This window comes from Burkholderia sp. AU33803 (assembly GCF_002223095.1).
Lineage (GTDB): Bacteria > Pseudomonadota > Gammaproteobacteria > Burkholderiales > Burkholderiaceae > Burkholderia.
The window spans coordinates 563,072-678,023 of record NZ_NKFJ01000005.1 but is presented as its reverse complement, the minus strand read 5'-3'; the positions used below and the strand labels follow the sequence as shown (position 1 = coordinate 678,023).

At 65.2% G+C, this 114,952-nt stretch carries 102 protein-coding genes, 1 tRNA gene and 2 pseudogenes (2 of these 105 cut by a window edge); 58 read left to right on the top strand and 47 right to left on the bottom strand.

Going from position 1 to position 114,952, the window contains the following annotated elements:
- From hisC to CFB41_RS14905, 8 genes are all read right to left on the bottom strand, one after another.
- Window positions 1-1,003 carry the 5' portion of a histidinol-phosphate transaminase gene (hisC, locus tag CFB41_RS14940; RefSeq protein WP_089456957.1) on the bottom strand. The gene continues 65 nt to the left of window position 1, outside the view, so 1,003 of the gene's 1,068 nt are visible here — the first part of the coding sequence; the start codon lies at window positions 1,001-1,003; its stop codon lies off the left edge, out of view.
- A gap of 115 nt (window positions 1,004-1,118) precedes the next feature.
- Window positions 1,119-1,718, bottom strand: a complete 600-nt coding sequence (gene pth, locus CFB41_RS14935) for an aminoacyl-tRNA hydrolase (RefSeq protein ID WP_006477776.1) — start codon at window positions 1,716-1,718, stop codon at window positions 1,119-1,121.
- A 121-nt stretch (window positions 1,719-1,839) separates the two neighbouring features.
- Complete coding sequence (locus CFB41_RS14930) at window positions 1,840-2,445, bottom strand: 50S ribosomal protein L25/general stress protein Ctc (RefSeq protein ID WP_089441047.1); 606 nt, start codon at window positions 2,443-2,445, stop codon at window positions 1,840-1,842.
- 161 nt (window positions 2,446-2,606) lie between these two features.
- Window positions 2,607-3,563, bottom strand: coding sequence for a ribose-phosphate pyrophosphokinase (locus CFB41_RS14925; RefSeq protein ID WP_089441046.1), 957 nt, complete (start codon window positions 3,561-3,563; stop codon window positions 2,607-2,609).
- A 45-nt stretch (window positions 3,564-3,608) separates the two neighbouring features.
- A tRNA-Gln gene (locus tag CFB41_RS14920) sits at window positions 3,609-3,685 on the bottom strand.
- A 55-nt stretch (window positions 3,686-3,740) separates the two neighbouring features.
- On the bottom strand, window positions 3,741-4,622 hold the full coding sequence (gene ispE / locus CFB41_RS14915) for a 4-(cytidine 5'-diphospho)-2-C-methyl-D-erythritol kinase (protein WP_089426357.1): 882 nt from the start codon (window positions 4,620-4,622) through the stop codon (window positions 3,741-3,743).
- A gap of 25 nt (window positions 4,623-4,647) precedes the next feature.
- Window positions 4,648-5,268: a lipoprotein insertase outer membrane protein LolB gene (gene lolB / locus CFB41_RS14910; protein ID WP_089456956.1), complete on the bottom strand. Its 621-nt coding sequence runs from the start codon at window positions 5,266-5,268 to the stop codon at window positions 4,648-4,650.
- The gene (locus CFB41_RS14905; protein ID WP_089456955.1) at window positions 5,268-7,091 is read right to left on the bottom strand and encodes a tetratricopeptide repeat protein; all 1,824 of its coding nucleotides are present in this window, start codon (window positions 7,089-7,091) and stop codon (window positions 5,268-5,270) included. Before CFB41_RS14905 ends, lolB begins: the two co-directional genes overlap by 1 nt.
- A gap of 86 nt (window positions 7,092-7,177) precedes the next feature.
- Here CFB41_RS14905 and mutM point away from each other — a divergent pair, with 86 nt between their 5' ends.
- Both mutM and mutY read left to right on the top strand, forming a co-directional pair.
- Window positions 7,178-8,005, top strand: coding sequence for a bifunctional DNA-formamidopyrimidine glycosylase/DNA-(apurinic or apyrimidinic site) lyase (mutM, locus tag CFB41_RS14900; protein ID WP_089456954.1), 828 nt, complete (start codon window positions 7,178-7,180; stop codon window positions 8,003-8,005).
- Between the two features lie 24 nt (window positions 8,006-8,029).
- Window positions 8,030-9,136 carry an A/G-specific adenine glycosylase gene (mutY, locus tag CFB41_RS14895; RefSeq protein WP_089456953.1) on the top strand — a complete coding sequence of 369 codons (1,107 nt, stop codon included), beginning with the start codon at window positions 8,030-8,032 and terminating at the stop codon, window positions 9,134-9,136.
- Between the two features lie 215 nt (window positions 9,137-9,351).
- Here the strand turns inward: mutY and CFB41_RS14890 are convergent, their stop codons facing one another.
- From CFB41_RS14890 to kdsD, 11 genes are all read right to left on the bottom strand, one after another.
- Window positions 9,352-9,987: an LON peptidase substrate-binding domain-containing protein gene (locus CFB41_RS14890; RefSeq protein WP_089441042.1), complete on the bottom strand. Its 636-nt coding sequence runs from the start codon at window positions 9,985-9,987 to the stop codon at window positions 9,352-9,354.
- Between the two features lie 27 nt (window positions 9,988-10,014).
- On the bottom strand, window positions 10,015-10,923 hold the full coding sequence (gene rapZ, locus CFB41_RS14885) for an RNase adapter RapZ (protein ID WP_089441041.1): 909 nt from the start codon (window positions 10,921-10,923) through the stop codon (window positions 10,015-10,017).
- A gap of 74 nt (window positions 10,924-10,997) precedes the next feature.
- Complete coding sequence (gene hprK, locus CFB41_RS14880) at window positions 10,998-11,966, bottom strand: HPr(Ser) kinase/phosphatase (RefSeq protein ID WP_011353227.1); 969 nt, start codon at window positions 11,964-11,966, stop codon at window positions 10,998-11,000.
- 129 nt (window positions 11,967-12,095) lie between these two features.
- Window positions 12,096-12,635, bottom strand: coding sequence for a PTS sugar transporter subunit IIA (locus tag CFB41_RS14875; protein ID WP_011353226.1), 540 nt, complete (start codon window positions 12,633-12,635; stop codon window positions 12,096-12,098).
- Between the two features lie 168 nt (window positions 12,636-12,803).
- A complete protein-coding gene (gene hpf, locus CFB41_RS14870) occupies window positions 12,804-13,163 on the bottom strand; it encodes a ribosome hibernation-promoting factor, HPF/YfiA family (protein WP_006477786.1) in 360 nt (119 codons plus the stop codon).
- 159 nt (window positions 13,164-13,322) lie between these two features.
- Window positions 13,323-14,828, bottom strand: a complete 1,506-nt coding sequence (locus tag CFB41_RS14865) for an RNA polymerase factor sigma-54 (protein WP_089441040.1) — start codon at window positions 14,826-14,828, stop codon at window positions 13,323-13,325.
- Between the two features lie 159 nt (window positions 14,829-14,987).
- Window positions 14,988-15,764: an LPS export ABC transporter ATP-binding protein gene (gene lptB / locus CFB41_RS14860; protein ID WP_011353224.1), complete on the bottom strand. Its 777-nt coding sequence runs from the start codon at window positions 15,762-15,764 to the stop codon at window positions 14,988-14,990.
- Entirely contained in the window at window positions 15,761-16,426 is a 666-nt protein-coding gene (gene lptA / locus CFB41_RS14855; RefSeq protein ID WP_089426349.1) for a lipopolysaccharide transport periplasmic protein LptA, read from the bottom strand. The genes lptB and lptA overlap by 4 nt, the downstream gene beginning before the upstream one ends.
- A 20-nt stretch (window positions 16,427-16,446) precedes the next feature.
- Complete coding sequence (gene lptC, locus CFB41_RS14850; RefSeq protein ID WP_089441038.1) at window positions 16,447-17,061, bottom strand: LPS export ABC transporter periplasmic protein LptC; 615 nt, start codon at window positions 17,059-17,061, stop codon at window positions 16,447-16,449.
- A gap of 3 nt (window positions 17,062-17,064) precedes the next feature.
- Window positions 17,065-17,601, bottom strand: a complete 537-nt coding sequence (locus tag CFB41_RS14845; protein WP_089456952.1) for an HAD family hydrolase — start codon at window positions 17,599-17,601, stop codon at window positions 17,065-17,067.
- Window positions 17,601-18,584, bottom strand: a complete 984-nt coding sequence (gene kdsD / locus CFB41_RS14840; protein WP_039345999.1) for an arabinose 5-phosphate isomerase KdsD — start codon at window positions 18,582-18,584, stop codon at window positions 17,601-17,603. Before kdsD ends, CFB41_RS14845 begins: the two co-directional genes overlap by 1 nt.
- Before the next feature lie 125 nt (window positions 18,585-18,709).
- Here kdsD and CFB41_RS14835 point away from each other — a divergent pair, with 125 nt between their 5' ends.
- From CFB41_RS14835 to purU, 5 genes are all read left to right on the top strand, one after another.
- Window positions 18,710-20,716, top strand: coding sequence for a monovalent cation:proton antiporter family protein (locus CFB41_RS14835; RefSeq protein ID WP_089456951.1), 2,007 nt, complete (start codon window positions 18,710-18,712; stop codon window positions 20,714-20,716).
- An 82-nt stretch (window positions 20,717-20,798) separates the two neighbouring features.
- Entirely contained in the window at window positions 20,799-21,365 is a 567-nt protein-coding gene (locus CFB41_RS14830) for an adenine phosphoribosyltransferase (protein WP_011353218.1), read from the top strand.
- Between the two features lie 43 nt (window positions 21,366-21,408).
- Window positions 21,409-22,023 (top strand): LysE family translocator, encoded by a 615-nt coding sequence (locus CFB41_RS14825; RefSeq protein WP_059233178.1) that lies wholly within the window; start codon window positions 21,409-21,411, stop codon window positions 22,021-22,023.
- Window positions 22,024-22,029: 6 nt separating this feature from the next.
- Entirely contained in the window at window positions 22,030-22,896 is an 867-nt protein-coding gene (locus tag CFB41_RS14820) for an NUDIX hydrolase family protein (protein ID WP_089456950.1), read from the top strand.
- Window positions 22,897-22,969: 73 nt separating this feature from the next.
- Window positions 22,970-23,854 carry a formyltetrahydrofolate deformylase gene (gene purU, locus CFB41_RS14815; RefSeq protein ID WP_089456949.1) on the top strand — a complete coding sequence of 295 codons (885 nt, stop codon included), beginning with the start codon at window positions 22,970-22,972 and terminating at the stop codon, window positions 23,852-23,854.
- A gap of 110 nt (window positions 23,855-23,964) precedes the next feature.
- Here purU and CFB41_RS14810 read toward each other — a convergent pair whose 3' ends face one another.
- The gene (locus CFB41_RS14810) at window positions 23,965-25,050 is read right to left on the bottom strand and encodes an AI-2E family transporter (protein WP_174973068.1); all 1,086 of its coding nucleotides are present in this window, start codon (window positions 25,048-25,050) and stop codon (window positions 23,965-23,967) included.
- Between the two features lie 250 nt (window positions 25,051-25,300).
- Complete coding sequence (uvrA, locus tag CFB41_RS14805) at window positions 25,301-28,186, bottom strand: excinuclease ABC subunit UvrA (RefSeq protein ID WP_089456948.1); 2,886 nt, start codon at window positions 28,184-28,186, stop codon at window positions 25,301-25,303.
- Window positions 28,187-28,460: 274 nt separating this feature from the next.
- Here uvrA and CFB41_RS14795 point away from each other — a divergent pair, with 274 nt between their 5' ends.
- From CFB41_RS14795 to CFB41_RS14775, 6 genes are all read left to right on the top strand, one after another.
- The gene (locus CFB41_RS14795; protein ID WP_089426342.1) at window positions 28,461-29,648 is read left to right on the top strand and encodes an MFS transporter; all 1,188 of its coding nucleotides are present in this window, start codon (window positions 28,461-28,463) and stop codon (window positions 29,646-29,648) included.
- A 102-nt stretch (window positions 29,649-29,750) separates the two neighbouring features.
- Window positions 29,751-30,308, top strand: coding sequence for a single-stranded DNA-binding protein (locus CFB41_RS14790; RefSeq protein WP_059233184.1), 558 nt, complete (start codon window positions 29,751-29,753; stop codon window positions 30,306-30,308).
- A 162-nt stretch (window positions 30,309-30,470) separates the two neighbouring features.
- Window positions 30,471-31,436 carry a site-specific integrase gene (locus tag CFB41_RS37460; protein WP_179250047.1) on the top strand — a complete coding sequence of 322 codons (966 nt, stop codon included), beginning with the start codon at window positions 30,471-30,473 and terminating at the stop codon, window positions 31,434-31,436.
- Window positions 31,437-32,402: 966 nt separating this feature from the next.
- Entirely contained in the window at window positions 32,403-38,390 is a 5,988-nt protein-coding gene (gene tssI / locus CFB41_RS38615) for a type VI secretion system tip protein TssI/VgrG (protein ID WP_089456947.1), read from the top strand.
- On the top strand, window positions 38,387-38,788 hold the full coding sequence (locus CFB41_RS14780; RefSeq protein WP_059831114.1) for a hypothetical protein: 402 nt from the start codon (window positions 38,387-38,389) through the stop codon (window positions 38,786-38,788). Before tssI ends, CFB41_RS14780 begins: the two co-directional genes overlap by 4 nt.
- Before the next feature lie 22 nt (window positions 38,789-38,810).
- Window positions 38,811-39,077 carry a PAAR domain-containing protein gene (locus CFB41_RS14775; RefSeq protein WP_089456946.1) on the top strand — a complete coding sequence of 89 codons (267 nt, stop codon included), beginning with the start codon at window positions 38,811-38,813 and terminating at the stop codon, window positions 39,075-39,077.
- 769 nt (window positions 39,078-39,846) lie between these two features.
- Here the strand turns inward: CFB41_RS14775 and CFB41_RS37455 are convergent.
- Both CFB41_RS37455 and CFB41_RS14770 read right to left on the bottom strand, forming a co-directional pair.
- Entirely contained in the window at window positions 39,847-40,173 is a 327-nt protein-coding gene (locus CFB41_RS37455; RefSeq protein WP_144029933.1) for a hypothetical protein, read from the bottom strand.
- A 240-nt stretch (window positions 40,174-40,413) separates the two neighbouring features.
- Window positions 40,414-41,808 carry an amino acid permease gene (locus CFB41_RS14770; RefSeq protein WP_089456945.1) on the bottom strand — a complete coding sequence of 465 codons (1,395 nt, stop codon included), beginning with the start codon at window positions 41,806-41,808 and terminating at the stop codon, window positions 40,414-40,416.
- A 383-nt stretch (window positions 41,809-42,191) separates the two neighbouring features.
- Here CFB41_RS14770 and CFB41_RS38125 point away from each other — a divergent pair, with 383 nt between their 5' ends.
- The 3 genes from CFB41_RS38125 to CFB41_RS14760 all read left to right on the top strand — a co-directional run bounded on the left by CFB41_RS38125 (window position 42,192) and on the right by CFB41_RS14760 (window position 44,279).
- Window positions 42,192-42,341, top strand: coding sequence for a hypothetical protein (locus tag CFB41_RS38125; protein WP_179250023.1), 150 nt, complete (start codon window positions 42,192-42,194; stop codon window positions 42,339-42,341).
- A gap of 472 nt (window positions 42,342-42,813) precedes the next feature.
- Window positions 42,814-43,962, top strand: a complete 1,149-nt coding sequence (locus CFB41_RS14765) for a branched-chain amino acid ABC transporter substrate-binding protein (protein ID WP_089456944.1) — start codon at window positions 42,814-42,816, stop codon at window positions 43,960-43,962.
- Window positions 43,963-44,096: 134 nt separating this feature from the next.
- The gene (locus tag CFB41_RS14760; protein WP_105771023.1) at window positions 44,097-44,279 is read left to right on the top strand and encodes a hypothetical protein; all 183 of its coding nucleotides are present in this window, start codon (window positions 44,097-44,099) and stop codon (window positions 44,277-44,279) included.
- A gap of 175 nt (window positions 44,280-44,454) precedes the next feature.
- Here the strand turns inward: CFB41_RS14760 and CFB41_RS14755 are convergent, their stop codons facing one another.
- The 3 genes from CFB41_RS14755 to CFB41_RS14745 all read right to left on the bottom strand — a co-directional run bounded on the left by CFB41_RS14755 (window position 44,455) and on the right by CFB41_RS14745 (window position 47,180).
- Window positions 44,455-45,342: a VOC family protein gene (locus CFB41_RS14755; protein ID WP_089456942.1), complete on the bottom strand. Its 888-nt coding sequence runs from the start codon at window positions 45,340-45,342 to the stop codon at window positions 44,455-44,457.
- A gap of 12 nt (window positions 45,343-45,354) precedes the next feature.
- Window positions 45,355-46,134 (bottom strand): serine O-acetyltransferase EpsC, encoded by a 780-nt coding sequence (gene epsC, locus CFB41_RS14750; protein WP_218828685.1) that lies wholly within the window; start codon window positions 46,132-46,134, stop codon window positions 45,355-45,357.
- Window positions 46,135-46,268: 134 nt separating this feature from the next.
- Window positions 46,269-47,180 carry a LysR family transcriptional regulator gene (locus CFB41_RS14745; RefSeq protein ID WP_089456941.1) on the bottom strand — a complete coding sequence of 304 codons (912 nt, stop codon included), beginning with the start codon at window positions 47,178-47,180 and terminating at the stop codon, window positions 46,269-46,271.
- Between the two features lie 148 nt (window positions 47,181-47,328).
- Here CFB41_RS14745 and CFB41_RS14740 point away from each other — a divergent pair, with 148 nt between their 5' ends.
- The 7 genes and pseudogenes from CFB41_RS14740 to CFB41_RS38945 all read left to right on the top strand — a co-directional run.
- Window positions 47,329-48,198 (top strand): NAD(P)-dependent oxidoreductase, encoded by an 870-nt coding sequence (locus tag CFB41_RS14740; RefSeq protein WP_089456940.1) that lies wholly within the window; start codon window positions 47,329-47,331, stop codon window positions 48,196-48,198.
- 20 nt (window positions 48,199-48,218) lie between these two features.
- Window positions 48,219-49,730 carry an aldehyde dehydrogenase family protein gene (locus CFB41_RS14735; RefSeq protein WP_089456939.1) on the top strand — a complete coding sequence of 504 codons (1,512 nt, stop codon included), beginning with the start codon at window positions 48,219-48,221 and terminating at the stop codon, window positions 49,728-49,730.
- Window positions 49,731-49,783: 53 nt separating this feature from the next.
- A complete protein-coding gene (locus CFB41_RS14730) occupies window positions 49,784-51,127 on the top strand; it encodes a DUF3100 domain-containing protein (RefSeq protein WP_089456938.1) in 1,344 nt (447 codons plus the stop codon).
- A gap of 75 nt (window positions 51,128-51,202) precedes the next feature.
- Window positions 51,203-52,576, top strand: a complete 1,374-nt coding sequence (locus tag CFB41_RS14725) for an L-serine ammonia-lyase (RefSeq protein ID WP_089456937.1) — start codon at window positions 51,203-51,205, stop codon at window positions 52,574-52,576.
- A gap of 90 nt (window positions 52,577-52,666) precedes the next feature.
- Window positions 52,667-53,860 carry a M20 aminoacylase family protein gene (locus tag CFB41_RS14720; protein WP_089456936.1) on the top strand — a complete coding sequence of 398 codons (1,194 nt, stop codon included), beginning with the start codon at window positions 52,667-52,669 and terminating at the stop codon, window positions 53,858-53,860.
- Between the two features lie 23 nt (window positions 53,861-53,883).
- Window positions 53,884-55,086 carry an MFS transporter gene (locus CFB41_RS14715; RefSeq protein ID WP_089456935.1) on the top strand — a complete coding sequence of 401 codons (1,203 nt, stop codon included), beginning with the start codon at window positions 53,884-53,886 and terminating at the stop codon, window positions 55,084-55,086.
- A gap of 127 nt (window positions 55,087-55,213) precedes the next feature.
- Window positions 55,214-55,369: pseudogene (locus CFB41_RS38945) on the top strand (D-amino acid dehydrogenase); the annotation flags it as partial.
- Window positions 55,370-55,526: 157 nt separating this feature from the next.
- Here the strand turns inward: CFB41_RS38945 and CFB41_RS14710 are convergent.
- Window positions 55,527-59,096 carry an AAA domain-containing protein gene (locus CFB41_RS14710; protein ID WP_089456934.1) on the bottom strand — a complete coding sequence of 1,190 codons (3,570 nt, stop codon included), beginning with the start codon at window positions 59,094-59,096 and terminating at the stop codon, window positions 55,527-55,529.
- A 226-nt stretch (window positions 59,097-59,322) separates the two neighbouring features.
- A complete protein-coding gene (locus CFB41_RS14705) occupies window positions 59,323-59,763 on the bottom strand; it encodes an HNH endonuclease (protein ID WP_089457207.1) in 441 nt (146 codons plus the stop codon).
- On the opposite strand from CFB41_RS14705, the gene mug reads away from it, so the two are divergent.
- The 7 genes from mug (at window position 59,738) to CFB41_RS14670 (ending at window position 65,598) form a co-directional block, all read left to right on the top strand.
- Window positions 59,738-60,286, top strand: a complete 549-nt coding sequence (gene mug, locus CFB41_RS14700) for a G/U mismatch-specific DNA glycosylase (protein WP_089456933.1) — start codon at window positions 59,738-59,740, stop codon at window positions 60,284-60,286. The two genes, CFB41_RS14705 and mug, sit on opposite strands and share 26 nt — an antisense overlap.
- Window positions 60,273-60,896, top strand: a complete 624-nt coding sequence (locus CFB41_RS14695; RefSeq protein WP_089456932.1) for a DNA-3-methyladenine glycosylase — start codon at window positions 60,273-60,275, stop codon at window positions 60,894-60,896. The genes mug and CFB41_RS14695 overlap by 14 nt, the downstream gene beginning before the upstream one ends.
- A gap of 102 nt (window positions 60,897-60,998) precedes the next feature.
- Entirely contained in the window at window positions 60,999-61,763 is a 765-nt protein-coding gene (locus tag CFB41_RS14690) for a ParA family protein (protein ID WP_089456931.1), read from the top strand.
- 500 nt (window positions 61,764-62,263) lie between these two features.
- Entirely contained in the window at window positions 62,264-62,848 is a 585-nt protein-coding gene (gene phaP / locus CFB41_RS14685) for a TIGR01841 family phasin (protein WP_089456930.1), read from the top strand.
- 292 nt (window positions 62,849-63,140) lie between these two features.
- Window positions 63,141-64,322, top strand: coding sequence for an acetyl-CoA C-acetyltransferase (locus CFB41_RS14680; protein WP_089457206.1), 1,182 nt, complete (start codon window positions 63,141-63,143; stop codon window positions 64,320-64,322).
- 217 nt (window positions 64,323-64,539) lie between these two features.
- Entirely contained in the window at window positions 64,540-65,283 is a 744-nt protein-coding gene (gene phbB, locus CFB41_RS14675; protein ID WP_089456929.1) for an acetoacetyl-CoA reductase, read from the top strand.
- Between the two features lie 108 nt (window positions 65,284-65,391).
- Window positions 65,392-65,598: a hypothetical protein gene (locus CFB41_RS14670; RefSeq protein WP_089441025.1), complete on the top strand. Its 207-nt coding sequence runs from the start codon at window positions 65,392-65,394 to the stop codon at window positions 65,596-65,598.
- A gap of 87 nt (window positions 65,599-65,685) precedes the next feature.
- Here the strand turns inward: CFB41_RS14670 and CFB41_RS14665 are convergent, their stop codons facing one another.
- The 10 genes from CFB41_RS14665 to CFB41_RS14620 all read right to left on the bottom strand — a co-directional run bounded on the left by CFB41_RS14665 (window position 65,686) and on the right by CFB41_RS14620 (window position 76,089).
- Complete coding sequence (locus tag CFB41_RS14665; RefSeq protein ID WP_089456928.1) at window positions 65,686-66,033, bottom strand: hypothetical protein; 348 nt, start codon at window positions 66,031-66,033, stop codon at window positions 65,686-65,688.
- A complete protein-coding gene (locus tag CFB41_RS14660; RefSeq protein WP_089456927.1) occupies window positions 66,017-66,526 on the bottom strand; it encodes a hotdog family protein in 510 nt (169 codons plus the stop codon). The genes CFB41_RS14665 and CFB41_RS14660 overlap by 17 nt, the downstream gene beginning before the upstream one ends.
- Entirely contained in the window at window positions 66,526-67,341 is an 816-nt protein-coding gene (locus CFB41_RS14655; RefSeq protein ID WP_089456926.1) for a beta-ketoacyl synthase chain length factor, read from the bottom strand. The genes CFB41_RS14660 and CFB41_RS14655 overlap by 1 nt, the downstream gene beginning before the upstream one ends.
- An 8-nt stretch (window positions 67,342-67,349) precedes the next feature.
- The gene (locus tag CFB41_RS14650; RefSeq protein ID WP_089456925.1) at window positions 67,350-68,561 is read right to left on the bottom strand and encodes a beta-ketoacyl-[acyl-carrier-protein] synthase family protein; all 1,212 of its coding nucleotides are present in this window, start codon (window positions 68,559-68,561) and stop codon (window positions 67,350-67,352) included.
- 63 nt (window positions 68,562-68,624) lie between these two features.
- A complete protein-coding gene (locus tag CFB41_RS14645; protein WP_089456924.1) occupies window positions 68,625-69,518 on the bottom strand; it encodes a polysaccharide deacetylase family protein in 894 nt (297 codons plus the stop codon).
- On the bottom strand, window positions 69,515-71,992 hold the full coding sequence (locus CFB41_RS14640) for an MMPL family transporter (RefSeq protein ID WP_089456923.1): 2,478 nt from the start codon (window positions 71,990-71,992) through the stop codon (window positions 69,515-69,517). The genes CFB41_RS14645 and CFB41_RS14640 overlap by 4 nt, the downstream gene beginning before the upstream one ends.
- Window positions 71,992-72,648, bottom strand: a complete 657-nt coding sequence (locus tag CFB41_RS14635; protein WP_089456922.1) for an outer membrane lipoprotein carrier protein LolA — start codon at window positions 72,646-72,648, stop codon at window positions 71,992-71,994. The genes CFB41_RS14640 and CFB41_RS14635 overlap by 1 nt, the downstream gene beginning before the upstream one ends.
- A complete protein-coding gene (locus CFB41_RS14630) occupies window positions 72,645-73,640 on the bottom strand; it encodes an acyl-CoA synthetase (RefSeq protein ID WP_089456921.1) in 996 nt (331 codons plus the stop codon). Before CFB41_RS14630 ends, CFB41_RS14635 begins: the two co-directional genes overlap by 4 nt.
- Complete coding sequence (locus CFB41_RS14625) at window positions 73,637-75,385, bottom strand: acyl-CoA synthetase family protein (protein WP_089456920.1); 1,749 nt, start codon at window positions 75,383-75,385, stop codon at window positions 73,637-73,639. Before CFB41_RS14625 ends, CFB41_RS14630 begins: the two co-directional genes overlap by 4 nt.
- Before the next feature lie 50 nt (window positions 75,386-75,435).
- Window positions 75,436-76,089, bottom strand: a complete 654-nt coding sequence (locus CFB41_RS14620) for a hypothetical protein (RefSeq protein ID WP_089441327.1) — start codon at window positions 76,087-76,089, stop codon at window positions 75,436-75,438.
- A gap of 572 nt (window positions 76,090-76,661) precedes the next feature.
- On the opposite strand from CFB41_RS14620, the gene CFB41_RS14615 reads away from it, so the two are divergent.
- The 5 genes from CFB41_RS14615 to CFB41_RS14595 all read left to right on the top strand — a co-directional run bounded on the left by CFB41_RS14615 (window position 76,662) and on the right by CFB41_RS14595 (window position 81,010).
- On the top strand, window positions 76,662-76,922 hold the full coding sequence (locus CFB41_RS14615; protein ID WP_069249366.1) for a phosphopantetheine-binding protein: 261 nt from the start codon (window positions 76,662-76,664) through the stop codon (window positions 76,920-76,922).
- 119 nt (window positions 76,923-77,041) lie between these two features.
- Window positions 77,042-77,758: a 3-oxoacyl-ACP reductase FabG gene (gene fabG, locus CFB41_RS14610; protein WP_089457205.1), complete on the top strand. Its 717-nt coding sequence runs from the start codon at window positions 77,042-77,044 to the stop codon at window positions 77,756-77,758.
- A gap of 87 nt (window positions 77,759-77,845) precedes the next feature.
- Window positions 77,846-79,144: an endoribonuclease L-PSP gene (locus CFB41_RS14605; protein WP_089456919.1), complete on the top strand. Its 1,299-nt coding sequence runs from the start codon at window positions 77,846-77,848 to the stop codon at window positions 79,142-79,144.
- A gap of 125 nt (window positions 79,145-79,269) precedes the next feature.
- Complete coding sequence (locus tag CFB41_RS14600; protein WP_089456918.1) at window positions 79,270-80,052, top strand: glycosyltransferase family 2 protein; 783 nt, start codon at window positions 79,270-79,272, stop codon at window positions 80,050-80,052.
- 196 nt (window positions 80,053-80,248) lie between these two features.
- Window positions 80,249-81,010 (top strand): M48 family metallopeptidase, encoded by a 762-nt coding sequence (locus CFB41_RS14595; protein ID WP_089456917.1) that lies wholly within the window; start codon window positions 80,249-80,251, stop codon window positions 81,008-81,010.
- Between the two features lie 100 nt (window positions 81,011-81,110).
- On the opposite strand, the gene CFB41_RS14590 is transcribed toward CFB41_RS14595, so the two are convergent.
- Genes CFB41_RS14590 through CFB41_RS14575 form a run of 4 tightly spaced genes read right to left on the bottom strand, consistent with a single transcriptional unit; the run spans window position 81,111 to window position 85,850 of the window.
- Window positions 81,111-82,829, bottom strand: a complete 1,719-nt coding sequence (locus tag CFB41_RS14590) for a lactate permease LctP family transporter (protein WP_089456916.1) — start codon at window positions 82,827-82,829, stop codon at window positions 81,111-81,113.
- A 50-nt stretch (window positions 82,830-82,879) separates the two neighbouring features.
- Complete coding sequence (locus CFB41_RS14585; protein WP_089456915.1) at window positions 82,880-84,325, bottom strand: LutB/LldF family L-lactate oxidation iron-sulfur protein; 1,446 nt, start codon at window positions 84,323-84,325, stop codon at window positions 82,880-82,882.
- Window positions 84,322-85,056, bottom strand: coding sequence for a lactate utilization protein C (locus tag CFB41_RS14580; RefSeq protein WP_089456914.1), 735 nt, complete (start codon window positions 85,054-85,056; stop codon window positions 84,322-84,324). The genes CFB41_RS14585 and CFB41_RS14580 overlap by 4 nt, the downstream gene beginning before the upstream one ends.
- A complete protein-coding gene (locus tag CFB41_RS14575) occupies window positions 85,053-85,850 on the bottom strand; it encodes a (Fe-S)-binding protein (RefSeq protein ID WP_089456913.1) in 798 nt (265 codons plus the stop codon). Before CFB41_RS14575 ends, CFB41_RS14580 begins: the two co-directional genes overlap by 4 nt.
- Before the next feature lie 134 nt (window positions 85,851-85,984).
- Between CFB41_RS14575 and CFB41_RS14570 the strand changes: the two genes are divergently transcribed.
- The 6 genes and pseudogenes from CFB41_RS14570 (at window position 85,985) to CFB41_RS14545 (ending at window position 91,588) form a co-directional block, all read left to right on the top strand.
- The gene (locus CFB41_RS14570) at window positions 85,985-86,701 is read left to right on the top strand and encodes a FadR/GntR family transcriptional regulator (RefSeq protein WP_069248848.1); all 717 of its coding nucleotides are present in this window, start codon (window positions 85,985-85,987) and stop codon (window positions 86,699-86,701) included.
- A gap of 225 nt (window positions 86,702-86,926) precedes the next feature.
- Entirely contained in the window at window positions 86,927-88,552 is a 1,626-nt protein-coding gene (locus CFB41_RS14565; RefSeq protein WP_089456912.1) for a phospholipase D family protein, read from the top strand.
- A gap of 149 nt (window positions 88,553-88,701) precedes the next feature.
- On the top strand, window positions 88,702-89,475 hold the full coding sequence (locus tag CFB41_RS14560; protein WP_071335076.1) for a class II aldolase/adducin family protein: 774 nt from the start codon (window positions 88,702-88,704) through the stop codon (window positions 89,473-89,475).
- Between the two features lie 381 nt (window positions 89,476-89,856).
- On the top strand, window positions 89,857-90,291 hold the full coding sequence (locus tag CFB41_RS14555; RefSeq protein WP_046544429.1) for a CHRD domain-containing protein: 435 nt from the start codon (window positions 89,857-89,859) through the stop codon (window positions 90,289-90,291).
- A gap of 17 nt (window positions 90,292-90,308) precedes the next feature.
- Window positions 90,309-90,485, top strand: a pseudogene (locus CFB41_RS38605) (cytosine methyltransferase); the annotation flags it as partial.
- A gap of 140 nt (window positions 90,486-90,625) precedes the next feature.
- Window positions 90,626-91,588, top strand: coding sequence for an alpha/beta hydrolase (locus CFB41_RS14545; RefSeq protein WP_089456911.1), 963 nt, complete (start codon window positions 90,626-90,628; stop codon window positions 91,586-91,588).
- On the opposite strand, the gene CFB41_RS14540 is transcribed toward CFB41_RS14545, so the two are convergent.
- Window positions 91,558-92,400: an EcsC family protein gene (locus tag CFB41_RS14540; RefSeq protein ID WP_089456910.1), complete on the bottom strand. Its 843-nt coding sequence runs from the start codon at window positions 92,398-92,400 to the stop codon at window positions 91,558-91,560. The genes CFB41_RS14545 and CFB41_RS14540 overlap by 31 nt on opposite strands.
- A gap of 107 nt (window positions 92,401-92,507) precedes the next feature.
- Here CFB41_RS14540 and CFB41_RS14535 point away from each other — a divergent pair, with 107 nt between their 5' ends.
- Both CFB41_RS14535 and CFB41_RS14530 read left to right on the top strand, forming a co-directional pair.
- Complete coding sequence (locus tag CFB41_RS14535) at window positions 92,508-94,103, top strand: MDR family MFS transporter (RefSeq protein WP_089441003.1); 1,596 nt, start codon at window positions 92,508-92,510, stop codon at window positions 94,101-94,103.
- Between the two features lie 26 nt (window positions 94,104-94,129).
- On the top strand, window positions 94,130-94,576 hold the full coding sequence (locus CFB41_RS14530; protein WP_089456909.1) for a MarR family winged helix-turn-helix transcriptional regulator: 447 nt from the start codon (window positions 94,130-94,132) through the stop codon (window positions 94,574-94,576).
- Between the two features lie 79 nt (window positions 94,577-94,655).
- Here CFB41_RS14530 and CFB41_RS14525 read toward each other — a convergent pair whose 3' ends face one another.
- Together CFB41_RS14525 and CFB41_RS14520 are read right to left on the bottom strand one after the other, a co-directional pair.
- A complete protein-coding gene (locus tag CFB41_RS14525; protein WP_021161332.1) occupies window positions 94,656-95,237 on the bottom strand; it encodes a DJ-1/PfpI family protein in 582 nt (193 codons plus the stop codon).
- Between the two features lie 166 nt (window positions 95,238-95,403).
- Complete coding sequence (locus CFB41_RS14520; protein WP_089456908.1) at window positions 95,404-96,684, bottom strand: amino acid deaminase; 1,281 nt, start codon at window positions 96,682-96,684, stop codon at window positions 95,404-95,406.
- A gap of 119 nt (window positions 96,685-96,803) precedes the next feature.
- Between CFB41_RS14520 and CFB41_RS14515 the strand changes: the two genes are divergently transcribed.
- From CFB41_RS14515 to CFB41_RS14500, 4 genes are all read left to right on the top strand, one after another.
- Complete coding sequence (locus tag CFB41_RS14515; RefSeq protein ID WP_089456907.1) at window positions 96,804-97,742, top strand: MurR/RpiR family transcriptional regulator; 939 nt, start codon at window positions 96,804-96,806, stop codon at window positions 97,740-97,742.
- A gap of 2 nt (window positions 97,743-97,744) precedes the next feature.
- Window positions 97,745-99,226, top strand: coding sequence for an amidohydrolase family protein (locus CFB41_RS14510; protein WP_089440999.1), 1,482 nt, complete (start codon window positions 97,745-97,747; stop codon window positions 99,224-99,226).
- 125 nt (window positions 99,227-99,351) lie between these two features.
- A complete protein-coding gene (locus tag CFB41_RS14505) occupies window positions 99,352-99,738 on the top strand; it encodes a RidA family protein (protein WP_011353171.1) in 387 nt (128 codons plus the stop codon).
- A gap of 174 nt (window positions 99,739-99,912) precedes the next feature.
- On the top strand, window positions 99,913-100,332 hold the full coding sequence (locus tag CFB41_RS14500; RefSeq protein ID WP_089457204.1) for a VOC family protein: 420 nt from the start codon (window positions 99,913-99,915) through the stop codon (window positions 100,330-100,332).
- A gap of 124 nt (window positions 100,333-100,456) precedes the next feature.
- Here CFB41_RS14500 and queF read toward each other — a convergent pair whose 3' ends face one another.
- Together queF and ilvA are read right to left on the bottom strand one after the other, a co-directional pair.
- On the bottom strand, window positions 100,457-101,281 hold the full coding sequence (gene queF / locus CFB41_RS14495) for an NADPH-dependent 7-cyano-7-deazaguanine reductase QueF (RefSeq protein ID WP_089426312.1): 825 nt from the start codon (window positions 101,279-101,281) through the stop codon (window positions 100,457-100,459).
- Window positions 101,282-101,292: 11 nt separating this feature from the next.
- On the bottom strand, window positions 101,293-102,816 hold the full coding sequence (gene ilvA, locus CFB41_RS14490; protein ID WP_089440998.1) for a threonine ammonia-lyase, biosynthetic: 1,524 nt from the start codon (window positions 102,814-102,816) through the stop codon (window positions 101,293-101,295).
- A gap of 573 nt (window positions 102,817-103,389) precedes the next feature.
- Here ilvA and CFB41_RS14480 point away from each other — a divergent pair.
- The 11 genes from CFB41_RS14480 to aspS all read left to right on the top strand — a co-directional run.
- Entirely contained in the window at window positions 103,390-107,415 is a 4,026-nt protein-coding gene (locus tag CFB41_RS14480; protein WP_089456905.1) for a DUF3683 domain-containing protein, read from the top strand.
- A gap of 85 nt (window positions 107,416-107,500) precedes the next feature.
- Window positions 107,501-107,944, top strand: a complete 444-nt coding sequence (locus tag CFB41_RS14475) for an HIT family protein (RefSeq protein WP_059465769.1) — start codon at window positions 107,501-107,503, stop codon at window positions 107,942-107,944.
- Window positions 107,941-108,354, top strand: coding sequence for a gamma-butyrobetaine hydroxylase-like domain-containing protein (locus CFB41_RS14470; protein WP_089426307.1), 414 nt, complete (start codon window positions 107,941-107,943; stop codon window positions 108,352-108,354). The genes CFB41_RS14475 and CFB41_RS14470 overlap by 4 nt, the downstream gene beginning before the upstream one ends.
- A 52-nt stretch (window positions 108,355-108,406) precedes the next feature.
- Window positions 108,407-109,138 (top strand): bifunctional demethylmenaquinone methyltransferase/2-methoxy-6-polyprenyl-1,4-benzoquinol methylase UbiE, encoded by a 732-nt coding sequence (gene ubiE / locus CFB41_RS14465; RefSeq protein WP_039360112.1) that lies wholly within the window; start codon window positions 108,407-108,409, stop codon window positions 109,136-109,138.
- 41 nt (window positions 109,139-109,179) lie between these two features.
- Entirely contained in the window at window positions 109,180-110,214 is a 1,035-nt protein-coding gene (locus CFB41_RS14460; RefSeq protein ID WP_089440996.1) for a Tim44 domain-containing protein, read from the top strand.
- Between the two features lie 163 nt (window positions 110,215-110,377).
- Window positions 110,378-111,004 (top strand): SCP2 domain-containing protein, encoded by a 627-nt coding sequence (locus CFB41_RS14455; RefSeq protein WP_069248831.1) that lies wholly within the window; start codon window positions 110,378-110,380, stop codon window positions 111,002-111,004.
- 13 nt (window positions 111,005-111,017) lie between these two features.
- Window positions 111,018-112,595 carry a ubiquinone biosynthesis regulatory protein kinase UbiB gene (gene ubiB / locus CFB41_RS14450; RefSeq protein ID WP_089456904.1) on the top strand — a complete coding sequence of 526 codons (1,578 nt, stop codon included), beginning with the start codon at window positions 111,018-111,020 and terminating at the stop codon, window positions 112,593-112,595.
- A 17-nt stretch (window positions 112,596-112,612) separates the two neighbouring features.
- Window positions 112,613-113,239: an SAM-dependent methyltransferase gene (locus tag CFB41_RS14445; protein ID WP_089456903.1), complete on the top strand. Its 627-nt coding sequence runs from the start codon at window positions 112,613-112,615 to the stop codon at window positions 113,237-113,239.
- Between the two features lie 95 nt (window positions 113,240-113,334).
- Window positions 113,335-113,682 (top strand): FmdB family zinc ribbon protein, encoded by a 348-nt coding sequence (locus CFB41_RS14440; RefSeq protein WP_089440993.1) that lies wholly within the window; start codon window positions 113,335-113,337, stop codon window positions 113,680-113,682.
- A 62-nt stretch (window positions 113,683-113,744) separates the two neighbouring features.
- A complete protein-coding gene (locus CFB41_RS14435) occupies window positions 113,745-114,395 on the top strand; it encodes a DUF502 domain-containing protein (protein ID WP_069248829.1) in 651 nt (216 codons plus the stop codon).
- A gap of 67 nt (window positions 114,396-114,462) precedes the next feature.
- Window positions 114,463-114,952, top strand: partial view of an aspartate--tRNA ligase gene (gene aspS, locus CFB41_RS14430; protein ID WP_089440992.1) — the start only. The gene runs 1,313 nt beyond the window's last position; only the first 490 of its 1,803 coding nucleotides appear in the window; its start codon is at window positions 114,463-114,465; its stop codon lies beyond the right edge, outside the window.

Genomic DNA, 114,952 nt, shown 5'->3' with positions numbered 1-114,952 from the left:
TGCGCAGGTGCTGGTCGATCCGCGGCAGCCGGAAGTGCCGCACGAAAATCTCCCGTTCCTTCAGTTTCGCCGCAATCGCACCCGCGTCGTGCGCAGGATGGCGCGCGAACACGAAATTCGCGGCCGACGGCACGATGTCGAAGCCGAGCGCGTCGAGCGCATGCGTCAGACGTGTCCGGCTGTCGATTACGCGCCGGCAGGTTGCATTGAAATAGTCGGTGTCTTCATAGGCGGCCTGCGCGGCAACTTGCGCGAGCCGGTCGAGCGGGTACGAGTTGAAGCTGTCCTTCACGCGGTTCAGCGCGTCGATCAGCGCGGCATCTCCGAACGCGAAGCCGACGCGCATGCCCGCGAGCGAGCGCGCCTTCGACGTCGTGTGGACGACGAGCAGGTTCGGGTAGCGGTCGATCAGCGTCATCGCGGACTGCGCGCCGAAGTCGACATACGCTTCGTCGATCACGACGACCGACGACGGATTCGCCGCGGCGATCCGCTCGACGTCAGCGAGCGGCAGCGCGCGCCCGGTCGGTGCGTTCGGGTTCGGAAACAGCACGCCGCCGGCGTCGTCGAGATAGTCGTCGACACGGATCGAAAAGTCGTCCGCGAGCGGCACGATCGACGTCTGGACGCCGTACAGGCGCGCATAGGTCGGGTAGAAGCTGTACGTGATGTCGGGAAAGCGCAGCGGCCGGTCGTGCTTGAGCAGCGCCTGGAACGTGTGCGCGAGCACCTCGTCGGAGCCGTTGCCGACGAACACCTGCTCGGGCTTGATGCGGTGATGGGCCGCGACCGTTTCGCGCAGCGCGCGCGCAACCGGGTCGGGATAGCGGCGCAGCGTGTCGCCGGTCTCGCCGAGTTCGCGTGCGATTGCCGCGACGACGCGCGGCGACGGCGGATAGGGATTCTCGTTGGTGTTCAGCTTGACGGGGTGTGCGAGCGCGGGCTGCTCGCCCGGCACGTAAGGCACGAGTTGCTGAACGATGTCGCTCCAGTAACGGCTCACCGCTTGGCTCCTGTGGGGCAAAGCGACCAGATTACCGCATGTGCGCGCAGGGCGGGGCGGGCGGGGCCGCCCGGCGGCGCCGGACGGCTCGATGCACCGGAGCGGTGCGATGCGGTCAGTTGCGATGCAGCTGCATCGTCGCGCGGTCGAGTTCGCCCTTGACGACCATCGGCATCACGGCGAGCGCGCGTTCGATCGACGCGTCGATCACGTCCTGTTCCTCGCGGCGCGGCGGCTTCAGCACGAAGTTCGCGACGTCGGGCTTCGCGCCGGCGCGCGCGCTTTCCGGAATCAGGTCGCGCGGATGGCCGATGCCGATCCGCAGCCGCCAGTACTGCTGCGACGACAGGTGGGCGGTGATGTCCTTCAGGCCGTTGTGGCCGCCGCTGCCGCCGCCGAGCTTCAGCTTCACGGTGCCGGGCGGCAGGTCGAGCTCGTCGTGCGCGACGAGGATCTGGTCGGGCAGGATCTTGAAAAATTGCGCGAGCGCGACGACCGACTGGCCGGAGCGGTTCATGTAGGTTTGCGGCTCGAGCAGATGGACTTCTTCGCCGTGCAGGCGCGCTTTCGCGTAGAAGCCGTGGAAGCGGCGCTCGTCGCGCAGCGTCGTGCCGGCTTCGCGGGCGAGCTGGTCGATCAGCCAGAAGCCGGCGTTGTGGCGCGTCGCGGTGTATTCCGCCCCGGGATTGCCGAGGCCGACGATCAGTTTGATCATGACGTTTCGAAGGCGGCAACGGCCGCCTGGGCGCAGAAAAAGAAAAACCCGCCGGGCAAGCCGCGGCGGGTTGCGTCGACCGTTTCGAGAAACGGATCGATGGGGCGCGTGGGCAGCCCGCTCAGGCAGCCGGCGTTTCGCCTTCTGCTGCGTCCGACACGGCACCAGCCGGGACCGTCGCCGATGCGACAACCGGGTTTTCCGCGTCGATGTGCGCGACCAGCGTGACACCCTTCGGCAGCGTGATGTCCTTCGCGTGCAGCGATTGACCGGCTTCGATCTTCGACAGGTCGACTTCGAGGAACTCCGGCAGGTCAGCCGGCAGGCACTCGATTTCGATTTCCGTCGCGACGTGCGAAACGATCGCGCTCGACAGCTTCACGGCCGGGCTGATTTCAGCGTTCAGGAAGTGCAGCGGAGCCTTCGTGTGCAGCTTCTTCTTCGCGTCAACGCGTTGGAAGTCCACGTGCAGCACCAGTTGCTTGAACGGGTGGTATTGCACGTCGCGCAGCAGAACCTGTTGCGACTGGCCAGCCACTTCGAGGTCGAGGATCGACGAGTGGAAAGCTTCCTTCTTCAGGGCGTGCCACAGGGCGTTGTGATCGAGTTCGATCTTTTGCGGGGCTGCTTCGCCACCGTAAACGATACCCGTGGTCTTACCAGCGTTGCGCAGGCGGCGGCTCGCACCCGTACCTTGCTCTTGGCGCTCGAAAGCGACGACTTTCATGTGATTCTCCAATAGCTGCCCGCGACCAGGCAGTAAAACGGGGCCGTCAGATTGCGGCCCCCGATGAAACGGACGGGGTTTCGTCTATCCCGTCCGATTGTGCAAAAAGCGAAGCGTTGCCGCTTCGCTTTCTGCGCATGCTTTGTTCAGTCGATTCGCGATCAGGATTCCGCGAACAGCGACATCACCGAGTCGCCGCGGCGGATCCGCGAGAACGTTTCGGCCAGCAGGCTCGCGCTCGTCAGTGCACGGATCTTCGAGCAGCCGAGCGATTCGGCCGACAGCGGGATCGTGTCGGTGACGACCAGCTCGTCGAGTGCCGAGGCGGCGATGCGGTCGCCTGCGCCACCCGACAGCACCGGGTGCGTCGCGTAGGCGAAGACCTGCTTCGCGCCACGCTCTTTCAGCACTTGTGCGGCCTTGCAGAGCGTGCCTGCCGTATCGACCATGTCGTCCATGATCACGCAGGTGCGGCCTTCGACTTCACCGATGATGTTCATCACTTCGGAGACGTTCGCCTTCGGGCGACGCTTGTCGATGATCGCGAGATCGCAGTTGAGCTGCTTCGCGAGTGCCCGGGCACGCACCACGCCGCCGACGTCCGGCGACACGACGAGCAGATCCGGGTAGTTCTGCTTGCGCAGGTCGCCCAGCAGGATCGGCGTTGCGTAGATGTTGTCGACCGGGATGTCGAAGAAGCCTTGAATCTGGTCGGCGTGCAGATCCATCGTGATGATCCGCTCGACGCCGGCGATTTCCAGCATGTTCGCGACGACTTTCGCCGAGATCGCGACACGCGCCGAACGCGGGCGGCGATCCTGACGGGCGTAACCGAAGTAGGGGATGGCTGCAGTGATCCGGCCGGCGGATGCGCGCTTGAGCGCATCGACCATGATCATCAGTTCCATCAGGTTGTCGTTCGTCGGTGCGCACGTGGATTGCAGGACGAAGACGTCCTTGCCACGCACGTTTTCCTGGATCTCGACCTGGATCTCGCCGTCGGAGAAACGGCTGACCATTGCTTTGCCGAGGGGAATTCCAAGGATCTTGACGACTTCCTGGGCGAGCGCGGGATTCGCGTTGCCAGTAAAAACCATCAGGCCGTCATGGCTGCTCATCGTGCACCTGCTTCGGGCTTAGGCGGGAAATGCGGGAAAATTTTTTGGCAGGGGAGGAAGGACTCGAACCCTCGCATGCCGGAATCAAAATCCGGTGCCTTGACCAACTTGGCGACTCCCCTACACTTAACTGATAACTTCACCGAACTTGTGTAGGCCGTTCGGCAAAGTAAAACTTCATGACGCGAAAGCGAAGAGCGGATGCTCGTTCAGGCTCTCGGCAACTGCACCGTTCCAGCCGGTGGGCAGCTTGGCTTGCGCCGCTTCTGCCTCATGCTTGCTGCGAAACGCTGCAAACACGCTTGCTCCGGAGCCGGTCATCCTCGCGGGGGTCACATCATACAACCATTTGACCACCTGCGCAACTTCCGCGTACTTACTTGTCACAACTTGCTGCATATCGTTCCGACCGAAACTATCTGGCCATCCCGCGTCGCTGCTTTGCTGTGCAAGAAAGTCCGTAATTGTGACGCGCTTCGAATCTCTTGTCAACAACTCATCTGAAAATATTTCAGCGGTTGGGACGTGAACGCGGGGCGTTACAACCAAGAACCAGCGAGTCGGCAATTGTACCTCAGCTAATTCTTCTCCGATACCCTCTGCGAACGCATTTTTTCCAAAAATAAAAAACGGGACATCAGCGCCGAGTTTTACCGCAAGCGACTGGAGTTCGGCACGCGGCAGGTCGAGTTGCCACAGGCGGTTCAGCGCGAGCAGCGTCGTCGCCGCGTCGGAGCTGCCGCCGCCGAGGCCGGCCCCCATCGGCAGGCACTTGTCGATCTCGATGTCGACACCGCGCGCGGTGCCCGTATGCGCTTTCAGCAGGTTGGCCGCGCGCACGACCAGATCGCTTTCCTCGGGCACGCCGGGCACGTCGGTGACGCGCGCGACGCGACCGTCGTCGCGCAGCGTGAAGTGCAGCGTGTCGCCCCAGTTCAGCAACTGGAACACGCTCTGCAGATCGTGATAGCCGTTCGGGCGGCGGCCGGTGATGTGCAGGAACAGGTTGAGTTTCGCGGGCGCAAGGCAGTTGCGCAGCGAGCGGGTCGAATCGGTCATGCGTATGTCTGGGCTGGGCCAGTGCTCACTGATCGAGCACGAGCTTGATGTCGAGCGGCGGTGTCGCGCGCACGAGGTTGACGCGTTTGACGCCCGTGGCCGGGGCATCCGCGTAGGCAAGGTAGTCGATCGTCCAGCCGTCCTGGCGGATCTGCTTGACGCGCGTACCGTCGGCCGGATCGCGCACCGTCTGCGCGGGCGTGGCGGGCGCGGCGGTCGGCAGCAGCCAGTAGCGCAGGCCCGCGAGCGGCAGTTCGAAACCGAGCGTTTTCTGCATCAGGTCGCCGACGTCCGGCGCATATTGCGTCGGATGGTTCGGCAATTCGAGCGATGCCGCCTGCGGCGTCGACTTCACGACCGCGAGCGTCTGGCCGAGCGGGCTGCGCAGCTCGAGCGACACGTCGTCGCCGTGCTCCTGCCAGTCGAAGTTGCCGTACACGTTCTGCGGATTGCCGAGACGGTCGTCGTACCGCACCGCGAAGCGGCCATGGTAAGCGTGCGTGGCGGTAGTCTGCAGCGCCGCGCCGGTTGGCGCGCTGGCCGACGGCGGCGTGCTCGCGCAGCCGGCGAGCACGAGCGCCGTGCCGGCTGCGGCCAGCGTGCGCTGCGCGCGGAAGGACAGGGAAAACGTCGGGAACATCTGCATCAGAGACCGTTGATCTGGAGGCGTTTCAGCGTCTGCACGAGCGTGTCGTTGTCCGGCTCGAGCTTCTGTGCGTCACGCCATGCGGAACGCGCATCGTCCTGCGCGCCGCTCTTCCACAGCACTTCGCCGAGATGCGCGCCGATCTCGGCGTTCGGCTGCAGTTCGTACGCGCGTCGCAGCACCTTCGCCGCGCCGGCCGTATCGCCCATCCGGTACTTCACCCAGCCGAGGCTGTCCATGATGTACGCGTCGTTCGGTGCGAGCGTCATCGCCTTGTCGATCAGCTTGCTGGCTTCAGGGAGCCGCTGGTTGCGATCGGCGAGCGAATAGCCGAGTGCGTTGTACGCCTGCGGATTGTCGGGCTGCGTGCGGATCAGCTCGCGCAGCTGCTTTTCCATCGTCGTGTAGTGGCCGGTCTTTTCGGCCGCCATCGCGTAGTCGTAGCGCAGGTCGGGATCGTCGGGGAAGTCCTGGACCGCCTGCCCGAGCCGTGCCTCGGCTTCCGGGTAACGCTTCGCGGTGAACAGGATCGACGCGTCGGTGCGTGCGACCACTGCCGCATCGCGCGGATCCGTGATCGGCAGGTCGTCGAGCACCTTGCGCGCCTCGTCGGTCTTGCCCTGTTTCTGCAGCAGCTGCGCGCGCGTGATCTGCGCGGGCAGGTAGTGCTGGCTCGTCTGGTCGACCTTGTCGAGCCACTGCGACGCCTGCGCGTCGTTGTTCTGGTCGATCGCGATCTGCGCGAGGTAGATGTAGCCCTGGCCGACGTCGAGGTTCGGCTGCTTGTCGCCGAGCTGGACATACTGCTTCAGGTAGCCGGTCGCTTCGTCGAGCTTCTTCTGCTGGATCTTGATCAGCGCGAGCGCCATCAGCGGCGTCGGATCCTTCGCGTCGAGCTTGCGCATCGTCTCGAACTGCTTCTGCGCGTCGTCGAGGCGATCGTCGGCGAGATAGAGCTGCGACAGCGCGAGCCGCGCATCGCGCGACTTCGGATTCTGCTGAACATACTTCTCGAACGACGTGATGCCCGCCGCGCGTTCCGCCGGCCCCATCTGCGACAGCATCAAAGCCGCCGGCAGGTAGTCGGGGCGGAGCTGCAGCGCCTGCTTCAGCGACTGCGCGGCGCCGTCCTTGTCGTCGACCGCGAGCTGCTGGCGTGCGATCGCGAGCTGCGCTTCGGGCCGGTTCAGGTCGTTCTTCAGCATGTCCTTCAGCACCGCGAGGCCGCCGACGCGGTCGGAGCCGCGCACGAGCAGCGCCTGCAGCGCGAGGATCGCCGGGCCGCGCGTCTCGCCGGTCGCCCGGGCCAGCTCGCGCGCGAGCATCGGCTGTGCGTCGGCCGGCTTGCCGGCGAGCACCAGCAGCGCGGCGTCGACCTGCGACGCGCGATTCGAATCGGGTGCGTACTGGCGCCACAGGTTCGCCGCTGACAGCGCGTCGGCCGGGCTCTGCGCGCCGAGCGCGATCTCGGTCGCACGCTGCGCCATGCGCGGATCGCGCGTGTCGCGGGCGAGCGCGAGGTAGGTCTGGTAGGCCGGCGCGGGCTGGTTACGCTGCAGCGCGACCTCGGCGGCGAGCACCTGGTAGACGATCTGGCTCGTCAGCGGAACGCCGGGGAGATCCTTTTTCTCGTCCGGCATCACATGCTCGAACGCGCCCTGCGACTCCGCGTCGTCCGATGCCGGATCCTGCGCGTGGGCCGGGAAGGCGGTGAGGGTCCAGGCGGCAAACAGCGCGGCGCCGAGTGCACGGCGGACCGGGAAGGCGCGCGCGCCGCGCACGGCGGCGGGACGCTTCTGAAGCAGCTTCGAGGGCAAGGTCATGGAAATCCGTTCGATGTTTCAACCGATTGTAACGCGCTCGCTACAATACACGCACGATCGTGAATCCAGTCTCAGACCCGCAAAACATGCCAGAGTTGCCAGAAGTCGAAGTCACGCGCCGGGGCATCGCGCCCTTTGTCGCGGGCCGCCGCGTCGAGCGTGTCGACGTCCGTACCGAGATGCTGCGCTGGCCCGTGCCGGCCGGGCTCGCCGAGCAGTTGCGTGCGCGCGAGGTGCTCGCCGTCGAGCGTCGCGGCAAGTATCTGCTGTTCGAGGTCGACGCGGGCTGGTTCATCGTGCACCTCGGCATGACGGGCACGCTGCGCGTGCTGCCCGCGGCTGGCGTGCCGGTCGCCGCGAAGCATGACCACATCGACTGGATCTTCGACGAATTCGTGTTGCGGTTCCGCGATCCGCGCCGCTTCGGCGCGGTGCTGTGGCACCCGCGCGAAGCGGGCGACGTGCATGCGCATCCGCTCCTCGCGAGCCTCGGCGCCGAGCCGTTCTCGCCGGCGTTCACCGGCGCGCTGCTGCATGCGCGCACGCGCGGCCGGACCGTGTCGGTCAAGCAGGCGCTGCTCGCGGGCGACATGGTCGTCGGCGTCGGCAACATCTATGCGTCGGAGAGCCTGTTTCGCGCCGGCATCCGGCCGACGACGGCCGCCGGCAAGGTGTCGCTGCCGCGCTACGAGCGTTTGGCCGACGCGGTGCGCGCGACGCTTGCCGACGCGATCGAGCGAGGCGGCAGCACGTTGCGCGATTTCGTCGGCAGCAACGGCGAAAGCGGCTATTTCCAGCTCGACTGCTTCGTCTACGATCGTGCGGGCCAGCCATGCCGCGTATGCAACACGCCGATCCGCCAGATCGTGCAGGGCCAGCGGTCGACCTATTTCTGCCCGACCTGCCAGCGTTGAAACCTTTTTCCACAATTAGATCACTTGAAGCCGCCCCGCATCGCCCCCGCTCCGTTCCCCGTCACGCCGCTGCATCGCACGTTCGCCACGCGCCTGGTCGCGTGGCAGCGCGAGCATGGCCGCCACGACCTGCCGTGGCAGAACACCCGTGATCCGTACCGGATCTGGCTGTCGGAAATCATGCTGCAGCAGACGCAGGTATCGACCGTCATCCCGTATTACACGCGCTTTCTCGAACGCTACCCCGACGTCGCCGCGCTCGCGGCCGCACCGACCGACGACGTGATGGCGCTCTGGGCGGGGCTCGGCTACTACTCGCGCGCGCGCAACCTGCATCGCTGCGCGCAGGTCGTCGTCGCCGAGCACGGCGGTGCGTTTCCGGCGACGCCTGACGCGCTGGCCGAATTGCCGGGCATCGGCCGCTCGACGGCCGCGGCGATCGCGTCGTTTGCGTACGGCGCGCGCGCGACGATTCTCGACGGCAACGTGAAGCGCGTGCTGGCGCGGGTGTTCGGCGTCGAAGGCTTTCCGGGCGAGAAGCGCGTCGAGAACGACATGTGGGCGCTCGCCGAATCGCTGTTGCCCGACGCCGCGAACGCGGCCGACGTGAGTGCGTATACGCAGGGCCTGATGGATCTCGGCGCGACGCTGTGCGTGCGCGGCAAGCCCGATTGCGCGCGCTGCCCGTTCGCGGGCGACTGCGTCGCGCAATCGACGGGCCGCCAGCGCGAACTGCCGGCCGCGCGGCCGAAGAAGGCCGTGCCGACCCGCAAGACCTGGATGCTCGTGCTGCGCGACGGTGACGCGGTGCTGCTCGAGCGGCGGCCGCCGACCGGCATCTGGGGCGGCCTGTGGAGCCTGCCGCAAGCGGACGGCGACGCCGCGCTCGCGGAACTCGCACGCGGCTTCGGTGGCGGCGGCACGGTGCCGCTCGCGCCGCTCACGCACACGTTTACGCATTTCCGGCTCGAGATCGAGCCGCGGCTGAGCGACATGACCGACGGCGGCGGGCTGCCTTCCGGCGCGCGGGACGCGGACACCGCCTGGGTGCCGCTAAGCCGGCTCGACGCGTATGGCGTGCCGGCGCCCGTGCGCAAGCTGCTCGATGCGCTGAGCGGGCCGCTGCTGTAACGAAGGGGGAGGGGCGCGGCGCATGCCGCGCTTTCAGGGGAACGTCGGACGCTCGTGGTTTTTCGTGCGGACGGAAGTCGCCCTGGGTTGGCTGGCGCGAAGGGGCCGTCGGGGGCGATTCGGAACTCGCCGGCCCGGCTTTTCGCCCGGAAGGAAGCCCCTCGTTGGATGCCCTCTCCCGGATAACTCAGGCAAAGCGACAGGTCCCGCGCTCGCTATAACCAGCCGTGCCGGTCGAGCACGTGATGCACGGCATCGATGCGCGCGCCGACGTCCGGAAACTCCATCAGCTTCTGCCGCGCGCGCAGGTCGAGCGGCAGCAGTTCGGCGAGACGGTTCGATACCCAGCTCGGATCGTCGAGCCGGAACGGTTCGCCGAACGGCATCTTCTGCGGATCGGACTTCTTCAGCGCGTCGATGATGCGCTCGAGCACCTCGGCGCACGAGCCGAACTGCGCGAGCGCCTGCTCGCCTTCGAGCGGGATGTCGTCCGGCAGCGGCTCCGCGATGCCGACCAGCAGCCCGTTGCCTTCGACGCGGTACGACAACAGCTCGAAACGCTGCGTACCGACCGCCTGCAGGTACAGCATGCCGAATTCACCGGTATCGCATTCGGTGATGCGCGCCATGCAGCCGATGGTCTCGGGCACCGACACGGCGCCGTCCTGCGCGACTTCCGGCCCGCTCTTCAGCAGGCACACGCCGAACGGTGCATCGTCGCGCAGGCACGCGCGGGCCATGTCGAGATAGCGCGCCTCGAACACCTTGAGCGGGAGCAGGCCCCCCGGGAACAGCACCGTGTGCAGCGGAAACAGCGGCAGGTCGATCAGGGTGGTCGATAGGGAGGACATGGCGCGCGGGCGGTGGGGCGGGCGTCGCTAGGGTCGGTCGACCTCGGAGACGAGCCGCGACGACGCGTCGACATCCAGTGGCGCGTCACGATGCCGCACGATCACGTTCGCGTCGTGCGCAAGGCGCGCGGCGAGCGTTTCCGCGATGAACACCGATCGATGCTGGCCGCCCGTGCAGCCGATGGCGACGGTCAGGTAGCTGCGGTTGTCATCGCGGAAGTGCGGCAGCCATTTCATCAGGAACGCATGGATGTCGTCGATCATCTGGTGGACGATCGGCAGTGCGTCGAGAAAGGCGATGACCGGCTGGTCGAGCCCGGTGAGCGGGCGCAACTCGTGGTCGTAGTACGGATTCGGCAGCGCGCGCACGTCGAACATCAGGTCGGCGTCGAGCGGCACGCCGCGCTTGAAGCCGAACGATTCGAACATCACCATCAGGTCGTTGTTCTTCTGCTCGATGAAGCGCTTGACCCAAGTACGCAGCGCGTTCGCGCGCAGCGTGCTGGTGTCGATCTGGTGGCCGAATTCGGCGAGCGGCGCGACGAGCTCGCGCTCGCGCTCGATCGCTTCCTCGAGCGACGACAGCAGGCCGACGTCCGCATCGTGCGACAGCGAGCCGGACAGCGGATGGCGGCGGCGCGTCTCGGAGAAGCGCTGGATCAGCGCCTGGGTGCTCGCGTTGAGGAACAGCACGCGCACGTCGTGCTCGCGCGACAGCTCGCGGATCAGGCCGGGCATTTCGTCGAGCGACGCGCTCGAGCGCGCGTCGATCGCGACCGCGAGCCGGCGCTGGCCATCCTCGCCGAGGTAGCGGGCGAGTTCGGGGAGCACGTGCGGCGGCAGGTTGTCGACGCAGTAATAGCCTGCGTCTTCGAGCGCGTTCAGCGCGACGGACTTGCCTGAGCCGGAGATGCCGGTGATGAGGACGATGCGCATGGGAAGCAGAGAATCCTGACGTTTCATCATAGCACCGGCTCGACGCGTCGGCGTGGCGTGGCCGGCGCGTGCGGTTACACCAGTTTGCCGGGGAACTGACTGTCGGGATCTTGCATCGCGAGTCGTTGCCGATCCATGAAATCGCGCAATGTGTCGATTCCGCGCAACTGCAGGATCGTGTTCCGGACGGCCGCCTCGACGAGCACCGCGAGGTTGCGGCCGGCCGCGACCTGGATCGTGACCTTGCTGATCGGCAGGCCGAGCACGTCGACCGTCTGGCTTTCGAGCGGCAGGCGCTGGAATTCGCCGTCAGGGCGCCGAACCAACTGGACGATCAGTTTCAGCTTCATTTTCCGCCGCACGGCGGTTTCGCCGAAGATCGTCTTGATGTCGAGCAGGCCCAGACCACGCACTTCGAGCAGGTTCTGCAGCAGCGGCGGGCAGCGCCCTTCGACGAAATCGGGGCCAAGTCGGACGAAATCGACCGCGTCGTCGGCGACGAGGCCGTGGCCGCGGCTGATCAGCTCGAGGCCGAGCTCGCTCTTGCCGAGGCCCGAATCGCCGGTCAGCAGCACGCCCATCCCGAGGATGTCGATGAACACGCCGTGCAGCGTCGCGCGCGGCGCGAGGATGCGCGACATGTAGAGCCGCAGGCTGTCGATCACCGCGGCGGCCGACATGGGCGTGGTGAACAGCGGGGTCGACGAGCGCGTGCAGCGCAGCACGAGCTCGGGCGGCGCCGCGGCGCCGCCGGCGACGACGAGGAACGGCGGTTCGAGCGCGATCAGCTCGGCCATGTGGCGCGAGCGGTCTTCGTCGGTTTGTCGCTGGTAGTAGTCGATTTCGGCTTCGCCGAGCACCTGGATCCGGTTCGGGTGGATCAGGTTCAAGTGGCCGACGAGGTCGGCGCTCGAGGTTGCATTGCCGACGGTGTCGGCCGAAAAACCGCGCTCCCAGCCTTCATGCCCCGTCAGCCAGCTCAGTTTCAGCGTGGCCGCGTTGTCGTCGAAGATGCTCTGGGCGTTGATGCTGGACGTATCCATGACTCTCGTCACTCCAATGGGCCGGTGCGTGCGCGCGGCGACGGACGTCGCCATGCCGGGCCGGCGCCGGGCGGCCCTGAACGGCGGCGTGTGCCGCCGCGTACGGGAAAATATTCCGCCCGGATCAACTCAAGGTTGCCACTGAGTGAGCAGGCGATGCAACTCGGCGATATCCGTTTCGTTGTGCAGACGCTCGCGCGCGTCGCGATCGGACAGCAGTTGCGCGATTTCCGACAGGATCTCGAGGTGCTGCTGGGTGGCTTGCTCGGGCACGAGCAGGAAGATCAGGAGACCGACCGGCTGGCCGTCGGGGGCTTCGAACGGGATTGCATCGGCGAGCCGGACGAACGCGGCGAGCGGGTGCTTGAGACCCTTGATGCGCCCGTGCGGAATCGCGACGCCTTCGCCGAGCCCGGTCGAGCCGAGGCGCTCGCGCGCGAACAGGTTGTCCGTGACGGTGCTGCGGGCGATGCCGTTCTGATTCTCGAACATCAGCCCGGCTTGTTCGAACACGCGTTTCTTGCTGGTGACTGAGAGGTCGATGACGACGTTCTCTATGGGCAGGATTTTGGCTAGGCGATTCATGTTGGCAGGCGATTGGGCGGCCTGGGGTCTCCTTGCGGCGGCAGACTGATTATCCATGTTCGGCGATATCAAGGCGTTCGGCATCGGCAACCTGCAAGGCAGCTACCGCATCCAGCGCCCCCCGGCGATAACCGGAACATTATAGAGCACAGCCGCGTGCGTGGCGCAGCGCGGAAGGACCGGTTGCACCCCTGCGCGGAGTCGCAAAAAAAACGCCCGGCGAACCGGGCGACGTGTGTGTTGCAGGGAAGGTTACTGCGGCGGCAGTTCGATCTGGTCGATCGACGGTTGAAGCTTGATCGGGTCGTGCGCGTGCGTTTGCAGACGCTCCATGTGCTTGACGACCTGGCGGTCCAGCTTGTCGATCAGCAGGTCGATCGCTGCATACAGGTTACCGTTCGCGCTTTCGACGAAGATGTCCTTGCCCTTCAGGTGCAGGTTGATTTCCGCGCGCTGCTGCTTGTCCTTTTCCTTGTGGTTGTCGACCGAGAGGATCACAGTGCCATCGATCACCTGATCGCTATGCCGTAGCACCCGGTCCAGCTTGGTGATCACGTATTCGCGAATTGCAGGCGTGACTTCGAGATGATGTCCACTGATCTTCAGGTTCATAGTGCTTCTCCAAGCGAGTGACCACCCGGCCGCATCGAGGCGGCGCTCCGGTCGACTTGCCCGTGCCGCACGAAGGCGGCGTATCGCGGACAGGTCGCCCGGCCTGTTCCCCGTGTGCGCGGTGGTCGGGACACGCCTGCCGCCGGGCAGGCAGCAGGCTTAAAGAGACTTGCGCAGATTCACTGCCGGGATCTTGAGGGCTTCGCGATACTTCGCAACCGTGCGGCGCGCGACCACGAATCCCTGTTCTGCCAGCAGCTCGGCAATGCGGCTGTCCGAAAGTGGCGATTTAGGGTCTTCAGCTCCTATCAGTTGCTTGATGAGGGCTCGGATGGCTGTCGACGAAGCGGCGCCACCGGTGTCGGTCGAGACGTGAGATCCGAAGAAGTACTTAAATTCAAGCGTCCCGAACGGGGTCAGCATGTACTTCCCGGTTGTCACACGGCTGACAGTCGACTCGTGTAGGCCCAGCGTATCAGCTATTTCCCGCAAAACCAAGGGGCGCATGGCAATTTCACCGTGCGCAAAGAAGTTCTTTTGACGCTCGACAATGGCCTGCGCGACACGCAGGATCGTGTCGAAACGCTGCTGGATGTTCTTGATTAGCCAGCGTGCTTCCTGGAGCTGCTGCTTGAGCGAACCGGCCGACGGATCGCCGCGGCTGTTGCGCAGGATGTTCGCGTAAAGGTTGTTGATCCGCAGGCGCGGCACGACCTCCGGGTTGAGCTCCGCGAGCCATCCCTGGCCGGCCTTCTTCACGATGATGTCGGGCACGACGTAGTCGGCCTCGGCCTTGCCGTACGCGGCGCCGGGGAACGGCTCCAGCGAGCGGATCAGCGTGTGCGCGTCGCGCAGCGCGTCGTCGCTCGCCTTCAGGTGCTTGCGCAGCCGCGTGAAGTCGCGGGCGGCGAGCAGTTCGAGATGCTGCGACACGATCTCGAGCGCGAGCGTGCGTGTCGGGGACGGATCGAGGCGCAGCAGCTGGAGCTTCAGGCATTCGGACGCCGAGCGCGCACCGACCCCGGCCGGATCGAAGCTGTGCAGCAGCGCGAGCGCCGCGTTCAGTTCGTCGCAGTCGATTTCCAGCTCGGGCGGCAGGTCGGCGAGTACTTCATCGAGCGTGGCGGTCAGGTAGCCGTCGTCGTCGAGCGATTCGATCAGGAACATCACGAGCGCGCGGTCGCGCGGGCCGGCCTGCGTGACGCGCAATTGCGCGGACAGGTGGTCGCGCAGCGACGTCGCCGCTTCCTGCACCTGCAGCGGCGGGAGGTCGTCGTCGTCGGATGCGCCGCTCGAGCGGCCGTATTCGTCGAGGTTCCACTGCGGGCCGTCGTTGCCGTCGCCGGATGCATAACCGTCGTATTCGTCCGCGCCGGCCGGCTCGTCGCGCTCGGCACGATCGCTCGACGAACTGCTGCCGTTGGCCGCGACGGGCTCGGTGTTCTGCGCGGGAGGCGTCTGCGCGATCAGCGATCCGTCCGCAGCAACACGCAGCGGGCTCGCGATCCATTCATCGTCGTTCTCGAGCAGCGGGTTCTGCGCGACGGCCATCGCGACTTCCTGCTGCAATTCGAGCGTCGACAACTGCAGGAGCCGGATCGACTGCTGTAGCTGGGGCGTCAGCGCCAGATGTTGCGACAGGCGGAGTTGAAGGCTGGCTTTCATGGCAAGGAGGGAGTCATACCGGCAGTTTGCCACGACCCAGGCGCGTTGAGCCATCCGCGATTACGCGCGGCGCGCCGCCCGGCCGCGGGCATGGCCGCGAAGCGGGGCGCGGCACCGCGCGGCGACGCCGGGCGGGGTGCAGCCAGCCACGAGGAGGAGTTACATCCGGAAGTGTTCGCCGAGGTACACGCGGCGTACGCTTTCGTTTTCGATGATTTCGCTCGGCGCACCGGCGGCGAGCACCGAGCCGTCGCTGATGATGTACGCGTGGTCGCAGATGCCGAGCGTTTCGCGGACGTTGTGATCGGTAATCAGCACGCCGATGTTGCGCTGCTTCAGGAACTTGACGATCTTCTGGATCTCGAGCACCGCGATCGGGTCGACGCCGGCGAACGGTTCGTCGAGCAGGATGAAGTTCGGGTTGGTGGCCAGCGCGCGCGCGATTTCGACCCGGCGCCGCTCGCCGCCCGACAGCGACAGCGCGGGATTCTCGCGCAGGTGGCCGATCTGCAGCTCGTCGAGCAGCGCTTCGGCGCGCGACGAGATCGCGTCCTTCGACAGCCGCTTGCCGTCTTCGCCGTGCTGCAGCTCGAGCACCGCGCGGATGTTCTCCTCGACGGTCAGCTTGCGGAACACGGACGCTTCCTGCGGCAGGTACGACAGGCCGAGCGACGCGCGCTTGTGGATCGGCAGCAGGCTGATCGAGCTGCCGTTCAGCGAGATCTCGCCGGCGTCGAGCGGCACCAGGCCGACGATCATGTAGAACGACGTGGTCTTGCCGGCGCCGTTCGGGCCGAGCAGGCCGACGACTTCGCCGCTTTTCACGTCGAGCGACACGTCCTTGACGACCGTGCGCGAGCCGTAGCGCTTCTTCAGGTTGCGGACGACGAGCGAGCTCGTCGTGCCGGCCGGCTGGCGGTTCGGTAGCGCGTTCATTGGCCCGGCGCCCCCTGGATCGTGGTCGACGGCGACAGCTTTGCCGGCGCGCCGTTCAGCGGCGCGGGGCCGCCGTTCTTCGGCGACAGCATCGCGCGCACGCGGCCGTTCGGGTTGCCCGGCGCGGCGACGTCCTTGCCGCCCTTCGCGGTGTAGAAGTCGCGCTGGCCGTCGTACGTGATCACGCTGCCGTGCACGGTATCGGCGACGGTCGACGTACCCTGCAGGCGGCGCACGGTCGCGGCGGTGGTCAGCGTGGTCAGGTCCTGCTTGCCGTCGTAGTCGATGCGCTCGGCGTCGCCGTCGATGTACTCGTCGAGGCCTTCGCGCTTCTGGCGGAACGTCGCGTGTTTCTTGCCGCTGCCGAACGAAGTGGCGTACTGATAGCCTTCCGGGTCCTGGCGCACTTCGACGCGATCGCCCTTGATGATGATCGTGCCCTTCGTGATCACGACGTTGCCGGTCGCGACCGTGACCTGCTTCAGGTCGTCATAGGTCAGGTTGTCGGCCTCGACGTTGATCGGCTTGCCTTGGTCGGCCTTCTCGGCATGGGCGAGCGGCGCCAGCCCGACCAGCGGGAGCGCCACGAGCGTCGCGGCAAGCGCGGCGCGGACGGCGCGCGCAGCGCCGCCGGAAATCTGTCGAGGGAACGATTCGTTCATGCAGTCACGTGAGGGATGCGTCACTTGGGTTGACCTTTCGAGCCGCCGGACGTGTCCTGCGCGGCGATCGTGCCGCGCACGTTGCCGTAAAGCTCGATGACCCGGGTGACGTTGTTGTACTTCATGCCGTCGGTCGCGTTGACGAGCGACAGGCCGCGCTGAAGTTTAACCGGCTTTTCGGTCTGGATCACATCGTCATTGACGAAGATCCGGAAATGCTGGGAATCAGCCTGCATCTGCGGATCGCCGCCGCCGGCCGCGCGCAGGATACGCGCGTCGTCGTACAAATCGACGATCGACACGTCGCCGTTGACGGTGCCGCGCTTCGAGGTGGTCGTCACGACCGGCTTGCCGGGCTGGAACGCGCGCATGGCCGGATCGGTCAGGTCGCTGTCTTCGGTGTCTTCGTAATGGATCAGCTTCGCGGCCGTCAGCCGGTACTGGGTCGCGCCCGACTGGTCGAGCTCGGTGACCGAGAAGTTGTCGGCGAAATAGTCGGGCGTGTGGCGCTTCGGCTGCACGGTGCCCTCGCCGGGCGGCGGCAGCGTGGCCTGCAGCAGCCACCAGGTGATGCCCGCGAGCGCGGCGACCGCGACGAGCGGCAGCAACTGGGTCCAGCGGAAATGCGTGTTCATCCGTCAGGCTCCGCAGGCGGCCGCGAGCAGCGCGTCGTAGCGGCGCTGTGCGCGCAGGATCGCGTCGCAGACTTCGCGGACGGCGCCGTGGCCGCCGCGGGCCTCGGCCACCCAGTGTGCGCGGGCGATCACCTCGGGGTGCGCGTTCGCGGGGGCCGTCGCGAAGCCGCAGCGCAGCATCACGGGCAGGTCGGGCCAGTCGTCGCCCATGTAGCCGCACTGGTCGGCGGTGAGGCCGAGCGACGCGATCAGGTCGGCGAACACGGCGAGCTTGTTCTCGACGCCCTGGAACAGGTGCGCGATCTTCATTTCCTTCGCACGCGCCGCGACGATCTCCGAGCGGCGGCCCGTGATGATCGCGGTTGCGATGCCGGCTTCGCCGAGCAGCTTCACGCCGTGGCCGTCGAGCGAATTGAACGACTTCATCGCGTCGCCGGCCGCGGTAAACAGCAGGCCGCCGTCGGTCAGCACACCGTCGACGTCGAAAATCATCAGCTTCACGCGGCTCGCGCGTTCGGCCGCAGTCAGCGCTGCGCTCATCAGATCACCTTCTTCGAAAACAGGTCGTGCATGTTCAGCGCGCCGATCAGCACGCCGTCGGCATCGACCACCAGCATCTGGTTGATCCGGTGGCGCTCCATCAGTTCCACGGCCTCGACCGCCAGGTGATCCGGCGCAACCGTGCGCGGGTCGCGCGTCATCACGTCGGTGATCGGCAGCGTGCGGAAGTCGCCGTCGCGCGCGAGCACGCGGCGCAGGTCGCCATCGGTGAAGATGCCCGCGACCTTGCCGCCGGCGTCGACCACGGCGGTCATGCCGAGGCGCTTCGCGGTGATCTGGAACAGGGCGTCCGACAGCGTCGCGTCGAGCCCGACGGACGGGACGTCGTCGCCCGAGCGCATCACGTCGCGCACGTAGGTGAGCAGGCGTCGGCCGAGTGCGCCGCCCGGGTGCGAGCGCGCGAAATCCTCGGAGCCGAAGCCGCGCGCGTCGAGCACCGCCACGGCGAGCGCGTCGCCGAGCGCGAGCGCGGCGGTCGTGCTCGCGGTGGGCGCGAGGTTCATCGGGCAGGCCTCTTTCGAGACCGCGGCGTTCAGGTTCACGTCGGCGAGCGTGCCGAGGCTCGATTCCGCGCGGCCCGTGATCGCGATCAGCTTCGCGCCGATCCGCTTCACGAGCGGCAGGATCGCCACGAGTTCTTCCGATTCGCCGGAATAGGAGATGCCGATGAAGACGTCGTCGGAGGTGACCATCCCGAGGTCGCCGTGGCTGGCCTCGGCAGGATGGACGAAGAAGGCCGGCGTACCGGTGCTGGCCAGCGTGGCCGCGATCTTGCGGGCAATATGCCCCGATTTGCCGATACCAGACACCACCACGCGGCCGCGGCAGCCGAGCAGCAGCGCGACGGCCTGGACGAAGCCGCCGTCGAGCTGGTCGCGCAGCGCGCGCACGGCGTCCGCCTCGATGTCGAGCACGTCGCGGGCGAGCGCGAGCGCCCGGTCATCATTGATTTTCGCTATCATGCGCGGAGTATAGCAAAGGCGTTTGTTCGCCGCGCCGGGCCTTCGGACTCGTCCGAGGTCGCCTGACCACCGCCACCACCCGCGCCCGCATTGCCGTGGCCCCGACGAACGAGGACGCTTCGCCCGTGATTTCCCCGCTCGAAATGACCCTGCTGCTGCTGCTGGCCTCAGTGGTGGGCGTCGTCGTATTCCGCTCGTTGAACCTGCCGCCGATGCTCGGCTACCTGACCGTCGGCATCCTGGTCGGCCCGCATGCGTTCGGCATCGCGGCGGATCTGGAACGGGCCGAGCATCTCGCGGAATTCGGCGTGGTGTTCCTGATGTTTTCGATCGGCCTCGAATTCTCGCTGGCGAAGCTGAGGGCGATGCAGCGGCTCGTGTTCGGGCTCGGGCTGCTGCAGGTCGTCGCGACGCTCGTGCTCGCGCTCGTGCTGGGCATGCTGTTCGAGCACTGGGTGCACATCACGTGGCAGGGCAGCATCGCGCTCGGCGGCGCGCTCGCGATGTCGTCGACGGCGATCGTGTCGAAGATGCTCGCCGAGCGGCTCGAGATCGAGACCGAGCACGGCCGCAACATCTTCGGCGTGCTGCTGTTCCAGGATCTCGCGGTGGTGCCGCTGCTGATCGTGATCGCCGCGTTCGGCGCCGAGTCGTCGAAGGACCTCGCGATCACGCTCGGCTTCGCGGCCGTCAAGATCGTGATCGCGCTCACGCTGCTGCTGGTCATCGGCCAGCGTTTCATGACGCGCTGGCTCAACGTCGTCGCACGGCGCCGCTCGCAGGAACTGTTCGTGCTGAACCTGCTGCTCGTCACGCTCGGCGCCGCATTCATCACCGACCGCTTCGGCCTGTCGCTCGCGCTCGGCGCGTTCATCGCGGGGATGCTGATCTCCGAGACGCCGTTCCGCCATCAGGTGGAGGAGGACATCAAGCCGTTCCGCGACGTGCTGCTCGGCCTGTTCTTCGTGACGACCGGGATGCTGCTCGACCCGCGCGTGATCTGGGAGCACCCGTTCCTCGTGCTCGGTTTCTTCGTCGGGCAGATCCTGTTCAAGGCGACGATGATCGCCGGGCTCGCGCGGCTGTTCGGCGCGACGCCGGGCGTCGCGATGCGTACCGGCATCGGGCTCGCGCAGGCCGGCGAATTCGGCTTCGTGCTGCTGAACCTGATCCTCGACCGGCATCTCGTCGATTCGACGCTGCTGCAGGCGATCCTCGCGTCGATGCTGCTGTCGATGCTCGCGGCGCCGTTCCTGATCCAGAACGCCGACCGGATCGTGATGCGGCTGTCGTCGACCGAATGGATGCAGCAGTCGCTGCAGATGACGCGGATCGCGACGCAAAGCCTCAAGCAGCGCGGCCACGTGATCATCTGCGGCTACGGCCGCGCCGGCCAGAACCTGGCGCGGATGCTCGAACAGGAAGGCATTTCGTACGTCGCGCTCGACCTCGATCCCGATCGCGTGAGCGCGGCCGCAGCTGCCGGCGAATCGGTCGTGTTCGGCGACGCGGCGCGCCGCGAGTCGCTGCTCGCGGCCGGTATCCACCGCGCGGCGGCGGTGGCGATCACCTATGCGAACACGCCGTCCGCGCTGCGCGTGCTGCATCACGTGCACGAACTCGAGCCGACGCTGCCCGCGATCGTGCGCACCGTCGACGACGCCGATCTCGAGAAGCTGCTCGCAGCCGGCGCGACCGAGGTGATTCCGGAGATCGTCGAGGGCAGCCTGATGCTCGCGTCGCACACGCTGGTGCTGGTCGGCGTGCCGATGCGCAAGGTCGTGCGGCGCGTCGAGGAGATGCGCGACGAACGCTACAGCCTGCTGCGCGGCTATTTCCGCGGCGCGGACGACGCGGACGACGACGACCACGAGCAGGTGCGGCTACAATCGGTGCCGGTCGATGCGCGTGCGGACGCGGTCGGGCGTTCGCTGGAAGAACTGGGGCTGTATGCACTCGGGCTCGAAGTCACGGCGATCCGCCGGCACGGTATCCGCGGCGTCGAACCCGATCCGCAAACCAAGCTGCGCGCGAGCGACATCGTCGTGCTGCGCGGGCTGCCCGAGGCGCTCGCGCTTGCGGAGGAGCGGCTGTCGCGCCATCGGCGCGATCCGCCGGCCGCGGCCGCCTGAGCCGCGCTTGGTTTGATAACCTGACCCGTATTTATTCGAAACGGTGCCCGATCTTCGCGCACCGTTTTTTTCGGAGAGTTTCATGCCGCATTCGTCGTCGGGCGCACCGCTCGATCCGGTCGCCTTCATCCACAGCCAGATCCGCACGGTGCCCGACTGGCCGCAGCCGGGCGTGATGTTCCGCGACATTACGACGCTGCTGCAGAGCCCGAAGGCGCTGCGCATCCTCGTCGACCTGTTCGTCGAGCGCTATGTCGATGCGAAGCTCGACTACGTCGCGGGCCTCGATGCGCGCGGCTTCATCATCGCGCCGATCGTCGCGTACGAGCTGAGCGTCGGCTTCGTGCCGATCCGCAAGGTCGGCAAGCTGCCGTACAAGACGCGCTCGGAATCGTATGACCTCGAATACGGCAGCGCAACGGTCGAGATCCATGAAGATGCGTGTCGCCCCGGCGACCGCGTGATCATCATGGACGACCTGATCGCGACCGGCGGCACGATGATGGCAGGGCGCAACCTGCTGCAGCGGCTCGGCGCGGAAGTCGTCGAGGGCGCGGCGATCATCGACCTGCCCGATCTCGGCGGCTCGGCGCTGCTGCGCAATGCGGGACTGCCGGTTTATACCGTCACCGAATTCGCCGGCCACTGAACGCCGGCCAGCCTGAGCTTCCACGTCACGCAGCGAGGTCACGATGCCCAACTTCATGCTGTTTCTCGCCACGTCGATCGCGATCACGTTCGCGCCGGGGCCCGACAACCTGCAGGTGCTCGCACGCGGCATCTCGCAGGGCCGCGCGGCCGGCTTCGTCGCCGCGCTCGGCTTCACGGCCGGGATCCTGTTCCATACGACGCTCGCGGCGCTCGGCGTCGCGGCCGTGCTGCGTTCGTCGCCGGTCGCGTTCCAGATCCTGAAGCTCGCCGGCGCCGCCTACCTCGTGTGGATCGGCATCAAGGCGCTGCGCAGCCAGGGGCTCTCGAATGCGCACGCGCGCCCGCCTCAGCCGCTCGGCACGATCTTCCGGCAGAGCGTGATCGGCAACCTGATGAACCCGAAGGTCACGCTGTTCTTCGTCGTGTTCCTGCCGCAGTTCGTCGATCCGCACGGCGCGCAGAGCGTCACGCTGCAGATGTTCGAACTCGGCGCGCTGTTCATGCTGCAGACGGCCGCGGTCTTCTCGCTGTTCGGCGTCGGCGCGGGCATGATCGGCGCATGGCTGAAGCGCCGCCCGAAGGCCGGCGTGTGGCTCGACCGGATCGCCGGCGCGACGTTCATCGCGATCGGCATCCGCGTGGCGCTGAAGGACTGACAGACGATGACGTTTCCGTGCATTGCGGCTGCGCGCCGCTTCGATCCCGCTGCGCACCTGCGTTTCGAGATTGCCGGCCAGGCGGTCGGCTGGGTGCGCCGCGACGACGTCGCGATGCTGGCGCGCTGGCCCGACGTGTTCGAGCTGACGGATGAGCGCGTCGTGCTGTCGGCGCGCTACGATTCGGTCGACGCACGCAGCATGGCGCTGGCGAGCGCGATCGGTGCGCTCGCGGCCGAAGGCGCGATTCCCGGCTGGCGCGACGAGATCTACGCGATCCGCAACCGCTTCGACGACCCGCCGCTCGCGTACATCGAGCGCGCCGCGTCGCGCTTCTTCGGTACGCAGACTTACGCGGTGCATCTGAACGGCATCGTAGAATATGAGGTTGCGCCGGGCGAGCCGTCCGCCGCGGCCGTCCCGCAGATGTGGCTCGGCCGCCGCAGCGAGACCAAGGCAACCGATCCCGGCATGCTCGACAACGTCGTCGCGGGCGGGATCGGCTGGGGGCTGGGCGTTCACGAGACGCTCGCGAAGGAATGCTGGGAAGAAGCCGGCATTCCGGCCGAACTGGCCGCGCGCGCGATCGCCGGCCGCGCGGTGCAGGTGCTGTGCTCGCTGCCGGAAGGCACGCAGTCCGAACTGATCTTCGTGTACGACCTGCCGCTGCCGCGCGACTTCGCGCCGCGCAACCAGGACGGCGAAGTGGCCGAGCACCTGCTGGCCGGCGTGCCCGAGGTGATCGGCTGGCTGCGCGCCGGCCGCGCGACGATGGATGCGAGCCTCGCGACGCTCGATACGCTGCTGCGCCACCGCTGGATCCCGGCGGCCGACGCGGCGGGCATCGACGCCCTGTTCGCACCGGCCGCGTGACGCGTGCCGCGCGCGCAGCCTGGCGGCGCGAACGGGCAATTTGACGAATACGGAAACGAAGGGAGTAGCGGTCATGCCGACCGATCACAGCTTTATCTTGAAACTGTCGTGCCCCGACCGGCACGGCATCGTCCATGCGGTCACGGGCTTCCTGTTCGAGCGCAGCAACAACATCCTCGATTCGGCGCAGTTCGGCGACAGCCGCACCAGCGAGTTCTTCATGCGCGTGCACTTCGTGCAGGACGGCGGCGGCGCGGATGCCGCGACGGCGCTCGACACGCTTCGCAAGGAATTCGCGCCGCTCGCCGAACAGTTCTCGATGCGCTGGGAGCTGCATGACGCGGCCGTGAAGCCGCGCGTCGTGATCATGGTGTCGAAGATCGGCCACTGCCTGAACGACCTGCTGTTCCGCTATCGCACCGGCCAGCTGCCCATCGAGATCCCGGCGATCGTGTCGAACCACAAGGAGTTCTACCAGCTTGCCGCGAGCTACAACATCCCGTTCCATCACTTTCCGCTGGTCGGCGGCTCGTCCGATGCCGCGAAGGCCGCGCAGGAGGCGCGCGTGCTGGAAGTGATCGACGAGCACCAGGCCGATCTCGTCGTGCTCGCGCGCTACATGCAGATCCTGTCGCCGAACCTGTGCAAGCAGCTCGCCGGCCGCGCGATCAACATCCACCATTCGTTCCTGCCGAGCTTCAAGGGCGCGAAGCCGTACTACCAGGCGTTCGACCGCGGCGTGAAGCTGATCGGCGCGACCGCGCACTACGTGACGACCGATCTCGACGAAGGCCCGATCATCGAGCAGGAAGTCGAGCGCGTCGACCACAGCATGACGCCCGACCAGCTGACCGCGATCGGCCGCGACGTCGAATGCGTGACGCTGGCGCGCGCGGTGAAGTGGCACGTCGAGCACCGGATCGTGCTGAACGGGACGAAGACGGTCGTGTTCCGCTGATGTGTTGAATGCCGATTGCCGGCCGTCGGCTGGCGGGCAATCACAAACAAAAACGCCGCGCCCTTCACGGGGCGCGGCGTTTTTTTATCGCTGTTGGCGGGCGGGCTGCTTCAGATCAGCCGCAGCAGGTACAGCTCGCGCTTCAGGTACGCGTAGAAGATCGGCGCGGCGATCACGCCCGGCAGCCCGAACGCGGCCTCCATGATCAGCATCGCGAGCAGCAGCTCCCATGCGCGCGACTCGATCTGGCCGCCGATGATCTTCGCGTTCAGGAAGTATTCGAGCTTGTGGATGACCACGAGGAACGCCAGCGACGCGATCGCGGTGCCCATGCTGACCGACAGCGACACGGCGACGATCAGCGTGTTCGAGATCAGGTTGCCGATCACGGGCAGCAGGCCGACGATGAACGTGACGAGCACGAGCGTTTTCGACAGCGGCAGCCGCTGGTGGAAGATCGGCAGCGCGACGAGCAGGTAGATGCCCGTGAACACCGCGTTGATCGCCGAGATCTTGATCTGCGCGAACACGATCCGGCGGAATGCGTCGGCGAAGCGCGACACGCGCGTGACGAGCGCCGTGGACAGCGGCCGGCGCACCTTGCCGTGCTCGACGCCGATCGCGATCATCGCGCCGATGATCATCCCGAACAGCACGTGGCCGAAGCCGCGCGCGACGCTCTTGCCGCTTTGCTGGAGCTGATCCATGTGCGAGTGCATCAGCACGGCGGCCTTCGTCTTCATCTGCTCGACGTCGACGGGCAGCAGGTTCGCGATCCAGGCCGGCGTGCGGGCGCGGGTCTGCTCGACGATCTGCATCAGCTGGTCGAGCAGGCTTTGCAGGTTCGGCACCGTGCGCTCGAAGTGTTCGATGATGCCGATCGTCAGGCCCGTCAACGCGCCGACGATCGCGATCGACAGCAGCACGACGGCGACCCAGCGCGCGCGCATGCTCGTGGTATGGCGTTCGATCACGGGGGCGATCGTGTGGATCAGCTGGTAGACCAGCAGGCCGGCCAGCAGCCCGCCGAGCAGCTTGAGTTCGATCACGAGCCACATCGCGAGGATCGCGAACGCATAGCTGCCGATCTCGAGCGCCGACAGCTTCGGCAGGCTGAAGTCGCTCGTCAGCCGCACGCTGCGCAGGTGCGGTTCGCGATTCTGCGCATCGCGCGACGAGTCTGGTTGCTTCTCCATCGTGGATTCCTGTCGTTCGTGTGTCATGCCGCGGAATGCGCGGCAGAGCCGTGTTCGCCCGGCGCCGCACCGGATTGGTGCGTACGGCGAACCTTACGACCGTAAAGTATAGCTGCCATTATGGTCCGCAACGGGGCCGTTTGGCGCGTGGTGTAAACGCAGGAGGGAAAACGAGAAGGGGCCGGTTCGGCGGTGCGCAAGGGCGCGCGGCCGGGCGGCCGCGCGCGGGAGGGCAGGCAGGCGCGACGCGTCAGCCGGCCGCGACTTTGCGGGCCGTGCGCTTGAGCAGCGGCGCGAGATATTTGCCGGTAAAGCTCGCCTTCGTTTTCGCGACCTGCTCGGGCGTGCCCTGCGCGATGATCTGGCCGCCGCCGGCACCGCCTTCGGGGCCGAGGTCGATCACCCAGTCGGCCGTCTTGATCACGTCGAGGTTGTGCTCGATGATCACGACCGTGTTGCCCTGGTCGCGCAGCCGGTGGATCACTTCCAGCAGCAGGGCGATGTCGTGGAAGTGCAGGCCGGTGGTCGGCTCGTCGAGGATGTACAGCGTGCGGCCGGTGTCGCGCTTGGAGAGCTCGAGCGACAGCTTCACGCGCTGCGCCTCGCCGCCCGACAGCGTCGTGGCCGACTGGCCGAGGCGGATGTAGCCGAGGCCGACGTCGAGCAGCGTCTTCAGCTTGCGCGCGATGACCGGCACCGCGCTGAAGAACTCATACGCGTGCTCGACCGTCATGTCGAGCACTTCGCTGATGTTCTTGCCCTTGTACTGCACTTCGAGCGTTTCGCGGTTGTAGCGCTTGCCGTGGCACACGTCGCACGGCACGTAGACGTCCGGCAGGAAGTGCATTTCCACCTTCAGCACGCCGTCGCCCTGGCACGATTCGCAACGGCCGCCCTTCACGTTGAACGAGAAACGGCCCGGATCGTAGCCGCGCTCCTTCGAGGTCGGCACGCCCGAGAACAGCTCGCGGATCGGCGTGAACAGGCCCGTATACGTGGCCGGGTTCGAGCGCGGCGTGCGGCCGATCGGCGACTGGTCGACGTTGATCACCTTGTCAAAGTGCTCGAGGCCCTCGATCGCCTCGTGCGGCGCCGGCTCGGCCGACGAACCGTACAGGTGGCGCGCGACCGCGTGATACAGCGTGTCGTTGATCAGCGTCGACTTGCCGGAGCCCGACACGCCGGTGATGCAGGTCAGCAGGCCGACCGGCAGCTCCAGATCGACGTGCTTCAGGTTGTTGCCGTGTGCGTCGATGATGCGCAGCATACGCTCGGGATCGGGGGCCAGCCGCTCGTCCGGGTACTCGATCACGCGTTTGCCGAGCAGGTACTGGCCGGTGAGCGACTGCGGATTCGACTGCACCTGCTTCGGCGTGCCCTCGGCCACGATCACGCCGCCGTGCTCGCCGGCGCCCGGGCCCATGTCGACGACGTAGTCGGCGGTGCGGATCATGTCCTCGTCGTGCTCGACGACGATCACCGAGTTGCCGAGGTCGCGCAGGTGCTTGAGGGTCGCGATCAGGCGGTCGTTGTCGCGCTGGTGCAGGCCGATCGACGGCTCGTCGAGCACGTACATCACGCCCGTGAGACCCGAGCCGATCTGCGACGCGAGCCGGATGCGCTGCGCCTCGCCGCCCGACAGGGTTTCCGCGCTGCGCTCGAGCGACAGGTAGTCGAGGCCGACGTTGTTCAGGAAGGTGAGGCGCGCGACGATTTCCTTGATGACCTTGTCGGCGATCTCGCGTTTCGCGCCGTCGAGCGACAGCCCGTCGAAATAGCCGAGCGCGTCGCGCAGCGGCCAGCCGCTGATTTCGAAGATGCCGCGCGCGTAGTCGCCCGTGCCGATCCGCACGTGGCGCGCTTCGCGGCGCAGGCGCGTGCCGTCGCACGACGGGCACGGCTGGTTGTTCTGGTACTTCGACAGCTCTTCGCGCACCGCGACCGAATCGGTCTCGCGGTAGCGGCGCTCGAGGTTCGGGATGATCCCCTCGAACACGTGCTCGCGGATCGTCGTGCGGCCGCGTTCGTTGATGTACGAAAACGGGATCGTCTGCTTGCCCGAGCCGAACAGCAGCACCTTCCGGATCTTTTCCGGCAGATCCTCGAACGCGGCGTCGATGTCGAATTCGTAGAACGCCGCGAGACTCTGCAGCATCTGGAAGTAGAACTGGTTGCGGCGGTCCCAGCCTTTCACGGCGCCGGCGGCGAGCGACAGCGACGGGTGCGCGACGACCCGCTTCGGGTCGAAGAACGTGATCTGGCCGAGGCCGTCGCATTCCGGGCACGCGCCCATCGGGTTGTTGAACGAGAACAGGCGCGGCTCGAGCTCCTGCAGCGAGTACGAGCAGATCGGGCATGCGAACTTCGAGCTGAACAGGTACTCGCGGTCGGTGTCCATCTCGAGCGCGATCGCGCGGCCGTCGGCGAGGCGCAGCGCCGTCTCGAACGACTCGGCGAGGCGCTGCTTCATGTCCGGGCGCACCTTGAGACGATCGACGACGACGTCGATCGTGTGCTTGTCGTTCTTCTTCAGCTTCGGCAGCGACTCGACCTCGTAGATCTTCGCGACGCCTTCGTTCGCGGCGCCGCCGCCCGAGCGCACGCGAAAGCGCACGAAACCCTGCGCCTGCATGTCCTCGAACAGCTCGGCATGCTCGCCCTTGCGGTCCGCGACGACGGGCGCGAGGATCATCAGCTTGGTTTCCTCGGGCAGCGCGAGCGCGGCGTCGACCATCTGCGACACGCTTTGCGCTTCCAGCGGGATGTCGTGGTCGGGGCAGTACGGCGTGCCGACACGTGCGAACAAAAGTCGCAGGTAGTCGTGGATTTCCGTGACCGTGCCGACGGTCGAACGCGGGTTGTGGGACGTCGCCTTCTGCTCGATCGAGATCGCCGGCGACAGGCCTTCGATCAGGTCGACGTCGGGTTTCTCCATCAGCTGCAGGAACTGGCGGGCATACGCGGACAGGCTTTCGACGTAGCGGCGCTGACCCTCGGCATAAAGGGTATCGAACGCGAGCGACGACTTGCCCGACCCGGACAACCCGGTAATCACGACCAGCTTGTGGCGCGGCAGGTCGAGATTGACGTTTTTCAGGTTGTGGGTACGAGCCCCACGGATGCGGATCTGTTCCATGAACCTGGCGAAAATGGAGGGAACCAAACCTGCTACTATAACGGCTTTTCGAGGCCGTCGTTTGGGGTCCCCAGCCTTAGCAGCAGGTGGCAGCAAGATGGCGCCTGCGCCGGGAAAAGTGGCCGCAGCGGCCGCGCCGCGCGGTTCCGGGCAGCCTGCGGGCGGCCTGAATCCTGCCCCGACGTGTTGCCGGCCAAGCCTCCCGGGCCGCTGGTCCTGATCTTCCGCCGCCCGGTGTCGGGCGGGCATTCCGATCATTCGAAATTCATTCCCGATGTCCAATCCGTCTGCCACGTCTTCCCGCATGACCGCGCCCGAATTGCGCGCGACCACGTCGCTCGCGGCGATCTTCGCGCTGCGCATGCTCGGCCTGTTCATGATCATGCCGGTGTTCTCGGTCTACGCGAAAACCATCCCGGGCGGCGACAACGTGCTGCTCGTCGGCATCGCGCTCGGGGCCTACGGCGTCACGCAGTCGCTGTTCTATATCTTCTACGGCTGGGCGTCCGACAAGTTCGGCCGCAAGCCGGTGATCGCGACCGGCCTCGTGATCTTCGCGATCGGCAGCTTCGTTGCCGCGTCCGCGCACGACATCACGTGGATCATCGTCGGCCGCGTGATCCAGGGGATGGGCGCGGTGTCGTCCGCGGTGCTCGCGTTCATCGCCGACCTGACCTCCGAGCAGAACCGCACGAAGGCGATGGCGATGGTCGGCGGCTCGATTGGCGTGTCGTTCGCGGTCGCGATCGTCGGTGCGCCGATCGTGTTCCACTGGGTCGGGATGAGCGGGCTGTTCGCGATCGTCGGCGTGCTGTCGATCCTCGCGATCGGCGTCGTGCTGTGGATCGTGCCCGATGCGGCCAAGCCCGTGCACGTGCCCGCGCCGTTCGCCGAGGTGCTGCACAACGTCGAGCTGCTGCGCCTGAACTTCGGCGTGCTGGTGCTGCATGCCACGCAGACGGCGCTGTTTCTCGTCGTGCCGCGCCTGCTCGTCGACGGCGGCCTGCCGGTCGCCTCGCACTGGAAGGTCTACCTGCCGGTGATGGGGCTCGCGTTCGTGATGATGGTCCCGGCGATCATCGTCGCGGAAAAACGGGGCAAGATGAAGCCGGTGCTGCTCGGCGGCATCCTGGCTATCCTGATTGGCCAATTGCTGCTGGGCAGCGCGCCGCATACCATCCTGATTGTGGCGGCGGTTCTTTTCGTCTACTTCCTCGGCTTCAACATCCTGGAAGCGTCGCAGCCGTCGCTCGTGTCGAAGCTCGCGCCCGGTTCGCGCAAGGGCGCGGCCACGGGTGTGTACAACACCACGCAGTCGGTCGGGCTCGCGCTCGGCGGCATCGTGGGCGGCTGGCTGCTGAAGCACGGTGGCGCCAATACGGTGTTCTACACGTGTTCGGGGCTCGTTGCCGCGTGGCTTATAATCGCGGCCAGCATGAAAGCGCCGCCGCGCAAGGCCTGAACTCATTTCGGGCAGGCACCGGCGACTTTCGCCGGCTTGCCCCGGCGGGCCGCACCGACAGCATGAGCGGGCGGCCCGGCATCGAATTTACTGGAGAAACACATGGCATCCGTCAACAAGGTCATCCTCGTCGGCAATCTCGGCGCCGATCCTGAAGTCCGTTACCTGCCGAGCGGCGACGCGGTTGCGAACATCCGTCTCGCGACGACCGACCGCTACAAGGACAAGGCGAGCGGCGATTTCAAGGAAATGACCGAGTGGCATCGCGTCGCGTTCTTCGGCCGCCTGGCGGAAATCGTCAGCGAGTACCTGAAGAAGGGGTCGTCGGTCTATATCGAAGGCCGCATCCGCACGCGCAAGTGGCAGGGTCAGGACGGCCAGGATCGTTACTCGACCGAAATCGTCGCTGACCAGATGCAGATGCTCGGCGGCCGCGGTGCGGGCGGCGGTGGTGGTGGCGGCGGTGACGAAGGCGGTTACGGCGGCGGCTACGGTGGTGGTGGCGGCGGTGGCCGTGGCGAGCAGATGGAGCGCGGCGGTGGCGGCGGCGGTCGTGCCGGCGGCGCAGCGCGTGGCGGTGCAGGCGGCGGCGCGCAAAGCCGTCCGAGCGCACCGGCAGGCGGCGGCTTCGACGAGATGGACGACGATATTCCGTTCTAGGAGGAACGTTAGTTCCTAGTGTAAGGATAGACCTGAATTTTCGAGCTAAATCAATGATTTAGCCCGGATTTTCGGGTCTTTTTTCGTTTACACATTTTTCGATCTAGGCGGAACATGCCTAATCGGTAAAAAATGGGCTCCGTTCGTCGAGTGGAGCCTAGCGTGACCCGATACGCAATTCGTGAAGTTCGTCTTGAAAGCGGCGAACGCGTTCCGTTCTTGGTGTACGGAGATCCGGTTGGGTTGCCGGTACCGGAGATTCTGGAATACACGCTAGCCAAGCTACGTGCTCGTGGGCTCCGACGTGCGAGCATTCGTCACAGGGTCGAAGCGCTCGGCCTGACACTTCAATTTCTCTCTGATCATCGCATTGACCTTGTCTTAAGAGCGAGCGATCAGATTTTCCTGTCCCTGAATGAGCTAGTTGCGCTGGCTGATCGGTGCCGGACACCCACCGGGAGCCGAGCAGCCAACTTAGTCGTTGGTTCCGCTTATGCAGCAGTTCGTTATGCAACAGCGGTCGATTACATGCTTTGGGTTTTCGAGCCGGTCATCGCTCGAATGTCTGAGGTAGCTGCACGGCACGTTGCACTTCTCGCATTACAAAGATTTGTAGTCCGTTCTCGCTCAGTTTCCCCGCGAGCGCGTGGCCGGAATTCGCAAACTGACGGTGAACGTCGTGGCCTCCACGACGACCAGCGGGCGCTGTTTCTCAAAGTAATTCAACCTGATGATCAGGGTAATCCGTTCGATGCTAGGACCAGAGCGCGAAATCACGCTCTGTTGTTGATCGCGTTCAAGCTAGGTGTCCGTTCGGGGGAAGTGCGCGGTTTAAAAAAAGCAGATCTTAATCTCGATAGCGCGCCCGCCGAATTAACGATCATGCCGCGTTACCACGATCCTGATGACAAAAGGAGAGATCCGGCCGCAGCGAAGACATTGGGACGGCTGTTGTATATCGACGAGGAGCTTGCAATTGTATTGGAACGCTGGCTAGGAGAAAGAAGCAACAGAATGCTGTGGCCTCGAGCTCACCGGAACCCTTATGTCTTCGTGAATCGATACGGTGATGCCATGGAAGGGCGTGGATACAGAAGGATTGTACACGCCGGAGACACTACGCGCTGAATCCTTTTGCGGTTGTTAGGGGGTGTGCGCAAGACATATTTTTTGCCAGAACGATGGACGACTTGTCGAACACCAACCTTGATTCATCGGCTGGATGTTTTTATGTTGCAAACATCATAACCTTTGACAAGGATCTTTCCGACATTCTGAAAATCACCGCATTGCGTGCGCTAGGAATCAGTCGAAAAACGACGCATGTAGTCCCGGTTTACGATTCCCCTATTGAAACTTGGATGCAAACGCACTTGAGTCCAAATCGGCTCGACAGAATTCATCACATCTTTACAGAGGACGCACACAAATTGCGTGCCGCGCAGAGGGATCGAGGAATAATTGAGGAGGTTCTTAAAAGCGATCGAGCTCGGCTCGCAAAACTACTCGCCTTGCAAAAGAGCGGAGAAAGAATCTGAAATTGCCGTGGCATCGAGTTGAGCAATATCCAGTGTGTCGTAGTCGCCCATCGTCACCTGAATTCCCAGCGGGCGAGCCCGATTGCTCCGACGCAACGAGAGACAATCGAGCGTCCACGTGAACCTACCTCTGTCACTTGAAGCCATGGAATCGCCAGAAGTCATTGGAACGATTTTGGAGTCAATTCAATGCATTATTGCCGAATCGCATGATGGGCCAAACTTGAAGTGAGGCGGAGACCGAGCAAATGGCTACTTTGATCTGTTCCTACGCTCCGTGTGGCGGTGAGTTGCTTCATACGACGGACGCGCTGAACTGGACGTACGCCCGCTTGCGTGACTAAGTTGACGCGCACTGGTAAACAAGTTCCATCTCATGACGATGCAAAAAATGATATGGCACCGTTTATCTCGAAAAGTTTGCATTTCCTGACAGTCAGCATTCGGTATCATCGTATGATGATATGAATGCTCGCCACTTGGAGGGGGCATTTCGTTTGTGAGGGGGCGGGCCGCCTCCAAGTCCGGCTAGACCAACAAGACAGGACGATAACGTATGCCGCCGCTCTCCTTTGCCGAGATCGCGAAGCAATTCTTTGCGCTTCAAAATAACCGACTCTTCACGATCAAGACACCTCTGTCTGGACGGTCCGATCTCGTATTGACTGAATTTCGATGCGAGGAAGGGCTGGGCCAGTTGTTCGAAATTCAGCTCAAGCTGGCTTCGCAGGATCCGAACATCGAGCTCAAGAAGCTGATCGGAAAACCGGTCACAGTAACCCTGCAATTGACCGACGCGATCGCGAGCTCCGAGGAACGTTATTTCCACGGCTACGTGACGGATTTTGAGCACACGGGCATGGACGGTGGCCTCGCGATCTACGAAGCGACTGCTCGGCCATGGATCGCGTTCATGGATCGGCGGCAGGACATCAGAATCTTCCAAGAGCAAACGGTCGAAGAAATTCTGATTGCAGTATTTCAACGCTATCGAAAGTTCGGCGATGTAGAGATACGACTACAGAAACCGACCGCGAACCGCAGCTACTGTACGCAGTACAAGGAAACGGATCTGGCGTTCGCTTTGCGTCTCATTCAGGAAGAAGGGCTGTTCTTCTATTTCGAACACAAGAAAGATGCCCACACGCTGATCATTACCGATACGTCAACGAACGCCCAGCCGATCTCCGGGCGTAGTCCGATGCTGCGGTACTCGACCGACGAAATACTGGACGATGAACAAGTGGTCACGTCGTTCGTTGCGCGCCGGCAATTGACGTCCGGCAGCACGACGCTCAAAACCGGTGACTACAAGGCACCGGCTGCGAGACGCTTGGTCGAGCGCGACACTGGCATTAACCAGGGCGAAGTCGACAACTACGAGGTCTATGATTATCTGGGCGCCCACGGCTTCCCTGACAGTGACCGCGGCGAACAGTTGGCGAGGTTCCGCACTGAAGCACTCGCTGCACATAGCAAGTTTTTCGTCGGCGCCACTCATTGCCGGCGGATCGAGCCCGATCGCTACGTACAGATCGAGGCCCACTACGACCATGAACGCGCGCAGCCCGAGGATCGCCAGTTTCTGGTGACCTGGGTCCGACATCACGGTACGAACAACTATCAGGCGCAGCCCGGCGTCGCGACGTACGCCAACGAGTTCCGCTGCATTCGCAAGAAGATCCCTTATCGTCCGCTTCTGACGATTCCTCGGCCGGCTATTGTCGGTGTCCAGACCGCTACCGTGGTTGGCCCTCAAGGTCAGGAAATCTACACCGACGAACTCGGTCGCGTAAAAGTGCAGTTCCCATGGGACCGATTGGGCAAAAGCGATCAGGGTAGTTCATGTTGGGTGCGCGTCTCACAGCCGTGGGCGAGCGCAGGGTTCGGGATGATTCAGTTGCCCCGCATCGGTGACGAAGTCGTCATCGCTTTCGGTGATGGAAATCCCGATCGCCCTCTGATTATCTCGTCCGTCTACAACGCCCGGAATACGCCGCCGTGGAGTTTGCCAGCAAACGCAACGCAGAGCGGGATATTGACGCGCTCGAGCACGGGCGGTGACGTCAATACAGCCAATGCGCTTCGCTTCGAAGATAGGAAGGGACAGGAAGAAGTCTGGCTGCATGCGGAGAAGGATCAGCGTATCGAGGTCGAAAACGACGAGTCGCATTCGGTTGGTGTCGATCGACAAAAATCCGTTGGACAGGACGAGAAGGCGCAGATCGGCCGGAACTGGACGCTCTCGACCGGAGGCGTCAAGGTTGAGACGGTTGGGCTGGCATCGGTACAAAGCGTTGGTCTCGGCAAGATGCTCAACGTTGGACTTGCCTACAACGTCAACGTCGGCGGTCTGTTCTTGCGCAATGTCGTGTTGCAGATGGCGAGCACGGTCGGGATGAGCCGCACGGATCGCGTCGTAGAGGACTGGACCGCGCACGTAGGTCACACCTATACGGTAACGGTGCGCGGCAAGGCGGTCGGGGACGCAGTCAAGAAGGATCAGGAGGCGCCGCTCGATGTCTCGCCGGATTTCAGTCCGCAACTTCCGGATCACGTCACAAGCGCCGATAGCAACCAGATCAGGATTACAGATCAGGGCCAGGCGAGTCTGTCGGGTTCATCGACTGCGCAACTGATCGGCCCAGGGGGGACGGTTACGATTGATGCAGCAGGCATCCATCTCAAGGGCAAGGGTATTTATCTCGAAGGGCCGGTAACGCAAAGCGGCGGCAGCGCCAAGGGTCTTGCGCCCGTGACCGAGGCTGATTGCGCGGAGTGTGCCAAAAAGACCCAGTCGGCGCACCCTGTCGATGTAGCGACCGGCCAGAAACTGCTCACTCACGATGATTTCACGCTACCCGGCCGGGTGCCAATCCGCTGGAATCGGCGTTACCGTAGTGCAGACCAGCGGACGGGCAGTTTCGGTGTTGCTTGGAAGCTCCAGTATTCGACCGAAGTTCAACGGCAGACGACTGCTGGAATATCGAGGTTGGTCTATTTTGACCTCGACGGCCGTCAGTTGCATTTCCCGCTACTTGAGCTCGGCGAGGAATATTTCCATCCAGTCGAGAAATTCACGCTCGCGCGCCTTGACGATAACGAAAGCGGGCAGCGTTACGCGATTCGCTTCCCAAGCGGAATCATCGAAACATATGATCAGCATCCGGCTGACGCGATGTGTTGGCAACTTGCCCGGTATGAAACTCGGGATGGCCAAGCTCTGACGTTCGGTTATACGTCGACGGGTAGCCTCCGGGAGGTACGAAATAACGTTCATACGGTGACGTGCCAACACGATGAATCCGGCCGCATCACTGAAGTCCATTGGGTAGACGAGCACGGCGATTCAAAACGGAAACTTGCTGCATATCGCTACGATGAAAATGGTGACCTGATCCAAGCGATCGATCAGGGTAATCGAACTTGGCGGTACGCTTATCAGCATCACCTGCTGACCCGTTACGAGATGCCGGCGGGCGCGACCTTCGTGTCCGAATGGGACGGCGATACACCGCAATCGCGCTGCGTACGTACCTACGCATATACCCGAAACGAAGACGGCAAGCCAACAGTCACGCGCGACACACGCTTCGACTACCAGACGTCGGTTCGGATGACGCGTGTCACCGACATGCTTGGGAACGCAACGACGTATCGGTACAACGGGCTGTGGGCGGTCGACCAGATCACCTACCCAAACGGCAGCACAGAAACAACCGAATTCGACGAAACCGGCAACATTGTCGGGCGGACGGACGCGCTGGGCCGAACAACGCAAGCGGTATGCGATGCACAGGGTAGCCCGGTCGCAATTCGGGATGCCGCGGGTCACTTGACGCGAATCGAGTACAACGATCTGAATCTGCCGGTGCGCATCACGGATCCTGCCGGCCAGATCTGGCAGCGCGAGTACGACGCAGACGGACATCTTGTGAAGGAAATCGATCCGCTGGGGAATTCTGCAAGCACCGTATTCGAGAATGCCCTCCCGGTCACGCACACGGATGCTCTTGGTAACGTGACTCGTACTCAGTGGAACGAGGCTGGCCAATTGATCGCCCGTACAGACTGTTCGGGATTCACGACGCAGTATTCGTACGATGAGTTTGGTCGCCTAACCAGCCAGACGAACGCGTTGGGTCAAACGAGCAAATTCCACGGCAACGTCTCGGGAAAGCCGGCTGCCGTCGAACCCGCAGGGCTCGGCGTCTGGAAGACCGAGTACGATCAAGCGGGACGAGCAATTGCACATGTCGATCCACTGGGACGAACGACGCGTGTGACCTGGGATGAGTATGGCCAATCTGTTGGCGTCTCGGATCCAATGGGTGGTCGGACCTCGTTCCAATACGATGAGCTTGGACGGCTTGTTCGTTTGACGAACGCGAAAGGCGAGCACTGTACGTTCCGTTACGACGCTCAGGGACGTATCGTGGAGCAGACTGGATTCGACGGCCGTCGACAGCAGGTCGCATATAACGCTGCAGGCGAACAGATCGAGCAAATCGATTACGGCCAAGACGGGCAAATGCGCACAGTGCTGCTGTACGACAATCTCGGCCGTCCGATCGAGCGGCGCCTTGGCGATGGCACGAGCACGGCGTTCATCTATGACGAACGAGGTTTGCTCAAGCAATTGCACCATCGACCGGCAATCGGCGTCGAGTCACAAATCACTTACGAGTACGATGCCGCAGGGCGACGAGTCGCTGAGCTGCAAGCACACCACGGCCGCGTCTGGAGACTCCAGCATCAACTTGACGCGATTGGCAACCGCAGCCAGACCATGTTGCCGGACGGGAGCGTGCTGACTTGGCAGCGCTACGGCCGCGGACATATCCACGGATTGCTGTTGGATGGCGGGGTGCTAGCGAGCTTTGAGCGCGATGCATTGCATCGAACGATTCAGAGTACACAGGGACCGATCGCACAACTTTTCCAATATACCGATGCCGGTCAGTTGGCATCGCAACGATTGCAGGACCTCGACGAGCGCGGCGAGCCACGCGCAGAACCGCGACCGTGGCGCTCATGGGAGTACGACCCGAGCGGGCAATTGACCCGATTGGCGGACGCTTGGCGTGGTGACAAGCGGTACCACTATGATCCGCTCGCCCGCTTGATTGGTATCGCCCGAACAGGAGGGGAAGCAAGTGCTGAGGTGACAAACGAAGCGTTCCAGTACGATCAGGCAGGGAACCTATTGGCGCAAAGTGCAAATGGCGCGGTGTTGGAGTCCGCGGCTTTGATCGGGCCGAACGTGATCGGCGATCGGCTGTCTCGTTTTGTCGATGCGAACGGAGAGACGCGCACGCTATTCGAGTTTACTTACGACGGGCATGGCAACCGGATCGGACAGACGGTACAAGCTGGGCGAGAAGCGTCCCCTCCTCAACCTGCGTCGAGCCTGATTGGTAGGCTATTGTCGAGACAGGACTCTCCCGGCGGGCAGGAAATCACGGCCGCGCCACGCTCGACGCGATACTGGTACGACGGTGCGCATCAACTCTCAGGCGTTGAGCATGCTGACGGTACCCGAACCGAATACAGATACGACGCAATTGGCCGACGAATTGCGAAAATCCACACGCCTGCAAACGAAGCACCTCGAACGACGTTGTTCACTTGGGACGGCGATTGGATGCTGCAGGAAGTGTTGGCAGGTGCGTCGCCCCGAGACGATTCGGTGATTACATATATTCCGCATCCAGACCACAGGGGGCCACTGGCAAAGCTTGAGGGTGGTAAGCGCTATCACTATCTAAGCGATCATTTGGGCACGCCGCAAGAACTCGTAGACGACGAGCGTAAGGTGGTATGGGCCGTCGATCTCAAAGGCTATGGTCAAGCGCGGATGCATATTGCAGAGGAAATTGATAATCCGATTCGATTCCCAGGGCAGTATCGCGATCTGGAATCCGGCTTGTACTACAACCGATATCGGTATTACGATCCTCAAGTAGGGCGGTACATTAATCAAGACCCGATCGGGATTGTTGGTGGTATAAACAAATTTGCATATGCCGAATCGAATCCGGCGTCTGAATATGATCCGCTTGGGTTGTATACGCCAGGTAAGGATGGAGTTACCGGTGTTGACGCAGATGGAGTTCCGACGTTTGATGAATCGAATCCGAGATTCCATTCATACAATGTGGTTAATTCTTGTCAAAAGACGAATCCAAAGTGCAACTACAAGAGTGCAGTTGAAGGATTGCTTCGATATCCTGCTCCCGGTGCGTCGGGGGAACCCATCAAGAATGGACAGGAAAGCTTTGCGTTACCGGTAGGGTACGTGCATCATGTTGTCAAGGATGGTGGTGCGACGGTAATCAACGTTACCGAGCCAGGGCGCCACTTGCTCTCACCAGGGATTGTCAGGCGATGGGTATCGGACGACGGTAATTCAATCAGTATCCATACTTACGGCGAGGGAACCGGATATCTCCCGAAGATTAATGAATGGGCTGCTGATTCGTTGTGGGGTAAAGTCGATGCGAACATATTTAAATATATGGGGTGTCAAGGAGATAAAAAGTGAGATTCTCTGAGTTGCTTGGGGCGAGCTTGACAGCCGCAATTGTGGGCGGAGTGTTGATTGGGCTTCTTTCCATTCGGGACTTTGGGATTGTCTCGCTTTTGTTCGCCGTCGTTGCGTTTGTGGTTGCATTTTTTTCGGCAATGGTTTTGTCTTACCCGATGGCTTGGGTGAAGGCGGTGATTCCATCAGGCGCGATTTTCCCTGTGGTTATCATCGCTGGTGGAGTTGCGGCTGCACTTATTCTTGCAGTGCTCACGAAGGCATCGTGGGCGGACATGTTGGCGATCAACAAGATGTTGTTGCTGTATTCGGCCATTGGTGTTGTGTGCGCGATTTCTGCTTTTGGTTACATTGAGAGGTCCGTGATTTTTGAAGGACTACGTAAGTTATTCGGATAGATAGCGTGACGCGGAGGCTGCATTGACAAAGCCGATCATTCGCAAGGGTGATTCAACTGATCATGGCGGCTTGGTGCTCGAAGGCTTCGAGCGTGCTGACCTAAACGGTCGCCCACCGGCAGGTATTGGACACATGGTTGCGTGCCCGAAATGCAGTGGTGTCTTTCCCATTGTCCAGGGTTCGAACCAGTATGCGATAGATGGTCGACCGGTAGCGCTGGATGGGATGAAGACCGCGTGTGGCGCCGCGCTAATAGCGACTCAACAGACGTTTGTCGTGAGTAGTTGAATCTGACAGGCTCTTGCTGTCTGGGGAGCCGAGCTACCGTCACCAAATGCATGCCTGCAATACCGGCACGTCGATTGGGACTGGAGATTTGCAAGCTGTGCTCAATGACGAGGCGCTAGTGTAGCGTTCGACACGGGGATCCTGCAGGAGCGCTTGATCTTCGACTGAACCCTGCCAAAAAGCGATCGCTACGCCGAGAGCATGATGCGCTTGTTATCGTATACCGTTGCCTATAGGATATGAACCTTGAGCGACGTAGTCGATTCGGTGGTGAGCAGCCCGCCGTTCGAGACGCGAGGGTTCACGATTTCGATCGCATCGGTCATCGTACAAAGGGCTTGCCTAGTCTTTGCTGGACGGTTCGTTACAAGTGGCCATCATCGTTCATTGGAATTTGTGGCGCTTCAAGAGGTTGGCAGATTTTTTACAGTGGCATGTTCCGCTAACCGTTCTAAGAGGAACGTTAGTCCCCAGTGCAAGGATGGACCCGAATTTCTGAGCTAAATCAACGATTTAGCCTGGAGCTTCGGGTCTTTTTTCGTTTGCACATTTTTCGATCCAGGCGGAACGTGCCTGATCGGCAAAAAATGGGTTCCGTTCGTCGAATGGAGCCTGGCGTGACCCGATACGCAATTCGTGAAGTTCGTCTTGAGAACGGCGAACGCTTACCTCTGTGGGTGCATGCGGACCCACTGGGTTTGCCGGTTCCAGAGATCGTGGAATATGCCATCGCGAAGCTACGTGCGTGTGGGCTTCGACGCAGGAGCATTCACCATCGAGCCGAAGCGTTCGGGCTGCTTCTCTTTGAGCGTTGTATGAGCGCGGCAATTGACAAGCGTTCATGCGGAGGTGCACTGAAATTTCCCTCGGCTCTTTGATGTGCTGAAACGAGTTCGTCAAGCGGTGCAGTCTGCAGCTGGTTGTCATGGCGTTCGAGCAATCTGGCCGTAACCGGAACCAAGTCCGCTTTCATGCTCCATCCGGTGTTGGCGCGAGCGCGTAAGGCGAGTTCACCGAGCATCACGTCGGCAGTGCTAAAAACGGACAATTCGCCTTTGCCGAATCCGGCGTCGAAGAGGTAGAACGACGCGAACATCGTCCGAACAATTGTGCCCAAATGAAATGCCGTGCCGTGCTCAGTACGTAGCGTGGAAGCAAAGATGGTTACGAAGCGATAGATCGATTAGCGCGTGTGTTGAGAGACGAGCTACTCTGCTGAGATCGGCTCCCCGAGTATTCGATACCATTGGAATAAGCGATTTAACCGACCCTATTTCTTATTCGCTCAGCCGACACATTTTCCTGCGTGGTGTGGCTGAGCGGTTCATGGCTTCCGTTATCGGGAAGCTACCTCTTTGGCGCGAACATCGGCGGATGCGCGACTATAGCCTCGCACGTAGTACAGCACGACGAGCAAGGCAATCCACGCTGGACCGACGATGAGCGCAATCTTGGTGTCGGAGTGAAATGCCATGACGATCAGCACCGCGACCAGGAATAGTCCTGCGAGATAGGACGTGTACGGGAAGAAGGGTACCCGCAACGTCATCCGGTTCACCTCGCTTCGCGACACGGACTTTCGGAATCCGATCTGCGCAAGCAGAATGACGCCCCATGTCCAGACCGAACTGAACGCGGAAATCGCACTCAGCCACGTGAACACTTCGGTCGGGGCCAAATAGTTGAGCGCCACGCCAACGAAGAGAAGCGCCACGGATATCAGAATCGCCCGACGTGGGACCCCATTGTCGGACGTGTTGGCTAGCGACGCGGGAGCCTGACCTTGCTGCGCCAGATTGAACAGCATACGGCCGGTGCTGAAAATGCCGCTGTTGCAAGACGACAATGCAGCAGTTAGAACGACAAAATTCACGATGCCGGCTGCAGCGGGAACGCCCATTCTGTCAAACAACATGACGAAGGGACTTCCTTGGCTGCCGATTTCGTTCCACGGGTAAATGGCCATGATGACGAACAGGGCGCCGACGTAGAAAATCAGAATCCGCCAGAACACCGAGTTGACTGCGCGTGATAGCGACTTCTTCGGATTTTTCGCCTCGCCTGCTGTCAGGCCAAGCATTTCGATCCCACCGTACGAGAACGCGACCATCGGTAACGCCAACATCAATCCCGAGAGACCATGGGGGAAAAAGCCGCCGTTCGTCCAGAGATTGTGAAGACCCGTGGCGACGCCGCCATTTCCGATGCCAAAGAAGATCGCGCCGAAGCCAGAAACGATCATCAGAATGATCGTCGCGACCTTCACCAGCGCAAACCAGAATTCGAGTTCGCCGTACATCTTCACTGCGATGAAGTTGATGCTGCCCATGAGTACGAGCGCGGCCAAAGCCCATATCCAGTTCGGTATGTCGGGATACCAGACATGCATGTACACGCCGACAGCAGAAATCTCGGCCATGCAAGTGACGATCCACATGAACCAGTACGTCCATCCAGTCAGGTATCCCGCTAGCGGGCCGATGTAGTCACGAGCGTATCGACTGAATGAGCCGGAAACGGGATTGTGTACAGCCATCTCACCGAGGGCACGCATGATCACGAAGATCGCGAGACCGCAGACAACGTAGGAAATCAGGATTGCAGGACCAGCGAGCTTGATTGCGGTCGCCGATCCGAGAAATAGCCCGACGCCGATGGCGGCACCGAGTGCCATGAGGCTGACGTGTCGCTCCTCTAGGCCGCGGTGCAGATCATCACCTGAGTTCTGCATTGGGTGTCTCCTGGATGGGGGTTGGGATTGGACTCAGTAAGAGTGTCGATGCCGGCTGCACAGCCGATGTCTATTGCGATACATCGGTATGAAGTTCGACGCTTCGTTCGATCTGTCTACGTGGGTGATGAGTCTTACCAGCCAAAAAGGCACCGGGAACGCGAGCAATGGACCTTTTTCGTTCTGAAAAATAGAACGCTTATTTGGACGCCACTTGGAGAGTGTGTTCGGAGAATCAGATTTCTCGGGAGAGCCGGCGATGCTGTTCGCGCGTTGCCGTCACCGCAACAATGCGATTGTCGATAATCCATTGGAGGAGTACATGGCGGGCGCCCCGCATTTTTGATGAACCGCATCGGTTGTTTCGACCTTCGAACGCAAGCATGTCGCACGGCGACAACCCGCCGAAGACCCGCTCCGGCAAGATCATGCGCCGCCTGCCGCGCTCGCTCGCGAAGGGCGAGGCGATCACGCAGGACACGTCCACACTTGAGAACCCCGCGATCCTCGCGCAATTGCAGCGCTCGAAGTAGATGCAAATTGGGCGGCGCGATTCCTATGGGGTGGCGTAAGTCACCCTTTTTCGTTCCGCGTCGTTAAACGCGATACGAGTCCGAAATGATCGACTCAGACGCTTGCACAACAGGACTGCAACCCGCGGATGTTCGATCAGGTTTACCCGAGCGCTCGCCTGGCTACGAAGCCGTCGAATCATCCTACGTTTTTGGCAGGCTCCGCCCGATAAGGTGCCTCCGTCCCGAGTCTGAACACTCGACGAGTGTTCTCAAAAACAGAACAATCTCGACGAGTCGATGCTATTGGCGAGCTAATTTGGCGCGCAGACACTGAATTTGCGCGCCGGGACATGCGATCGAGATCTACCGGGATCGTATCCGTCAGGGGAGTAGATCAATTCTGGTTGGACGCGTTCAGTCCGGAATCAATTTTATACGGATTCCTTACTATCAAAACCTTCGCACTACACGTTGCGGTTGGAGAAAGGCAATGAAACTTTCGAAATCAGTTGCATTTGTCAGCGGTGCCATGCTTGTGTGCGCGTCCGGCGTCACGAGCGCGCAGGAGGACACGGTGGTGAAACTCGGGTTCGCCGGACCGTTGACGGGCCAGAATGCCAACCTCGGCAAAGACGTCGAACGGGGCGCTCGAATGGCCGTCGACGACCTGAATGCCAATCCGCCGGTGATCGGCGGCAAGAAGGTGAAAGTTGAGCTTCAGGTCGAAGATGATGGAGGCGATCCGCGTCAGGCCACCCAAGTCGCGCAGCGTCTCGTTGACGCCAAGGTCAGGGGGGTTGTCGGGCATTTCAACTCGGGCGCGACGATTCCGGCATCGAAGATCTATTACGACGCCCGTATTCCCGAGATCTCGCAGTCGTCCACCAACCCGAAGTACACCCAGCAGGGCTTCGACACGGCCTTCCGCCTGGTTGCCAACGATGGGCAACTCGGTTCGGTTCTGGGCAAGTATGCCGTCCAGAAATGGGGCGCAAAATCCGTCGCGGTCATTGACGATCGAACCGCATACGGACAAGGCATTGCTGATGAATTTCTGAAATCCGCCACGGCCTCCGGCGCGAAGCTGGTTTCTCGGCAGTACACGACCGACAAGGCAACGGACTTTCGCGGTGTCCTGACTGCGGTGAAAGGCGAAAGTCCTGACGTCGTCTTCTACGGCGGAATGGATGCGCAAGGCGGCCCGATGATCAAGCAGATGCAACAGCTCGGGATGGTGTCGAAGTTCATGGGCGGCGACGGTATCTGCACCGGAGAGTTGCCTAACCTCGCGGGAACGGCGCTCAATGGTCGACAGGTCATTTGCGCGGAGGCGGGCGGAATCACGTCGGAATACGAGCCGGGGATGGAGAACTTCAAGAAGCGCTTCAAGCAGAAATATGGTCAGGATGTGGTGATCTACGCGCCGTATGCATACGACGCCATCATGATTCTGGTTGATGCAATGAAGCACGCCGGCTCGTCCGATCCGGCGAAGTACCTTCCGTATCTGAAGAAGACGGACTACAAGGGTGTCATCGGTGAAACGCGCTTCGATTCGAAGGGCGATCTGCAAAACGCAACACTGACGCTCTATACGTTCAAGGACGGCAAACGCGAAAGCCTGGGCGTTCAACATTGAGACCCTGGCCGCGATGCGCGTTGCGCTCGCAGTGTTTCCACTTTTTCAAAACAAACAGCGCTCTGCGTCCTCGCCTTTGTTATCGACAAGGGCAAGGGCGCGTTTTTTTGAGCATGTTCCCGATTGAATCTGCAATGGGTCTCGCCCGCTTCGCCGGGCTCGCGATCCTGGGTACCTGCGGCCGGGAAGACACTGGCCGCAGGAGTGACGGATGGATATCTCTATTCAGCAGATCGCGCGCGATCCTGTCGAAGCCGAAGCCGAAGCTGCTGCTGCTCGACGATCCGAAGGTGCGGGCTGCTTACCTGGGCGAGTAGCGTACCGGCGCTGGCTCGCGCTGACGTCCAGTCCTGGCGCACGCGCGGACGAGGAGAAAAAAGTGCAGCCCGGCGAATGGCCGGGATGCACTCAAGCCCAAGTCTCTCAGCATGAACAACATTTGCTACAACAGCGTCCAGCAAACCTCACATGCGCCGAGCGGATTGATGCGTATTACTGGACGAACTCGATGATCGTATTGCCGGCAGAGTCGGGCGTCACGGCGATACCCTTCGATGTTCTTCCATACTTGACCGCATTCTCGGCAAGTATCTTCTCGGTCTGTCCGAGGTCCCGGACACGGAGTTGCAGCGCGATACCGTGCGGCTTGTCGGTGTAGCGGGTCGGGAGGCCGACTGACGCGAAACGCTCTTCGGCCTGCGTGGGTGTGAGGGCAACCACACGCCCACATCCGGTATCGGCTTCGACGTGACCGTCGACTCGCGACGTTTGATCCGCGCCAAAGAGTCTCGACCATCTCTCTTCCAGGAGATCGAGATCCGGCGTGATGTAAACGACTTCATCAACAGCGATAGCGCCGTTCGGATGGTTTTGCCAATCCTTTCTCCAAATGAATTCCGGACGATGTTGTTGGCAGAGGAAGTTGGATGCGTCGCCAAGCTCCGTGTCCATCACCATGCCGAGCGATACGACGGCCTCATCCGGTTTTCTGTCCGGCGTTGTGATTTTTCGTCGAAACTCGACCCGTTGTTGGACCGGCAAGCCGGTTGCCTTGACTGCAGCGAAATCGGCATCGATGTCCTTGCTGTGCAGCGCAAGCAGTCCGAGTCCTTCGGAGCGCTCCAGAAATTCGCCCAGTGTGCGGCCATAGCAGAATCCGTTGACCTCGCCGGTGCCGAATTTCGATGGATCGTCGATCCCGATGACCTCGATGAAATTGTTCTCGAACATCATCAGCGTGAGAACCGAACCCCACGGGTGGTACGAGATCGGGCTCGGAGCAAAACCGAGACGCTTGTACTGTTCCACGGCTTTCGGGTGGTCTCTCACCGAAACGACAGGGTGATCGATACCGAGACGGTGCTGGTTCGGAGGAATCATCCGGGGTGACCTTTATTTGGCGGAAGGGGCGGTGATCGCGGCGTAGGACGCCGAGACCGGCTTGATAACCTTGGCGGGAACGCCGGCGGCGACCATGTTGGCCGGAATCGACTGGCGCACGACGCTACCTGCGGCGACAACCGCGTTCTCGCCGATCTCGATGTTGCCGAGGATGAGCGCATGGGCCGCAAGCGTGGCGCCGCGCCTGACCTTGGGATGACGATCACCCGCCTCGGCAAATGTGCTCCCGAGCGTGACGCCATGCCAGATGCTGACGTCATCTTCGACTACGGCCGTCTCGCCGATTACGATTCCCATCGCGTGATCGACAAATAGTCCCTTGCCGATCCGTGCCGCAGGGTGAATGTCGACGTTATAGATCCTGGCGCACCAGTTCTGGAGAAGCACGGCGAACGTCCGCTCGCCTTCAACCCAGTATGCGTGGGCTACGCGATGAAGTTGTATCGCGAGAATGCCCCGGAAGCTGAGAAACGCGGAAAGTGCATTCGGACACGCGGGATTCGCGCTGGCAATTTTGTGAATGTCTGCGGCTGCGCTTTCATCGATTGCAGCTGACGCGATCGTCCGTTCGAACTCAGCCGAAAAGTCGGGCAGTGAACCATCCATCGTCATGAGATTGGCTGCAAGCAGCGCGGCCAATGCCTGTCCCAGCGACGGGTGCCCGAGTACGGCTTTTTGATAGTACGGGCGCATGGCTGGGCGGGCGGTCGCTTCCCGTTCGGCCTCAAGCTCGATTGTTTGCCAGACGGTATCGTGAATGTGCGTGTCCAAAGTCGTTCTCCTTTACCGCAAGTGTGGGCTCGCCAAAACCGACCGCAAATGCCGCGGATATACCTTTTTGTTCTAAAAATTAGATGGCAGTTCGCGAAGTCGTCCGATGAACAGCTGCCCAACGTACTGTCGTTTCACCGAAATGCGCGCATTTGCGAGTGCATGAGCTGAAGCATCTTGTTCGAAGCGACCGATAGCTTCCGCCCGACACGGGTAACGAGGTGCGCCTCCGCCTTGGCGAGGATCGGATGGTCGATAGCGATAGCAAACAGCTCGCCGGCATCAATCTCGGTCGACACCGCGAACGCGGGAAGGCAAACAATCCCTAACCCGGACTTGACGAACTGTTTGAGTATCGTGATGGAGTTTGTTGTCACGACCGGATCGAATCGGATCTTTTCGGCAAATTCCACCGCCTCGAGCATCTGACGGGTGCCGTACGACGCGTGAGTCGCGGCGAGCGGATAGGACGCCAGTTCTTCGACGGTCATGGCTTCGTCCCGACCGCGGCGTGGAAAATCTGGGCCGACGATTGCCATCATCGGTTGCAATTTCGACGCCCTCGACACGATCTTGGGATCGAGAGGCGGGTTGTAGACGAGCCCGATTTCGCCTTCGTCCTCGGTGACTTTACGCATGACGTCGTTGGTGCCCGCGAGATCCAGGTTGACGCGGATTCCAGGGTATTGCTTGCAGAACGTCTGCATGGGGCCCGCGAGCATGTCCGACACGAACCCTTCGCCGAGCACGACATTGACGTGGCCGGTTCGCAGCCCCCTCAACTCCTGCAACCTCGAAAGCAGATCGTCCTTGTGGGCCACCTGCTCGCGGAAGTATTCGATCACGAGCTGGCCGGCTTCCGTTGGCTTGACCCCTCGGGCGTGACGCTCGATCAGGACGGCGCCGAGCTCCCCTTCGAGCAGGCCGATTTGTCTGCTGACTGCAGACGGTGCGACGTTCAGCCAGTCGGCCGCGGCGCGGATCGTCCCGCAGCGGACAGCCTCGAAAAAGTACACGATCCTGCTTTCCGTCAGATTTTCGACCATGGATCACCGTTCTAATTTTTGGAACATTTCTGAAATTGGCGTTGATTGATTATAGGTCTCCAGAAGTCCACTATGGAATCCCGAACAGTCACAACGATGTGGAACTTCCACAAAGGCGGGCTGCGAAATCAAATACGGAGCACGAAATATGAAAACGGTTGGTGTGATTGGTCTGGGCAATATGGGTCGCGGTATGGCTCTGTCGCTGAAGCGTGGCGGGTACGACGTCCTGGGGTTCGATGCCACGCCGGGCGTTGCCGCGGCCTTGCAGGCCGAAGGCGTGGTCGCATCTGCGTCGATTGCGGAAATCACGCGAAATGTGGACGTGCTCATTCTGTCGCTGCCGACTTCCGACATCGTCGAAAAGGTGGTCCTCGGAGAAGGCGGTGTTGCCGCGAATGCGCGACCAGGCCTGATCGTGGTTGACACCACGACTGCCGAGCCGGCCAGCACGCGGAAGGTCGCGGCGGCGCTCGCCGAAGTCAAGGTCGGACTGGTCGATGGCCCCGTCAGCGGCGGCCCGAAGGGCGCCGCGACCGCGACGATGACGATGGTGCTCGGTGGTTCGGATGCCGACGTTGCTGCTGTCGAGCCGGTCCTTGCCGTCATGAGCGCGAAGCGCGTCCACGTCGGTCCCGTCGGGGCGGGGCATGTGACGAAGATCATCAACAACATGCTGACTGGCGTGCATCTGCTCGCGACGAGCGAGGCGGTCCGTGCCGCCGAGGCCGCGGGCGTGAACCCCGAGAAGCTTGTCGAAGCATTGAACGGCGGATCGGGGCGCAATAGCGCAACGCTGACGAACTATCCGACCTGGATCTTCAACGGCAAATTCGATTCCGGATTCACGATGAAGCTGATGCGCAAGGACGTGCGCCTTGCGATGGACATGCTGCGCAAGCTCGACGTCACGGCACCGATCGCAATCGAAGCTGGCCGCCTTTGGGCCGCGAGCGTTGAATCGATCGGCGACCAGCAAGACTTCAACCGGATCGTGGAATTTACCGAAAAGAACTGACTGAATTCAGGAGCATGGACATGGAAAACCAGGCAGCACAAAACCTTCTGGCCGCATTCGCGTACTTCTTCCCGAATGCTCAGACCATCGGATCGTACGTCGGTGGTCAACTGATCGAAGGTGCCGGCGAATCGATCCAGTTGTACGACGCAGCGACCGGCAAGCCGAGCCTCGTCTACCAGGATGGGGGCGCCGCCGTCGTCGAACTGGCGGCTCAGGCGGCCGAGATTGCACAGAAGCAGTGGTGGTCGCTAACACATGCAGCGCGCGGACGGGTGATGTTCGAGATCGCGCGCGAGCTGCGCAAGGAAGTCGAGCAAATCGCACGCCTCGAGTCGCTCGGTTCCGGCAAGCCCATTCGCGATTGTCGCGGCGAAGTGGCCAAGGTCGCGGAGATGTTCGAATACTACGGCGGCTGGACAGACAAGTTCTACGGTGACGTCATTCCCGTTCCGACCTCGCATCTGAACTACACCCGTCGGGAGCCGGCGGGCACGGTCCTGCAGATCACGCCGTGGAATGCCCCGGTGTTCACCTGCGGATGGCAGGTTGCCCCGGCCATCGCGATGGGCAACGCCGTCCTGCTCAAGCCGTCCGAGCTGACACCGTTCACTTCCCTGGTGGTCGGCCTCATCGCCGAGCGCGCGGGCCTGCCGAAGGGGGTGATCAACGTGCTTTCGGGTTATGGGCATACCGTTGGTCAGGCTGCCATTGCACACAAGGTCGTCAAGAAAGTGGTGTTCGTCGGCTCGCCGGCAACCGGTGCACGGATTGCGGAGTCGGCCGCGAAGCGTGTGCTGCCTTGCGTGCTCGAACTGGGCGGAAAGTCCGCGAACATCATTTTCGGTGACGCGGACCTGAAGCGCGCGGCGCTGACGGCACAGGCGGCGATCTTCGCGGGCGCTGGCCAAAGCTGCGTTGCCGGCTCGCGATTGCTCGTCCAGCGCTCCGTCTATGACGAGTTCGTCTCGATGGTCGCGACCGGCGCGAAGAAGATCAAAGTCGGCGACCCGCTCGACGACAGCACCGAAGTCGGCCCGATTAACAATCGCAAGCAGTACGACCACGTCATGTCGATGATCGCGCGTGGCGTCGAAGCCGGCGCCACGCTCGCATCGGGATCGACTGACGTGTCGGACGGCGGTTACTTCGTGACCCCTACCGTCTTGGCAAACGTCACCAATGAAATGGATGTCGCGCGCACCGAGATCTTCGGTCCGGTCGTCGCTGCCATTCCGTTCGACACGGAAGACGAAGCCATCGCGATTGCCAACGATACTGAATTCGGTCTCGCCGGGGCCGTGTGGACGACCGATGTCGGCCGTGCGCACCGGGTGGCCGCACAGGTGAATGCCGGCACGTTCTGGGTGAACGGATACAAGACGATCAACGTTGCGTCTCCGTTCGGCGGGTATGGTCTCAGCGGCTATGGCCGATCCAGCGGCGTCGAGGCTCTTTACGAGTACACGCAGACGAAGAGCGTGTGGGTCGAAACGGCGAAAGAACCGGCGACTGCATTCGGCTATCTGTAAGGCGAAATGGGCTCCCGCCAAATCAGGCGGGAGTCCAGACGGAGGAAGGGGATATGGAAACGGTGGTCAGTACGCGCGAGCATGGGGACACGGGACAAACAGCCGTCAAACTGTTTGTCTACGCCGCGGTGATTGTGGTCATCGCCGAATTGATCGGTTCGTTTACGTTCAAGATCGGTCCCGGAAAGGTGGTCCTGCTACCGATGATCTGGGCGCTATTGTTGGGCGCGGCACTTGGCCTGCTGAGCCAACGGTCGAAAAACGGCTTGAGTCTTGATGTCCCGACGCAGTTTTACGCAGCTGCGATCCTGCAACCGGCTCTTCTGCTTTTCATTGCGAAACTCGGCCTGATGATCGGAAGTGCGCTTCCGAAGCTCGCTGCCGCAGGTTGGGCGCTGGTGTTTCAGGAGTTTGGTCATTTTGTGGGAACGATCCTGCTCGGCCTGCCGCTGGCGCTCATGCTGGGCATCAAGCGCGAAGCCATCGGTGCAACATTCTCGGTTGGGCGCGAACCGAGTCTCGCGATCATCGGTGAGAAGTACGGGATGGATTCGGCCGAGGGACGCGGGGTGCTCGCCGAGTATCTGACCGGCACGATTTTCGGTGCGGTATTCATTGCGATTTTTGCGGGCTTCGTCGCGAGCCTGAACATCTTCGATCCGCTCGCACTTGCGATGGGATCCGGTGTCGGGTCGGGCAGCATGATGGCTGCGGCGTCGGGCGCGATCGCTGCTCAGCAGTCGCCTGAAGTCGCGAAATCGGTCCTTACGTTCGCGGCCGCGAGCAACCTCATCACGACGACGGTGGGGACCTACTTCACGTTGTTCATTTCGTTGCCGATGGCTATCTGGGGATATCGTCTCTTCGAACCGGTGATCGGTCGGACGACCCGTGCTTCCACCACGTCTGACGCGTCGGACAATACGCGCCCCAGGCTCGGCGACGTGGCAACGGAAGCGCCGACGCTGCAGTACGGCGGAAAGGCATTGGCATGGGGGGCTACCGCGGTGTTGTCGCTGGTGTGCGACTGGATTGCGCATGGCACCACTCCGCTCGAGGGTTTGCCTGGAATGGCGCTCATGGTGGTCGCGGTGGTTGCCGGCGATGCCCTGTGTACCCTCACTCGACGCAAGATTCCGGCGGTTTGCTGGGTATCGTTCATCGCGATGTTCCTCACCTCTCCATGGTGTCCGCTTGGAGCGCATTTCGCCGAGTTGAGCGCGAAGAACGACTTCCTCGGCGTGACCACTCCGATGCTGACCTTTGCCGGACTGTCGATCGCCAAGGACGTTCCCGCGTTCCGACGCCTTGGCTGGCGGATCGTGCTGGTCTCGTTCGTCGCAAATGCCGGGACCTTCCTGGGCGCGACGCTGGTGGCGCAGATCTTTCATATTTGAAGCGGCCATTCTTTCGACGACACCTGTCGGCTCGCTCGATGCGGCCGGCGGGCCACTACCCGCGAGCAAGAGTACATGTCAGTCAGCGTCTTTGATCTCTTCAAGATCGGTATCGGGCCGTCGAGTTCGCATACGGTCGGTCCGATGCGCGCCGCATTGATGTTCGTGCGTGCGATCGAGAGCGACGGCCGGCTCGAGGCAGTGAGCCGAATCCGGGCAGAGTTGTATGGTTCGTTGGGCGCGACCGGTAAGGGGCACGGCACCGATAAGGGCGTGATGCTCGGCTTGATGGGGCAGGCGCCCGACACGATCGATGCAGACGAAATCGACTCCATGCTTGGTGAGATATACGCATCCGGGGAACTGCGGCTGGCCGGGGTCAAGCGTATTCCGTTCTCGTCCAAGCGGGACATCGTGTTCTATCGACAAGCGCTGCCGGAGCACCCGAACGGCATGAAGCTTTTTGCGTTCGATGGAGACGGTGCAGTGGTGCGTCAGGGCGTCTACCTGTCGGTCGGTGGCGGGTTTGTCGTGACAGCCGAATCGGAGAACGACGGGGTGTTCGCGGTACCGGGTGAGGTCCCGTATCCGTTTTCAAACTCGAAGCAATTGCTCGAGCTCTGTGAACAGCATGGAAAATCCATTGCGGAACTGACGTATGCGAACGAACGTGTGTCGCGCTCGGAAGCCGAAATTCATCGCGAGCTGCGGCGCATCTGGTTCGTCATGCAGGCCTGTGTCGAACGGGGGTGCCGCACGGAGGGAAGTTTGCCCGGTCCGCTCGGCGTAAAGCGCCGCGCGGCGTCCTTGCATCGCAAGCTTACGGAGCGTGCGAGGAGCGACGGTGACGTGTCGCTGGCGGCAATGGACTGGCTCAATCTCTATGCGCTGGCGGTGAACGAAGAGAACGCCGGCGGCGGTCGCGTCGTGACGGCACCGACGAATGGCGCGGCGGGAATCATTCCAGCGGTATTGCACTACTACATGCAATTCGTTCCAGGGGCGAACCTGCAGGGCGTATTCGACTTTCTGTTGACCGGCGCTGCTATCGGCATGTTGTACAAGCTCAACGCGTCCATCTCCGGTGCGGAGGTCGGTTGCCAGGGCGAGGTCGGGGTGGCGTGTTCGATGGCTGCCGGCGGGTTGTGCGCGCTGCTCGGGGGAACGCCGAAGCAGGTCGAGCACGCGGCGGAGATCGGGATGGAACACAACCTCGGCCTGACTTGCGATCCATTCGGTGGCATGGTGCAGATACCCTGCATCGAGCGAAATGCAATGGGCGCCGTCAAGGCGGTCAATGCTGCCCGGATGGCCATGGATGGCGACGGGACACACTACGTGTCGTTGGACTCGGTCATCAAGACCATGCGACAGACCGGCGCCGACATGAAGACAAAGTACAAGGAAACATCTCGGGGCGGTCTGGCAGTCAACATCATCGAATGCTGACTATCCGAAATCAGATCGGATTCCCAATCGACGCGCGAGGCCCGGGACGTATTCCCTGCAAGCCATTTCTGAACTTGAAGAACCACGATCATGAACGTCATTGCAGAAATCAATGCGGAGTCGGACGCACTGAAAGCGATCCGGCGCGACATCCATGCGCATCCGGAGGTGGGCTATGACGTACATAGAACCGCTGAGCTCGTTGCATCCAGGCTCGAACAATGGGGGCTGAGTGTCGTGCGCGGTGTCGGTCGGACGGGGGTCGTTGGTACGTTGAAGCGCGGCACGAGCGCTCGCTCGATCGGATTGCGAGCCGACATGGACGCCCTCCCGATGCAGGAAGCGAACGAGTTCCCGCATCGCTCGACGGTACCCGGGGCCATGCACGCCTGCGGCCACGACGGACATACCGCGATGCTGCTCGGAGCAGCACGTCACCTGGCTCGATCGGGCGACTTCGATGGAACGGTGCATTTTATCTTCCAGCCGGCGGAGGAAGAGGGCGGTGGCGCCAATGCGATGATCGAAGACGGCCTGTTCGATCGGTTTCCGGTCGAAGCCGTTTTCGGCGTACACAACTGGCCCGGGATTCCGGCGGGTCATTTCGGTGTAAGACCCGGACCGATCATGGCGTCGACCAGTCTTTTCAAGATCAAGCTCACTGGGGCTGGGTGTCATGGAGCCATGCCGCACCTGGGCACGGATCCGGTGTTCGCGGCTGCGCAGATCCTGACCTCGTTGCAGAGCATCCTGACCCGAAACAAAAACCCGATCGAAGCGGCAGCACTGTCGGTCACGCAGATCCATGCAGGAGAAGCTCAGAACGTTGTGCCGACCGACGCATGGTTGGGAGGAACGGTTCGCACGTTTGCTGACGAAACGCTCGATCTCATCGAGAAGCGGATGCGCGCAATCGTGGCCGCAACTGCTGTTGGTTTCGATTGCCATGGCGAGATCGAGTTCGATCGAAACTATCCGCCGACGGTGAACGATCCGGCGCAGACAGCGATGGCCGTCGAGGTGATGCGTGAACTCGTTGGCGACGATGCAGTGAACGCGTCAATTCCTCCGACGATGGCCGCGGAAGATTTCTCGTTCATGTTGCGTGCGAAGCCGGGTTGTTATGCGTTTATCGGAAACGGGGCGGGGGACCATCGCGTGATCGGGCATGGCGGTGGACCTTGCCTGCTGCACAACGCTAGCTACGACTTCAATGACGATCTTCTTCCGGTCGGGTCGAGTTACTTCGTGCGGCTGGTCGAACGGTTCCTGCGGTGTATCTAACGTGTGAACAGAATCAATTGCACATGTCCAGATATACGGCGGTGGTGGTGACCACGATCGTCCAGGTTTGTACGGCATTTGCCGCACTGGCGATACCGAGCACCGCACCGCTCATGATTCACCAATTCGGCCCCGGTGCGCCCGGTGTAGGGACGTTTGTCTCGATCACTTACGCCGCGGCAGCCGTTGCATCGGTTGCGGCAGGCGGTCTGGTTCCGCAGCTTGGGCCGATTCGGCTCTGCCAGATTTCGCTGCTGGCGTGCGCAACTGGGCTTGCCATGGTTGGCGGAGGCACGCCCGTGTGGTTGGTCCTGGGAGCGATCGGCGTCGGCATTGGGTATGGGCCAGTCACGCCCGCGAGTTCGTACCTGCTCGCGGCAACGACATCACCCAAAAACAGACGATTCGTTTTCTCGCTCAAACAAACGGGCGTTCCCGCGGGAGCAGCGTTGGCAGGCGCAGTCATGCCGGTTGCTATGCTGTTCATGGGTTGGCGGGCGGCAGTGTGGCTCGTCGCAGCATGTTACGTGTGCATAGCGCTTGCAATGGATCCCGCGCGTCGATTGTTGGACGGCCAGATTGGCTTATCTGGCCACCGACGTTTCCATGTACTCGCGGCGTTGACCGCGATCTTCGCAAGAGCGGATCTACGACGACTGGGAATCACGGCGTTCGTGCTGGGCGGCGCGCAAATGTGTGCAAGCACATTCATCGTTTCCTACCTGCATGCGTCCTACGGCATGTCGCTGATTCATGGCGGGTTCCTGCTTTCCGTCACGAATGTTGCCGGGGTCTTGTTTCGCCTGATCTGGGGCGCAGCAGTCGATCGTGGCATCGGCTCCAGCAAGCTCCTCGCGTTTCTGGCGATACTTACCGGCCTCGCCAACTTTTCGATGGCGGACCCTGAAATGATGTCGCGCACCTTATCGGCATTCGGCACGTGCGTGGTTCTGGGGGCTGCCGCGATTGGCTGGAATGGCGTCCTGCTTGCGGAGATTCCGCAGGTCGTTCCTCAGGCAGAGGTCGGCATTGCAACATCGGGCTGCCTGTTTTTTAGTTTTGCGGGAGTTGTCGCTTTGCCGGCGCTGTTTGGCGCAGTGGAGCAGGCCAACGGGGGCTACGCTGCTTCGTGGATGTCGATTGGCGTCATGGCGCTGGTGCTGGGTGTGGCGCTTCTTGTTGCGAACGATGCGGCGTCCCGTCGAAGGTCTGTTGACGCGCAATAGCTTCGATTGATTATCGATGGAAAACAGAAATTGAAGCTGTCGTAAGCTCACTAGGATGGACGACTGGACTGGTGGCAGCGGCACCACGGAATGTGTTGGCAGTGCGGACATCCGATCGGGGATCTGAGAGAACTGCACGGCGGAGCGCCAAGCGGTGAACAAAGCGCCGATGGTTCGCCTGGCGGAGTACAGTCGGGACTGCTTGCAGGGACTGCGTGCCAACGCCAGGATCGAATACGAAGGCCGCACCGGCGACGCGCTGCAGGTGTTTCGGACGCTACATTAGCTCGACGGCGCGGCGAAGGATATTCTCGAATGCAGCTTCTTGCTTCACGAGACCTATCGCGGCTTGGGCCATCGCTTCAGCTTGCGCTAGCCACAGGATCGGACTCTTCAGGTCGTCACTTATGGGCGGAAGTGGTTGGGTCAATATCGATCCTTCAAGTTGTCATAGCCGCCTTGTGTGTGCGACTGTCTGCATACGGGGCCCTCGAAATTCTCCGCTGCAGCAAGCTTTTCCGCATGGCGAGAATTTCGGCCAGCAAATCCGGGCCTCGATAAAGCATTGACGTCTCGTGGCGCACGAACGGCCCGCTGCGCTGTGCACTGAACCAGTTGAACGAACCAATGCAGTAAACATCATCGTCTCCAATGACGAGCTTGCTATGGACTTGCCGCACAAAATTGACCGTGATTCCGGCATCGCGTAGGACTTTAGTGTCCGCAAGCAGACGAGCCTCTTTTCGGGCGCCGTCCTCTTTGAGAACGTCTCCGACATTGAGCTGAGGGTCTGTGAAAATCTCAACCTTCACGCCACGATCAACGGCCCTTTTCATCGCGTCGAACGCCCCGATTTCCTTTGTCCGGGCGAGGATAATCCAAGGGGTTACGATCTGAAAACTACTCTTGACCGCAGACAACGTTTGCAACAGGAACGCGTCATGGTCCGAGGCATCTCGCAGCTGGGACAAAATCGTGGTCCGTGTCTGAAGATCCGAGCGTTGTCGATGTTCGTATCGCAACGCGTTCGCCGGACTCTTGAACAGAAAGCTCGCGAGAACACCGCGGGGCTCTCCTCCCGTTACTGAATCAAACACGTCCATATCCCCGAAGACAATGAAGCTGTCCTTCGCGCGAGACACGGCTACGTTGAGCATGCTCGTACTCTTGTCGATGAAGCGACCATCCTCGTGCTTCGAGTACACGGATGAGAAGATAACGATGTGCCGCTCGGCGCCTTGCAGTGAGTGGACGGTACCTGTTGTCAGCATCCCCTCTGAACGCCCGGCCTTGATGCCGACTTTTGCACAGGCCGCCTCGATAGCCGCGACCTGCCCAGCAAATGGTGTGACGATCCCCACAATCTGGTGCAGCGGCACGCCGTACTTCGTTTCCAGCGCGTCGCGATTTGCGCACAGCCAGGAGGCAATGGTTTCCGCCTCGAGCACATTGCGGCGACTTCCAGCGGCCAACGTTTGGCAAATTCCATCGACGTGCAGGTACGCCATCGGCGGCAAACGGTCGGTCACCCCTTCAGAAGGTGTCGGTGCCGAACCACGACGAGGCAACAACTTGCCGTGGTAGCAAAGCTCGTTACTGAATTGGATGATTTCGTTGTAGCAACGACGGTGCTCGTATAGATAGAGGCCTCGGTCAAGTTCGGGGTCTGCGTGGTAGCGGGTCGCATTTTGTGCGACAAGCATCACGCTGCCGCTTGCGGCTGCCTTTCCGGTGCGGGCCAGCTCTTCGTACGTCGCGCTATTCTCGGCTCCGGTGAGCAAGCCCAGGTTCATCAGATTACCAAAATCAACTCGACGCGGAACGGACCAAATCGGCTCGATTTGCTGCGTATCGCCGATGACGAGGGCTTTGCGTGCCAAGGCGAATGATGCACCTCCGATTTCCGGAAGAACCTGACCTGCTTCATCGACAATTAGAAGGTCGATGAAGTTATACAAATAATCGGCGTCGAATTTACCGTCCCCGCGAACGTAGCTCAGCAAATAAGCTGGCAGCATTGCGAACGTCGATACCGCACAGGGGGTAATCATCATGCGTCGGCGGAGTCGGGGCATGAGGGTCGTCGGACCAGGATTTCTACTCTTTTTCTTTTCCAGTATCTTTGGCAACTGACTTTCTGTTTCGAGCAACCATCGGCCTTCCCAGTAGTGGGTAGTCAACATGAAAATCTGGAAACGGAGCTCCGTGTCGGCAACTGCGTCGCACTGTTCAATCGAGAGGTTTTCGAGGTCACGGGTGACGCCCACACCGCGCGCAGCCTCGCCGAAAGCCATCGATGCATTGTCTTGGGCAGAAATGAGATCTTCGCCTCGCTTAACCGCCTGCACTGCATCGTCACGAGCCCGGGTGCTCGCCCCAAGACGATCGTCGATGGAGCGCTCAATGGCCGGCAGTGTCGTTCCAAGGGACTCGCAGGGTTCGTCCGTTATTAAGGTTTTCAAATGCTCGCGTGCCTGCCGGAAGCGCTTTGCCGAAACCGGGGGCAACCATGAAAAGAATGCGTAGACCAGCGACTCCTGAGCTCGGTAGCTCTCCCATCCATCTTTCACCGCTCTCCATTGCAGGACGACAGCATTTTGAGCGCTGGCATGCTGGCGCCGTTTATCCAGTGCACTGTGAGGGTCATTACCGAGCTCGGCGACGGTTTGTGCTTTTGCCCCACACAGACGGTGCCAGCTTTCTTCAGCAGCACTCAATCTGTCGACTTTGGCCTTAAGCTCGGCATGTAGACGAGCGATTACGAGTGTTACGTCCGCAACGTCCGAATCGGGAAAAGCCGCCTTCGCACGCGACAGGAATTCGGATTTCGCGCGGTCCAAGTACTCCTGCGTTTCTAGATCGTCGAAAAAGGTGCTGGTCTGGTACTTCTCGGACGCTTCTGCTTCACGGCTCTTCGAAGGAAAGTACGAACCGAAGCTTCGGACATCCGGCAACCAACGGCCGCCGAGACGCTCATCCCCGTGGGAAAAGTCCTTTCCAAAGGCGTCGATAATGTTGGTGACAGCCTGATTGTTCGTTGATGCGGCGAAGATGACTGGAGGTTCAGATTCGTCCAGCGCGGCCTGGGCCCAGAGCGATGCCACTACGGAAAGGAGCAGCGTCGTCTTTCCCGTTCCGGGCGGGCCGTTAACGGCGAGAATTTCGCCGTCCTTCGAGGCAAGGACATGACACAGAGCTGCTCGTTGCGCGCCTGCCAGCGCGAACCGGTCGCTGGAGTGTCCAAGTCGCGAGGCGAATCGGTCATTCGCCGGAAGGCACGGTTCAATGCGCGTGGCGTCGACTCGCGCGTACGATTCGAAGAGCGGCGATTGTGGCCGCTTGTCTCGTATATGGTCATACAGACGTACGACATGCTGGGTCGCGCCGCCGATGACGCCCTGTTTTAGCACGAGCCCATGTTCGACCGGTAGAAACTGGCGTGTTTGGGAAACGAAGGTGCCGCAGACCGCTGCAAGCATGCCGTCGAGACCATCGCGGTATGCCTTCCAGCTATCGCGAAATTTTTCGAGTTGGGTTTCATCGCCGTCCATTACGTCGGCCGTCGAAATGCCGGGAACCTGGCCGTCGGTCAAAAAGCGGTCGAGGTCGTCAATCGACCCGATGTAGAACGAGCCGGCCTCGAGTGGCTGCAAGATGTCGCGTGGCACAACGGTAGTGGTCTTCGGCAAAAGACAGCCATCCCGCGACAGTAAAGCCTGCGTAACGAGCGGGGTGACAAATTCCGGTAGCTGAGTTGCCCGTTGCCCGTGCTCGCTCCTTACCGTGTATAGCAATGGTCGATAGACGACCCCGACGAACTGGGTTTTCTCGTCCTCCCCTGAAAAAAAATCTTTGACCGTTTCCTCATGCAAGATTCCAGATTTCGCCTCGTCGGGAAGCACGGGTCGATGTGCGCTGACTTCATCCTTTGTGAGGGTGCCTCGGCCCAACTCGGCATCAGCGAGTGAGTTTCGCCAATAAGCCGCAAAGGCAATCGATTTTTCGTGCATTTTTTAAAATCATAGGTTGGCTGGTCTAGCCGGAATTTATATGGCTTCAAGACAGGGTTTCATACTCGCGCGGTCCCGACAGCGCCTCGGCGCAAGCAAGTATATTTGGATTCTCAATGCTGCGTGAACGTCCTGCTGTACGGGACAATGGTTGCGTAAAATCTGTCAGAAATGGCAGGGAAGAGCGACCAATTCAACTTGGAAGCTAGTGTGCGGGGCTGGACGATTATTCCTGCCTTGGGGCGCCGTAATGTGCTTGACGATGGCAGTTCGGGCAGACAGCGACTGCGTTCTCCATGGTGCCTTCACCCCCAGCTGTTGGCTGAACAAGATGGTGGACTTCCAGATAGGGTCTACCATTCCGGCGTAGAAAGGGGGCGTCTCCGTGACAGATTTCGTATTTGCCATCTGCCCGATACAGAGCTTCCGCGACGACACCGGGGGCGCGCACGAACGCCTCGGTGGTTACGGTGATCTTTGCTGGCTTTCTCGGCGGGGGGCTAGGCGCTGGCGTCGTATGATCGGCAAGTCCGCATCCCGCATCACGATGGGCCCAAACGTCCGAGTCAAGCCAGTTGCTTGGCCCGGGTCTTCGGGCCGTGTTTTGTTTATGTCGATGTTCCTTGCGCGCGAGGCAAACCGTGGCTGACGAACTTCCCGACCTCATCGCTCCGCATCTCGACGTGCTGTTTTGCGGGATCAACCCGGGCCTGACCGCGGCCGCCATCGGGCATCACTTCGCCGGGAGAAGCAACCGCTTCTGGCGCGTGATCCATCTCGCGGGCTTCACGGCGGCGGAAATTTCGCCGCAGGACGATCGCGCGATTCTTCAATATGGCTGCGGCCTGACCGCAGTGGTGAAGCGGCCGACAGCGAGCGCCGATCAGCTTTCGCGCGCGGAATTCATCGCGGCGGCTGCCGAGTTCGACCAAAAGCTGGCGCGCTACGCGCCGCGTTTCGTCGCCTTTCTCGGCAAGGCGGCGTACTCCGCGCTTTCCGGGCAGCGAGCAATCGACTGGGGGCTGCAACCGGCCCTCATGCAGGGGGCGAGCGTCTGGGTGCTGCCCAATCCCAGCGGGAGAAACCTCGCGTTCGGCCTCGACGATCTGGTCGACGCATACCGTCAGCTTCGGCTGCAGGCGAAGGCCGTTTCCGGTCTCCAACTGGAGGGGCAGGATGCGGCGCGGTGAACCCGCGCCCCAGTGGCCGGGCACCGTGCTGCCCCGCGCATTCTTCGACCGAGTCGCCACCGACGTCGCCCCGCAACTGCTGAACAAGATCCTCGCGGCCGCCGACGGCCGGGCCGGGCGGATCGTCGAAGTGGAAGCCTATGCCGGCGCGATCGATCCGGCTGCGCATACCTACCGCGGCAAGACGCCGCGCAATGCGACGATGTTCGGGCCGCCTGGGCATCTGTATGTCTATTTCACGTATGGCATGCATTGGTGCTGCAACTGCGTGTGCGGCCCGGATGGCACGGGAACGGGCGTGCTGATCCGTGCGCTCGAGCCGCTGCACGGGCTCGAGCAGATGCGTGCGGCACGGCCGCCGCACACGCGCGATCGCGATTTGTGCCGGGGGCCGGCGCGGCTGACCCAGGCGATGGGGATCACCGGCGCGCACGACGGTGTCGACCTGATCGGTGCGCACGAAGGGTTCGCGATCGTCGACGATGGCATCGCGCCGCCCGCCGATCCGGCGAGCGGGCCGCGCATCGGCATTCGTGTCGGCACGGATCTGCCGTGGCGCTGGAGCGTGCCGGGCAACCTGTACGTATCGGGGCCGGTGACGCGCCGCTGAGACACCCCGTGCCGGAATGCGCACAATTCGACCTGCGTCACGCGACCGCCATTATTGACCGGCTAAGCTTGTCTTTTCGGCGTATTCGAGCGAGGAGACACCATGCGGCGGGTCGTATTCAACCAGAAGGGCGGCGTGGGCAAATCGACGATCGTCTGCAACCTGGCAGCGATCAGCGCGAGCGAAGGGCTGCGCACGCTCGTCATCGACCTCGATGCGCAGGCGAATTCCACGCGCTACCTGCTCGGCGACGCCGCAGCCGACGCGCAGCCAGGTGTCGCAGATTTCTTTGAAACCGCGCTGACCTTCAACTTCCGCCCGGTCGACGTCGCGTCGTTCATTCATCCGACCCCGTTCGAAGGGCTCGACGTGATGCCCGCGCATCCGGAGCTCGACACGCTGCACGGCAAGCTCGAGTCGCGCTACAAGATCTACAAGCTGCGCGATGCGCTGAACGAGCTCGACGCCTACGACGCCGTGTACATCGACACGCCGCCCGCGCTGAATTTCTATACACGCTCGGCGCTGATCGCGGTCGAGCGTTGCCTGATCCCGTTCGACTGCGACGATTTCTCGCGCCGTGCGCTGTATACGCTGCTCGAGAACGTGAAGGAAATCCAGCAGGACCACAACGCGGCGCTCGAGGTGGAAGGGATCGTCATCAACCAGTTCCAGCCGCGGGCGAGCCTGCCGCAGCGGCTGGTCGACGAACTCGTCGAAGAAGGGCTGCCGGTGCTTGCGTCGAGATTGTCGGCGTCGGTGAAGATCCGCGAGTCGCATCAGCAGTCCAAGCCGGTGATCCATTTGGAACCCGGGCACAAGCTCGCGCTGGAGTTTCTCGCGCTGCATCGCGAACTGGCCGGCTGATTCCGCATTTGCCTGACGATACCGCGGCCGCATCATGCGGCCGCTTTTTATTGCGACGGCAATTCATCCGATCATTGATTTCGTCATTAATAATCCCGAAAACGATTTCATAATAAATCCAGAAAAAACGATTACATAGGTGACCGCTCCATTTTCAATGTGCCCCGGTTTTCTAATAAACGGAATAATGGATTGGTAAATGTTGCGCGACGTCATGATCCGTTATCCTGTAACAAGGTAAAAATGCATTGCGGGACAGAATGATGCGCGGCCCCGTCTGCGATGTCGGCGCGCTACGGGTTCCAGCAGTCGTCCCGGATAGGAATAAGGGTTTATACCTAGCATTAATGCCATTTAATTGACAATTAATCGATCTAGAATGGGCTCCTTCACCTTCCCGCACTCAAATAAGTGACGGGTTGTCAATAAGGAAGCCCGCTGTCGATCCGGCTTCCAATTTCTTTACGTCGTCTCTCGCATTGCTAACAGGAGCGTGCCCGATGTCCGTATTTGCCCCCGAAAAAATCAACGCCGAATATCAATCCGGTATTGCAGCGTGGTTCGCGATTGCCCGTCCGGCGATCCAAGGTTTCGAGGCTGTCGTCGAACTCAACCTGCAAGCGGCCCGGACGGCGCTCGAGGAGTACGAGGACAAGCTGAAGAACGCATTCAACAGCAGCAACCCGGCCGCGGGTTTCGCGCAGCAGGTCGCCGCCCCGCAGGAAGCGGCCGGCAAGGCCGTGTCGTACGGCCGCCATCTGTTCGACATCGCGGTGTCGACGCAGTCCGAATGGGCGAAGGTCGCGCAAGCGCAATATGAACAGAACGACAAGCGCCTGAAGGAGGTGCTCGGCGAACTGTCGAAGCATGCGCCGGCCGGCTCGGCGCCGGTGGTGGCCGCGCTGAACTCGGCGCTGTCGGCGGCGACCGCCGCGGCCGATTCGGTTCGTGCCGCGACGGGCCAGGCGATCGAAGCCGCGCAGAGCGGTTTCGATGCGGTCAGCGAAACGGCCGCGCGAGGCGCGAAGCAAACGGCTGGCGCCGCTCGCAAGGACGCCGCGGCCGCACGCGAATCGGCTGCGTAATCGCGCAGCCACGCAAGCACGTGTCGCGCACGGGCGCGACACGATTGAGCGGCGCCGGATGGCGCCGGATGCCGCGTGTGCCGCGTGGAATCCGGCGAATGTCCGGTTTGCCGCAAGACGCCGGTGAACCGGCGAGCCGTACCGGTGTGCCGCCCGTTCGAACGGGTGCCGTGCGCCATACGACGGCGTGCGATCGCTATCGGGCCGAATGGCCCGGGAGGCGCGATCGCCAGCCGAGGCCGGCACGCGCCGGCGTCAGAACGACGAACTGATTTCGATGCAGGAAATGGACATGACGGATGTAGTGATCGTATCGGCCGCGCGGACCGCGGTCGGCAAATTCGGCGGTTCGCTTGCGAAGATTGCGGCGCCCGAGCTGGGCGCGACGGTGATCCGCGCGGTGCTGGAGCGTGCGGGCGTGAAGCCCGAGCAGGTCAGCGAAGTGATCATGGGCCAGGTGCTGACGGCCGGTTCCGGGCAGAACCCGGCGCGGCAGTCGCTGATCAAGGCCGGGCTGCCGACGGCAGTGCCGGGGATGACGATCAACAAGGTGTGCGGCTCCGGCCTGAAGGCCGTGATGCTGGCGGCGAACGCGATCGTCGCGGGTGATGCCGAGATCGTGATCGCGGGCGGCCAGGAGAACATGAGCGCGTCGCCGCACGTGCTGCCGGGCTCGCGCGACGGGTTCCGGATGGGCGACGCGAAGCTGGTCGACACGATGATCGTCGACGGCCTGTGGGACGTGTACAACCAGTACCACATGGGCATCACGGCGGAGAACGTCGCGAAGGAGTACGGGATCACGCGCGAGGAGCAGGACGCGTTCGCGGCGTTGTCGCAGAACAAGGCGGAAGCCGCGCAGAAGGCCGGCCGCTTAGACGATGAAATCGTGCCGGTGGCGATTCCGCAACGCAAGGGCGAGCCGCTGCAGTTCGCCACCGACGAATTCGTGCGTCACGGCGTGACGGCGGAGTCGCTGGCGGGGCTGAAGCCGGCGTTCTCGAAGGACGGCTCGGTGACGGCGGCGAACGCGTCGGGGCTGAACGACGGCGCGGCGGCGGTGCTGGTGATGTCGGCGCAGAAGGCGGCGGCACTCGGCCTGACGCCGCTGGCGCGGATCAAGGCGTACGCGAACGCGGGCGTGGATCCGAGCGTGATGGGGATGGGCCCGGTGCCGGCATCGCGCCGCTGCCTGGAGCGCGCGGGCTGGACGCCGGGCGACCTGGACCTGATGGAGATCAACGAGGCGTTCGCGGCGCAGGCGCTGGCGGTGCACAAGCAGATGGGCTGGGACACGTCGAAGGTGAACGTGAACGGCGGGGCGATCGCGATCGGCCACCCGATCGGCGCGTCGGGCTGCCGGATCCTGGTGACGCTGCTGCACGAGATGGCCAAGCGCGATGCGAAGCGCGGGCTGGCGTCGCTGTGCATCGGTGGCGGGATGGGGGTCGCGCTCGCGGTCGAGCGCGCCTGAGTAGAGTCTGACGACTCGTCCCGCGTGCGGCAGCGGCCAGCGTCGCACGCGGGCGAAGCGGTTCTCGCGCACGACAAGCAGTCAACAACACGCGCGAGGTGCAGGTGCGTGCCGCGCCCGCGACGCGGGCGGCTGCGCATCGAAGCGGTGGGGCGGCAGCATGAGCGACGCCGCCGCTCCGCCTTGATCGATTACTTTTTTGTCGGTAATTAATAGGATGACTAAGCGAATTGCAGTAGTGACTGGTGGCATGGGCGGCCTCGGCGAAGCGGTCAGCATCAGGTTGAACGACGCGGGCCACCGGGTAGTCGTCACGTATTCGCCGAACAACACCGGCGCGGGCCGCTGGCTGACCGAGATGCACGCGGCCGGCCGCGAGTTCCACGCATATCCGGTGGACGTGGCCGACCACGATTCGTGCCAGCAATGCATCGAGAAGATCACGCGGGACGTCGGCCCGGTCGACATTCTCGTGAACAACGCGGGCATCACGCGCGACATGACGCTGCGCAAGCTCGACAAGGTCAACTGGGACGCGGTGATCCGCACCAACCTCGATTCCGTGTTCAACATGACGAAGCCGGTCTGCGAAGGCATGGTCGAGCGCGGCTGGGGCCGCGTCGTCAACATCTCGTCGGTGAACGGCTCGAAGGGTTCGGTCGGCCAGACCAACTATGCGGCCGCGAAGGCCGGCATGCACGGTTTCACGAAGTCGCTCGCGCTCGAGATCGCGCGCAAGGGCGTGACGGTGAACACGGTGTCGCCGGGCTACCTCGCGACGAAGATGGTCACGGCGATCCCGCAGGACATCCTCGACTCGAAGATCCTCCCGCAGATTCCGGCGGGCCGGCTCGGCAAGCCCGAGGAAGTCGCGGCGCTGGTGGCTTACCTGTGCTCGGAGGAGGCCGGCTTCGTGACGGGCTCCAACATCGCGATCAACGGCGGCCAGCACATGCATTGACGCGGGGCGGCCCGGCGGTGTGCGCGCACCTGCCGGGCCGCGTTCCGCGCGATCCAGTGCCGGGGCGGCGGCAGGCGCGCCGCTTCGGCTTCGCATTCCGGAGAAGGCATGGGCGATACCTGGATGGGACTCGTAATCGGCGGCACGGCACTGGCCGTCGCGCTGACGATGGCAGTCTCGCTCTACTGGCTCGAGCGGCGCCGTGCGCGGCTGCTGCGGAACTTCGATCATCGCGATTGTTCGCTCGTCGCGTACGGCAGGTGCTTCGCACGCGTGCGGACCCGGCCGGCACGCCGCCTGCGCGGCGCGCGTTGACGGCGGCATCGCGGCAGTGACGCGTCACGCTTGACGAGCGGTCGTGCATCGCGCGCATGCCTGCGGGGATGCGCGCGATGCCCTTGATCAATCGTTCTTTTCGCTCTTCCCGCCCGACTCGCCCGAGTCGTTCTTGTGGAAGATCCGCTTCGTCGTGCGCTTGGTGGCATCCCAGCCTTCGCGCGACGCGTGTGCGACCCCGTGCCCGACCGCCTTCGCGGCGCTCGCGGTCGCGTGGCCGAAGCTGCGGGCCGCCTCGCCGGTCTTGTGCGCGGCTTCCTTCGAATCGCGCTTGATGTCCTGCTTCACTTCCGACATGTCCGCGTGCGCGATCGGGCTGATCAGCGCCAGCACGAGCGCGGTGCCAATGAACTGACGAACTTTCACGACCTGGTTTCCTTCTCTTGGGTAAGCGGCTTCATCGAGGATTCGCATCGCCGGCCGGCGCCGCGCCTGAGCGAAGCGCGCCGGCGGCCGACGCGTCGAGCATCACCGCAGCGCGGCCGGACAGCAGCACGCGATCGCCGCAGCGCAGCGCGAAGCCGTACAGCACCGAACGGGCGTTACCGCTCACGCGTTCCGCTTCGACGACGAGCGGCTGCGCGAACGTGTCGAGCCGGTCGACGAACGCGTCGATGTTGCGCACGCTCGCCAGATAGCCGACGCGCGGGCGCGCTTCGTGCGCACCGAGCAGCGCGCCGTGCACGGCCATCGCCTGCGCCGCGTATTCGATCCCGCAGACGGCGGCAAGCCGGCCGTGCGCGCGCAGCGGGTTGTGCGGATCGCAGTGGCTCGTCGCGGTGCAGCGGATGCGAGCGGCATCCCACGCATCGACCGTATCGAGCACGCACATCGCGCCGCCGTGCGGAATGTGCGCGGCGATCCACGTGTGGTCGAGCGGCGGTGCGAGCGGGATGGTCGCGGTCATCACGCGCGCTCCGCGAACGTATCCGGCATCGCGACGTCGACCTGCACGCGCGTATCGGCCAGGTAGTCGAGCACGACACGCGTCGAACGCCGCCCGGCGATGGCGTCGAGCAGCGGCAGCACGCGCGCGGCCGGATTGCCGGCGCGCAGTGCGTCGAGTTCGGCGATCGCGAGCGGCGTGGCGGGTGCGTCGGCGAGCTGGACGTCGATGCGGGCGAGCGCGCGCTCGCTTGCTTCCGGCGCAAGCACGAGTGCCACGCCGAATGCGTCGCCGATCGGGCGCACCGCACGCAGCGGTTCCGGATAGTCGGTGTCGTACGCGATCAGCAGCGTCGGCACGCGATCGACGACGACCTGGCACAGGCTTTCCAGCAGGCCCGCGGCCAAGCTGCCGTCGTGCGCACAAAGCACATTCGACGTCGCCATCGCGCGGGTCGCGATGCTCCAGTAGCCGGCCGGTGCGTTGTGCACGGAGTTGTGGAAGCGCGTCGGCGACAGCTGACGATCGTCGCCGGCCAGCGTCTCGCAGATCGCGTGGCAATTCTGGCCGTCGCCGCCCGACGCGCTGAACACGGTTGCGAGCGTCGCGGCGTCGCGTCCGCTCGCGGCCACCGCTTCGTGGCCGGCCGCGAGCGCCACGCGCACGACGGGGCCGGTTCGGCGCCGCTCGGCCGACGGCAGGCCGGCCGGCGGCGGCAGCTCGGTACGGGCCGGCGCATACGGCACGCGGCCCGCGAGCACGTCGGCCGCGTGCGGCCAGTCGATCAGTCCGGGCCCGATGAGGCCGATGCTCTCGATGAAGGCGGTGAGTGTCATGGCGGGCCTCAACGGCGGGCATGGTCGGCGCGGCCGAGGATCAGGCTGCAATTCGTGCCGCCGAAGCCGAACGAATTGGACAGGACGGCGCGCACGCGCGTCGCGCGGCTCGCGAGCACATAGTCGGCGGCGAGTGCCGGGTCGGGCTGTGTCGTGTTGACGCCGGCCGGCACGAACTGCTCGCGCAGCGCGAGCGCGGCGACGACGGCCTCGAGCGCACCCGCCGCGCCGAGCGTATGGCCGGTCGCGCCCTTCGTCGAGCTGCACGGCGTGCTGGCGAACAGCGCGCCGATCGCACGGCTTTCGGCCGCATCGTTGCTCGGCGTCGCGGTGCCGTGCAGGTTCACGTAGTCGATGTCGGTTGCGCCCAGGCCGGCGGATGCAAGCGCCTGCTCGATCGCGACGCGCGCGCCGAGCCCGTCCGGATGCGGCGACGACATGTGATGCGCGTCGCTCGATTCGCCGATGCCGAGCAGCAGGATCGCATCGGCGTCGAGTGCGGCGGGCGGGTCGGGCATGCGTTCGACGAGCGCGAACGCGGCGGCCTCGCCGATCGAGATGCCGTCGCGCGCGACGTCGAACGGCCGGCACGGCTGGCGCGACAGCAGCTCGAGCGAATTGAAGCCGTACAGCGTCGTCAGGCACAACGAATCGACGCCGCCGACGACCGCCGCGTCGATCAAGCCCGCCTCGATCATGCGGCGCGCGGAGCCGAACACTTTCGCGCCGGACGAGCACGCGGACGAGATCGCCATCGCCGGCCCGCGCAGCGCGAAGAACGCGCGCACGAACGCGGCCGGCGAATACGGGTTGTGCGTCTGCGCGTAGCGGAAGCCGGCGGGCAGCGCGCCGCTCGTCGGATCGCGGCGCTGGTATGCGTGTTCGGTCTCGAGGATGCCGGCCGTGCTCGTGCCGATGAACACGCCGACGCGCGCCGCACCGTAGCGCGCCACGGCCGCCGCGACGCGTGCGTCGAAGCCGTCCTGCGTGAGGCCGAGTTGCGCGAGGCGGTTGTTGCGGCACGCGAAGTCGGCGAGGTCGGCCCGCACGGGCTGCGCATCGACGCCGCCCACCGCGCCGATCCACGTGTCGAGATCCGCCCGTTCGAAGTCGCAGGGCTGGAGCCCGCCGCGCGCGTCGCGCAGCGCATCGAGGGTCGCATCGAGGCCGCGACCGATGCAGCTGGTGGTGGTGAAGTGCGAGAGCAGGAGAGGTTTCACGAGGGTCGCATCCGGTGGCCGGAACGGGTGCCGCAGCAGGGCTGGCACGCGCGCCGTTCGAGGTCAGATTTTATCAAACGGGGGTGCCGAACCGGCCGGCTCGCCCGGCCCGCCGGGCGGCTCCGGCGCGAGCGCCGCGCGCAGCGTGGTCCAGTGCAATTGCGCATCGGCAGCCGCGCGCAGCACCGCGTGCAGCACGTCGAGCACGACCGGTTCGCCGCGCGTGTCGCGCGCTGCGTGGCCGTCGTGCACGAGCAGGATGTCGCGTGCCGCGAGGCCGTGCAGCAGGCGGCGCGTGACGGTCGCGGCATCGCGCGCACGCGTGTCGAAGCCACGTCGCGTCCAGCTCGCCAGTTGCAGGCCGAGTTCGCACAGCACCGGCTCGAGAAACGGGTTGCGCAGGCCAGCCGGCGCGCGGAAGAACAGCGGGCGCGTGCCGGTGAGCTCGGTCAGCGTCTGCTGCGCGGCCGCGATCTCGCGCCGCAGCGCGGCGGGCCCCGACAGCGAGAACGTGTGGCGGTGCCGCTGGCTATGGTTCTCGATTGCATGACCGCGCGCGACGATCGCCTCGATCCAGCGCGGATGACGGCGCGCGAGATCGCCGATGCAGAAGAACGTCGCGCGCGCGTCGTAACGGTCGAGCAGGTCGAGCACGCGCGGCGTGACGTCCGGGTCCGGGCCGTCGTCGATCGTCAGCGCGATGCGGCGGCCGGCGTGGGCCGGCAGGCGCGTCCAGTTCGGGCCGAGCAGCGTGCTGCGCGGCCACAGGCCCGCGGCGGTCAGCGCGAGATGCGACGCGACCACGCTACCGACCGCCCACGGCCACGCGGCCGGCTGCGCGACGACGGCGGCCGCCGCGCCCGCATGCAGCGCGGCCGTGCCCGCGATCAGCGGCGTCGGCTTCCAGCGGCGCGTATCGCCGGGGCGTTGCGACGGAACGGTCGACGGCGCGTTCATGCGCGGCTTCCTCGATGACGGTCGATGGCCACAGCGTCAGCCGCGCGCGGCGCGAGAATGGCCGCGAACGCCAGCGCGAGCATCGCGCCCGGGCCGACGGTCAGCCCGAAGGTTTCGAGCAACGGCACGCGCGACAGCGCCAGCAGCCCGAAGCCGGCAACCGTTGCGAGATTCGCGATCAGCAGCGACACGAGCGTGTACGGCGTGACGGGCTGCGCGTCGTCGCGCTTGCAGAAGAACAGCGCGTAGTTCGAGCCGACCGCGACGATCAGCAGCATCCCGACGAGATGCAGGATCGTCAGCTGCACACCGGCGAGCGCGAAGCCGGCCGTCACGACCAGCACGGCCGCGACGAGCGGCGCGAGCGCGCGCATGGCGCGGCGCGGCGAGCGCAGCGCGATCAGCAGCAGCACGGCGATCGCGGCGAAGCCCGCGAGCGACAGCCGGATGTCCTCGTGCACGTAGCTCACGTACAGGCGATCGGCTTCGGCCTTCATGTCGACGAACAGCGCATCGGGCACACCCGCGCGGGCGACGGCTTCGCGAATCGGCGTGGCATCGAGACTCGATGCCGGTTGCGCGGCGCGGGCGGCATCCGGCGCGCGCAGCGGCAGCATCGCGCTCCAGCGGCCGTCGCGTTCGGTCAGCAGCGCATCGACGGCGAGCGCCATCGACGTGCCGCGCAAGTCCGCGCGTGTCAGCAGCGGCGCGTGGCGCGCGGCCTCGACGTCGGTGATGAACGGTGCGAACAGGTCGGGCTTGACCGCGATCGGCTGGTTCGCGACGGCGTCGCGCATCCGCGCGGCGAGCACGTCGGCATCCGGCAGGCTCGCCCGGCGCGCGCGCTGCGCGGCATCGCTCGGCAGGTAGCGCGCGGGGCTTTCGAAGCCGGCGAGTGCGCCCCGGTCGACCAGCGGCTGCAATTGCGCGGCGACCTTTTCGGCGCCTTCGAGCGCGGCCTGTTCGGTCGAGGCGGAAATCACGACGAGATAGCGCACGTCGGGTGCGCCGACATCGGCGCGCAGCCGCGCATCGAGCGCCTGCGCTTGCGCCGGCACCGGGCTGAGCGCGGCGAGTTCGCGGCTCCACAGGCCGTCCCGATGCAGCACGAGTGTCGCGACGGCGGCGATCACCAGCACGGCGAGCGGCCCGCGCAGCCGCGGCGCGGCGTCGGCCGCACGCGCGAGCACGGCGCCGACACGCGACACGTCGCGGATCGCGACATGCTCGCCGCGCAGGTGCGGTAGCACGAAGCGCGTGACGAGCGCGGCGGCCGTCAGCCCGACGATCGAATACAGCCCGAGCTGCACGAGGCCCGGGAATCCGGAGAACAGCATCGACGCGAACCCGCACACGGACGTCAGCACGCCGAGCCGGATCGTCGGCCAGTACGCGACGACCCATGCGCGCGTCGCGTCGGCCGGGCGCGCCGTGCCGCGCGTGCCGGCCTGCGCCGATTGCACGAACAGGTAGATCGAATAGTCGACGGCTTCGCCGATCAGCGTCGTGCCGAAGCCGAGCGTCAGCCCGTGGACCGTGCCGAACGCGACGCTGACCGCCGCGATGCCCGCCACGATGCCGGTCAGCACCGGCAGCAAGCCAAGCGCGAGCGTGCGCGGCGAACGGTACAGCGTCAGCAGCAGCGCGACGATCAGCACGACGCTCGCCGTCGATAGCCGTTCGACGTCGTGCCGGATCGTGTCGCGCGTGTCGACCGAGAACACGCCGGGGCCGGTCATCGCGAGCGTGGTCGCGGCGGCGTTCGGCACGGCCTGCTGCGCGGCGGCGAACGCGCGGCGCACCATGTCGATCGCGCGGGCCTGCGCGTCGGTATCGGACCCGGCGGCGGCCGTCTGCACGACGAGCACCGCGCGCGTGCCGTCGCGCGATGCCCACACGCCGTCGCGGCTCGCCGGTTCCGCCGCGCTGTCGAACTGGTCGACGAGCGTGGCAACTTCACCGGTCGGGTCGCGCGGCAGCATCGCCTTGGCCACGAGGCCGGCCGACGAACTCAGCAGGTCGAGGCTGTCGCCGAGCGCCTGATGCAGGCCCGCCGCGCTGAAGCGCTGCGGCGTGACGGCCGGGCTCAGCAGGTAGCGGTGATCGAAGATGAACTGGCGATCGCGCGCGTCGTTCGCGGCTTCGCCGTTGTGAACGGCCGCGAATTGCGGATCGGTGCGCAGCGCGCCGGCGACGCGTCGCGACAGCGCGGCGCGCGTCGTGGCATCGCCGCCGTCGATCGCGACCAGGATCAGCCGCGACACGACGCCGTCGCGCAACTGGTCGACGAGCACGCGCTGCCCGGCGCTCGGCGCGCTCGGCAGGAACGCGGACAGGTCGGCCGTGAAGTGCGCGCGCCCGATCGCGACGCCGCATGCGATGAGCGCGAGCAGCCACGCGAGCACGGCACGCTGCCGCAGCGCAGGCAGGCGGCGCGCGACCGGTGACGCGGGGGGCCGGGTGCGTTCGTCCATCAGTTCGGGTTCGCCGGAACGGGTTGCAGCCGCATCACCGAGCGGTCGCCGTCGGCCTGCCGGATCGCGACGCTGCGCAACACGTCGCGCGTGCCGTCGAGCGTGATCGTGCTGACGACCTTCAGCATCCGCGAGTCGAGCGGTGTGAGCGTCAGCGTCCAGTCGTCGCCGCGACCGGCGAGCGCGACCTTGTACACCTGTTCGAGCGCGAAGCGGTTGCCGGCGAGCGTCGCGCGGATGCTGTCGATGAACGCGCCGAGTTCCGGATAGCGTGCGAGCGCGAGCGTGAACTTGCGGTTGTTGCGCTCGACGGTGAGCATGTCGCCATCGACGACGAGGTGTTCGGGCTTCGGGCTCAGCGTGTGCTTCTCGAGATGATCGGGCGCGACGAACACGAGTTCGCCGGACGATTCGACCGGCTGCGTCGCGATCGACAGGGTCTTCGTCTCGGTGAACGTCGCGCGCCCCGACTTGTGTTGCGCAAGCGTCGACATCAACCGGTCGAGGTTCCACGCCGGCGCCGTGTCGGCCGGTTGCGCGGGCGTTGCAGCCAGCGCGGCCATGGCGGCGCTTGCCGCGACGGCGACGGCCAGCGTGCGGACGGCGCGACGCAGCGTGGACGGGAGCGGGGGCAGGCAGCGGCGAACGGCGGTCATGCGTCGGAATCCCTCGTGGCGGCCAGGCCGGCACCGGCGCATGCAGCGTCGCTGCGAGCGGTCACGGTCGCGGTCGCGGTCGCGGCATCGCCGCCTTGCCAGAAGTCGAAATAGTTGAACCAGTTGTACGGCGCCGCGCGGCAGTATTTGTCGAGCAGCGCGACGTAGCGCGCGAGTGCCGCGTCGACGGCTGCCGCGCGTGCGTCGCGCCGCACGTCGGAGAAATCGGCGAGCGTCTCGAAGTGCACATCGTAGCGGTTGCCGTCGCGATAGAGGCCCGTCATGAAGATCACCGGGCGCTTCAGCATCGCGGCCATGTAGAGCGGCCCGAGCGGGAACGCGGCGGGCGCCCCGAGCAGCGGCAGCCGGCGCAGCGACGCGGCCGCGTCGTCGAGCAGCGTGCGGTCGGCGAGCATGCCGACCATGCAGTTCGCGTCGAGGCGCTCGCGCACCTTCAGCATCGAGTCGACCTGCCCGAGCGGAATCACTTCCGGCTGTGCGGCGGGATTCACCGCGGCGAGCGTCGCGTTGATCTTGCGCGCGTTCTTCTCGTACATCGTCACGACCACGCGCAGGTCCGGGTGCGTGCGGCCGATCGCGCGCACGACCTCGAAGCTGCCGAGATGCGCACCCATCAGGAACGCGCCGCGCCCGCCCGCGAGCGCGTCGTCGACGAGCGTTTCACCGTGCAGCCGGATGTCGAACAGGTCGAAGCGTCCGTTCATCAGGTAGATGCGGTCGTGGATCGTCGCCGCGAACGTGAACACGTGCCGGTACACGTCGCGCCAGCGCGCGGGGCGGCCGAGCACGCGGCGCAGGTAGTCGCGCGACGCCGCGCACGCAACCGGCGAGAACAGCACGAAATACGTCGCGATCAGGTGCAGCACGACGCGCGCACGCTGCCGGCCGAAGCGCAGCGAGATCCACGTCATCGCGCGCAGCAAGCCCGCATTGCTGCGTTCCTGGCGTTCGGCCCACGCGGTGCGCTTCATGGCTGCACGCCATCCTGTGCGGCCGGCGGCGCGGACAGCACGCCGCTCGCGACTTCGCGCGCCCCGGTGCGCAGCGTGAAGCGGATCGCACCGCTCGCCGCGGCGTCGTACGCGAGATCGAGCGGTTCGCCGGGTGCGACCGGGCTCAGGAATTTCGCGGACCCGAGCCGCCACGTGTGCAGCGGACGGTTCAGCGCCGTGCCGATCGCATGGATCGCGTGATCGAGCAGCACGACGCCCGGCACGACCGGATGGCCGGGGAAGTGGCCGGGCAGCGCCGGGTGATCGGCGGGGATCGTGAACCCGAGCGCGGGCGCGGGCGCGCCGTCCGGGTCGCGTACGGGCGTCGGCGCGGCCGAAGTGCGCGCGTGTTGAGCAACGAGCGCGGCGAGCACGTCGCGCGGCAGCTTGCCGGTTTCATTGCGCGGCAGCGCATCGACGAACACGAGCGGGCGCGGCATGAACGCGGGATCGATCCGCTCGCGCAGCGCGCGCTGCAGATCGGCGGCCGCGAGCGTCGGCGCGACGACCAGCGCGACGAGGCGCGTGACCGGCTCGAGGCCCGCGTCGGCATGCGCCGGCGCGGCTTCGTCGGGCATGAAGAACACGCCGTCGAGCACGTCCGGAATCGCATTGAGCTGATGGTTCAGGTACGCGAGCGACGTGCGCTTGCCGGCGATGTTGACGAGGTCGGCCTTGCGGCCGTGCAGCAGGAACCGGCCGTCGCCGAGCAGTTCGAGCGCATCGCCCATCGGCACGGGCGCTTCGACGTGCCCGCCCGACACCCAGATCGTCGGCTCGCCGTCGTCGCTCTCCGGTTCGTCGCGCGCATCGAGCCGGATGCCCGGGAACAACGCCCACGCCGCGCCTTGCGACGTGCGACGGGTCGCGATCTGGCCGGTTTCGGTGCTGCCGTAGATCTCGACGAGCGGCGCGTCGAGCGCGGCTTCGGCTTCGCACGCGAGCTTTTCGGACAGCGGAGCGGTGGCCGACAGCACGAGGGCGGCAGGCGGCAGCGCCTGGCCGGCCGCCAGCAGCGCCCGCAGGTGGATCGGCGACGTGACGAGCACGCGCGGCTGCGGGATCGCGTCGAGTTCGTCGCGAATGTCGACCGGGTAGAACGGCTGGCGATTGCTGAACGCGAGGCCGCCGATCAGCGCGAGCAGCACCGTCGACTCGAAGCCGTACATGTGCTGCGCGGGCACCGTGCCGATCAGCGTGGCCGCGCGGCCGTCGAGCAGCCCGAGGCGGTCGGCCGCCGCGCGCACGCAGCCGACCAGGAAGCCCCAGGTCTTGCGGTGCGGCACCGGTGCGCCGGTCGAGCCGGACGTGAACACGTAGGCCATGATGCGCGCCGCATCGATCTGCGGCACGACGAACGGCGCATCGCTCGCGCGCTCGCCGGGGGCGGCATCGGGGTACGCGAAGCGCGGCAGGTCGATCGCGCAGTCGGGCGCGTCGTGCAGGCAGAACGCGTCGGGCGCGAACGATGCGAGCTGGCGAACCATTTCCGGCGTGTGCGTCGACGGCAGCAGGCTGATCTTGCCGGCAACGAGCGCGGCGCACAGGCTGACCGCGAAGCGGTAACGGTCGCGGCACACGTTGAACACATGGCCGCCGGCGGGCAGCGCGGCGGCCACGCGGGCGACGTCGGCGACGAACGCGCGCACGGTGACGGGCGCGCCGTCGCGCCAGGCGATCGTCTGGTCCGGCGACGAATGGAAAACCAGCGGGTGAGTCGGCATAAATCGGTCAAAACGGGAGCGAAGGCCGGCGCGCGGCGCCGGCCGTGAATTCATCGTGACGGCTGCGATGCGTGAGTCGTCGCGCGATACGCGCGCACCGCATCGACCATGCGCGGCCGCGGTTCGTGCGGCAGTGCGAAGCGCCGGCACGCATGCTCGGCGGCGAACATCACGGCGACGAGCGGCAGCGACAGGTAGTTCGCGAACGTTGACCACGTGACGATCGGCGCGGTCGCGAACAGCAGCGTCGACACGGCGGCGATCGCGACGAAGAACAGCGTCCACGCGAGCGTGATCTGCCGGGTATAGCGCGCGACGGCCGGCGTGATCGCGCCGTGGATCATCGTCGCGAAGCGGGTGCACAGCGGCACCTGGCCGGCCGCGAGCGTGCGGCCGAACAGCAGCGCCATCGCGAGGTTGAAACTGGCGTGTTCCAGATACAGGCCCCATTCGAAATGCCGGGCGAGCGGCACGCGCGCGGCCCACAGCACGGCGGCGGCAAGCAGCCACGCCGGCACGAGCCATGCGCGATGCGGCGAGCGCAGCGCCGCGCCGAGCGCGAGCAGCAGCGGCGGCACCAGCGCCATCGCGAGGCCGAAGCCGTGCGCGCCGGGTGTGGCGGCCGCGTAGTGTGCGCCGGCCTGGTATGCCGCGACGGCGCCGACCGCGGCGAGGCCGCGCGCGACGGGCAGCAGCCGGCTCATCGGCGGCCTCCGCGCGCGCGGCGTGCGAACGCGTGCCCGGCGGCCGGGCGGCAGCGGACGGACGGGCGAACCGGAACGGAGCGGAAGGACGGGCGCGGCATGACTGGCGACATCGGGCGGATCGTGGCCGGACGCGATGGTCAGGCCGTCAAACATCATATGAAAGGCGGCCGGGACGCAGATCCGGGCCGGTGGTCGGGCACGCTCATTTTAGGGCCGCGGCATGGCGTGTTCGGGGCGGGCGCGAACGGGTTTTGTAACCGATTGTATGGCGCGGGACGAATGGTTTGGCGGGGTCGGTCCATTTCCATCCAAAGCGGCTCAAGCGTCTCGTGCATTCGGGTCCCGAAACGGGCCGCGGAGCCGGCTCGCCAGTCTGTAACCATTGGCGGTATACGGCCCGATACCCGTTCGTCTAGAATCCGCGTAACTTTTACAAACAATCCCCCAATAAAGCAGGCGGGGAAGCCGGCAGACGCCGGAGGGACGGAGATTCGCACGCGCCGGGCGTGCATGGCGACAGCCGTTTCCGGGCACCTTCCGCTGCCACGGGCCGCCTGCCCGCACGCATGATGAACGCACTGGAACAAGAGCTCGCCACGCTGATCATCGGCGAACTGAATCTCGAAGACGTCACGCTCGACACCGTGACGGCCGAGACCCCGCTGTATGGCGAGGGTTTCGGGCTCGACTCCATCGACATCCTGGAAATCGCGCTGCTGATCTCGAAGAAATACGGCTTCGAGCTGCGTTCGGACAATCCGGACAACCAGAAGATTTTTGCGACGCTCGGTGCACTGGCGGCGTACGTCGCCGCGCACCGCACGAAGTGACGGGGTCGCGCCACGGGCGCGACGTACAGATGTGCAGATGATGACGGCAGGCGGCCGCGATCGGCAGACGATACGCGGCCGCGTCGATCGAGGTGGAACGCGATGAACGGAGCAATTCGATGCGCGCGCTCGTGACGGGCGGCAGCGGCGCACTCGGGCAGGCGATCTGCACGGCGCTCGCGCAGGCCGGCCATGAAGTGTGGGTGCATGCGAACCGCCATCTCGCGCAGGCGGAGGCGGTCGCGCAGCAGATCGTCGCGGCCGGCGGCACCGCGCACGCGATCGCGTTCGACGTGACCGACGCCGATGCGACGCTCGCCGCGCTGCAGCCGTTCATCGACGAGGCGCCGGTGCAGATCCTCGTCAATAACGCCGGCATTCACGACGATGCGCCGATGGCCGGCATGTCGCGCCGGCAGTGGCACAGCGTGCTCGACGTGACGCTCAACGGCTTCTTCAACGTCACGCAGCCGCTGCTGTTGCCGATGATCCGCACGCGACGCGGCCGGATCGTCAACATCGCGTCGGTGGCCGGCGTGACCGGCAATCGCGGGCAGGTCAACTATGCGGCCGCGAAGGCGGGGCTGATCGGCGCGACGAAGTCGCTGTCGCTGGAGCTCGCGTCGCGCGGCATCACCGTGAACGCGGTCGCGCCCGGCATCATCGAATCGCCGATGGCCGAGCACGCGTTTCCCGCGGAACGCATCAAGCAGCTCGTGCCCGCGCAGCGCGCGGGCCGGCCCGACGAAGTCGCGGCGATGGTCGCGTATCTGGTGTCCGACGCCGCGGCCTATGTGACGGGGCAGGTGCTGTCCGTCAACGGCGGGCTCGCGTGACCAAGCGCGCAGCGTCGGCGTGACGTAACGCAACGCGGCGCAGGCCGCGAGGTTGCGCGGCCTGCGCCGCATAGTGAGGAAATCGAAGTGTCCGTGCATCCAGTCGACGCCGAACGGCGCCCGTGTTCCCTGTCGTCCTCTGCCGCGCCCGTCGTGCGCGGGCAGACGGCGGCCGGGCCGGTCGCATCGCGATCGGGCGAAGCGCTCGCGCACGACGGCGAGGGTGCGCTGCGGCTCGTCCGGATGAGCCATGCGCGGCTCGCCGCGCTGCTGCACGATGCGCGTGGCCGTGGCGACGGATTCGAGCGCGCGTTTCCCGGCGCATTGGGTGCGGTATGCATCGGCGCTGGCACAGCATCGCATGCCGAATCACGCGCGGACGCGGCGGCACGGATGCTGGCCGAAGTCGTGCCCGACCTGCCGGTCGCCCCGGTGCCGATGACGCTGCTCGGCGCCGGCATCGCGCCGGACGACGCCGTCTGCGAAATCTGGCAATGCCGTGCGCGCGACCTGCGCAGCGAACGGCGCGGCGCGCTGCACTATCGGTACAGCGAAACGGCGGGCCTCGTGTTCGGCAGCATCGTCGTGCATGAAGCAGCACTCGTGGCGAACGAATCGCGCGACAGCGGCACCCCGCTCGAGCGCGCGACCCACGACGCGTACCGCGCACTGTTCAGCGTGCTCGATTCGCTCGGCATGCCGCATCCGCTGCGCATCTGGAATACCGTGCCGGCGATCAATGCGGTGCAGTTCGGGATCGAGCGCTATCGTCAGTTCAATATCGGCCGCCAGCATGCATTCGATGCGTGCAGCCGCGCGCTGACGGGCGGCGTGCCGGCCGCATGCGCGCTCGGCTCGGTCGTGCCGGTCGCGGGCGATGCGTCGCCGGCCGCGCCGCTCGCGATTCATTTCCTCGCCAGCCGCACGCCGGCCGATCCGGTCGAGAACCCGCGCCAGGTCAGCGCGTATCACTATCCGGCGGAGTACGGCCCGCGTGCGCCGACGTTCGCGCGCGCTGCCGCGTGGCCGCAACGCGATGCCGCGCCGCTGCTGTTCGTGTCGGGCACCGCGAGCATCGTCGGGCACCGCACCGTGCATCACGGCGACGTTCTCGCGCAAACGCGCGAGACGGTCGCGAACCTCGCGGCCGTGCTCGAGCAGGCCGCGCGCCAGGGGCACGGCCCGTTCTCGCTCGCCGACCTGAGCTATCGCGTCTACGTGCGCGACGCCGGCGATGCGGCGGCGCTGGCCGCGATCGAGCGCGTGCTGCGCGAGGCGGCCGGCCCCGGCGTGCGGCCGCTCGTCGTCCATGCGGACGTGTGCCGCGACGACCTGCTGGTCGAGATCGAGGCCAGCGCGGGTCATGAGGAGGCGTGGTTGTCATGAAGCGAGAAAACCTCACGATCGAGCCACCGGCTGCGCACCCGGGCGACGTCGACGAAGCCTGCCGACGGTCGCCGGCAAGTCATAAACTTTTGTCAGGATCCCCGTCTTCGCAATCGGCCGTTTCCATGTCCAAGCTGCACGCCTCGTCCACCCATCTCGTCCTGATTCCGAGCTACAACCCGGGCATCAAGGTCGACACGACCGTGCGCAATGCCCGCGCGCAATGGAATCCGGTGTGGGTCGTCGTCGACGGCAGCACCGACGGCAGCGCAGAACGGCTGCAGGCGATGGCCGAGCGCGACCCGGGCTTGCGCGTGATCGTGCTGCCGGAGAACCGCGGCAAGGGCGCCGCGGTGCTCGCCGGGCTCGACGCGGCGGCCGCGAGCGGCTTCACGCATGTATTGACGATGGATTCCGACGGCCAGCATCCGGCCGACCTGATTCCCGCGTTCATGGCCGCGTCGCAGGCCGCGCCCGACGCGATGGTGCTGGGCGTGCCGAAGTTCGACGCGAGCGCGCCGCAGTTGCGCGTGCAGGGGCGCCGGCTGTCGAACGCGTGGGCCGACCTCGAGACGCTGTGGGCCGGGATCGGCGATTCGCTGTACGGGTTTCGCGTGTATCCGGTCGCGCCGCTGGCCGCGATCATGCGCCGCCAGCCCTGGATGCGCGGCTTCGACTTCGATCCCGAGGCGGCCGTGCGGCTGTGCTGGGCCGGCGTGCGGCCGATCCGCATCGACGCGCCGGTGCGCTATTTCGGCCGCCACGAGGGCGGCGTCTCGCACTTCCATTACGGCCGCGACAACGCGCTGCTCGCGTGGATGCACCTGCGCCTGTTCACCGGCTTCGCCGTGCGGCTGCCGATGCTGGTTGCGCGGCGGCTGACGCGACGCCACGACCAGACGGCCTGAGCCCGCCCGTTTCCCGTTCCGGTCGTCGCCCGGTTGCGGCGATTGCTCCGTTTTCCGTCGTCAATCCTGTGTCGACGCGCCGCATCGTTGCTGTTCGTCGAGTAATCCGCATGTCATCGGATGTAAACATCTGGTAATTTTCTGCCGGATTATGCAAAATCGCCGCTCCCAAATACAACTATCGAGGGATTCCGGGATGCAACTCAAGAAAGCGGTGGCAGCGTGTGGCGTGGCGTTTCTGTTGAGCGCGTGCGGTGGGGTACAGAACCTTGACGCGAACAGCCTGACGTCGGCGGGGACCAGCCTGTTCAAGGCAGCGACGCTGTCGGACAGCGACATCGCCGCACTGTCGAACGACTCGTGCAAGGCCAGCGATGCCGAATCGAAGATCGCGCCGGCGAACAGCGCGTACGCGAAGCGCCTGACGAAGGTGATGAAGGGCTTCGGCGACATGACGCTGAACGGCCAGAAGATCAACTACAAGGTCTACATGACCAAGGACGTCAACGCGTGGGCGATGGGCAACGGCTGCGTGCGCGTGTACAGCGGCCTGATGGACCAGATGAACGACGACGAGCTGCGCGGCGTGATCGGCCATGAAATGGGCCACGTTGCCCTGGGTCACTCGAAGAAGGCGATGCAGACGGCCTACGCGGTCAGCGCGGCGCGCACCGCGGCCGGCGCGGCATCGCCGGGCGTGGCGGCACTGACGAGCTCGCAGCTCGGCGACATCACCGAGAAGTTCATCAACGCGCAGTTCTCGCAAACGCAGGAAAGCGCGGCCGACGACTACTCGTTCGACCTGATGAAGCAGAAGGGCATGAACCAGAAGGGCCTCGTCACCGCATTCCAGAAGCTCGCGAAGCTCGACGGCGGCAAGAGCTCGATGATGGATTCGCACCCGTCGTCGGCGAGCCGTGCGCAGCACATCGAGGATCGCATCGCGAAGGGCAGCTGATCGCGCAACCGGTCGCCTGCCGCGGCGGGCGATCCAGCGGCGACATGAAAAACCCCACGCTCTTCCGGGCGTGGGGTTTTGTTTTTGGGGCGGGCGCTGCTTACGGCACCATCCCCGGCAGCACGTAGGCCTGCGCGAGCGTGATCAATCCGACGATCACCGCGAACAGCAGGCTGTGCCGCACCGTGAAGCGGAACAGCTCCGATTCCTTGCCGACGAGGCCCGTCGCCGCGCAGGCGACCGCGATCGATTGCGGCGAGATCATCTTCGCGGTCACGCCGCCCGTCGTGTTCGCGGCCACCGCGAGCGTCTCGGGCACACCAAGCTGATGGGCCGTGGCCTGCTGCAGCGAGCAGAACAGCGCGTTCGACGACGTGTCCGAGCCCGTCAGGAACACGCCGAGCCAGCCGAGGAACGGCGAGAAGAACGGGAACGCGGCGCCGGTCGCGGCCAGCATCAGCGCGAGCGTCGACGACATCCCCGAGTAATTCGCGACGAAGGCGAACGCAAGCACGAGGCCGATCGACAGGATCGGGCGCGTCAGCTCCTTCAGCGTCTCGCCGAACGTGACGAGCGCGTCGCGCGGCTTCATCCGCAGCAGCGCCATCGAGATCAGCGCGGTCACGAGGATCGCGCTGCCGACCGCCGACACGAGATCGATCTTCAGCACCGCGTCGAGCGCCTTCGGCGTCGCGGCGATCGGCGCGGTCTTCACGACGAGCTGGTCGAGCCCCGCCACATGGAACTTCAGCACGGTCGACGCGAGTGCGCCGTGCGCGGCGAACAGCGCCTTGAACGGCGCGATGCTCCATACCGTGACGACGGCCGTCAGGATCAGGAACGGCGACCACGCGTGCACGGTCTGCGCGAGCGTGTACGGCGACGCCTGCCGGCTCGTGCCGGTGCCGAAGCCGCTGCGCGAGCCTGCGCCCGCGCCGCCGAAGCCCGCGAGCGCGGCGCCGCCGCCGGATGCGACGAGGCCGCCGGCCGTCTGCTTCGCGGTGCGCGGCTGCCAGACCTTCAGGAACGCGGCGAGCGCGACGAGGCTGACGAGCGACGACGTGATGTCCGGCAGCTCGGGCCCGATGTGGTTCGACGTGAAGTACTGCGTCACCGCAAAGCTGCCGCCCGCGACGAGCGCGGCCGGCCAGGTCTGCCGCACGCCGCGCAGCCCGTCCATCATGAACACGAGCCAGAACGGCACCGCGAGCGACAGCAGCGGCAGCTGGCGGCCGGCCATCGCGCCGATATGGAACGGGTCGATGCCCGTCACCTGCCCGGCGACGATGATCGGAATGCCCATCGCACCGAACGCGACCGGCGCCGTGTTTGCAATCAGACACAGTCCCGCCGCGTGCAGCGGCTTGAAGCCGAGCCCGACGAGCAGCGCCGCCGTGATCGCGACGGGCGCGCCGAAGCCGGCGGCGCCTTCGAGGAACGCGCCGAACGAGAAGCCGATCAGCAGCATCTGCAGGCGCTGGTCGTCGGTGATCGACAGTACGGACGCGCGAATGATGTCGAACTGGCCGGTCTTCACGACGATCTTGTACAGGAACACGGCCGCGACGATGATCCACGCGATCGGCCAGATGCCGTACGCGAAGCCGAAGCCGGCTGCTGCGAGCGCCTGCGGCACGGGCATCCCGTACGCGAGGATCGCGACGCCAAGCGAGAGCAGCAGCGTGATCGCCGCGGCGACGTGGCCCTTGAGCCGCAGCGCGGCCAGCGCGACGAAAAAGAAGATGATCGGGATTGCGGCGACGAACGCCGACAGCCCGAGGCTGCCGAGCGGCGTGTAGATCTGATGCCAGGCCTGCATGGATGTCTCCTCCATAGGTTTTTGTCGATACGGCTTGAGAAACGAAACGGCTATTCGGGCTGGCCGCGTGCGCGCAGCAGGTCGGACAGGCTGCGCGGCGCAGGTTCGAGCGGCGTGCGGTGCTGCGTCCAACCCATCTGTTTTGCCGGCGTCAGCGCACGCAGCCGCGTTGCGGTCCAGCGGAACGCGCGGTATGCACGCGGATGCGCTAACGCACCCGACCAGAAGCGCCACACGAGGTTTTCCGCGCGGTTGTAGTTCGCGCCCTGGCCGCGCAGCGGATGCGCGACGGGTTCGTTGGGCTTGCGGTTCGCCTCGGTACGCAGCCGCACGAGGAGTTGCGGGATCGGAATCCGCACCGGGCATACCTCGCCGCAGGCACCGCACAGCGTCGATGCGGTCGGCAGGTCGGCCGTCGCGTCGAGGCCGAGCAGATGAGGCGAGATGATCTTGCCGATCGGCCCCGGGTAGGTCGTGCCGTAGGCGTGGCCGCCGATGCGCGTATAGACGGGGCAGTGGTTCATGCACGCGCCGCAGCGGATGCACTGCAGCGTCGCGCGCAGCTGCTCGTCCGCGTAAGCCTGGGTGCGGCCGTTGTCGAGCAGCACGAGATGCAGCTCGCGCGGGCCGTCGCGTTCGCCGTCGCGGCGCGGGCCCGAGATCAGGTTGAAGTAGGTCGTGATTGCCTGGCCGGTGGCCGAGCGCGTGAGCAGGCTCGACAGCGGCACGATGTGCTCCAGCTTCTCGACGACCTTCTCGATCCCCATGATCGCGACGTGCGTATCGGGCGCGGTCGTCGACAGGCGGCCGTTGCCTTCGTTCTCGACCAGCCACAGCGTGCCCGTGTCGGCCGCCGCGAAGTTCACGCCGGACAGGCCGATGTCCGCCTCGGCGAACGCGCGGCGCAGCGCGCGCCGGCCGGTCTGGATCAGCGCGTCGACGTCCTCCGTGTAGCGCGTGCCGGGGATGTGCGCCGCGAACAGCTCGGCGATGTCGCCGCGCGTCTTGTGGATCGCCGGCATCACGATATGCGACGGCTTCTCGCCCGCGAGCTGCACGATGAATTCGCCCATGTCGGATTCGATGCAGTCGACGCCGTGCTCGGCGAGGTAATGGTTCAGCTCGATTTCCTCGCTCGCCATCGACTTGCCCTTGATCACGCGGCGGGCCTTCTTCGCCTGCGCGATGCCGAGCACGATCGCGTTCGCGTCGGCGGCCGTTTCGGCCCAGTGCACGTGCACGCCGGCTTCGGTGAGCTTCGTTTCGAGCCGTTCGAGCAGGGCGGGCAATTGCGCGAGCGCGTGCTGCCGCACGGCTTCGCCGAGGTCGCGCAACTGCTGCAGCTCGGTGTCGTCGGGGAACTGCGTCGCGCGCTTGCCTTGCAGGAAGTCCATCGCGCCACGAAAGCTCTTGCGCAGCGCGGGATCGTCGAGCGCGGCGCGCGCGCGGGCCTTGAAGTCGCCGGGGGCGACGAAGTGCAGCGTGTGGTCGTTCATTGCGGGAGAGCCTCGCTGGCGGTGGCGGCCGGGCCGGCGGCGGCCGTCTCGGTGACGATCACGACCCACAGGCGGCGCGGACCGTGTGCGCCATAGGCGAGCGTCTGCTGGATATCGGAGGTTTTCGACGGGCCCGAGATCAGCACGAGGTTGGTCGGCATGCCGGCGTGCCAGCGCTCCGCGTGCACGGCCGCGTGCAGGTCGGGGTGCAGCGTGCTCGCATGAACGAGCGCGACGTGCAGCGGCGGCACCAGCGACACCGTGCGCGGCGTGCCGGCATCGGGTGCGAGCACGACGGTGCCGGTGGCCGCGATGCCCGAGCGCGCGACGGTGAAGCCCGCGTCGATCGTGTCGAACAGTTCGGCCTTCCATGCGTCGATCGGCCGGTCGAACGGCACCGGCGCGACCGTGTCGGGCAGCGCGCGGGCGAGCGCCGCGGATTCGGCGCGGGCCGGGTCGAGCAGCAGGCGGCGCACGCCGGCCTCGGTGAGCCGCGCGGCGAGCTGCGCGGGCCATTCGTCGCCGGTCGCGCACCAGACGTCCGCGTGCGACGCGGCGAGCGCGGCCTGCATCGTGAGGGCAAGTGTGTGCGGATCGTGTGCCGCCTCGGCTTCCATGCGGCGTGCGTCGTAATGCGTGTCGATGCGCGCGTCGAGCGCGGGGGCGTCCTCGGCGGCGACACCCGGGGCGGCGGCGCGCAGCCGCTGGAGGATGGCGTCGCGCGCGCTCATCGCTTGTCTCCGCGCAGCGATGCGGCGCCGGCCGTGCGCCGCCACAGGAAGCTGGCGAGGTGCTCGACCGGCAGCGGCGCGCCGGATTGGTCGGCCGCGTGGCCGATGTTCAGCAGGCAGCCGCAGTCGGCGGACACGAGCCGGTCGCAGCCCGTCGCGCAGGCCGATGCGACCTTGTCGCGCACCATCGCGCCGGAGATGTCGGGATGCTTCAGCGAGAACGTGCCGCCGAAGCCGCAGCATTCGGATTCGCGTTCGTGTTCGATGCGCGTCACGCCCGGCAGCGCGTCGACGAGCGCGACGCCGTGCACGCGCGTGCCCATCTCGCGGCGGGCCGCGCACGACGTGTGCAGCACCACGCGCTCGTCGGCGCCGGCCGGCGCGGTGAGTGCATCGAGCCGCACGTCGAGCACGTGTACGAGGAATTCGGTGAGTTCGTAGGTGCGTTCCGCAATCGCCCGCGCCTGGGGGCCATGGACGGGATCGTCGGCGAACAGCGCCGGCCAATGGTGCCGGATCATGCCGCCGCACGAGCCGGACGGCACGATCACGGGCCACGGTTCGGCGAACAGGTCGAGCTGCGCGGCCGCGACGCGGCGCGCCTCGTCGGGATTGCCGCTGCTGTAGGCCGGCTGCCCGCAGCAGCTCTGGCCGCGCGGATAGTGGACGGTCAGGCCTTCGCGTTCCAGCAGGCGGACCGCGTCGAGCCCGGCTTCGGGGACGAACAGGTCGACCAGGCAGGTCGCGAACAGATAGACGTGCGCGGGGGCGGCGGGGTACTGCCTTGGGTTCATGTCTCGCTCCAGAGGCGCCGGCCCGGCATGCGGATGCGGGACGACGATTTCGCTGCATAATTCCCGCGACGGCGCCGCAGCTCAAATTGGTTGGGCCAATCGGCACGGAAGGCATTGCGCAGGGAGACGCGACGATGGCAGCGATGACGGCCCGGGGCCGGACCGAAGTGGTGATGCGCAAGATCGAGACGGCGTTGCTGGACGGCACCTGGCCGGCCGGCGCGCGCCTGCCGGCCGAGCGCGTGCTCGCGCAGGAATACGGCGTGGCGCGCAATACGGTGCGCGAGGCGACCCAGCGGCTCGTCGCGCGCGGGCTGCTGCAGAGCCGGCGCGGCGCGGGTGTCTACGTGACCGACCAGTTGCGTGCCGGGATCGCGTCGCCGTGGGGCCAGCTGGTCGCCGATCATCCGGCGCTGCGCGACGACATCCTCGAGTTCCGCCGCGTGCTCGAAGGCGCGACCGCCTATTTCGCCGCGCTGCGCGCCGATGCGAACGACCGGCGCCGGATCCGTGCGCTGCTGCGCGAGCTCGAAACCGCGCACGCGAACGGCGCCGCGGCCGTCGAAGCCGCGACCGACGCGAAGCTGCACGAGGCGATCGCGCTTGCGTCGCACAACACGATGTTCCTGCACCTGCATACGAGCGTGATCGGGATGCTGCGCGAGCACATCTCGATCAACGTGGCGGGCATGACGACGCACGACGAGCAGGCGTCCGAGCTGCTGTTGCTGCAGCACCGCGTCGTGTGCGACGCGATCTGTGCGCAACGGCCCGAGGAGGCGCGCACCGCGATGCAGACGCACATCGACTATGTGCGAAGCCATTTCGAGCGCAGCGGCGATGGCGCATGAAGTTGGTTGGGCCACTTCGGCGCGTGGCCCGTCCGGCGGGCGACTCCGGAGCGGCGGGGCATCGGTGCCCGGCAGGCGGGCGGTCGTCCGTGGCCTGAAGCTGCCGGCGGCGCCCCGCGCGATTGACCGGTTCATCGGGCGCCCACTAGAATCGGCCGGAACCGCGCGCCAGCCGCGCGCCGCGGCGCATGCGGGCCTTTTGTTCCGCCAGTCGAGGAAGTTTCCGTGTTCACCTCTTTGATCCGGCGCGCACCGGCCGCGCTGTCGTGGCGCGCCGCCTGCCGCCCGGCCCGCGCACTGGCCGTCGGTATGCTGTTGTCGCTCGTCGCCGCCTGCGCGACGCATCCGCCCGCCACCACGCTCGAGCGCCCGGTCTCCCACGCGTTGCCGCCCGATACCGCGACGCCGCTGCGCGACGCGCTGGCCGCGCCCGAGGCCGCGCATCCGGGCCAGTCCGGGTTCCGGCTGCTGCCGGAAGGTGCCGAGGCGCTGCAGATGCGCATCGCGCTCGCGCGCGCCGCGACGAAGACGCTCGACATGCAGTACTACATCGCGACCGAGGACACGACCGGCAAGCTGCTGCTCGCCGCGGCGCTCTACGCGGCCGATCGCGGCGTGCGCGTGCGGATGCTGGTCGACGACCTGAACTTCCGCGACATCGATCGCATCATGGCCGCGCTGAACACGCACCCGAACATCGAGATCCGTGTGTTCAACCCGTTCGGCGCGTCGCAGCAGCGGATGGTCGAACGTACGGCCAATTTCTTCACGCGCATCGACAGCTTCACGCGCCGGATGCACAACAAGGCGATGATCGCGGACAACCAGATCGCGATCGTCGGCGGCCGCAATCTCGGCGACGAATACTTCAACGCGAGCCCGACGCTGCAGTTCCGCGATCTCGACGTGCTGGCCGCCGGCCCCGTGACGAACGACGTCTCGGCGAGCTTCGACGCGTACTGGTCGAGCGCGAGCAGCTATCCGCTGCGCGTGCTGAATCACCAGTCGTTCGATCCGAAGGACCTCGACGCGACGCGCGACGAGCTGCGCGCCCACTGGCGCACGAACGCCGATCCATACAACGCGAAGCCGCTGAACGCGACGCCGCTCGCGCAGCAGATCTCACGCGACGAGCTCGCGCTCGTGTGGGCGCCGGCCGAGTTCAAGGTCGACGCGCCCGACAAGGTCGCGCGGCCGACCGACGCGTACGTGAGCCCGCCGATGCAGCGCCTGGTGGACCTCACGCGCGGCGCGCAGCAGGAATTTCTCGCATTCTCGCCGTATTTCGTGCCGCACGACGCGGGCGTGAAGATCCTCGGCGACGCGACCGCGCGCGGCGTGCGCGTCGCGATCCTGACGAATTCGCTCGCCGCGACCGATGCGGTCGCCGTGCAGGCCGGCTACGGTCCGTATCGCGTGCCGTTGCTGCGGCACGGCGTCGAGCTGTACGAGTTCAAGGCGCAGCCGGGCCAGCCGCGCGCGCGCCTGTTCGGGTCGCGCTCGCGGGCGAGCCTGCATGCGAAGGCGTACGTGATCGACCGGAAGATCCTCGTGATCGGCTCGATGAACCTCGATCCGCGTTCCGCGCACCTGAACACCGAACTGGCGCTCGTGATCCACAGCCCGGCGCTCGCGCAGCAGGTCGCGACGATTTTCGCGCGCGTGACCCGGCCGGATGAAAGCTACCGCGTGAGCCTCGTCACGCCCGCGGGGGGCGGGTCGCCCGAACTCGAATGGACGGGCATCGACAACGGCCAGCCGACCACCTATCACGTCGATCCGCACGCGGGGCTGCTGCGCAACGTGATGACCGGCATGTTCATGCTGCTGCCGGTGGACGACCAGCTTTAAGGGGACGGAAGCGCTCCGGCTAAACCCGCGTTTCCGGTGCGCGGGGAAGCGTGATATGGTTGTGCGCGCAACTAATGTGGCGTGTGCGACGGGGCCGCCGGGCGGCTCGCGCCACGCGTGCCGCGCACACCCGCAACCGGAGTTCCCCCATGCAACGTGTCCCGAACCAGCCGTTCACGCGCCCCGCCCGTTTCTCCGAAGCCGAATGGCAGGCGCGCGTGCAGCTTGCGGCGGCTTACCGCATCTTCGACCATCTCGGCTGGACCGAGCTGATCTACAACCATATCTCGCTGCGCGTGCCGGGCGAGGACGGTCATTTCCTGATCAACCCGTTCGGGCTCCATTACCGCGAGGTGTGCGCGTCGAACCTCGTGAAGATCGACATCGACGGCAACGTGATCGGTCATTCCGACTGGCCGATCAATCCGGCCGGCTTCACGTTCCACAGCGCGATCCATGCGGCGCTGCCCGATGCGCACTGCGTGATGCACGTGCACACGACGCCGACGATGGCCGTGTGCTGTTCGCGCGACGGGCTGTCGTTCTCCAATTTCTATTCGGCGCAGCTGTACGGGAAGATCGCGTATCACGACTTCGAGGGCATCACCGTGCATCTGGAAGAGGGGCGGCGCATCGTCGAGAGCGCCGGCGGGCGGCCGGTGCTGCTGTTGCGCAACCATGGGCCCGTGACGATCGGCGCGACGCTCGCGCAGACCTTCTCGCTGATGTGGCTGCTCAATCGCGCATGTGAGGTGCAGGTCGCCACGCATGCGATCGGCGACGCGCTGCCGATCGCGCCGCCGGTGCTCGAGGGGTGCGTGCGCGACTCGCTGAATTTCGATCCGAAGCATGGCGCGGGGCAGGACGCGTTCGACGCGCTGCAGCGGATGGTCGATCGCATCGATCCGGGCTATCGCGCGTGACGTGAAGCGGTGCGCTCGCTTCGTCGTGCCTGATACGGGGTGAACCGGATCCGACGGCGGCGTGCGCAAAAAAAACGCGGCCGGGCGGCCGCGTGAATACTCGCAGACTCCTTCGGACGAAGGAAACAAGCAACTGTGAGACGAAGTGTAGCGAAAGGCCGCGGGCCGATTCAGTCATCCGGCTGCAAAGGTCCATTCCAGGTTGATGCAGACTGACGCGCCGTGCGCCGTGCGCCGTGCGCCGTGCGAGCGGGCCGGCCGGGCGCGGTGCGGCGATTCGCTGCATGGCCGTTCGGTCGACTCCCGGACCGGCGGCGATCGACTACCATCCTATCTGGCGCCCCCGTTCGGGTGGCGTACAACGTCGTACAAGGAGAGTCCATGCTCAAGCTGCGTTTGCTCCAGGTCGCGTTACTCGCGGGCGTGCTGGCCGCCGGCAGCGCCGCCGCCGAAACGGTGCGTCTGTCCGCCAATCTCCAGCCGTCGAGTGAGGTGCCGCCCACGGCGACCAAGGGCTCGGGCGACGTCGAAGCCACCTACGACACGGCCACGCACATGCTGCAGTGGAAGGTCACCTACGAGCACCTCACGGGGCCGGCCACCGCCGCGCACTTCCACGGGCCGGCGCCGGTCGGCCAGAACGCGGGCGTGCAGGTGCCGATTCCGAAGGAGGAACTGGCGAGCCCGATCAAGGGCTCGAAGGAGCTCACCGACGCGCAGGTCACCGACCTGATGGGCGGCAAGTGGTATTTCAACGTCCATACGAAGGAGCACCCGGCCGGCGAGATTCGCGGCCAGGTGATGCCGGCGAACTGAGCGCCGGCGTTTGATCCGTGAGCGCCGGAAACCGGCAGCCGCAGGCGGCATTCCGCTGTGTCGGGTGCGGGCATGAGGGCCATGCCGATGTGGTCGATGCGATCAACATACTGGCGCGGGGGCACCGCGTTGCAGCCTGTGGAGAGCCGGTGCAGTCGGGCCGCTCCGTGAAGCAGGAACCCGCCGAGGCGATCCGAGACGAGCATCATCGTTTCAAACGCGGTAGGAATCCCGAGCCTTCAGGCGCGGGAGGATGTCAAGTAGAGGCACCTGTCGAGCGGTGCGGGAGCGATCGCACGTACCATCGTCACACTGTGATTACGGAGTGCGTCCGATGAGTTGGCAAAGCAAGTTCGCCTGCTGGCTGCTGCGCTGGCAGTTCCGTCCCGAGACCACGCGCGAGGTGCTCGATCCCGCCCGCGCACGGCGCTTTACCGACCTGCGGATGGTTGTGCCGCGCCGTGCGCCGTCGGGCTACCGGCTGCGCCAGTGCTATGGCCCGGCCGATGCGCCGCTGCGCGGCGAATGGCTCGAACGCACCGACTCGGTTGCGGGTCGCGGCCCCGGCCGCACGCTGCTGTACTTCCACGGCGGCGGCTATTACTTCTGTTCGACGAAGACCCACCGTCCGCTCGTGTTCGGCCTGACGAAGCGCGCGGGCGTGCGCTCGTTCTCGCTCGACTACCGGCTGGCGCCCGAGCACCGCTTCCCGGCCGCGCTCGACGATGCGCTCGCCGCGTACCGGCAATTGCTGGCGCTCGGCACGCCGCCCGAGTCGATCGTGCTCGGCGGCGATTCGGCGGGCGGCGGCCTTGCGCTCGCGACGCTCGTCGCACTGCGCGACCGCGGCGAGCCGCTGCCGGCCGGCGCGATCCTGTTCTCGCCGTGGACCGATCTCGCCGCCACCGGCGCGACGCTGCGCACGAACGACGGCGCCGATCCGATGTTCGCGGGCGCGGCGCTGGCGAAGGCCGCGAAGCTGTACCTGGGCGACGAGCCGGGCACGAATCCGTACGCATCGCCGCTCTATGCGGATTTCACGGGGCTGCCGCCGCTGTATATCCAGGTCGGCAGCACCGAGGTGCTGCTCGACGATTCGCGCCGCGTCGCCGAGAAGGCGAAGGCGGCCGGGGTCGCGGTGGAGATCGAGGTGTGGCCCGACATGCCGCACGTGTGGCAGCTGTACGCGCCGATGGTGCCGGAGGCACGTGACGCGCTCGACCGCGCGGCCGCGTTCCTGCGCCGCGTCGCGGTCGAGCGTGCGGTTCAGCGCGCCGGCGAGGCGTCGATCGCCTGATAGGCGGCCTTGACGGCCACCGTGCCGTACTTGCGCTCGAGCCGGCGCACGGTGAAGTGGCCGTGCGCCATCTGCTGGAAGTGGTCGATGAACAGCGTATTGACGGTCGCGCCGAGCACGGCGCCGATCGCCGGAATCGACTTCGCGGCCATCTGCTCGGTCACCTGCACCGAGAAGCGCGACGCCACCGTCTGCACGAGCTTGAATACGGCCGCCGAGCTGTGCGCGGCGATGCCCTTCGTCGTGATGTCGGACGACGCCTTCGAGATCGCCTGCGCGAGCGCGCCGCGCAGCACGAAATAGCCGAGATCGGCGTCCTCTTCCTGCTTGTCCGGGTTGCCGCCCATGCCAAGCACGGCCAGGCATTGCAACTGCGTATCGACCGAGCCCAGGTCTTCTCCCTCGCTGCGCGCGATGTCGCACACCGAGCGGAAGATCAGCGTCGTCGTCACCGGCAGCTCGACCGGCAGCGCGAGAAAGCCGAACGCGCCGCCCGCCGCGCCGGTCGTCGCCACCGCGAGCTTGTGCAGCAGGTTGCTCGGCTTGTCGGGTTCGGCGTCCGGCCCGGGCGGCTTGCCGAGCGTGCGCAGCGCGATGTTCAGGCACTTGCGCAGCGCGAGCTGCGTCGCGTCGTTGATCTTGCCGGTCGCGAAATCCGGCAGCCGGGCGATCATTTTCTCGACCGGCGCGCCGAGCATGCCCGTCAGCTTCATCGTCAGCGACGGGCTTTCCAGCACCTGCTTCGCGCGCCACAGCGCGTCCCGATCCTCTTGGGACAGCGTGATCGCGGGGGTGATTGAAATCGGTTCCATCTTTCTCCTTGGCGGTCTGGTTCGGTTTGACCGTCGCCAGCCTAGATTACTCCGGCGTGCTAGAATTTTGAGATTGTTTGACTCGTCAAAAGTTGCGCCAACAAAAAATGGCCGTCCATACTGCCGCCCACCATTCGAGCGGGCAAGTCCTGCCGTTCCGCGAATCGCTGCTGGCGATGATCGGGATCTCATTTGTCACCATGCTGGTCGCACTCGACCAGACCGTCGTCGGCACCGCGTTGCCGACCATCGTCGCCGAGCTTCGCGGTTTCGACCTGTACGCATGGGTCGCGACCTCGTACCTGCTCAGTTCCGTGATCACGGTGCCGATCTTCGGCCGGCTCGGCGACTATTACGGCCGCAAGCCGTTCGTCATCGTGTCGATCGTCGTGTTCACCGGCGCGTCCGTGCTGTGCGGGATGGCGAACGACATGCTGATGCTCGTGCTCGCCCGCGGGCTGCAGGGGATCGGCGGCGGGATGCTGGTCGGCACCGCGTTCGCGTGCATTCCCGACCTGTTCCCCGATTCCGTCGTGCGCCTGCGCTGGCAGGTGCTGATGAGCTCCGCGTTCGGCATCGCGAACGCGGTCGGGCCGTCGCTCGGCGGCGTGCTGACCCAGTCGTTCGGCTGGCGCTCCGTGTTCTACGTGAACCTGCCGGTCGGCCTGCTGTCGCTGCTGTTCGTGTGGCGCTACCTGCCGCACCTGCGCCACGTCGAGCACGATCGCAAGATGCGGCTCGACTGGCCGGGCGCGCTGCTGATCGCGCTGTCGCTCGGCGCGCTGCAGCTGTTCGTCGAATGGCTGCCGAAGTACGGCGTCGCGAGCTGGGCGTCGCTGCTGCTCGTCGTCGCGGTCGCGGCCGGTTTCGGCCTGTGGCACTGGGAGAAGCGTTGCGCGCAGCCGATCTTGCCGTTCGACATGTTCGGCAACCGTGCGCTGTCGGCGCTCTTCGTGCTGGCGATCCTCGCCGGCTTCGCGATGTTCTCGCTGCTGTTCTACGCGCCGCTGCTGTTCCAGGGCGGGTTCGGAATGTCGCCGAAGGAGGCGGGGCTCGTGATCACGCCGCTCGTCGTGTTCATCACGATCGGCAGCATCATGAACGGCCGTGTCGTCACGCGTATCCGCAACCCGAATGCGATGCTGCACGTCGGCTTCGTGCTGTTCGCGATCACCTGCGCGGGCATCGTCGTGTCGACCCACACGACGCCGAAGTGGCTGCTGATGGCGCTGATGGTCGCGGGCGGCATCGGGCTCGGCTTCGTGCTGCCGAACCTCACCGTCTTCGCGCAGCAGACGGCCGGCCGCGAGCATCTCGGTATCGCCACGGCGTTGCTGCAGTCGCTGCGGATGGTCGGCGGGATGGTCGGTACCGCGCTCACCGGCACGCTCGTCAACCAGATGTATTCGAGCGGCGTGCGCGATGCGCTGTCGGCCGACCACGCGATGCAGTGGCATGCGCAGCTCGCCGATCCGCAGATTCTGATCGATCGCGCCGCGCAGGGCGGTCTCGTCGCGGAGCTGACGCGGGCCGGGCATAATGGCGCGCTGCTGCTGGAAGCGGCCCGCGAATCGCTCGTCGGTGCGATTCACCTGGGCGTCGCGATGGCGGCGGTCGTCGCCGTGGTGTCGGTGTGGCAGTGCCGCCGCGTGCCGCCGATCGCGCTGCGGCACAAGATCGAACCGCATGTCGCGGCCGACTGAACGATTGAACGAGTAGAACTGAGCGCATGGAAGAACAGGACCGCGTCGCGATCTTGCAGCAATTCGGACGCACGTATCGCGCGTTCATGACCGCGTTCGAGGCGCACGTCGGGCAACCGATGCCGCGCTGGCGCATCATGGTCGCGTTGCACACGATGGGCGGGCATTCGTCGCAGAAGAAGCTCGTCGAAGTGCTGCGCGTCGATCCGGGCGCGCTCACGCGCCAGTTGAAGTCGCTCGACGCGCTCGGCTGGATCCAGCGCGAATCCGACGCACGCGACAATCGCGTGACCAACGTGACGCTGACGGACGACGGCCGCGCCGCGTTCGACGCGTGCCTGCCGCGCCGCAAGGCGTTTCTCGAACAGACGATGGCGCAATTGCCGGACGACGTGCTGACTGCGCTGTCGGGTGCGCTGGCGATGCTGGAGTCGCGGATCGCGGACGTCGGCTCGACGCCGGTCGCACGCTGAAGCGCGGGCAGGGCGGCGCGCATCCACCGCCGGCCCGGCCCTTCATCTCATCTCAATTCACTTACGGTCAGACGCGGGTTCAAAGCTCGATGCGCGTGCCCAGCAGCGCGAGGAACTGCGCGAGCCACGCCGGATGCGCGGGCCACGCGGGCGCGGTGACGAACGGCGCGTCGGTCACGGCCGCATCGACCGGGATGTCCGCGTATTCGCCGCCGGCGAGCTTCACCTCGGGCGCGCAGGCCGGGTAGGCCGAGATGCGCTTGCCGCGGATCACGTCGGCGGCCGCGAGCAGTTGCGCCGCGTGGCAGATCGCCGCGATCGGCTTGCCGGCTTCGGCGAACTCGCGCACGAGCGAGATCACCTTCGGATCGAGTCGCAGGTATTCGGGCGCGCGACCGCCCGCGATCGCGAGCGCGTCGTAGCGCGATGCGTCGACGTCGTCGAACGCCGCGTTCAGCGTGAACTGGTGGCCGGGCTTCTCGGTGTAGGTCTGGTCGCCCTCGAAATCGTGGATCGCGGTCTTGATCTTGTCGCCCGCGCGCTTGCCCGGGCAGACTGCATCGACGTGGTGGCCGACGGCCTGCAGCGCCTGGAACGGCACCATCGTTTCGTAGTCTTCGGCGAAATCGCCGGTCAGGAACAGGATCTTCTTCGCGGCCATGGCTTTCTCCAGTGGAGCTGCGTTGAGGGCCCGCGCGACAGGCAAGTGCCACGCCCGCGTGGGGCCCCGAGGACGAAAGCGCAGTGTACTCCGGCCGCTTGAAGCGCGCGTGACGGCCGCCCCGCGCGAGCGGCGGGGCGGTGGTGCGCGCCGTGCGCGACGGGCGTCAGAAGAAGGTTTCGACGACTTCCGTCACGCCGAACTGCGGATCGAGCACGAGCACCTGGCGCCACTTGTCGAACGTCAGGCACGGGTGCGAGATGTCGAACGCGACCATGTCGCCCACTTTCACGTCCGCGCCCGGCGGGATCTGCAGGTACGCGTGCTGGTCCATCATTCCGGTCACGGCCCATCCTTCGGTGGCGGCGACGTCGCGCGGCGCTGTGTCGCGGCCCGGGCGGAAGTGGCGCGCCGGCTCCGGCAGCCCCGCGTCGAACGCCGCATCGCGCTTGCCGAGCGCGACGATCGCGCGATCCGCCTCCGGCACCGACTGCACGTAGGCCCACAGCTGCAGCGCGGGCAGCAGCCCTTCGCCCATCGTGCGTGCGATCGGGTTGCGCGCGAACACGTCGGTCTGCGCCTTCTTGTAGATGCCGACATCGTGCGTCAGGTAGCAGCCCGGACGCAGCACGACCTCCGCGAAGCCGGCGTTCGACGCCTTCGCGAATTCCTCCGCGACCACGTCGTACCACGCCGAACCGGCGCCGGACAGGATCGCCGGCGTGCGCGCGAAGCGGCCGGCTTCGGCCAGCTCGCGCGTGAGCGCGACCGCTTCCTGCAGGAACGTGCGGATCTCGCCTTCTTCCTTCAGCACGCCTTCGTAGAGTTCGATACCGGCCAGCTTCAGCGTGTCCGGATAGCGCGCGATCGCGGCGAGCACGGCCTCGCGTTGCGCGGCATCGCGCACGCCCGCGCGGCCGCCCGGCACGCCGAGCTCGAGCAGCACGTTCAGCGGCTTCTTCAGCGCACCGAAGAAGCGGCCGAGCTGGTCGACGCTCTCCGCCGAATCGACGAGACAGAAGAATTCGAAATCGGGATCGGACAGCAGCCCGGCGATGATCGTCATGTTCTGGCGGCCGACCAGCTGGTTCGCGAGCAGCACGCGGCGCACGCCGCCGTGATACGCGGCCTGCGTCTGGTGCGCGGTCGCGAGCGTGATGCCCCACGCGCCGGCATCCAGCTGGCGGCGGAACAGTTGCGGCGCCATCGTCGTCTTGCCGTGCGGCGCGAACTTGACGCCGTACTTCTGGACGAAGGCCTGCATCCAGTTCAGGTTGTGTTCGATGCGGTCCTCGTAAAGCACGGCGGCCGGGAGGCTGACGTCTTCCGCAAGCAGGTTCCACTCGAGGCGGCCTGCGTCGCCGAGCGGCACGCTCGCGCTGGGCAGATTGCCGAGGCCCTTGCCGAACGGATCGATCGTCGCTTCCTGATAGTTTGTAACTTTCATGTCATCCCGCTCCATCATCACTATGCATTGCACTGAAGTTGACACGCCGATGGTACAGAAAGTAGCATCGGCGCGGTGGTGTTATTTAGTAACATCGAGCTTCGCACCCTTTTCCGCTGATGAATACGCCCGCCACTCCGTCCGCCCCGCTCGCAGCCGAGCTTCACCCGGCGCCGGCCGCTCCGCCGGTGCTCGACATCGTTGCGCGGATCGCCGAATGTGCGCCCGAGCTGCGCGAAGCCGAGCGCAAGGTCGCGGCGTTCATCCTCGCCGACCTGGCGCGCGCCGCGCATGCCAGCATCGGCGCGCTGGCACGCGACGCGGAGGTCAGCGTCGCGACGGTCACGCGTTTCGCGAAAGCGGTCGGTTGCCGCGACGTGCGCGAACTGAAGGTGCTCGTCGCGCAGGCGGCGGCCGTCGGCCAGCGCTTTCTGGTGCCGTCCGACGACTTGCCGGCCGACGACGCGAGCCCCGCGTCGATGGTCTACGACGAAATTCGCGTGGCGCTCGCGCACAACCATCAGTTGCTGCGCAACACGTCGTTCGACGCAGCCGCCGACCTGCTCGCCGCCGCGAAGATGACCTACGTGTACGGCCAGGGCGGCGGCTCGACCGCGCTCGCCGACGAGCTGCGCTTCCGGCTCGTGCGCTTCGGCCGGCCGGTCGCGAGCTACCAGGACAGCCTGCTGCAGCGGATGGTGGCCGCGACGCTGTCGCGCGACACCGTCGTCGTCGCGCTGTCGGTGAGCGGGCGTGTGCCCGAGCTGCTCGAAAGCTGCCGGCTCGCGAAGCGCTACGGCGCGAAGCTGATCGCGATCACCGCGCCGGCATCGCCGCTCGCGAAGCTGGCCGACCACCTGATTCCGGTCGTCGCGTTCGAAACCGATTTCATTTACAAGCCGTCGACATCGCGTTACGCGATGATGATGGCGATCGACGTGCTCGTCACCGGAGTCGCGTTGCGGCTCGGCGATGCGGGCCGAGAATCGCTGCGCCGCATCAAGCACGCGCTCGATGCGCATCGCGGCGGCGGAGACCGTCAACCGGTAGGAGACTGACCATGCATTCGCATCCCGAAGCCGCCGACACGCTGATCGTCGGTGCGCAGCTTTACGACGGTACCGGCGCGCCGCCCGTCACGCGCGACGTCGCGATCCGCAACGGCCTGATCGCGGCGATCGGCAACCTGTCGAACTGGCTGGCCGAGAACGTCGTCGATGCGAACGGCCGCGCGCTCGCGCCGGGCTTCGTCGACGTGCACACGCATGACGACACGCACGTGATCCGCGCACCGGAGATGATCCCGAAGATCTCGCAGGGCGTGACGACCGTGATCGTCGGCAACTGCGGGATCAGCGCGTCGCCGGTGACGCTCGCGGGCGATCCGCCCGATCCGATGAACCTGCTCGGCGAGCGCGGTGCGTTCCAGTACCCGACCTTCGCCGACTACGTCGCTGCCGTGAACGGCGCGCGTCCGGCGGTGAACGTCGCGGCGCTCGTCGGCCACACGGCGCTGCGCAACAACCAGATGGACCGCCTCGACCGCGCGGCGACCGACGGCGAGATCGCCGGCATGCGCGCGCAGCTCGAGGAGGCGCTCGCGAACGGCGCGCTCGGCCTGTCGTCGGGCCTCGCATATGGTTCCGCGTTCGCGGCGCCGGCCGAAGAGGTGATGGCGCTCGCCGAGCCGCTCGCGAATGCGGGCGCGCTGTACACCACGCACATGCGCACCGAGTTCGACGCGATCCTCGATGCGATGGAGGAGGCGTACCAGGTCGGCCGCCATGCACGCGTGCCCGTCGTGATCTCGCACCTGAAGTGCGCAGGCCCGTCGAACTGGGGGCGCAGCACCGAGGTGCTCGCGTCGCTCGAAGGCGCGCGCCGCTACCAGCCGGTCGGCTGCGACTGCTATCCGTACAGCCGCAGCTCGTCGACGCTCGACCTGAAGCAGGTGACGGGCGACATCGACATCACGATCACGTGGTCGGAGCCGCACCCGGAAGTGGCGGGCAAGCTGCTGAAGGCGATCGCGGCCGAGTGGGGCGTGACCGAGCAGGAAGCCGCGCAGCGCATCCGCCCGGCGGGCGCGGTGTACCACAACATGTCCGAGGACGACGTGCGCCGGATCCTGTCGCATCCCGCGACGATGGTCGGCTCCGACGGCCTGCCGAACGATCCGCTGCCGCACCCGCGGCTGTGGGGCGCGTTCCCGCGCGTGCTCGGCCACTACGTGCGCGACACGAACCTGCTGCCGCTCGAGGAAGCGATCCGCAAGATGACATCGCTGTCCGCGCGCCGCTACGGGCTCGCGCGGCGCGGCGAGGTGCACGTGGGCTACCACGCGGATCTCGTGCTGTTCGACCCGGCGAGCGTGATCGATGCCGCGACGTTCGAGAAGCCGCAGCAGCCCGCGCACGGGATCGACGCCGTGTGGGTGAACGGCGTGCTCACTTATGAAAACGGCCAGCCGACCGGCGAGCGCGCCGGCGGCTTCGTCGCGCGCGGCGAGCGCGTGCCGGCGAGTGCCGACGCCGCGTTCTGAACGCGGTGGTTGTTCCGATCTGCCGCGCGCGCCGTCGTCGGTGCGCGCATCCGTAACCGTGCGTTGCATGGGGCCGGAGCAGGCGCTGAAGCGCCGGCTCCGGCCGACAAACAAGGAGAGAAACGATGAAGCGATATGGCGTAGGCGAAGCGAAGGGCACGGGCGGCCAGGTGATGCCGTTCGCACGCGCGGTCGAGGCCGACGGCTGGCTGTACGTGTCGGGCCAGACGCCGATGGTGAATGGCGAGGTCGTCGAAGGCGGCATCGTCACGCAGTCGAAGCAGACGATCGAGAACGTGATCGCGATCCTGAAGGAAGCCGGTTACGGCCTCGAGCACGTCGTGCGCTGCGGCGTGTGGCTCGACGACGCGCGCGATTTCGCGTCGTTCAACAAGGTGTTCATTTCGTACTTCGGCGAGCATCCGCCGGCACGCGCGTGCGTGCAGTCGAGCATGGTCATCGACTGCAAGGTCGAGGTCGACTGCATCGCGTACAAGGCGCCGGCGAAGTAACGCCGCCACGAGGAGCCGCTACGCAACGGGCCCGGCGCATTCACGTGCGCCGGGCCCGTTTTTCATGTGCAGGGCACCGGTCGACTGGCCGATGGCGCTTCCGAGGCCACAACCGCCGCAACGCATCCCGTCCGTTCATGTAATGTGCCGCATGACCTTATGGGGAGGACATGCATGAAATGGGCTGCGCTGGTGCCGGAGCTGATCTGCTCGGACCTTGCCGGAAGCGTTCGGTTCTATCGTGACGTGCTCGGATTCCGGATCCGCTTCGAGCGTCCGGAAGACGGTTTCGCCTATCTCGAGAGCGGGGGCGCTCAGCTGATGCTCGAGCAATACAGCCCGGAGAGCTGGCTGACCGGCCCGCTGGAGCCGCCGCTCGGGCGCGGGATCAACTTTCAGATCGAGGTCGATGCGCTCGAGCCCATCCTCGACAGGATTCACGCCGCGGGCGTGACGCTGTTCGTCGAGCCGCGCACGTCCTGGTATCGGGAGGACGAGATCGAGCATGGCCAGATCGAGATGCTGGTGCAGGATCCCGACGGCTACTTGTTGCGCCTGGTGGAGATTCTTCCGGAGCGGCCGGTGAGCGGGTGAGGGCTGTCCGCGCGTCTCTGCACAATGAAAAACAGCCCGGCCGGTTAATCCCGGCCGGGCTGCTCTTGTCTGGGGTGGTCGCCGCGCGTCGCCGACTGCGAACCGCGGCGGCCGCCCGCCGCCGTCACTGCCGCGCATTACGCGCGTTATCCGGCATCGGCTGGTTGTAGTTGGTGCGGAACGGGTTGATGTCGAGCCCGCCGCGGCGCGTATAACGCGCATACACCGCGAGCTTCACCGGTTTGCACGCGTGCAGGATGTCGAGGAAGATCCGCTCGACGCACTGCTCGTGAAAGCCCGTGTGATTGCGGAACGAGATGATGTAGCGCAGCAGGCCCGCGTGGTCGATCTGCGGCCCGACGTAGTGGATCTGCACGCTGCCCCAGTCGGGCTGGCCGGTGACCGGGCAGTTCGAGCGCAGCAGGTCGGACACGAGCGTTTCCTCGACCGGCGCTTCGTCTTCAGCGGCCGACAGCAGCGACGGATCGGGTTCGTACACGTCGGTGTCGAGGTCGAGCCGGTCGAGCGACAGCCCGTCGAGCTCGTCCATCTCGAGCTTGCCGAAATCGTGCGGCGACACGAGCTGCACGGACACGGTCGCGCCGCACGCGGCCGATACGTCGCGCTTCAGCACGTCGCGCACTGCGTCGATCGAATCGAATTTCGTCTGCGCGAACGAGCCGAGATACAGCTTGAACGACTTCGATTCGACGATGTTCGGCGATTCGGCCGGCACATAGAACGTCGCCACCGCGATCTGCGGCTTGCCGCGCGCGTTGAGCCACGACAGCTCGTAGGCGTTCCAGATGTCGGTGCCGAAGAACGGCAGCGCCGACGTGATGCCGAGCTGCTCGCGCGCGCCGGCGCGCGGGATCGGGAACAGCAGCGACGCGTCGTACTGGGCGGCGTAGACGGTGGCCTTGCCGAGCGGGGAATGTTCGGGATTCATGCGTGACGCCTTTACGACAGGAAGAGGCGGTAAGCCGGGTTGGCGCTCTCCTCGACATACGGATAGCCGAGTGCCGCGAGGAAGCGTTCGAATTCGGCGCGATCCGCCTGCGGCACCTGCAGCCCGACGAGGATCGAGCTGTAGTCCGCGCCCTGGTTACGGTAGTGGAACAGGCTGATGTTCCAGTCCGGCGCCATCGACGACAGGAACTTCATCAGCGCGCCCGGGCGCTCCGGGAATTCGAAGCGGAACAGGCGCTCGTCGAGCGCGAGCGGCGAACGGCCGCCCACCATGTAGCGGATGTGTTCCTTCGACAGCTCGTCGTGCGTCAGGTCGACGCTCTTGAAGCCGTGCGATTCGAAGTTCGCGGCGATCTCGGCCGATTCGCCGCGGCGCTTGATCTGCACGCCGACGAAGATGTGCGCGGCCTGCGCATCGGCGATCCGGTAGTTGAACTCGGTGACGTTGCGGTCGCCGACGAGCGAGCAGAAGCGCTTGAAGCTGCCGCGCTCCTCGGGGATCGTGACGGCGAACACGGCTTCGCGCGCTTCACCCACTTCCGCACGCTCGGCGACGAAGCGCATCCGGTCGAAGTTCATGTTCGCGCCGGACGTGACCGCGACGAGCGTCTGGTTCTCGATGCCTTCGCGTTCCGCGTAGAGCTTCGCGCCCGCGACCGCGAGCGCGCCGGACGGCTCCAGCACGCTGCGCGTATCCTGGAAGACGTCCTTGATCGCCGCGCACAGTGCGTCGGTGTTCACCGTCACGACGCCGTCGAGGTATTCGCTGCAGAGCCGGAAGGTTTCCTCGCCGACCAGCTTCACGGCGGTGCCGTCCGCGAACAGGCCGACCTCGCTCAGCTCGACACGCTTGCCGGCTTCCAGCGACTGCGCCATCGCGCACGAATCCTCGGCCTGCACGCCGATCACCTTGATCTCCGGGCGCACCGCCTTCACGTAGGCCGCGACGCCGGACGCGAGCCCACCGCCGCCGATCGGCACGAAGATCGCGTGGATCGGGCCCTGGTGCTGGCGCAGGATTTCCATCGCGATCGTGCCCTGGCCGGCGATCACGTACGGATCGTCGAACGGGTGGACGAACGTGAGGCCGCGCTCTTCCTGCACCTTGACCGCGTGTGCATACGCGTCGCTGTACGACTCGCCGGCCTGGATCACCTCGACGCTCGGGCCGCCGTGCGCACGCACCGCATCGACCTTCACCTGCGGCGTCGTGACGGGCACGACGATCACGGCCTTGACGCCCATCCGGGCCGCCGAGAACGCGACACCCTGCGCGTGGTTGCCGGCCGACGCCGTAATCACGCCGCGCGCGAGTGCTTCCGCCGGAATGTGCGCCATCTTGTTGTACGCGCCGCGCAGCTTGAACGAGAACACCGGCTGGTTGTCCTCGCGCTTCAGGTAGACGGCATTGCGCAGGCGGGCCGACAGGTTGCGGGCGGATTCGAGTTCCGTCTCGATCGCGACGTCGTAGACGCGCGCGGTGAGGATTTTCTTCAGGTAATCGTGGGATGCCATGGGCGCTCGCGTGCAGTACGGAAAGCAGACGGTAAAGGATCAATGATAGCGCCAAGGGTCTGCCTGCACGCAAGCGGCATGCCGAGCGGGGGCTCGCGGGGCCGTGCGGGCGGGCGTCGGCGAGCGCGCGCCGCCTTTTTACCGGCTTAACCGGACGGTTACCGACCGGACGGACGGCGAATGATCGCATGAAATCGCGCCGAGCCAGGCCTGGCGCGGCTCGCGGGGATAGCCCCACGACCTGTCCGACGTGTCACGCGTGGCCCGATCATGGGTTAGAATTCCGTTTTGAATCAAGGATCGGAAGATGCAGAGGCACCCTCGGATCGCACCGTTGAAGCCGACGCCGCGCGCAGCCAGCCCCGCGGCCGAACGGCATGCGCGCCGCGCGCGATCGTGCTGATCGTTCCGAGTGCCGCCAGGCCCTGTCGCCGGCCAGGAGGGGCGAGTCGCCCGCTCCGGCCCCATGAAGGACAGCCGCGCGCCTGGTAACAGAACAGATTTCCCCAAGATTGCGCCCACGCGCTTGCCGACGCCCGTGCACGGTGTATCGGCCCTCCGAGTCGTCCGAACATGAACGCACCACAAGTTTTCGATCCGCATGGCGCGGCCGCCGCCGTCGCCGCCGACCCCGCGCCCCGCTTGCGCGAGATTCCCTACAACTACACGTCCTTCTCGGATCGCGAGATCGTGATCCGCCTGCTCGGCGAAGAGGCGTGGTCGGTGCTCGACGAATTGCGCGCCGAGCGCCGTACGGGCCGCTCGGCACGGATGCTGTATGAAGTGCTCGGCGACATCTGGGTCGTGCGCCGCAACCCGTACCTGCAGGACGACCTGCTCGACAACCCGAAGCGTCGCGCGCTGCTGATCGAGGCGCTGAACCACCGCCTCACCGAAATCGGCAAGCGCCGCAGCGCGGATCTCACCGAGCACCGCGACGACGCGGGCCGCGAGCGCGCGTCGCGCGTCGAGATGCTCGAAACCGCCGCGCAGCGTGCGGTCAACGAGTTCGCCGACGAATTCGAGAAGATGGCCGACCTGCGCCGCCGCGCGACCAAGGCGCTCGGCCGCTGCACGCAGAAGGACAACATCCGTTTCGACGGGCTGTCGCGCGTGTCGCACGTGACCGACGCGACCGACTGGCGTGTCGAATACCCGTTCGTCGTGCTGACCCCCGATAGCGAAGCCGAGATCGCCGGCCTCATCAAGGCCTGCTTCGAGCTCGGCCTGACCGTGATCCCGCGTGGCGGCGGCACCGGCTACACGGGCGGCGCGGTGCCGCTCACGCCGTTCTCCGCCGTCATCAACACCGAGAAGCTCGAGCAACTCGGCGCGGTCGAGCTGACCGAACTGCCGGGCGTTGCGCACAAGGTGCCGACGATCTTCTCCGGCGCGGGCGTCGTCACGCGCCGCGTGACCGAGGCGGCGGAAGCGGCCGGCTACGTGTTCGCGGTCGACCCGACCTCGCTCGACGCATCCTGCATCGGCGGCAACGTCGCGATGAACGCGGGCGGCAAGAAGGCCGTGCTGTGGGGCACCGCGCTCGACAACCTGGCGTGGTGGCGGATGGTCGACCCGGACGGCAACTGGCTCGAAGTCACGCGCCACGAGCACAACCAGGGCAAGATCCACGACATCGCGGTCGCGCGTTTCGAGCTGAAGTGGTTCGACGGCGCGTATGCGCCGGGCGAGAAGCTGCTGCGCACCGAAATGCTCGAGATCGAAGGCCGCCGGTTCCGCAAGGAAGGGCTCGGCAAGGACGTGACCGACAAGTTCCTCGCCGGCCTGCCGGGCGTGCAGAAGGAAGGCTGCGACGGGCTCATCACGTCCGCGCGCTGGGTGCTGCACAAGATGCCCGCGCACACGCGCACCGTCTGCCTCGAATTCTTCGGCCAGGCGCGCGAGGCGATCCCGAGCATCGTCGAGATCAAGGATTACCTGTTCGAAACGTCGAAGCAGGGCGGCGCGATCCTCGCGGGCCTCGAGCACCTCGACGAGCGCTACCTGCGCGCGGTCGGCTACGCGACCAAGAGCAAGCGCAATGCCTTCCCCAAGATGGTGCTGATCGGCGACATCGTCGGCGACGATGCCGATGCGGTCGCGCACGCCACGTCCGAAGTGATCCGGATGGCGAACGGCAAGAGCGGCGAAGGCTTCGTCGCGGTCAGCGCGGAGGCGCGCAAGCGCTTCTGGCTCGACCGCAGCCGCACGGCCGCGATCGCGAAGCACACGAACGCGTTCAAGATCAACGAAGACGTCGTGATCCCGCTGAACCGGATGGGCGAGTACACCGACGGCATCGAGCGGATCAACATCGAGCTGTCGCTGAAGAACAAGCTGCAGCTCGTCGACGCGCTGGAAGCGTTTTTCCGTGCCGGCAACCTGCCGCTCGGCAAGACCGACGACGCGAACGAGATCCCGAGCGCCGAACTGCTCGAAGACCGGGTCCAGCAGGCGCTGGAGCTGCTCAAGCGCGTGCGTGCCCGCTGGGAATTCGTGCGCGACCGGCTCGACCAGCCGCTGCGCGAGGCGCAGCACTACCTCGTGCAGCTCGGCTACGAGGCGCTTGCCGAGAAGTTCGCCGATCGCGCGGACGAGCAGCCGGGCGCGACCGTGTTCCACGTCACGCAGGACCGCACGGTCCGCATCTCGTGGAAGCAGGAGATCCGCGCCGAACTGCGCGCGATCTTCAACGGGGGCGCGTTCAAGCAGATCCTCGACGAGGCGCAGGCGATCCACAAGCAGGTGCTGCGCGGCCGCGTGTTCGTCGCGCTGCACATGCACGCCGGCGACGGCAACGTCCACACCAACCTGCCGGTCAACTCCGACAACTACGAGATGCTGCAGGACGCCCACGCGGCGGTCGCACGCATCATGACGCTCGCGCGTTCGCTCGACGGCGTGATTTCCGGCGAGCACGGCATCGGCATCACGAAGCTCGAGTTCCTGACCGACGACGAGATCGCCGAATTCCGCGCGTACAAGCAGCGCGTCGACCCGAACGGCCGCTTCAACAAGGGCAAGCTGCTCGAAGGCGCCGATCTGCGCAACGCGTACACGCCGAGCTTCGGGCTGATGGGGTACGAGTCGCTGATCATGAAGCAGTCCGATATCGGCGCGATTGCCGATTCGGTGAAGGACTGCCTGCGCTGCGGCAAGTGCAAGCCGGTGTGCGCGACGCACGTGCCGCGCGCGAACCTGCTGTACAGCCCGCGCAACAAGATCCTCGCAACCTCGCTGCTGGTCGAGGCGTTCCTGTACGAGGAACAGACGCGCCGCGGCGTGTCGATCAAGCACTGGGACGAGTTCAACGACGTGGCCGACCACTGCACGGTGTGCCACAAGTGCGCGACGCCGTGCCCGGTGAAGATCGACTTCGGCGACGTCACGATGAACATGCGCAACCTGTTGCGCAAGATGGGCAAGAAGAAGTTCAACGCCGGCAATGCGGCGGGCATGTTCTTCCTGAACGCGACCAACCCGCAGACGATCAACGTCGCGCGCAGCGTGATGATGGGCGCCGGCTACAAGGTGCAGCGTTTCGCGAACGACATGCTGAAGAAGGTCGTGACGAAGCAGACGCAGCACCCGCCCGCGACGGTCGGCAAGCCGCCCGTGGTCGAGCAGGTGATCCACTTCGTCAACAAGAAGATGCCGGGCAACCTGCCGAAGAAGACGGCGCGCGCGCTGCTCGACATCGAGGACAACAAGATCGTGCCGATCATCCGCAATCCGAAGTCGACCACCGTCGATTCGGAAGCGGTGTTCTACTTCCCGGGCTGCGGCTCCGAGCGCCTGTTCTCGCAGGTCGGGCTGGCCACGCAGGCGATGCTGTGGGAAGCCGGCGTGCAGACGGTGTTGCCGCCGGGCTACCTGTGCTGCGGCTATCCGCAGCGCGGCTCGGGCCAGTACGACAAGGCCGAGAAGATCGTCACCGACAACCGCGTGCTGTTCCACCGGGTCGCGAACACGCTGAACTACCTCGACATCAAGACGGTGGTCGTGTCGTGCGGCACCTGCTATGACCAGCTCGCCGGCTACGAATTCGACAAGATCTTCCCGGGCTGCCGGATCATCGACATCCACGAGTTCCTGCTCGAGAAGGGGATGAAGCTCGATGGCGTGACGGGCACGCGCTACATGTATCACGACCCGTGCCACACGCCGATCAAGACGATGGACCCGGTGAAGCTCGTCAACGAGCTGATGGGCTCGGAAAAGGACGGCTACAAGATCGAGAAGAACGAGCGCTGCTGCGGCGAATCGGGCACGCTCGCGGTCACGCGCCCGGACGTGTCGACGCAGGTCCGCTTCCGCAAGGAAGAGGAGATCCGCAAGGGGGCCGCGAAGCTGCGCAGCATCCCGGTCGTGGCCGGCAACGCGCCGGCGCCGGCCGCCGCGGCCGCGAACGGCCCGGACGTGAAGATCCTGACGAGCTGCCCGTCGTGCTTGCAGGGCCTGTCGCGCTACAGCGAGGACGCGAACCTCGAAGCCGACTACATCGTGGTCGAAATCGCGCGCCAGGTGCTCGGCGAGAACTGGATGGCCGATTATGTCGCACGTGCGAACAATGGCGGGATCGAGCGCGTGCTGGTCTAATGCGGGCATGACGACCGCCCGACCGGGCTAGGGATGAGCGGGCGCCGGCGCGGCAATGCCGGCGCCCGTCCACATGGGAGCGACGATGGAATGCGTGTTTTGCCGTGAAGACGGCGGCGAAGTGCTCTGGCAGGACGATGCGTTGCGTGTCGTCCTCGCGACGGGCGAGCACGAGTATCCGGGCTTCTGCCGGGTGATCTGGGGCGCGCACGTCGCCGAATTCTCCGATCTCGGCGAGCCCGAGCGGGCACATCTGATGCGCGTGGTCTACGCGGTCGAGCGGGCCGTGCGCCGCGTGATGCAGCCGAACAAGGTGAATCTCGCGAGCCTCGGCAACATGGTGCCGCACGTGCACTGGCACGTGATCCCGCGCTTTTCCAACGACGCCCACTTCCCGCAGCCCGTATGGGCGCCGCGCCAGCGCAGCGTGTCCGAGGCGCTGCTGCGCTCGCGCGCAGCGCAGGCCTCGCTGCTGCACAATGCGGTGCGCGAGGAAATTCAACGCATGACCGATTCGAGGCAGCCATGAGCGGTTTGACTTCCACGACGCCGATTCCGTCCGGCGTCGTCGTGCACGCGGTATCGCGCGTGCTCGAATTGCAGTACCCGAACGGCGACAGTTTCCGGATTCCGTTCGAGCTGATGCGCGTGTATTCGCCGTCGGCCGAGGTGCGCGGCCACGGGCCCGGGCAGGAGACGCTACAGACGGGCAAGCGTGAAGTGACGATCACCGCGCTCGAGGGCGTCGGCCACTACGCGCTGCAGCCGACGTTTTCCGACGGCCATTCGACCGGCATCTACTCGTGGGACCTGCTGTACGAGCTGGCCACGCAGCAGGACGCGCTGTGGCGCGACTATTTCGACAAACTGAAGGCGGCGGGCGTCGAGCGCGATGCCCCGATGCCGGCGGCGAACGCGTCGCACGGCCACTGCCACTGAATTCGACGGCGCCCGCTCGGCGCCGTCTTGCCATTAACTGAGGATCAACGCGATGAGCAAAACCCACTTCGGCTTCGAAAGCGTCGAGGAAAACGAAAAAGCGAAGAAAGTGGCGGGTGTGTTCCATTCGGTCGCGAGCAACTACGATCTGATGAACGACCTGATGTCGGCGGGCATGCACCGCGCGTGGAAGGCGTTCACGATCGCGCAGGCGAACGTGCGCCCCGGCTTCAAGGTGCTCGATCTCGCGGCCGGCACCGGCGACCTGACCCGGTCGTTCGCGAAGGCGGCCGGGCCGACGGGCGAGGTCTGGCACACGGACATCAACGAATCGATGCTGCGCGTCGGCCGCGACCGGCTGCTCGACAAGGGCATCGTGACGCCGTCGCTGCTGTGTGACGCGGAGAAAATTCCCTTTCCGGACAATTACTTCGATGTGGTCACGGTCGCGTTCGGGCTGCGCAACATGACGCACAAGGATGCCGCGCTGGCCGAGATGCGCCGCGTGACGAAGCCCGGCGGCCGCGTGATGGTGCTGGAATTCTCGAAAGTCTGGGATCCGCTGAAAAAAGCGTACGATCTGTATTCTTTCAAAGTATTACCGTGGCTTGGCGACAAGTTCGCGAAAGATGCTGAAAGTTATCGGTATCTTGCTGAATCTATCCGGATGCACCCCGATCAGGACACGCTGAAGACGATGATGGAACAAGCGGGCCTCGATGCCGTCAAATATTACAATTTGTCAGGTGGCGTGGTAGCTTTACACATGGGAGCCAAGTACTAAGGGGCTCTTCCCATACATTTGTCTTACATTCGGAGAAGCTGATGTTCGAATCGCGTTCGTTGTTCAACCGTAGCAAGCCGTCGAAGCCGTGGGCTCGACGGGTCGGCACGCTGCTGATGGTCGGCCTGCTCACGGCCGGCACGTTCGCATCGCTCGACGCCGAAGCCAAGCGCATGGGCGGCGGGCGCAGCATTGGCCGCCAGAACTCCACCGTCACGCAGCGCCAGGCCACGCCGCCCGCGCAGCAGCCGATGCAGCAGGCCGCGCCGTCGCAGGCCCAGCGGGCGAATCCGGCCGCACCCGCACCGGCTGCGCAGCCTAACCGCTCGCGCTGGCTCGGGCCGATCGCCGGCCTTGCGGCCGGTCTCGGCATCGCGGCGCTGCTGTCGCACTTCGGTCTCGGCGGCGCATTCGCGAGCATGATGGCGAACGTCATCGTGATCGCACTGCTCGCGGCGGTCGGCATCTGGCTGATCCGCAAGTTCATGAACCGTCGTCGTCCGCAGGAGCCGGCGTATTCGGTTGGCGGCTCGGCGTCGTCGTCTGGCGGCTACTCGCAAAGCCCGTCGTTCCAGCAGGGCAGCACCGGCAGCAACTATGCGGGTAGCGGCAGCAGCTACGCGAACGAAGCGCAAGGCGTGTTCGGCGGCGGCGCCGCGGCTGCCGGCGCGGCAGCGGCTGCTGCGGCCGCACCGCTCCAGGTGCCGGCCGGCTTCGACACCGAAGCGTTCCTGCGCAGCTCGAAGGTCTATTTCGTGCGCCTGCAGGCCGCGTGGGACCAGGGCAACCTGGCCGACATCCGCGAGTTCACGACGCCGGAAATGTTCGCCGAGATCAAGATCGACCTCGATTCGCGCGGCAACGAGTCGAACCAGACCGACGTCGTGCAGCTCGACGCGGAACTGGTCGCGATCGAGGATCGCGGCATCGAGCAGTCGGCGAGCGTGCGCTTCCACGGCCTGATCCGCGAATCGGCGAACGCGTCGGCCGCGCCGTTCGACGAGGTGTGGAACCTGTCGAAGTCGGGCAGTCAGGGCTGGCTGCTCGCGGGCATCCAGCAGATCAACACGCACTGAGCGTGACCGGCGGCCCGCGCCGCCGGCACCCGGGCGACGGCCGCCGCACTGCGACCGCTTGCCGCCCGGGTGTGCGGTCAGGCACGGTCTGCCGACGATCCGACGTTACAATAGAAACCCGCGTGGGCGCCCGGCCTGCGCGGGTTTTTTCTTTCCCAGCCCGATGACCTTTGCCGCCAAGCCTTTTGCTGCCGCTGTCAATCACCTGCTCGCCCGCGAATCGTGGGCGCGTGACCGCCTGATTCCCTATTCGGGCAAGACTGCCCGGATCGACGTGCCCCCGGTTACGCTGACGCTGCTGGTGCAGCCCGACGGCTATCTGTCGGCCGTCGACGCGCACGATGCGCAACAGGTCGACGTGTCGATCGCGCTTGCCGGCGACACGGTCGCCGCGTTCCTGCAGGGCGGCCAGGCGGCCGTGATGAAGCACGTGAAGATCGAGGGCGACGCCGAGTTCGCCACGCAGATCGCGAAGCTGGCCGAGCACCTGCGCTGGGAACCTGAAGAAGATCTCGCGAAGCTGGTCGGCGACGCGGCGGCCTACCGGATCGCGACGGTCGTGCGCGACGCCGGCGCGCGCGCGCGACGCACCGGCCGCAACGTGCTCGATTCCGTCGCCGAATACTGGCTCGACGAGAACCCGCAGGTCGTCCGGCGCGCGTCGCTCGGCGGCTTCGACGCCGAACTGGCGCGCGCACGCGATGCGCTCGCACGGGTCGAAAAACGGGTCGAGCGACTCGAACAAAAAATCGGCGCGCGCACGGGTTCCGGCCCGCGCGGCGCGCACTGAGGGGCCGCAGGGCATGCGCATTTTCCGTTTCATCAAGATTGTCTACACCGTCATCCGCTTTGGCCTCGACGAAGTGATGCTGTCCCGGATCGACGACCGGCGCGTGAAGCTGCTGTTGCGGATCACGACGATCGGCCGCCGCTATTCCGATCCGCCTGCCGTGCGGCTGCGTCACGCGCTCGAAAGCCTCGGCCCGATCTTCGTGAAGTTCGGCCAGGTGCTGTCGACGCGCCGCGACCTGCTGTCGGTCGATTTCGCGAACGAACTCGCGAAGCTGCAGGACCAGGTGCCGCCGTTCGATTCGGCGGTCGCGATCGGGATCATCGAGAAGTCGCTCGGTGCGCCGGTCGACGAGCTGTTCGACGAATTCGAGCGCGAGCCGGTCGCGAGCGCGTCGATCGCGCAGGTGCACTTCGCGAAGCTCAAGCAAGGCCAGCACGCGGGCAAGGCTGTCGCCGTCAAGGTGCTGCGCCCGAACATGCTGTCCGTGATCGACTCCGACCTCGCGCTGATGCGCGACATCGCGATCTGGACCGAGCGCATGTGGGCCGACGGCCGGCGCCTGAAGCCGCGCGAGGTCGTCGCCGAATTCGACAAGTACCTGCACGACGAGCTCGACCTGATGCGCGAGGCCGCCAACGGCAGCCAGCTGCGCCGCAACTTCGCGGGCCTCGACCTGCTGCTCGTGCCCGAGATGTTCTGGGATTTCTCGACGTCGCAGGTGCTCGTGATGGAGCGGATGACCGGCGTGCCGATCAGCCAGGTCGAGACGCTGCGTTCGGCCGGCGTCGACATCAAGAAGCTCGCGCGCGAAGGCGTCGAGATCTTCTTCACGCAGGTGTTCCGCGACGGCTTCTTCCATGCGGACATGCACCCCGGCAACATCCAGGTGAGCCTCGATCCGAACACGTTCGGCCGCTACGTCGCGCTCGATTTCGGGATCGTCGGCGCGCTGTCCGATTTCGACAAGAACTACCTCGCGCAGAACTTCCTCGCGTTCTTCAAGCGTGACTACCACCGCGTCGCGACGCTCCACCTCGAGTCGGGCTGGGTGCCGCCCGAAACGCGCGTCGAGGAACTCGAAAGCGCGATCCGCGCGGTGTGCGAGCCGTATTTCGACCGCGCGCTGAAGGACATCTCGCTCGGCCAGGTGCTGATGCGCCTGTTCTCGACGTCGCGCCGCTTCAACGTCGAGATCCAGCCGCAGCTCGTGCTGCTGCAGAAGACGATGCTGAACGTCGAGGGCCTCGGCCGTTCGCTCGACCCCGAGCTCGACCTGTGGAAGACCGCGAAGCCTTACCTCGAGCGCTGGATGACCGAGCAGATCGGCCTGCGCGGCTGGTACGAGCGCTTCAAGGTCGAGGCGCCGCAGTGGAGCAAGACGCTGCCGCAACTGCCGCGCCTGATCCATCACGCGATGGCCGCGCGCCATGACGCGCCGCGAGCCGCGAGCGAAGACCTGATGCGCCAGATCCTCATCGAGCAGAAGCGGACGAACCGGCTGATGCAGGCACTGCTGATCTTCGGCCTTGCGGTCGGCGTCGGGGCGCTCGTCGCGCGTGTGCTGCTGGCGCTCACGTACGGCACATGACCGAAAGGAGCAGGGCGATGTCCGATCCGAAGCAACCCGCTACACCGTCAGCCGCCGATTTCGCGACGCGCGATCCCGGCAACGCATCGTTCTGGGACGAACGTTTCGAGCGTGGCGTGACGCCGTGGGAATTCGGCGGCGTGCCCGAGGGGTTCCGCGTGTTCGCGCATCGGCTCGAGCCGTGCTCGGTGCTGATTCCCGGCTGCGGTAGTGCGCAGGAAGCCGGGTGGCTGGCCGAAGCCGGCTGGCCCGTGCGGGCGATCGATTTCGCCGCGCAGGCGGTGGCGGCCGCGAAGGCGCAGCTCGGCGCGCACGCGGGCGTCGTCGAGCAGGCCGATTTCTTTACGTACCGGCCGCCGTTCGACGTGCAGTGGGTGTACGAGCGTGCGTTCCTGTGCGCGCTGCCGCCGGCCATGCGTGCCGGCTATGCGGCGCGCATGGCCGAGCTGCTGCCTGCGGATGGATTGCTGGCCGGCTATTTCTTCCTGATGGCGAAACCGAAGGGGCCGCCGTTCGGAATCGAGCGTGCCGAACTCGATGCGCTGCTCACGCCGCACTTCGAGCTGATCGAGGATTTGCCCGTGACCGATTCGCTGCCCGTGTTCGAAGGGAACGAGCGCTGGCTCACGTGGCGCCGCCGCTGATGCGCCGGTATCGCGGCCATTGCCGGAGCGCGGCAGGGTTTCGGCTATAATTCAAGGTTTTGCAAGCCGTTTCCAGTTTCCGCGGGAAAAATATCATGCCGATCTACGCCTATCGATGCGAAGCGTGTGGTTTCGCGAAGGACGTGCTCCAGAAGATGAGCGACGCGCCGCTGTCGCAGTGTCCGGAATGCGGGAAGGATGCATTTCGCAAGCAGGTCACTGCCGCGGGCTTCCAGCTGAAGGGTTCGGGTTGGTATGTCACCGATTTCCGTGGCGGTTCGGGCGGCACCAGCGCACCGGCGACGGCGTCGGGCGACGCAGCCCCGGCTGCGGCAACGGACGCCGCGCCCGCCGCGGCCGCGCCGGCTGCATCGAGCAGTTCCGAAAGCACGACGACGAGCGCCGCGCCCGCCCCGGCTGCAGCGCCCGCCGCCGGCAGTTGACCGTCGCGGCCCGGCCGGGCTGCGACCAACCCGCGCCCGCCGGCGCGGTTCATTGACGGCAGATGATGAAAAAGACGACCCTGAAATCGGTGTTTCTGACCGGCCTGCTGGTTCTCGTCCCGCTCGCGATCACGCTGTGGGTGCTTGGTCTCATCATCGGCACGATGGACCAGACACTACTCCTGCTGCCCGAATCGTGGCAGCCCGAGCGGATGCTCGGCTTCCATCTGCCGGGGATCGGCGCGGTGCTGACGCTCGCGTTCATCTTCGTCGTCGGGCTGGCCACGCAGAACTTCATCGGCCAGAAGCTCGTCACGTGGTGGAACGCCGTGGTGCGTCACATCCCGGTCGTCGGGCCGATCTACACGAGCGTCAAGCAGGTGTCGGACACGCTGCTGTCGAGCAGTGGCAACGCCTTCCGCAAGGCGCTGCTGATCGAATACCCGCGTCGCGGCTCGTATACGATCGCGTTTCTGACCGGCACGCCGGGCGGCGACGTGCTCAATCATCTGACGGAAGAATACGTGAGCGTCTATATCCCGACGACGCCGAACCCGACGTCGGGCTTCTTCCTGATGCTGCCGAAGAGCGAAGTCATCGAACTCGACATGTCGGTCGATGCCGCGCTCAAGTACATCGTCTCGATGGGCGTGGTGGCGCCCCCGGCGCCGGCTCCGGCGCCTGCACGCCGCCCCGTCGAGCCGCCGCTGTAAGTAAAGAATCATCGCCCGGGCCGCGCGTTGCGGCGCCCGTTGATCAAACCGAACGAAAGCAAACATCATGTCGATGCGTACTGAATACTGCGGTCTCGTGACCGAACACCTGCTGGGCCAAACCGTGTCGCTGTGCGGCTGGGTGCAGCGCCGCCGCGATCACGGCGGTGTGATCTTCATCGACCTGCGCGATCGTGAAGGCCTCGTGCAGGTGGTGTGCGACCCGGATCGCGCGGAAATGTTCGCGACCGCCGAAGGCGTGCGCAACGAGTTCTGCGTGCAGATCAAGGGCCTCGTGCGCAACCGTCCGGAAGGCACGGTCAACGCCGGCCTGAAGAGCGGCAAGATCGAAGTGCTGTGCCACGAACTGAACGTGCTGAATGCGTCGGTCACGCCGCCGTTCCAGCTCGACGACGACAACCTGTCGGAAACGACGCGTCTCACGCACCGCGTGCTCGACCTGCGCCGCCCGCAGATGCAGCACAACCTGCGCCTGCGCTACCGCGTGGCGATCGAAGCGCGCAAGTACCTCGACGAGCAGGGCTTCATCGACATCG

Coding starts and splice junctions, on each gene's coding strand:
- CFB41_RS14715 (WP_089456935.1), top strand. CDS start 53,884: ATGTCCAGATATACGGCGGTGGTGGTGACCACGATCGTCCAGGTTTGT.
- CFB41_RS14810 (WP_174973068.1), bottom strand. CDS start 25,050: ATGGAGAAGCAACCAGACTCGTCGCGCGATGCGCAGAATCGCGAACCG.
- CFB41_RS14600 (WP_089456918.1), top strand. CDS start 79,270: ATGTCCAAGCTGCACGCCTCGTCCACCCATCTCGTCCTGATTCCGAGC.
- hpf (WP_006477786.1), bottom strand. CDS start 13,163: ATGAACCTGAAGATCAGTGGACATCATCTCGAAGTCACGCCTGCAATT.
- CFB41_RS14525 (WP_021161332.1), bottom strand. CDS start 95,237: ATGGCCGCGAAGAAGATCCTGTTCCTGACCGGCGATTTCGCCGAAGAC.
- CFB41_RS14790 (WP_059233184.1), top strand. CDS start 29,751: ATGGCATCCGTCAACAAGGTCATCCTCGTCGGCAATCTCGGCGCCGAT.
- CFB41_RS14530 (WP_089456909.1), top strand. CDS start 94,130: ATGGAAGAACAGGACCGCGTCGCGATCTTGCAGCAATTCGGACGCACG.
- CFB41_RS14845 (WP_089456952.1), bottom strand. CDS start 17,601: ATGAGCGCAGCGCTGACTGCGGCCGAACGCGCGAGCCGCGTGAAGCTG.
- ubiE (WP_039360112.1), top strand. CDS start 108,407: ATGAGCAAAACCCACTTCGGCTTCGAAAGCGTCGAGGAAAACGAAAAA.
- CFB41_RS14740 (WP_089456940.1), top strand. CDS start 47,329: ATGAAAACGGTTGGTGTGATTGGTCTGGGCAATATGGGTCGCGGTATG.
- CFB41_RS14585 (WP_089456915.1), bottom strand. CDS start 84,325: ATGAACGACCACACGCTGCACTTCGTCGCCCCCGGCGACTTCAAGGCC.
- CFB41_RS14875 (WP_011353226.1), bottom strand. CDS start 12,635: ATGCCGAACGCCTTGATATCGCCGAACATGGATAATCAGTCTGCCGCC.
- CFB41_RS14925 (WP_089441046.1), bottom strand. CDS start 3,563: ATGAGCAGCCATGACGGCCTGATGGTTTTTACTGGCAACGCGAATCCC.
- CFB41_RS14635 (WP_089456922.1), bottom strand. CDS start 72,648: ATGACCGCCGTTCGCCGCTGCCTGCCCCCGCTCCCGTCCACGCTGCGT.
- CFB41_RS14515 (WP_089456907.1), top strand. CDS start 96,804: ATGAATACGCCCGCCACTCCGTCCGCCCCGCTCGCAGCCGAGCTTCAC.
- CFB41_RS14645 (WP_089456924.1), bottom strand. CDS start 69,518: ATGAACGCGCCGTCGACCGTTCCGTCGCAACGCCCCGGCGATACGCGC.
- CFB41_RS14730 (WP_089456938.1), top strand. CDS start 49,784: ATGGAAACGGTGGTCAGTACGCGCGAGCATGGGGACACGGGACAAACA.
- CFB41_RS14820 (WP_089456950.1), top strand. CDS start 22,030: ATGACGTTTCCGTGCATTGCGGCTGCGCGCCGCTTCGATCCCGCTGCG.
- CFB41_RS14765 (WP_089456944.1), top strand. CDS start 42,814: ATGAAACTTTCGAAATCAGTTGCATTTGTCAGCGGTGCCATGCTTGTG.
- queF (WP_089426312.1), bottom strand. CDS start 101,281: ATGAATCCCGAACATTCCCCGCTCGGCAAGGCCACCGTCTACGCCGCC.
- tssI (WP_089456947.1), top strand. CDS start 32,403: ATGCCGCCGCTCTCCTTTGCCGAGATCGCGAAGCAATTCTTTGCGCTT.
- CFB41_RS14660 (WP_089456927.1), bottom strand. CDS start 66,526: ATGACCGCGACCATCCCGCTCGCACCGCCGCTCGACCACACGTGGATC.
- CFB41_RS14440 (WP_089440993.1), top strand. CDS start 113,335: ATGCCGATCTACGCCTATCGATGCGAAGCGTGTGGTTTCGCGAAGGAC.
- CFB41_RS37455 (WP_144029933.1), bottom strand. CDS start 40,173: ATGTTCGCGTCGTTCTACCTCTTCGACGCCGGATTCGGCAAAGGCGAA.
- CFB41_RS14505 (WP_011353171.1), top strand. CDS start 99,352: ATGAAGCGATATGGCGTAGGCGAAGCGAAGGGCACGGGCGGCCAGGTG.
- CFB41_RS14625 (WP_089456920.1), bottom strand. CDS start 75,385: ATGCCGACTCACCCGCTGGTTTTCCATTCGTCGCCGGACCAGACGATC.
- hprK (WP_011353227.1), bottom strand. CDS start 11,966: ATGGATACGTCCAGCATCAACGCCCAGAGCATCTTCGACGACAACGCG.
- CFB41_RS14735 (WP_089456939.1), top strand. CDS start 48,219: ATGGAAAACCAGGCAGCACAAAACCTTCTGGCCGCATTCGCGTACTTC.
- CFB41_RS14640 (WP_089456923.1), bottom strand. CDS start 71,992: ATGGACGAACGCACCCGGCCCCCCGCGTCACCGGTCGCGCGCCGCCTG.
- CFB41_RS14575 (WP_089456913.1), bottom strand. CDS start 85,850: ATGAACCCAAGGCAGTACCCCGCCGCCCCCGCGCACGTCTATCTGTTC.
- CFB41_RS14670 (WP_089441025.1), top strand. CDS start 65,392: ATGGGCGATACCTGGATGGGACTCGTAATCGGCGGCACGGCACTGGCC.
- CFB41_RS14470 (WP_089426307.1), top strand. CDS start 107,941: ATGAGCGGTTTGACTTCCACGACGCCGATTCCGTCCGGCGTCGTCGTG.
- CFB41_RS14825 (WP_059233178.1), top strand. CDS start 21,409: ATGCCCAACTTCATGCTGTTTCTCGCCACGTCGATCGCGATCACGTTC.
- CFB41_RS14890 (WP_089441042.1), bottom strand. CDS start 9,987: ATGTCCTCCCTATCGACCACCCTGATCGACCTGCCGCTGTTTCCGCTG.
- CFB41_RS14560 (WP_071335076.1), top strand. CDS start 88,702: ATGCAACGTGTCCCGAACCAGCCGTTCACGCGCCCCGCCCGTTTCTCC.
- CFB41_RS14615 (WP_069249366.1), top strand. CDS start 76,662: ATGAACGCACTGGAACAAGAGCTCGCCACGCTGATCATCGGCGAACTG.
- phbB (WP_089456929.1), top strand. CDS start 64,540: ATGACTAAGCGAATTGCAGTAGTGACTGGTGGCATGGGCGGCCTCGGC.
- CFB41_RS14680 (WP_089457206.1), top strand. CDS start 63,141: ATGACGGATGTAGTGATCGTATCGGCCGCGCGGACCGCGGTCGGCAAA.
- CFB41_RS14510 (WP_089440999.1), top strand. CDS start 97,745: ATGCATTCGCATCCCGAAGCCGCCGACACGCTGATCGTCGGTGCGCAG.
- CFB41_RS14445 (WP_089456903.1), top strand. CDS start 112,613: ATGTCCGATCCGAAGCAACCCGCTACACCGTCAGCCGCCGATTTCGCG.
- ilvA (WP_089440998.1), bottom strand. CDS start 102,816: ATGGCATCCCACGATTACCTGAAGAAAATCCTCACCGCGCGCGTCTAC.
- CFB41_RS14830 (WP_011353218.1), top strand. CDS start 20,799: ATGCCGCATTCGTCGTCGGGCGCACCGCTCGATCCGGTCGCCTTCATC.
- CFB41_RS14720 (WP_089456936.1), top strand. CDS start 52,667: ATGAACGTCATTGCAGAAATCAATGCGGAGTCGGACGCACTGAAAGCG.
- CFB41_RS14930 (WP_089441047.1), bottom strand. CDS start 2,445: ATGAAAGTCGTCGCTTTCGAGCGCCAAGAGCAAGGTACGGGTGCGAGC.
- CFB41_RS14620 (WP_089441327.1), bottom strand. CDS start 76,089: ATGAGCCGGCTGCTGCCCGTCGCGCGCGGCCTCGCCGCGGTCGGCGCC.
- ubiB (WP_089456904.1), top strand. CDS start 111,018: ATGCGCATTTTCCGTTTCATCAAGATTGTCTACACCGTCATCCGCTTT.
- CFB41_RS14595 (WP_089456917.1), top strand. CDS start 80,249: ATGCAACTCAAGAAAGCGGTGGCAGCGTGTGGCGTGGCGTTTCTGTTG.
- CFB41_RS14770 (WP_089456945.1), bottom strand. CDS start 41,808: ATGCAGAACTCAGGTGATGATCTGCACCGCGGCCTAGAGGAGCGACAC.
- CFB41_RS14755 (WP_089456942.1), bottom strand. CDS start 45,342: ATGATTCCTCCGAACCAGCACCGTCTCGGTATCGATCACCCTGTCGTT.
- CFB41_RS14555 (WP_046544429.1), top strand. CDS start 89,857: ATGCTCAAGCTGCGTTTGCTCCAGGTCGCGTTACTCGCGGGCGTGCTG.
- CFB41_RS14705 (WP_089457207.1), bottom strand. CDS start 59,763: ATGAGGTCGGGAAGTTCGTCAGCCACGGTTTGCCTCGCGCGCAAGGAA.
- CFB41_RS14725 (WP_089456937.1), top strand. CDS start 51,203: ATGTCAGTCAGCGTCTTTGATCTCTTCAAGATCGGTATCGGGCCGTCG.
- CFB41_RS14535 (WP_089441003.1), top strand. CDS start 92,508: ATGGCCGTCCATACTGCCGCCCACCATTCGAGCGGGCAAGTCCTGCCG.
- fabG (WP_089457205.1), top strand. CDS start 77,042: ATGCGCGCGCTCGTGACGGGCGGCAGCGGCGCACTCGGGCAGGCGATC.
- phaP (WP_089456930.1), top strand. CDS start 62,264: ATGTCCGTATTTGCCCCCGAAAAAATCAACGCCGAATATCAATCCGGT.
- lptA (WP_089426349.1), bottom strand. CDS start 16,426: ATGAACGAATCGTTCCCTCGACAGATTTCCGGCGGCGCTGCGCGCGCC.
- CFB41_RS38125 (WP_179250023.1), top strand. CDS start 42,192: ATGTCGCACGGCGACAACCCGCCGAAGACCCGCTCCGGCAAGATCATG.
- CFB41_RS14655 (WP_089456926.1), bottom strand. CDS start 67,341: ATGACACTCACCGCCTTCATCGAGAGCATCGGCCTCATCGGGCCCGGA.
- lptB (WP_011353224.1), bottom strand. CDS start 15,764: ATGAACGCGCTACCGAACCGCCAGCCGGCCGGCACGACGAGCTCGCTC.
- CFB41_RS14500 (WP_089457204.1), top strand. CDS start 99,913: ATGAAATGGGCTGCGCTGGTGCCGGAGCTGATCTGCTCGGACCTTGCC.
- CFB41_RS14590 (WP_089456916.1), bottom strand. CDS start 82,829: ATGCAGGCCTGGCATCAGATCTACACGCCGCTCGGCAGCCTCGGGCTG.
- lptC (WP_089441038.1), bottom strand. CDS start 17,061: ATGAACACGCATTTCCGCTGGACCCAGTTGCTGCCGCTCGTCGCGGTC.
- rapZ (WP_089441041.1), bottom strand. CDS start 10,923: ATGCGCATCGTCCTCATCACCGGCATCTCCGGCTCAGGCAAGTCCGTC.
- ispE (WP_089426357.1), bottom strand. CDS start 4,622: ATGACCGATTCGACCCGCTCGCTGCGCAACTGCCTTGCGCCCGCGAAA.
- CFB41_RS14710 (WP_089456934.1), bottom strand. CDS start 59,096: ATGCACGAAAAATCGATTGCCTTTGCGGCTTATTGGCGAAACTCACTC.
- CFB41_RS14865 (WP_089441040.1), bottom strand. CDS start 14,828: ATGAAAGCCAGCCTTCAACTCCGCCTGTCGCAACATCTGGCGCTGACG.
- CFB41_RS14475 (WP_059465769.1), top strand. CDS start 107,501: ATGGAATGCGTGTTTTGCCGTGAAGACGGCGGCGAAGTGCTCTGGCAG.
- CFB41_RS14480 (WP_089456905.1), top strand. CDS start 103,390: ATGAACGCACCACAAGTTTTCGATCCGCATGGCGCGGCCGCCGCCGTC.
- CFB41_RS14455 (WP_069248831.1), top strand. CDS start 110,378: ATGACCTTTGCCGCCAAGCCTTTTGCTGCCGCTGTCAATCACCTGCTC.
- CFB41_RS14630 (WP_089456921.1), bottom strand. CDS start 73,640: ATGAAGCGCACCGCGTGGGCCGAACGCCAGGAACGCAGCAATGCGGGC.
- mutM (WP_089456954.1), top strand. CDS start 7,178: ATGCCAGAGTTGCCAGAAGTCGAAGTCACGCGCCGGGGCATCGCGCCC.
- pth (WP_006477776.1), bottom strand. CDS start 1,718: ATGATCAAACTGATCGTCGGCCTCGGCAATCCCGGGGCGGAATACACC.
- CFB41_RS14690 (WP_089456931.1), top strand. CDS start 60,999: ATGCGGCGGGTCGTATTCAACCAGAAGGGCGGCGTGGGCAAATCGACG.
- CFB41_RS14580 (WP_089456914.1), bottom strand. CDS start 85,056: ATGAGCGCGCGCGACGCCATCCTCCAGCGGCTGCGCGCCGCCGCCCCG.
- CFB41_RS14540 (WP_089456910.1), bottom strand. CDS start 92,400: ATGGAACCGATTTCAATCACCCCCGCGATCACGCTGTCCCAAGAGGAT.
- purU (WP_089456949.1), top strand. CDS start 22,970: ATGCCGACCGATCACAGCTTTATCTTGAAACTGTCGTGCCCCGACCGG.
- CFB41_RS14905 (WP_089456955.1), bottom strand. CDS start 7,091: ATGACCTTGCCCTCGAAGCTGCTTCAGAAGCGTCCCGCCGCCGTGCGC.
- CFB41_RS14795 (WP_089426342.1), top strand. CDS start 28,461: ATGTCCAATCCGTCTGCCACGTCTTCCCGCATGACCGCGCCCGAATTG.
- lolB (WP_089456956.1), bottom strand. CDS start 5,268: ATGCAGATGTTCCCGACGTTTTCCCTGTCCTTCCGCGCGCAGCGCACG.
- CFB41_RS14520 (WP_089456908.1), bottom strand. CDS start 96,684: ATGAAAGTTACAAACTATCAGGAAGCGACGATCGATCCGTTCGGCAAG.
- CFB41_RS14570 (WP_069248848.1), top strand. CDS start 85,985: ATGGCAGCGATGACGGCCCGGGGCCGGACCGAAGTGGTGATGCGCAAG.
- CFB41_RS14460 (WP_089440996.1), top strand. CDS start 109,180: ATGTTCGAATCGCGTTCGTTGTTCAACCGTAGCAAGCCGTCGAAGCCG.
- kdsD (WP_039345999.1), bottom strand. CDS start 18,584: ATGATAGCGAAAATCAATGATGACCGGGCGCTCGCGCTCGCCCGCGAC.
- uvrA (WP_089456948.1), bottom strand. CDS start 28,186: ATGGAACAGATCCGCATCCGTGGGGCTCGTACCCACAACCTGAAAAAC.
- CFB41_RS14760 (WP_105771023.1), top strand. CDS start 44,097: ATGGGTCTCGCCCGCTTCGCCGGGCTCGCGATCCTGGGTACCTGCGGC.
- CFB41_RS14745 (WP_089456941.1), bottom strand. CDS start 47,180: ATGGTCGAAAATCTGACGGAAAGCAGGATCGTGTACTTTTTCGAGGCT.
- CFB41_RS14435 (WP_069248829.1), top strand. CDS start 113,745: ATGATGAAAAAGACGACCCTGAAATCGGTGTTTCTGACCGGCCTGCTG.
- CFB41_RS14545 (WP_089456911.1), top strand. CDS start 90,626: ATGAGTTGGCAAAGCAAGTTCGCCTGCTGGCTGCTGCGCTGGCAGTTC.
- CFB41_RS14695 (WP_089456932.1), top strand. CDS start 60,273: ATGCGGCGCGGTGAACCCGCGCCCCAGTGGCCGGGCACCGTGCTGCCC.
- CFB41_RS14665 (WP_089456928.1), bottom strand. CDS start 66,033: ATGCGAATCCTCGATGAAGCCGCTTACCCAAGAGAAGGAAACCAGGTC.